Here is a 99,387-nt window from a genome sequence, read left to right as displayed (position 1 = left end):
GAGCTATTCTTTGGTGATTTGTGGTGTGTGGTCTGGGGTTATGGTGGCATGCGGACACACTTTTCTTTACTTAACCCTCGTTTGCCGTCTAGCGCACGATGCTACTAGCGCACGACAATACCGTCGGAGTCAGCGTAGAGCGTCTCGCCCGGAACGAAGTCAATGCCGCCGAAGGAGACAACGACGTCGCGCTCGCCCTCGCCGGTCTTGGTGGACTTGCGCGGGTTGGTGCCAAGCGCCTTGCACCCGAAGTCCATCTCACCGATCAGCTTGGAGTCGCGGATCGCGCCGTTGACGACCACACCAGCCCAGCCATTGTCCTTGCCGAGCCCCGCAATAACGTCACCGACCAGCGCCGTGTGGACCGAAGCATCACCGTCGATGACAAGCACGCCGCCCTCAGACGGCTCGGAGAGGACCTTCTTCAGTAGCGCGTTGTCCTGGAAGCACTTGACCGTGGAGATCTTGCCGCAGAACTCCACGCGACCGCCGAGGTTGCGCATCTGGGTATCGCAGGAACGCACGTCCGGGCCGATCTCATCAACCAGGTCAGCGGTGGGGATGAATTCAATTGCCATAGGGGATTCAAGTCCTTCCGAAATTACTCGCATCAAGTGTTAACTCCATTGTTTCAAACTCAAGATGTGACCAAAGACATATGGTGCAAATTCGCTGGCAGCGATTGACACTCCGAAGGCCGGTCCAGATTGATTACTCTGGTGAGTCAGAACGCGCCGACAACCACACGTGCGCAGGAAGGGTAGAAGATGGCTGGGTTTAATTGGTTTTGGAAGGCTCTTGGCGGCAAGCAAGGGCGCAACCAAAAACGCAGCGTAGGGCTGGTGGCGCGCGCCGCTGAGCTCGAGCCACAGGTACAGGCGCTTTCCGACGCCGACCTCGCCGACTTCGCCCGCCAACACGCCACCGACGCACCGGAGCTTTTAGCCGCACTCCGCGAAGTCTCCCAGCGCACCCTGTCCATGCGCCCCTTCGATGTGCAGCTGCAAGGCGCACTGGCGCTCATGGAGGGAGACGTTATCCAGATGGCCACCGGTGAGGGTAAGACTCTTTCCGGCGCCTTGGCTGCAGCCGGGTTCGCGCTGCGTGGCCACCGCGTGCATTCGGTGACCGTCAACGACTACCTCGCAGGCCGCGATGCGCAATGGATGCAACCGCTGTTCGGGTTCCTTGGGCTCTCGGTGGCGGCTATTTCGCCGCAGGATGGTCCGGGGGAGCGTCGTAAAGCATATGCGGCAGACATCGTCTACGCCGCCGTCAACGAACTCGGCTTCGACGTCCTGCGCGACCGTTGCGCGCCGACCATTGCAGACCGCGTGCAGTCGCCCGCTGATGTCGCCATCATCGACGAGGCCGACTCCGTGCTGGTGGATGAAGCGCTAGTCCCGCTTGTGCTCGCCGGCAATGAGCCGGGCACCGCACCGACCGGGCAGATTACCGACGTGGTGCGTCGCCTGCAGCTCGGCGACGACTACACCGTCGACGAAGGTCGCCGCAACGTCTTCCTCACCGATACCGGCGCCGCACGCGTCGAACGTCTGCTTGGCATCAGCTCGCTGTACGACGCCGAACACGTCGGCACCACCCTGGTTCAGGTCAACGTTGCACTGCACGCCCACGAGTTGCTGCAGCGCGATGTCGACTACATCGTGCGCGACGGCAAGGTACAGCTCATCGACGCCTCGAAGGGACGTGTGGCGGAACTTCAGCGTTGGCCGGACGGTCTGCAAGCGGCGGTAGAGGCCAAGGAGGGACTGCAAGTCTCGGAGGGCGGCCGCATCTTGGACTCCATGACCATCCAGCAACTCGTCGGCCGCTACGACGTCACCTGCGGTATGACCGGCACCGCCACCTCCGCGGGCGACCAGTTCCGCGAGTTCTACGGACTCCACGTCTCCGTCATCGAACCCAACGTGCCATGCGTCCGCGACGACGAGCCCGATCGCATCTACGCCACCACCGGCGACGCGTTCGCCGCGCTTGTCGACGAGGTCGTGGAACTCAACGGCACTGGTCGACCAATACTCGTAGGCACCCGTGACGTGGCCGAATCGGAACGACTGGCCGATGCGCTAGTCCTGCGCGGCATCGAATCCTCGGTACTGAACGCGAAAAATGACGAGCTGGAGGCCCAAGTCATCGCCAATGCTGGCGATATTGGCCGCGTCACGGTGTCCACCCAGATGGCCGGCCGCGGTACCGACATCCGCCTCGGAGGGGCAGACGAATCCAACCGCGATGCGGTGGTCGAGCGCGGTGGCCTATGCGTCATTGGTCTGGGCAAGCACCGCACTGACCGACTGGATAATCAGCTGCGTGGCCGCGCCGGGCGCCAGGGCGATCCGGGCTCGTCGGTGTTCTTTGTCTCCCTGGATGATCCGGTGATTTCCGAAGGCGCTGCTGGCGAGACGCTGAGTGTGCTGCCCGAGGACGATGGACGCGTTCGCGATAAGAGGGCCTACCAGTTCATCGACCGCGCACAGCGAGTGACAGAGGCGACCATGCTGTCGATTCATGCGACGACGTGGAAGTACAACAAGCTCATCGGTGACCAGCGCGAGATTCTGGATGAGCGCCGGGAGAAACTGCTGACTACGAATGCTGCTTGGGAAGAACTGTCCAAGCTGGCATCGGCGCGGGCGAAGGAAGTGGAATCCGCAGTCGGGCGCGACGTCGCCGAGGATGCCGCCCGGGAGATTATGCTGAGCCACCTGGATCGCGGATGGTCGGACCACCTGGCGGATCTGGATGACCTGCGGGAGTCGATTCATCTGCGCGCGCTGGCTAAGGAAAGCCCCATTGATGAGTTCCACCGCGCCGCCATCGGTGCCTTTAAGAACTTGGTGAACAATGCTGTCACCGAGGCGGTGCAGACGTTCCAGGAGGTCAAAATCGATAGCGATGGCGCGCACCTGGAGGACACGGGACTTGCCCGCCCGAGCTCGACGTGGACCTACATGGTCAACGACAACCCGCTGAGCAATGGTGGCGGCTCGGTCGTCGGTTCAATTGCAGCGATGTTTAGGTAAGCCGTAACCACAGGTTTGGTAACAATTTGAAAATAATTCTCAGGTGACCGGCCTAGGTACACCCACGGAGAAAGCTCTCCGATGTCGGTATTTACGCATATCAATCATGTTGTACATACCCTGTCGGTGAGCTGCGTCACAACATGGTTGGGATTAGATAACAACACGAAAGCGGTTGGGGCGCTATTATCTAAAAAGTAACGAGTAAATCGCCCAAGGTTATCCCGGAGGGAAAGATATGACTAGCAATAGCGGCCAGCCAGAGGCATCGGTCGAGACCACCTCGGTCTTCCGTGCAGATTTGCTGAAGGAGATGGAGTCCAGCTCTAACACGGACTCCACGGTCTCCGGTGTTGAAGGACTTCCGGCAGGCTCGGCACTCTTGGTCGTCAAGCGGGGGCCAAACGCGGGTTCGCGTTTCCTGCTCGATCAGGCAGTCACCACCGCTGGTCGTCACCCGGAAAGCGACATTTTCCTCGATGACGTGACTGTTTCCCGTCGCCACGCAGAGTTCCGCAAGAACGGTGACTCCTACGAGGTTGTCGACGTGGGATCGCTGAACGGCACCTACGTTAACCGCGAGCCGAAGAACTCTGCGGTTCTGGCTAATGGTGACGAGGTCCAGGTCGGTAAGTTCCGCCTCGTATTCCTTATCGGTAACTAATTCGACATCGGTTAGTGTCGACGTCTGTCGGCATTAACCCCCTTATTTTTGTAAAGGCTCGGAAAGACCAGTGGCAGCAGTACACAAATCAGCGGTTTCGCAGCCGGCTCCGTCAGAAAGCACTGCGAAGCAAGCACGCTCGGTGGGCAAGAAGAAGACCATCGGTGCTGTGCTAAAGGAAGTCAAGGTTGAGTTCCCTGATGTAACGCTGTCCAAGATTCGTTTTCTCGAGTCGGAAGGGCTGCTGTGCCCGTCGCGTAGTTCCTCGGGCTATCGTCGCTACAGCCAGGCGGACATTGACCGCCTGCGCTACATTCTGACTGTTCAGCGCGATAACTACTTGCCGCTGAAGGTTATTAAAGAGCAGCTCGACGAAATTGATGCGGGCAACGCTGGCGGCGACGGTCTGGCTTCGGTTACTCCACTGGTGACGGCGGATCAGTTCCGCGAAGCTGCAGTGATCTCACTGACGCAGGCGGAGCTAGCAGAGCGCACCGGCGCTAGCGAGAAGTTCATCACTGAGCTGGTCCGCGTCGGCCTGATTACTCCGGACACGCTGAACATGTTCGACGGCGATGACCTGCTCATCACTGAGACGGCAGTCAAGCTGGCTGAGTTCGGCCTGGATGCCCGCCACCTCAAAACTGTGCGTACCGCTGCGACCCGTGAGGCCGATTTGGTGTCGCTGGCAGCTAGTCCGCTGAGTAAGTCGCGTGCGGCTAGTGGCAAGCAGAAGGCTGTGGAAATGGGCCGTGAGATGACCGCACTGATGGTCACGCTGCACGGCACTTTGGTCAAGCGCCAGGTCAACAAAGATCTGGGGAAGTAGTCAGTAGTCCCGCGTAAATAGCGGCTCGCTACAATTATCGCTGTTATGGACGAAAAACTCGTAGAAGTCAAGTTTCTAGACTGGATGGCGCATCCTCCTGAGGACGATCCAGTGCTGCTCCTGCATGCCGAAGAGACCAATCGGATTATCCCGATTTGGATTGATTTGGCGACGGCGACGGAGTACTCCGCCCGTGAGACCGGCGCTACGCAGCGTCGCCCGGGCATGCATGAGGTCTTCGTCGATGCGCTGGACATGGTGGGGCAGAGCGCCCTGCGCGGCCAGATTACGGGCGTGCATGAGGGCGTTTTCATCGCCAGCCTGGTGCTCGAAGGTGGCGCAGAGATTGATATGCGGCCCTCCGACCTCATCCTTATCGCTAGCGAGCTTGAGGTTCCGCTGTATGTCGCGCGTGATGTGCTCGACGCCACGTCGGTAGCGGCGCGTCTCGTCGCAACCAATGGCGGTTCGCTTGCCGACGAGTCGGAGACCGACTCCGTCGAGGCATCGGTGTCGGAGTTTGCGGAATTCCTCGACAGTATTGATGCTGACTACTTCGCCGAGCCGCATGGTGATGCGGAGGACAAGAAGTCTGATGGTGAAGCCGACGGTGGCGCCGATTCAGCTTCCGATGGCGACCGTTAAACGTGTGACTGGAGTGAATAACTGGCTACTTTTGAGGTAGTTGTGACGCTTATTTCCTCCGGCGTGTCGCTGAATGACCCCATAAAAGGGGTAACTTTTCGTAAGTTATAGTTTCATTCCGTCCTGCGGTTTTGCTCCCGGGTTGTGCTTGAGCTGGGGAAACTGTGGCTCCAAACTCTAAACCTTAACTTTAGGTTTAGAGATTCGGCGTGTCGTCCTGTGATGTATTGACAGCCGATTAACCTTGGCGAAAGATAAATAACGGCAGTGAAACTACCTCGGGAGAATTTATATGGTCGACGACAACAGCGGTTCGCTCTTTGGCGACAATGAGCTCCGTGCGTCGGACTCGCAAGAGCCACGCGCGGTTCAGGAATCCCTGTTCGACATGGGGCCGGACGAGCAGGTTGGCTACCGCGTTCCTATCGCATGTCAGGTAGCGGGCATTTCTTACCGCCAGCTGGACTACTGGGCACGCACCAAGCTGGTGGAGCCTTCTATTCGTACCGCCAAGGGCTCAGGTACCCAGCGTCTGTACTCCTTCCGTGACATCCTCGTTTTGAAGATCGTCCGCGGACTGCTGGACACCGGTATTTCCCTGCAGAACATCCGTCTGGCTGTCGACCGCCTGCGCGACCTCGGCGTCGATGACCTGGCTACCATCACTCTGGTTTCCGACGGTCGCACCGTCTACCAGTGTCGCTCCAATGAAGAGGTCATCGACCTGCTCAACGGTGGCCAGGGAGTGTTCGGCATTGCTGTCCCGGGCATTATGAAGGAACTGACTGGCACCATCGCCTCCTTCCCGTCCGAGCGTATCGACGGTACTCAGGAGAACCCAGGCACTGGCATCGACGAGCTGGCTGAGCGTCGTCGCCGTCGCATCTCCTAACAGCCAACTATTTGGCTGGACAGCGGCGTTGCTGCTACGGCCGCCGCTCAAATAGCCGAAACAAACTAAACGAAAACCGCCTTCCACAACTGGTTCCGTTTTTCCTCTCCCGAGGTTGGACCAGATGGAGGCGGTTTTTGCTACTTACTCCGTACCGATAGCCGCAGCCAACTGAGAGGCCAGGCCGTCGCCGTAGTCAGCCGCAATGCGCAGAGAGCCAGTGGTCATATTTGCCACTTCCTGCAGCTCGGGGCTGGAGCTGTCCCCGTCGGGAAGCACGATGACCTCAATCGTTACCGGGCGGTCCGGGCTAATGAGTTCCTTGATCCTCTCGACAGACTCGGCGGCATCGGCGCCCGAGGCATCGCGCCCCGAGGTGAGCACGACGAGTCGGTTGGGCTTGTCAGGGGAGTAGGTGTCGCGGGCGGCCTGGTAGGCATCGATAAGCGCTGGCCAGAACTGTGCCTCACCACCGGCCGGAAGTTCGGCCAGCGAACCCTTTACGGCGTCCGCGCCGTTGTTGGCCTCGTCATCGGGCGCGGGAAGTTCCGCGAGGCGGTTCACCTCGGGTGCAAATGTCCACAGGCCGTATCGGCCGCCAGGTGCCGCATCGATAGCGCCGGTCAGTGCCGCAGACAGCGCCCCGACATCGACGCCCTCGGAGGTGTCAGCGAGCAGGAGCGCCGAACCCACCGCAGTTGCGGGCTGTTGCGCGTCCGGCTGCTCCAGTGCTGGCGGCAGCGCAAAAGAATCCGTCTGAATCTGCGAGAGCACCCCAAAGTTCTCCGCTACTTCAGGGCTGAAAGTGCTCTCAGCAGCTTCGCCGTCGGCCCCGTGATCTGCTGCGAAGTTGCGGAAGTCCTCAGCTGCGCGAGCCGTGTTCTCGTCGATCTTGCCGCCGGAGCCAAAAGTGACAACTGGCGCATGCAACTGGGGTGCATCCGCAGGGGAGACCAGCTTCAGCCCTTCGCCGGCCATCTGCAGCATGGGCTGGGTCGCGGCCACACCGTCGAAGTCGGCAACGTTCTGGCTGAGCATGGTCAGCAGAGTATTGGAGGTGTAGACCTCACCCAAGCCCGCGCGTTCGCGAGCGACGCCCGGGCCACCGCCAAGTCGAGCACTAATCACGGCCGACAGTGCCGCATCGGAGCCACCTGGGGCGGCCACGCGCAATCCTGCAAGCTCTTCCCAGGTGGCGTTGTTCAGCTGGTCAGCACGATTGGTTGTGAAGGCCACGCCGCTAGCAATCGGCGGCAACCACGTCTTGGGGTTGTTGACCTTGACCTTGTCCGAGTTCTTCGCCTGATCCACGAAAGAGATATCGGCGGGAATCCAGACGCCCGGAGTCAAAATTCCTGTACCAGCTTCATCCGCAGCGGGGTCCTCCGGAGCTCCCTCACCAGCTTCAGCACCGCCAGCCTCAGTCAGGGCGTTCACAACCTCCTGCGAGCCCGCCACCGTAATCTGTGGCCGCACACAGAAGTCCCTCACCACGGGATTCGACTCGCCATAGTCCTGCACAAGTTTCTGTGCCGAGCCCACCGCGGCAGGATCAGCGGTCACCACCAGTGTCAGGTCACCCTTCGTGCACCGTGCACGGTCAGCATCAATCGACGAATCGTTGCTCTTGCGCAGATTAACCCAGGCAAAAACCGCAGCGACCAGAACAATTACGACCAAGACGGCAATAAAAGGCCCCTTAGCCACTCGATAGTTGTTCTCACCCGAGGCGTGTCGTCCCATGTCGTTCTAGCCCTTTCTATGCTGAGTGTGCTCGGCACTGTCGACTCGCAGCAGACCTCGTCGTAAAGCACAAACGCGCACGTAACTCCTGCCAACTTTACTGCGTGGACAATGCGACATCTACCACTTCGAGAAGACGGCCGCGCAGAACATCGGCACGCGCGCTGAGCTCACGCTGGCGGCGGACGTACTCGGCCTTGCCTTCGGGCGTTTCGATGCGAATAGGCGCAAAACCCCAATCCCGCAGATCGTAGGGAGCGGCGCGCATATCCAACTCACGGGCACTGCACGCGAGCTCGAAAGTATCCAGCCACAGGTCGCCGGGGACCGCCTCGCCGAGCTTGGTCGCCCATTTATACAAGTCCATGTTGGCGTGCAGACAACCCATCTGCTCACAGTGCGGCTGCGTCTCGCGCGTCGGGGCAAACTCGTTGAGCGGCACGGCGTCGGGCGTGAAGAAACGGAAGGCATCGAAGTGCGTACACCGAACCGTGTGAGCCTCGACGACCTCGTCCGTGCCTGCCTGACCCAGCCGCAGTGGCTCCGGATGACGATGCTCGGGCTGGCGGTACACCATCGCCCATTCATGCAGACCAAAGCAGTCAAAGTGCGCCGGATTCGCGCGCGTCGAACGCAACAGATTGCCGATGTACGCTACCGTCGTACCTCGCTTATCGACGTACGCCGAAACATCCATGCGCGCCGTCCCAGAGGCGGTATCGGTGGGGTCCTCGCGGGCAGGACTATCGGTAGCGCTGTCCGTGTCGAGGGTAAAGAACTTCAGGTGACTGATGTCCTTGGCTGTCGCACCGGGAAGATCTACGCCGATGCCCGGTGACCAGCGGCGGAGTTGACCGGGCTTGACGGGGTAGTACTCGAAGATGAAGTCCCAGACCGGGTGGCGCTGGCCGCGACTGCGACGGGACAGGTGGTCGCGGGTCAGGATATCGACGCGGGCGATATGCCTTGCTTTGGCTTCACGCCAATCGAAAGACGAATCGGGTGTAGGTGTCACTGCTGTCGTCCCTGCGTGGTGCCCGGTCGGGTCCGGGGCTGGTTCACGGTCGAGTGCTGCTTTGGTGCACCGCTGCGACGTGGGGAGACCTCGTGGGTCCAGTCGCGCACGACACCGACCTGCTCCTCGATGAGGTCCTCCAGAGCCACGATGCCGATCTGCTCCGCGCCGGAGAAAGCACCGGTCTTCGGCGCGATACTTGCCGGGGCGTTTGCGCGCAGGTGCGGCTTTGGCATGCGAGCGCGTACAGCCACTGCCATGTGGGCGCTGTAGCGGCGCATGATGCGCAATCCCTCATCCAGCGTGGCATCGATCGGAATCTCGATCATCGGGCGAATCTCGTCATCGGGGATGGCTGTCTCTGGGCCGGAGGCAGGATCCATGACGCGGTCGAGGACATCTTTCACGTGAACATAGCCGCGGTACTCGTTGGGTTCATTGTTGGCCGCAGCGACGGGGAACCGGGAGAAACCAGTTTCGGTGACCGCCGTCTCTAGATCGCCCACAGTCGGTGCGGTGGGGAGGCGCCGAATTTGCTCGTGCGGAATCAGCACCTCCTCAATGGTGCGCGTGGCCGAAGCCAGTGTGCGACGAAGGCGGACGTGCTCCTCGCTGTCAAGGAGCCCCTCTTGACGAGACTCCGCAATCATCGATGCCAACTCAGTGGAATCGACAGTGGTGTCGAGCTCATCGCGCTGCTCAATGCCGAACAGCTTAAGCGTATGGCGAGCCATCCAGTTAAACAGCAGCAACAGCGGCTTGGTCAGACGGTAGAAGACCATATGAACCGGAATAAGCAGCATGGCCATCGTTTCCGGTCCTGCCAGCGCGATATTCTTCGGCACCATCTCACCGAGCATGATGTGCAGCACTGACACCAGCATCAATGCGATGGCAAAGCTCAGCGGGTGCAGCAGCGACTCCGGAATACCCATCGCCTGGAAGGGAGCTTCCAGCAGATGTGCCAGCGCCGGCTCAGAGACCTTACCCAGCAGTAGCGAGGCAATGGTGATGCCCAGCTGTGCGGCGGCGAGCATCATCGACAGGTGCTCAGAAGCATTGATAACTGTGCGTGCGCGCTTCTTTCCCTGAGCCAGCAGCGCTTCCAAACGGTCACGGCGAGCAGCAATAAGTGAGAACTCCGCGCCCACGAAAAACGCGTTGACCAACAGCAAGAAGAAAGTCAGGAGGATTCCAAACCAGTCACTCATAGGTTGAACATCTCCTTAGCGCGCTCGTTGGTCACAGGAATCAAAATGGCACGGTCCACGCGGCGGTCATCCATCGCCAGAATGCGGGCGTACCAGCGTCCGGCGATACCCGATTCGAACTCGTCCATGAAGTCGCGTTCGGTCTCTGGCAGCAGGACGACGTCACCGACCTCCGGGATGCGACCGAGCGCAAACATAATCAAGCCACCGAGCGTTTCGAAGCTACCTTCTGGGGCGAAGTATCCGACCTTGGTCGGCAGCTCGTCGGTACGCACAAGGCCAGAGCAGTTCCAACCTTCGATCGCGCGTTTGACTTCCTGCTCGGACTCCTTGTCGTCGTACTCATCCCAGACCTCGCCAAGAATTTCCTCGACGACATCCTCGATGGTGACAATGCCGGCGATGCCGCCGTACTCATCGGCGACCAGCGCAATCTGCGAGCCGGCCGAACGCACGGCCTCCAGTACGGCATCGCCGTCCAGCGACTGCGGCAGCGTCGGCACAGGCCGTGCAATCTCCCGCATGGTGGTGGTTGAGCGCTTCGCCGCAGGCACCGCAAATGCGTCCTTGACGTGGACAACACCGACAGTGGCATCGAGGTCCCCGTCAGTAATGGGGAAGCGGGAATGCCCCGATTCGATAGCGACAGCCAGCAGATCCAGCGCCGTGTCATCGACATCGAGGGAGGTAATCGTCGACCGCGGCGTCATTAGGTCCTCCGCCGTCGTTTCGCCAAAGCGTAACGACGACTCGAGTACAGCGGCCTTCGACTCATCCAATGCACCCTGCTCCGCAGAATTACGTACCAGTGCTTCCAGCTCCTGAGGGGAACGCGCTGAAGCCAACTCATCCGCCGGTTCAATACCGAGCTTGCGCACCAGCCAGTTCGCCGTGGCATTCAGCGAATGGATGAAGTAGTGGAACACCCAGTTAAACGCCATCACCGGACGAGCCGTAACTCGCGCTACTGCCAGCGGCTCTGTAATCGCGACATTCTTTGGCACCAACTCGCCATAGACCATCGACAACATCGTGGCCACGATGAGGGCAAGAATCAGTGCGGTCGGTCCCGCTGCAGACTCGCTGAGCCCCATCCAATGCAACATCGGCGTGAAGTACTGTGCCAGCACCGGTTCCGCGAGGAAACCAGTTGCCAGCGTGGTCAACGTAATGCCCAGCTGTGCACCGGAAAGATGGAAGGACAGTCGATTATGCGCCTTGTGAACGGCCTCAGCAGGTGCATCCGCTGAACGGGCGCGGTCGGCGTCAATCGTAGATCGCTCCAGTCCCGTCAGCGCGAATTCAAACGCCACAAAGAGGCCGGTGCCAGCGGTTAGCGCGATAAAGCCGACAACCGCGACAATATTGAGAACAATATCCACTGATTATCTCTTCTTCTTTTTCCCTCGCTTGGGGCGGTGTACGCGACCGCCAGCACGATTCTTTCCGCTTGCCGACGGACCGCCGCGCCCGCGGTAACCGGCACCACCAGCACCGCCTGCCGATTGGCTCTGATCTTGACGAGCCCGGCGCGGACGCCGTGCGCCCAGTTCCTTGACAAATCGCGGCAGTCCCGGAGCGGCGCGCAGCTCTTCAGCTTCAACGCCGGCCCCTGCCAGCAGCTCGCGGGCCTGATCAACCTGGCGGTCACGCACAATCATCGCTACCGTGCCGGAAGCACCTGCACGAGCCGTCCGACCAGAGCGGTGAATATACGTCGCGGAATCCCTTGGCGGATCCGCGTGCACAACCAAGTCAAGAGCATCGATATCAATGCCACGAGCGGCCACATCCGTGGTGACGAGGACATTGATTTCACCGTCGGCAAAGGCCTTGAGGACCGCGCGGCGAGTTGCCTGGCCGCGATCGCCGTGGAGGAAACCTAACTTGATGTCATAGAACTGTAGAAACTTAGCCAGCTGCACGACACGCGCCTTAGAGTTGGCGAAGATGACGCACTGATCCTTGCGGGAGGCAATCCAGGCGACCACTTCGTCGGCTTCGTTGTTGTCCTCCACCCGAAGTAACAGATGCCGCATATTGCGCATGGTCAACCGGGAGGCAGTGACCTTGTGCTTCGCAACTTCAGTGCTACTTGCGCGACGATCGCGAATAAGCCCCGCGGCGTCGTCGTTAATCGTGGCGGAAAAAACCATGCGCTGTGCCGACTTCGGGCACGCACGGACCAGGCCCAGAACATCGGGCAGAAAGCCCATGTCAGCGAGCATGTCCGCTTCGTCAACGACAACAGCGAGGACGTGCTCAAGGCTGAGGAGACCGCGGCGGCGCAAATCGTGTGCGCGACCCGGTGTGACCACAGCGATATCGACTGGTGCCGCGAGCAGAGTCTGCTGCTTGGCCACGGAGTCACCGCCGACCAAGCTCAAGACACGCAGACCTGCAGCGGCACCGATGTCAGCCAGGACATCAGCAATCTGATCTGCGAGTTCGCGCGTTGGCGAAATAATGAGCGCGCGCGGGTAACCGGGAAGCGCTGGAGAGGCGTTATTGAGTAACGCGACCAGCGGAATGCCGAATGCGAGCGTTTTGCCCGAGCCTGTGGGGGCCTGTGCGAGAACGTCCTTGCCAGCGAAAGCATCTGGCAAAGTCGCCACCTGCACGGCGGTAGGCGAAGTTATGTGCTGGGCACGCAGAATACTCACAATCGCTTCCGGCGTGCCCAACTGTCTGAAATCACTGGACTCAGCAGGAGGGGGCATGCTTGTTAGAATACCGCTATCCCCGGACAGCCATGCAATAGGCACGTCCGGTGAGCTTGAAAACTACCGTCCCATGACATTTACCAACCGCGACCCGGTTGCGCATAGGCCTCGCGCTCAAGAATGGCGGCTCGACGGAAGATGTTGCGGATGGATTTGAGCTCCGCATCGCTGGCCGTGGACATATTCTTTTCAAGGACCTCGAGAGCCTGCTGAACACTGTCAGCATACTCGGGGTCGGAATACACCTCCACCCAGTTCGCGATCGCGGAATCCCCATCAACCAGCGATTTTCCTTGCAGAGTCAGCTCGGTTGCAATCCACATTTCGGCGACGATACTGGTTACGGCGACCCGATATGGGTTGAAAGCGCTACAGGAAGAATGCACGTCCAGCAAAAGCTGCGTGATGGTTGTCGGCTCGATGTCCTCGAGCGCCGAAGAAGTCTCTTCCAGCGCGTTATTGCTCAATTCCAACGCACGCACCAGGGCTTCCTGTGCGAGTGACGACCACAGAACCTGTTCCTTAGCGCAGGGTGCTTTGGTTGCCAGATGCGACAGGACTGGGAAAACTTGGTGCAAGTACCAGGCCTCTTGCGCTACGAAGAAGTTGGTTTCGTCCGAGGAAAGGTCGCCGCGGAGCATCGTGGGGACGCTGAACATTCCGCCAATCTCGGCAACGATGTCCTCGATGTCCCGCCACAGCTGGGAAGTAAAGGGGCCCGCCGGCGCAATCTGGAGTGAGTGGCCGAAGAAAGATTCCAGCTCCTTCGGCGTCTGCTCAGTATCAGTGCCTTCGATGGCCGCCGGGTAAAAACTAGAGTTCAGATGCACTGGTTGCATTCGGCGAAGCGCGACCTTTTCCAGGCGACGAGCCCTGTGGCCGTGGTCAATGGGGCCGTGCCCCTGGCCGACGTTGAGGTTATCCGCGAAACGAATGGACTCGCTGAGCCAGCGCGTAGTCCAGCGCAGGGCATCATTAATCGCAGAGCCCCCACCAATCCGTGTGGCAAGAGCTGCGGACAGCGAACAACCCGTGCCATGGGTGTTCTCAGTGTGAATGCGGGGAGAAGAGCTGAAGAAAACCTGGCCATCGGGGAAGGCCACGGCATTGCCGGCTTCCTCATCACTTAAGTGCCCAGTCTTTGCAATCACGATGACATCGTTCTTGCTCGCGAACTCCAGTGCCTGTTCAATCAGCTCAGTGAAGTCGCTGGCCTCCGGGGCGTCGGCAAGCAATGCCAGTTCGGGAACATTCGGCGTGATGACGGTGGCTTCCGCGACCAAGTCGCGCATTGCGTCCATGGCATCTTCGTCAAGCAGACGGTCGCCAGAGGTGGCGACCATAACCGGATCGAGAACAACCACGGCTGGCTTGGTCTCCCGAACCCAGTTGGTGACGGCCTGCGTGAGTTCGCGTGAACCCAACATGCCAATCTTCACCGCGTCGATGGTGACATCCTCAGTTACAGCAGCCAGCTGCTCGACGAGGAAGTCAACAGGTGGGGTGTGGACGGCACGAACGCCCACGGTGTTCTGAGATACCAAAGCGGTGACCACGCCCATGCCATAACCACCGGCGGCGGCGATTGATTTTAAATCGGCATGGAGCCCAGCGCCACCTGTTGGGTCTGTGCCGGCGATGGAAAGAACTCGTGGCACAAAATCAGGCTTTGCCTTCTTGGGAAATGGCATCTCAGACCCCTTTTAACTTCAAGAGCGTGAAGCGACAGACTTCAAGACTACGCTTCAACCTCGGAGCGGTCGCCAGACCAGAGGGTGTGGAAAGCACCCTCGCGGTCAACACGCTGGTAAGTGTGCGCACCGAAGTAGTCACGCTGCCCCTGAACCAGTGCTGCCGGCAGACGCTCCGCACGCAGGCCGTCGTAGTAAGCCAGCGAAGAGGAGAACACCGGAGCCGGGATACCCATCTGTGCTGCAGTGACGACAACGTCGCGCCACGCGTCGAGGCACTCGGTGACCTGGTCACGGAAGTACTCGTCGAGTACCAGCGCCGGCAGCTCCGGATTGCGGTCGTACGCTTCCTTGATGCGGTTCAGGAACTGTGCGCGGATGATGCAGCCACCACGCCAGATGGTCGCCAGCGCACCGCGGTCAATCTCCCAGCCGTACTCCTTGGCACCAGCGTTAATCTCATCGAAGCCCTGCGAGTAGGCAACGATCTTGGAAGCGTAGAGCGCCTTACGGACGCGCTCCACAAAAGCATCGCGATCTTCCGGTGCCTTAGCCAGGCTTCCCGACGGCAGGTTGCGGGCAGCCTCACGCTGAGCAAGGGAAGACGACAGGGCGCGAGCGAACACGGCCTCGCCAATACCAGTTACTGGAATGCCCAAGTCCAAAGCGGCCTTGACCGTCCAACGGCCGGTGCCCTTCTGGCCAGCAGCATCAACGATGACATCCACCAGCGGCTTGCCTGTCTTCTCATCGGCCTGAGAGAGAACCTCAGCGGTAATCTCGACCAGGTAGGAGTCCAGGTCGCCCTTATTCCACTCGCGGAAGATATCTGCAATCTCGGCAGGGGTGAGGCCAGCGGCCTCACGCAGCAGGTGGTAGGCCTCGCCAATGACCTGCATATCCGCATACTCGATGCCGTTGTGGACCATCTTTACAAAGTGGCCAGCGCCATCGGAAGAAATGTGAGTACAGCACGGAACGCCATCAACGTGAGCGGAGATGGACTCCAGCAGCGGGCCGAGGGACTCGTAGGACTCCTTCGTTCCACCCGGCATAATGGATGGGCCAGTCAGAGCACCTTCTTCACCACCGGAAATACCAGTGCCAACGTAGTGCAGGCCACGGGCGCGAATAGCCTTCTCGCGACGGATGGTGTCCGTGTAAAGAGAGTTACCGCCATCAATGATGATGTCGCCGGGCTCCATCACGTCGGCAAGCTGATCGATGACCGCATCAGTAGCGGCACCTGCCTGAACCATGATCAGAGCGCGACGCGGGCGCTCCAGCGAAGCGACGAACTCTTCAATGGTCTCGGACGGGATGAATGAGCCTTCATCACCGTGTTCAGCGATGAGGGTGCGAGTTTTCTCCGGACTGCGGTTGTACACGGCAACGGTGTGTCCCTTGTGGGCGAAGTTGCGTGCGATATTCGAGCCCATGACGGCGAGCCCGACGACACCAATTTGTGCGAGTTCATTGTTATCGGTCATGCCCACCATCTTAAAGCCTGGCCGGGGTTCGTTGTATCTGGGACTCAGAAATTGTTACTGCTTTTAACGTTGAAACTGCCACGAGTGATGGCGTGCGCTGGCACAATGTTTGGCATGACTGACGAGACTATTGCGAATAATGGCAGTTCACAGGACTCTAACTCTGCAGCTTCCGTCGCCGAGCAGGCGAAGAGGAAGGCGCTGCGCGATTATATGACACTGGCGACGAAGGCTAGCCAGGAAGCGCTGAGCGATGAGGAGCTGGCTGTTTTTAACAGCACCTTGGGCGATAACGGAATCGGCGGTCTAGATACCTTGCTGGGCACGAAGTTTGTCCATGTCGGGCCGGAGCGAATTCAGATGGAGCTCGAGGTCGGGCCCGACCACCTGCAACCGTGGGGCCTAGCCAATGGCGGTGTTTATTGCTCGCTAGGTGAGACTGCTGGCTCTATTGCTGGTTTCGTTGCCTGCGGTGCGAAGAAGCCGGTCGTCGGTGTGAACAATAACACCGATTTCTACCGCTCCGCCCGGGCTGGCGAGGTAATCGTTACCACGGCGGAGCCAGAGTACCTGGGGCGCACCATGCAACTGTGGCGCATTGAGCACACCCGCAAGGCAGATGAAAAACTGTTGGCCCGCACCAACCTACGAATTGCGGTACTCGACAAGCCGCTGTAGCAAATCGTTATAGGTGGTAACGGGCCTGGTAGGAAGCTCGCAGGTGGCTTGTCGTGATTAGCTGTTTTCTAATCTGGCCACCTGCAAGTTAACTACTTGTTCCTTTTTGCGCGGTGCTCGCGGCGAGTGTCGCGAACCTCCAGCGGCAGATCCTGCTCAGCCTTGTCCTTGTTGAACTCGGCCAGGCGGTCGATGGCGTTGCGTGCGTACATCTGCTGGCGGGTGGAAACCATCTGCCAACGGTTGCGATCCAGGACGTTCAGGCCCCAGCTGACGCAGGAGACGAGGCGGTTGCGGAAGCCCACCAGGAACATCAGGTGGACGGCCAGCCACAGAATCCAGCCGATGAAGCCGGTAACCTCAACCTTGCCCATCTTCACCACTGCGGAGAAGCGGGAGACGGTTGCCATGGAGCCCTTATCGAAGTACTCGAACGGCTGACGCTCTGCGACATCGCGGCCGTCGGCCTCAGCTGCAATGTTGGCGGCGACGTACTCGCCACCCTGAATAGCAACCTGAGCAACACCCGGCAGGTTCTCGCGGTTGGACATGTCGCCCACGACGTAGACGTTCTTGTAGCCACCAGCTGTCATGTCCTCGTTGACAACGACACGGCCAGCGCGGTCGGTCTCGGCGCCAGTCTGCTCGGCAATCATCTTGCCCAGCGGGGAAGCGGACACGCCGGCGGACCAAATCTTGCAGAACGACGGGATGAACTCCTCGGTTCCATCCTTCATGTTCTTGTAGGTGACGCCCTCTTCATTGACGTCAGTCACCATCGCGCCAAGCTTGACGATGACGCCCATCTTTTCCAGGGACTTCTGAGCCTTGCGGCCCAGACGCTTGCCAAACGGCGGCAGAACCTGCGGTGCGCCGTCGAGCAGGACGACGCGTGCAGCGTGCGGGTTGTAGCTGCGGTAGGACGATGCGAGGGTGCGGTTAGCCAGCTCGGCCAGCTGGCCGGCAAGTTCAACACCAGTCGGACCAGCGCCGACAACGACGAAGGTCAGCAGGCGCTCGCGCTCAGCGGGATCGTTGGTCAGCTCGGCGCGCTCAAACGCGCCGATGATGCGGGCACGGATTTCGAGTGCGTCGTCGATGTTCTTCATGCCCGGAGCAAACTCGGCAAAGTGATCATTGCCGAAGTAGGACTGGCCAGCGCCAGCGGCAACCAGGAGGTGGTCGTATTCCCACTTGGAAGTCTGGTGACCCAGTTCCGAAGTCACAACCTGCTTTTCGACGTCGATGTCGGTGACATCGCCCTTGACAACACGAACGTTCTGAACACCGTCGAAGATTGTACGAGTGGACGGAGCGATTTCGCCCGAGGACAGGATGCCCGTTGCTACCTGGTAGAGCAGTGGCTGGAACAGGTGGTGGTTAGTGCGGTCGATGAGAGTGACGTCGACCTCGGCGCCCTGCAACTTCTTCGCCGCGAACAAGCCACCGAAACCCGAACCGATGACGACCACGTGCGGGCGTCCGGAGTGCGGGCGGTACGGAGTCTCGGTCATGTATTTTCTCCTCACAGACTTGAAAGTTCTCGAAGTTTTAGATTCGGCTTTTAGCCGGCAAGCCACAATAGTAATCCTCTCGGTGCGCCACCGCCTATTCTGGGTCCCTGCGCGGTAGGCTGCGAGAGCAAACTCAGTTCGTTATTCGTACCTTTATGCGGCGCGATTGTTAGGAGGTTCGGGCAGGGTGAATTCGGCAAGCCGGCAGGCAATTGACGCAGAGCGATGGCCTCGGGTTGCGCGTATTCCAGAGGGGCGTTTCCTAGCGAAACGTGCCGAAATGATGGAACGCTCTTTTGAGCGACTCTGCCAGGATAACGGCATTGAACTGGTTGAATCCGGTGAGTTTGTCGGGGAGTCTTTCATTACTCGGTCGACGGGTGACGCCGATTTGGCTATCGACGGAGTCGGTGGTGCCAGCTCTAGCGGCGGCAGTGAATCTCCCACTAGTTCTGAATCGTTTCGTCCAGTCGTTTTCAGCGTCATTGATCCTGTTTTCTATTCTCGACTAGCTGATTCAGAATGGCTCGGATTGGGGGAGGCCTATCTCGCGGGCGAATGGTCCAGTGATGATTTGCCAGAGCTTCTCAGCCGACTGCTCAGCGCCGAGCTTGATATTGCTTCGTTGGGGCCGCTGGCACGTGGTCTGATGAAAGTCGCGCGTTCACGTCCGCGTCTCGATGGGCCAGATATGGCGGGAGAGTTGCCGACCTCATTGCTCGAGCTCTATTCCGGCGAATTGCTGATGGGCGGTTCCGGCCTGTTCGCCTCCGGAGTGCGAACCTCGTCGCGGGAACAGATTCAAAACTATGCCCGTGGTGCTGGCAAGGGTGGGGTTCCCTCGCACTGGTCAGTTGACGTGACTTATGTCGATGCCCCGAAATCCGTCGCGCGTGCCGATTTTCTGCATGCCCAGGTGCGCAATATTGAGCACATCCTCGATCTTGCTCGAGTCCGGGCCGGAGACCGTGTCGCCGAATGGCCGTCGGCAGGCGGAGAAATTTCCCTTCGGGCTGCAGAAAGAGGAGCGGGCGCGGAGGTTATTACCGTCTCTGATGACCACACCGAAACGGTGCTGGAACGGGTGGAAAAAGCCGGATTGCGCGGCGCGGTCGATGTGATCCAGATGGATCGCAACATTCCGTCGCCACGCGAATTCGAGTCCGACTTCGAGGCGGTTATCAACGTCGGGCGTCTGGAGACCTTCGGTCGTGCAGGTGCGCTGCGCTGGCTGAAGAGCGCCGAGCGTCTGCTTGTCGACCGCGGCACCATCGTCGTCCAAATGGTGGTAGCGACGGACAAATTCGATGCGCTCGCCGAGCGCAGCTTGGACCTCGTACGCGCTTATGTGTGGCCGCAGCTGCAGCTTTTCACCATGGAAGAGCTGCGCAAGATGGTGGACCGGGAAACCGGCCTGCGCATCGCGGCGGAAGAGTACATTCCGGCGCACTTCGCGACGACCTTGCAGCTCCAGCGAGATTTCTTTGCGGCGCATGCGCGCGAAGCCGCTGGTATCGGCTACGACAGAGTGTTCCGGAGGATGTGGAATTACTATCTGTCGCTGTTTGAAGCGCTCGTGCGCGCAGAGAAAGTCACGCTCGTACAGGTCGAGCTCGTGCATGCGCCACGCAGGCCTCACTAGCAGTGGGCGGCTCCGGGCGCGTTGGAAATTCGCCAGATAAATAATGCCTGTAAAAATAAATCACGTTTTTAGGCAAAACCACCTCAAAGGTGATGTTTAGGGTCTAAAAACGAAACTATGAACGCACAGAGCACCACACGTACTGCAGACATTGTTGTCGTCGGCGCCGGACTTGCCGGATTGGTCGCGACGTATGAGGCCACGCAGGCCGGCAAGAAGGTCATCCTTGTCGATCAGGAGAATGCCAACAACCTCGGCGGACAGGCTTTCTGGTCGCTGGGAGGAATCTTTCTCGTCGACTCGCCAGAGCAGCGCCGCCTCGGAGTCAAGGACAACCGCGAGCTCGCTGAAGCTGACTGGTTCAACTCCGCGCAGTTCGACCGCGAGGAAGACAACTGGGGACGCAAGTGGGCCAAGGCCTACCTGAACTTCGCGGCAGGGGAGAAGCGTGACTACCTCCGCAATCTCGGCGTGAAGTTCCTGCCTGTCGTCGGGTGGGCTGAGCGCGGTGAAGGGCGTGCCGACGGTCACGGCAACTCGGTACCCCGATTCCACCTCACCTGGGGCACAGGCCCCGAAATCGTCCGCGTATTCGCAGAGCCGGTCGCTGAAGCTGCGAAGAAGGGGCTGGTGGAATACTGCCATCGCCACCGCGTTGACGAGGTGATTGTGGAAGATGGCCGCGCCGTCGGCGTGCGTGGCAAGATTCTGGTTCCCTGTGAATCTTTAGAGCGAGGAGTGGCGTCGTCACGCGAGGAAACAGGGGAGGACTTTGAGATCCGCGGGTCGGCCGTGTGCATTGCGACGGGCGGTGTTGGCGGCAACCTGGAAGCCGTGCGTAAGTGCTGGCCGACCGAGCGCCTGGGCGAGATGCCGAAGGATATGGTCTGCGGTGTGCCAGAGCATGTTGACGGCCGTGGTATCGAGATTGCAGAGCAGGCCGGCGCAAACCTCGTCAACCGTGACCGCATGTGGCATTACACCGAGGGCATGAAGAACTGGAATCCCGTGTGGCCGAATCACGGTATCCGTATCATCCCGGGGCCGTCGGCCATGTGGTTTGACGCAGAAGGAAATCGCCTGCCAGCGCCATATATTCCGGGCGCGGATACTGTCGGCACGATGAAGCACATTCTGGCCACCGGACACTCGTACTCCTGGTTTGTGCTGAATAAGAATATCGTGGCCAAGGAGTTTATTTTCTCTGGCTCAGAACAGAATCCGGATCTGACCGACAAGGAGATCAAGAAGCTGATTGGCAAGGTGACCTCTGGTGTCGCCGCACCTATTCAGGCGTTCATGGACAACGGCGAAGACTGGGTGGTTGCCGACGATCTGCCAAAGCTGGTCGAGGGGATGAACGAGATTGTGGAGGCGAGCTCGGGCGGAGAGTCCGGAGCCGCAGCGCCGAAGATTGACCTGGAGAAGCTCGAGGAACAGATTCGTCAGCGCGACATGCAGACCGGTAATCCCTTCTCCAAGGACTACCAGGTCAATTACGTCAACGTGGCCCGGAACTTCCTCGGGGACAAGATCATCCGCTCCGTGCCGCCATCACCGATTTTGGATCCGAAGAACGGCCCACTGATTGCTATTCGTCTGCGCATGCTGACCCGCAAGACGCTCGGAGGCATCGAGACCACCCTCGACGGCCAGTGCTTGCACCCGGACGGAACTCCCTTCGAGGGGCTCTACGCCGCAGGCGAGGCCTCTGGCTTCGGTGGCGGCGGCGTCCACGGCAACAACGCGCTGGAAGGTACATTCCTGGGCGGCTGTATTTTCAGTGGCCGCCAGGCAGGCCGCGCGATGGCGGAAGTGGTTAAGTAGCTCCCGCATACCGCACGGCTCGGTGGAAGAAACCGCGCCTACTCCAGCCCGATGGAGAATGCACTTTCCAGGTCGTGCTGAGAGTAGGTGCGGAAAGCCAGCTGAGTCTGGGTGCGAATAACACCGTCGACCTTGCTGATGAGATTTGGAATGATTTCCGCCAAATCATCGTGATTAGTTGCGCGCACCACGACGACCAAGTCCCAGTCACCAGTAACGGAGTAGACCTCAGTCACGCCGTCGATCTCGACGATGGTCTCGGCGGCCTCCGGAATCTTGTCAGCTTCGACATCGATGGACACAATTGCGGTAATCAAACTCATGGCTGCCTTTCCTCGGAGTTTAAACGTGGGGCCCGCTGAATAGCGTGGCCCGGACCGCAAGGTACGCAAGATTGCTCAAGATACTGCGGCCCGGAATTTCATTTCTGTCACGATTCTACTGATTTCCAGGAAACAGCCTGGAGGATCCGGACGAAAGGCGGTAAAAAGGGCGCTATGACACAAACCGCATTTCAGTCCAACCCAGTCCAGCTTTCCGGAGACCTGCCCCAGGTGGGCAACAAGGCTCCGGAGTTTACCCTCACCGGTGGTGACCTCGGGGAGGTCACCAATGAGACCTTCGCTGGTAAGAAGGTCGTCTACAACATCTTCCCGTCCGTAGATACTGGTGTTTGTGCAGCTTCGGTGCGTCACTTCAACGAGGACGCTGCTGGGCTGGACAACACCGTCGTAGTTAATGTTTCGCGTGACCTGCCGTTCGCTCTCGGCCGCTTCTGCGCTGCAGAAGGCCTGGACAACGTTGAGGTTGCCTCGGACTTCCGCCACGGCTTCGGCGAAGCCTTCGGTGTTGTCCAGCAGGATGGCCCGCTCGCTGGCCTGCTTGCTCGTGCCGTAGTCGTCACTGACGAAGAGGGCAAGGTCATTTACAACCAGCTGGTCGATGAGATCACCACGGAGCCGGACTACGACTCCGCACTGGCTGCACTGAAGTAATTAGCTAACAAGCTTTCAGCAGCAAGTAACCAGCTGGAATCGACGGGGCTCGTCGGCGCACTCGCTAGGCTGTTGCCTGGCGGACTTCGCCGACGAGCTCTTCTAGTACGTCCTCCAGCGCAACGATTCCGTTGACAGAGTTCTCCGAAGTACTATCTTCCTCCGTCACCAAGGCGAAATGAGCCTGCTCGCGCTGCATCAGCCGCATGACCGTCTGGAGCTTGGCATCCGGGCTGACGCTTGCGAAGGTGCGAATCAGATTCCGCGGGAAGGGTCGGTCGCGGTGACCGTCGTCAAGCGAGAGCAAATCCTTGACATGAAGGTAGCCGATGAAGCTGCCATCGGCATCGGTGATGGGGAAGCGGGAAAAGCGCGTGCGTGCGCTGAGCTCTTCGATGTCGGCGACAGTGGCGTCGGGGCCAATGGTGACGAGGGTGTCGAGTTGCATAGTGACATCCGCGGCGGTGAGATGCTCGAAGCCGAGAGCTTTGTGGAGGAGCGCGAGCTCGTCATTGTCGAGAAGGCCCTGACGCCCGGACTCGGCGACGAAATCCTGCACCTGACTAGCGGTGAAGGAGGAATCGACCTCGTCCTTCGGAGTGGCGCGAAGAATCTTGCGAACCACGATGTTCGCCGTCGTATTCATCGCCCAGATAACCGGATTGAGTACCCGCACAATCACATACAGCGGAATAGCCACGAACTTCGCCGTCGGGCTGGGAGCCGCAATAGCGATGTTCTTCGGCACCATTTCGCCGACAACCATGTGTAAGAAAGTGACAATCAGCAGCGCCAACGCCAGCGCAACCACGTGGGCGGTGCCCGCGGGGAGTCCCAGCGCTGTCATGTAGGGCTCGAAGAAGTGCGCAATCGCAGGCTCGCCGACGGCACCGATGAGCAGGGAACAGGCGGTAATGCCCAGCTGTGTTGCCGCCAGGGAGACCGACACGTTTTCGATACCGCGCAGCGCGTACTTTGCGCTGGTAGAGCCGCTGACGGCATCCGGTTCAATTTGATCGCGGCGAGCCGAGACCATCGCAAATTCAGCGGCGACAAACCAGGCATTGAGGGCCAACAGCAAAATAAGAGTAAGTAGTGGCATGTTCTAGCCCTCCTTTTCGCTGTTGTGCTCGACGTGGTTGTGACTGGTGCCGTCCTGGTCAGCGCCTTCATCCGTGCGCGTGACCTTGTTGCCGGCGAGGTCCACCTGGACACGAATACGGCCAACGCGGTGACGCGCCATGCGCTCGACTCGAAAAGCAACTTCAGCGGTGGTAGGCAAGTTCTCCTCATCGAGGTTTTCGTGGTCGGTGGCTTCGACCGTAATCGTGTCGCCGAAGCGAGGCATGCGATCCAAGCGTTCGGTGATAAATCCACCAATAGTGTCGGATTCTTCGCCCTCCGGCAGGACCAGGTTTAGGATCTCTCCCAACTCATCAGGGCGCATGAGACCGGAAACAATCACCGTATTGGGGCTAATCCGGCTGTAGAGCAACGAACGATCGTCTTGTTCATCGTCAATTTCACCGACGAGATCCTCCAACGTCACAATGCCGTCCGTGCCGCCGTACTCATCGACAACCACTGCGAACTGGTATGCATCCTCACGCAGTTGACGCATCAGCGGATCAAGTGTGGTCGAGTCGTTCACCACGAGTACATCTTTGGCCAGGCTCGCAGCCGACGTCGTCAAGCGTTGTGCGTGTGGCACGCTGAGCAGATCGGTGTAGTGCACCACGCCGCGAATGTCGTCGACGCTGTTGCCGACGACGGGGAAGCGGGCGTGCCCGGAATCTGCGACGACCGTCAGCATCTCTGCGACGCTCTGATCTTCGATAAAGATGATCTGTGTGCGTGGCGTCATCACATCAGCCGCCGTGCGCTCGCCGAACTCGATCGATCGCGCCACCAACTCGGCGGTCTGCGGGTTAATCTTTCCTTCATCGCTAGAGCGCGTGACGACGGCACGGAGTTCCTCCGCCGTCCTGGCACTGGCGACCTCTTCCTCAGGGGAGAAGCCGAGCCGTTTTAGCACCCAATTAGCCGCGCTGTTGAGTAGCCAGACCAGCCAGCCGAATGCGAACATGAAGGCATTCTGTGGCCTGACCACGAGGTTTGCGACTTTAGTGGGCTCGGCGATGGCCCAGTTTTTGGGGACGAGTTCGCCAAAGACCATTTGAGTGAAGGTCGCGATAATGAAAGCGCCCGTAGTGCTGATTGCAGTGACGGTGGCGGGAGAGATGCTAGTGCCACCAAATGCGGCTTCGAGGAGGACGCCGAGGGAAGGCCCGGTCAGGAAACCAGCGACGAGGCTGGTGACCGTAATTCCCAGCTGTGCGCCGGAGAGGTTAGTAGAGGTGCGTGATAGAGCACGGTCTACTAAATATGCGGACCTTGAGCCGGCGTTTGCGGCGTTCTTGACGTCGTTTCTATTAACCGTGAGGTAGGAAAACTCGACAGCAACGAAAATTGCGTTGGCGAAAACGAGGAAAAGAAAGACCGCTAAGACGATGAGTGCGGATACAATCACGCGGCATCACCTGAAGTGTTCGCTGCGTTCGCTGAGGATGCTGCGGCGGTTGCTGCGGTGATTGCGCTTACTGCGGCTACAGAGAGCCCGTCAACGTTGGCGCGAGGCTCTGGGTCGTCGGACGAGCCAGATCTATCTGATGTGTCGGATGTATTGGGTCTGTCTGAGCTGCTGGATGTGTCTGAGAGTTCAGGCATGCGGGAAATCTTACTAAAAATTCCTTAGGTCTGACGGCAATGGCGCATCGGTGGCAATGGGGAGGACGGGATCCTTAGGCCAAAATGTCATAATGTATATTATCGGACAAATAATGAAAGTGGTTGGCCCTGGGGTTTTCTGAATTTCCAGGGCTGCCGCTTTTTCCGCCGCCGCTTTTCTGCTGCCGTTTTCTATCTTGGCGCTTGATCTATGCCGTCGGGATTATTGCTCATTGTCCTTGGCGTTCGCTGCAAGCTCATCCGCGTTGCGGACGGCAATCTCTTCCCGCAGCCGCTTGTTCTGCCACAGCGTCATGCCAATCAGGAGTATGCCGACAGCCACGAGCCACCACGCGCCCTTGTAGGCCACGAATGCAATGAAGATAATCAGTAGTACCATTCGCACCTTTCGTGCGAGCAGCATTGCTTCGTAGGTGTTCATATCGTTGTGACTCCCAACTGGCCTACCAAAATTGTTTTTGGCAGGACTTCTGTGGTGTGTGACTAAATGGCTTTATTGCGTCACAGTGACGAATCGAGGTGTATTTTCGCTGGCTATAAGCCTCTTTGGATTAGCGCTACTGCGATTCTCTTTAGATGGCTGTGTCTGCCAGCCGCGAAACCTACGCGTCCTACGCGTCCTGCTTCTCTGCGACAATGCGCAGATTGAGTTCGCCGTTCTCCTCGATGGATGCAGCTACAAACTGTGGCAGGCGCACGTTGTAATCCAGGCGGTTGATTGGCAAAGAGCCCGACAACAAAACCAAGTTTTCGGTACGAGCGGCCTTCATTGGTACGGTGACATCATTGGTGACACCGCGGATGGTCAGGCGTCCCGGAATCTCGATATTCGCCCACTGGCCGTTATCTGGAATGCTCGAAATATCGAGTGGTTCTGCAAGCTCAAACTTAGCTTCTGGGTACTGCTCAACGCTGAAAATATTGTTGCGGACATTGATGTCACGACGTTCAATATCGCTAGTCAGAGTTGCCATATCAACAACAACGGATGCGTCCTCAAGATTGTTGTCAGCAACCTTCAGCTCACCGGTGACATCGTGAGTGGAACCGGACGTCGTCCGCCTGCTGCCCGGCAGTACCTCGTTAAAAGTAAAACCAACGGAGGTGTTCTGTGAGTTATCGCCACCGATAATCTTCCAGGTGCCATTCGCATCAGTTGTTGCTGCAGGCAGCTCCGTGGCCTCGAAATCCTCTGTACGCACCCCTTCATGCGTGAAAACGCGATACAAAACTGGCCCCACAATAACAATTGCGAGCGCAACAACTGCAACGGCTATCAAAGTAATAATTGACTTACGGACACCAGAATTCATAGTGCTCATCCTATCCTTTTAATCCGCTATGGGATAAACCGTTCCACCTCGCGCGTTTTCATAATCAATTCCTGCGTAATCTCCTGCAGGACGGCAGTCTCCATGCCGTCGTCAAGCGCGGTGCGCAAGTCTTCGGCGAGACAACGTACTTCGAAGAGCCCGTCCCCTATTCGCTTTACGACGTCATCGCCCGCCGGCCTGCTCGTGGCATCGGTGGCGGTCTTTAGCGTGAGATCCGAATTGATTCGCTCGGCAATCGGCCTGGAAGCGCCTTTTGCTACGCCAGTGCGTTTTTCGTACGCGCGCTGCCGGCAGGCTTGGCTGCAGAACTTGCGACGGCGACCGCGGATGGCGACCTCCATTTCGCGGCCACACCACTGGCAATTGGCAGTAGTTGTGCTCGGCTTTTGATCTGACACAGAAGTCAATTATGGCATGAATACAGATTAAGGCGTTATAATGTGTGGTCTAGTATTTCTACCAAAGGGGGCACGTTCCACATGGCAGATCGAGTTCTTCGTGGCAGTCGCATGGGCGCCGTTTCGTATGAGACCGATCGCGATCATGACCTCGCGCCGCGAATGATGGTCCGCTACCGCACTGAATCCGGTGAGATCTTCGAGGTCCCATTCGCGGATGACGCGGAAATTCCAGGTGAATGGCTGTGCAAGAATGGCCAAATTGGTGAGCTGGTTGAAGGCGAAGGCACTGAAGCCAAGCCGGTGAAGCCGCCGAGGACTCACTGGGACATGCTCCGTGAGCGCCGCTCCATCGAGGAGCTCGACGTGCTGCTGGATGAGCGTGTTGACTTGCTGCGCAAGCGTCGTCGTAACGCCGCTCGCCTGCTGAAGGCTCAGAAGGAAGCCGAAGAAGCAGAGAAGAACGCTTAAGGTTTGAGCTGGCTTGCGCTAGTGAGCTTTAGAGCTTTGTAGCCGTCAATCAAACACTGAAATTCGGGTCCGGATAAGGTTTTGCTCCTTATTCGGACCCATTTTTCGTTGGTGCCTGGCTGCGGCGGGCCGAACCGAGTTACTGACTGCGTTTATGACAAAAATGGCCTGAAAAATGGCCTGAAACTGTCATAAACTAAGTCAGTTTCACATTTGCAGCCCCCATTCATACAGGCAGCCCGCAGTCATACAGGCAGGCCGTCTCCACACAGGCAGCCCGCAATCTTTGGGGCTGCCCTAGCCCTACTTGCGGAATCGCTGCTTAAACTCGTGACCAGCCAGGCGACCAATCTCCGACCCCAGGTTTTTTACCTGCTGCGAGCGGTGCTTGAATCCCCACTTGGTGACCTGCAGCAGAGACTGCTTCACAAAGCTGCCATCCATCTTGGACTCGCCGTACTCGCGCTCAGTAAAGGTGATCGGAACCTCCTCCACCAAGAAGCCCGCCTGTACAGCCTCAAAAGCGAGCTCGGTCTGGAACAGGTACGCAGCCTTGCCAATGTTGTCGAGATCGAGGGTTTCGAGAACTTCCCGTCGATAAGCACGGTAGCCAGCGGTGATATCCGAGATGCCCGCGCCGAGCGCCAGCGAGATGTAGAGGTTGCCGCCGCGGGAGAGAACCTGACGGCTCATTGGCCAGTTGACGGTCTTGCCGCCCGGAATGTAGCGGGAACCGATGACGACATCGGCACCGTCCTCGAGCTTCTCCAGCAGCAGATGGAACTGCTCTGGTGCGTGGGAGCCGTCGGCATCCATCTCGCAGAGAACCTCGTAGTCGCGCTCGAGACCCCAAGCGAAGCCCGCGCGGTACGCACCCCAGAGACCGCCCTTGCCCTCGCGGTGCAGGACGTAGATGTGCTCTTCGCCGTTGTCCGACTTGTCAGCGGCAGCGATTTCATCGGCGAGCTCACCGGTGCCGTCTGGTGAAGAGTCATCGACAACCAAAATGTCGACGCGAGGCTCCGCTGCGCGCAGGCGTGCAATCACGCCCGGCAGGTTTTCCCGCTCGTTGAAAGTGGGAATGACAACCAGCGTCGACTCATTTAGGGCAGTCACTCGTGATTCTCCTTAGTGCATGTTCTGCTCAGTATCCCGGCCATCAACTTCATCTGCGCCTGCCCTGGCATCTCCGCCACGGCGACGCAGGACGGCACCAACCACACAAAGAATACCGAATGCAGTCAGTAGACCTTCAATCCACGTCCCGAAACGGGCTGCAAAAGTCAGGTGGGCGTACTGAGGCAGAGTTTCAGTGAGTACCTTCTGCTCGAAGATTTTGCTCTGCTTTACGACGTCTCCGTGCGCATCCACAATCGCGCTCACACCGCTGGTTGCGGCGACGGCCGTGGAGCGTTGGAACTCCATGGCTCGCATGCGGCTCATGGCCAGCTGTTGGTAGGTCATGTCGGTGAAACCGAAGGTGGCGTTATTTGTGGGCGTGGCCAGCATGGTTGCGCCGTGGTTGACCGCGTTGCGGAAGGCGCCATCGAAGACCACTTCGTAACAGGTGGCCACGCCTAGATCGACCTTCTTTAAACCATCTGTGCCTGGCGTTGTGACCACGGCATCGCCGTTGCCCGGAGTCATGTCTCCGGCGTGAGCGACCATGTCGGAAAAGTGGCGCAGTAGCTCGCGGAATGGCATGGTTTCGCCGAAGGGCTGGAGATAGATTTTCTCGTGCTGATCGCCGGGGCCGGTCTGTGGATCCCAGACCACCATGGTGTTTTGCACACCATCGGTGTAGGTAAAGGTGCCGACCACGATGGGAGCGCCAATATTCATCGCGGCGTTTTCGATAATGCGTGCCGCTTCCCCATCCGTAAACGGGCTGACATCGGAGGAGTTTTCGGGCCAGATGACGATGTCCGGCTGCTCTTCCTTACCTTGGTGGACACGTCGGGCCAGCTCATTGGTGGCATCGGCGTGGTTTTGCAGGACTGCGCGGCGCTGGGCATTGAACTCTAAACCGAGGCGCGGAACATTGCCCTGGATAACCGCGACACGGGTGTTGTCAGCGGCCGTAGGCTCAGGCAGCGGTTGGGTCCACGCAGGAAGAACCCAGCCGACGAATAACGCTCCCACCAAAAGCGCAGCGGAGGTTGCATAGGAACGTAGCGTGAGCGCGACCAGTCCCGCACCAACGCAAGCAGCGAGGAAAGTGACCAATGCAGTGCTGCCGATTGCCACTGCTGGGGCCAGCGGGCCGTCGACCTGCCCCCAGGCAACGCGGAGCCAGGGGAAGCCTCCGAAAGGCCAGCGGGCTAGCAGCGCCTCCCCTGCCACGAGCGCAGCGGCCATGCCAGGGAGCTTCAGCGCGAGGGGGAAACTGGATTGGGCAATCAGCCACATCGCAAGCGCCGCCGGAATTGCGAGCAGTCCCAGCACAATTGAGAGCGCCACGTAGGGGCCAATGCCGACGAAGGAGCCGATCCACGGCAGTGAGAAAAGAGCCGTCGCTGTTGCCCAGCTGAAGCCCACCACTACGCTGGATTTCCAATCGGCTGCGCAGAAGAAGGCAAAAATGAGCAGGGCGAGGCCGATCCAGGCCGTCCACCACCAGCTCATGGGCGCATAGCTTAAGAACTGCAATCCACCAGCGAGGATTGCAATGAAGGCGAGAACGAGGCGCTGCTTTAGTGGGGTAAGCGCGCGAAAGCGCGCCTGCCAGCGATTCGGATTCTCCAGAATGTCTTTCGAAGCGTCTTTCTGAGCGACGTTCCCGTGCTCGCTGGAGCGCGCTTGGCGGTTAGTGTGCACTTGTATAAGAGAACTCTCTACGTTTGCGAGTTTTTGAGTTAGCGCTTGTCGCTGTCGTCCTGGTCATCATCCCAGGCGTTGTCCGGTGCCGGTGGGACGATTTTATCCTGTGGGAAGGCCTTGCCATCCGCACCCGGGAAACCACCAGAGAATCCAGGGAAACCCGAAAAACCGCCAGCACCAGCGCCAGTTCCTGGAGCACCCGGGTTCATGCCGTACTGAGAGACCACCATCATGCTGCGGTCACTGAAGTTGCGGAGTCCGTTGAGCAGCGCCACCGATCCGCTCTTACGAATCAGCCAGCGAGTCGGCGGTAGCACCATGAGGAAACCAACAACCGTGGAGACGACGCCCGGCAGGGCAATCAGCCAAGAGCCAACCAACAGGATTGCCGAGTCAGCCACAAAGTGTCCCGCGCCCTTTGCCGAGCGCTTGATTGCCTCCTCCGGATGCTTCTGTCCGTACTCAGTAAGAGTACGAGAAGTATCCAGCAGCAACTTCTGGTAGATGCGCTTGAACTCGATGGCGGCGAAAACCAATCCCAGAATGAATAGACCCAGAACCAGCAGGACGGTCCAGCCATAGCCAATCCATTCACCAAGTGCGATAAAGGCCGCAATCTCGGCGATGAGGTAAATAATTGTGAACCACTTGCTCATAGTTCCCCAGTGTAACCGCCACTAGATGAGCAAGTGGTTACGGCTATCGGCCGGTTAGACGACGACTAGCGGTCGCCTACCGGTCAGCGCGCTCCTCCAAGTCGCCCTCTGTATCCAGGTAGGTCTGGCGCAGCAGATCCATGCGTTCCTGGTCGGGGTTTTCCCACATACCGCGCTCGGCGGCCTCCATCAGGCGCTCGGAAATATCGTGCAGAGCCCACGGATTCGACTGTTCAAAGAACTCGCGGTTTTCCGGGTTCGCAACGTACTCGTCGGTAAGCGTTTCGTACATCCAGTCATCCATGACCTTCGCCGTCGCGTCGTAACCGAAGAGGTAGTCGACGGTTGCGGCCATTTCGAAGGCGCCCTTGTAGCCGTGGTTACGCATTGCCTGCATCCAGCGTGGGTTGACCACGCGGGCACGGAAGACACGTCGCGTCTCCTCGTGCAGGGTGCGGGTACGCACGGCGTCCGGGCGCGTGGAATCTCCCACATACGCTTCTGGAGCGGAACCCGTCAGTGCACGGACCGTGGCGATCATGCCGCCGTGGAACTGGAAGTAGTCATCGGAGTCGGCGATATCGTGCTCGCGGGTATCGGCATTCTTCGCGGCAACCTGAATACGGCGGTAGGCCGTCTTCATGTCGTCAGCGGCCTCTTCCCCGTCGACGCCGCGGCCATAGGCGTAGCCGCCCCAGGTTGTGTAGACCTTCGCCAGGTCCGCGTCATCGCGCCAGGAACCGGAATCGATAAGTTGCAGCAGGCCAGCTCCATAGGTGCCCGGCTTGGAACCGAAGATACGGCGCGGGCGCTCCTGCTGGTCGGCCTTCGCATGGGCGCGCACGTAGTTGTCCTCATCGGATTCATCAAGCTTGACGACGAGCTGAAACGCGTCATCCAAAAGGTCGATAACATGCGGAAACGCATCACGGAAGAAGCCGGAAATACGGACGGTCACGTCAATGCGCGGTCGGCCCAGCTCCTCCAGCGGAATCGGCTCAAGGCCGACAATACGGCGAGATGCGTCATCCCACACCGGATGCACACCAATCAACGCGAGCACCTCGGCGATGTCATCGCCCGAGGTACGCATGGCGGAAGTGCCCCATACCGACAAGCCAACCGACTTCGGGTACTCGCCGTGGTCGGCGCGGTAGCGTTCAATCAGGCCATCGGCGAGGTTGACGCCGGTTTCCCAAGCCAGGCGCGACGGCACCGCCTTGGGGTCGACCGAGTAGAAGTTGCGGGCAGTTGGCAGCACGTTGACCAGGCCGCGCAGTGGTGAACCGGAGGGGCCAGCCGGAACGAATTCGCCATCGAGAGCGGAAAGAATGCGCGGGATCTCCTCGCTGGTAGCAGCCAGGCGCGGGAGAATTTCGTCGCGGGTGAACTGCAGCAGCTCGACAACCTGATCGAGGCCGTTTGGTGCCGCGATATCGGCGAATTCCTCGGAGCCGAGCACATCAGCCGCGATCTGTGTCACTGGTTGGTCGGGATTCTTCACCACGGCGGTTACCAGTGCCGTAGCCAGTGCATCGATAGAGTCCACAGCGTGGCGTTCATCGGTGCCGTCCTCGGCCAGGCCGAGAGCTTCGCGCAGGCCCGGCAGGGTCTGCTTGCCGCCCCACAGCTGGCGGGCGCGCAACATGGTGGTCACAGTGCCGATTAGAGATTCGTCTTCCGGTGCCTGGCTGAGCACGTGGAGGCCACCGCGGATGGCGACGTCCTTAATCTCGCAGAGCCAGCCGTCGACATGCATGAGCATGTCATCGAAGACCTCCTCGTCCGGGCGCTCGTCCCAGCCGAGGTCGCGGTCCATCTTCGCGGCGGTCAGCAGCGTCCAAATCTCCTGGCGGATGGCCGGCAGCTTGGCCGGATCCATGGCGGAGATGTTCTGGTGCTCGTCGAGAAGCTGTTCCAGACGGGTGATGTCACCGTAGGATTCGGCGCGGGCCATTGGCGGAATGAGGTGGTCGACAAGCGTGGCGTGAGCACGGCGCTTGGCCTGTGTGCCTTCGCCCGGGTCGTTGACCAGGAAGGGGTAGATCATTGGCAGCTCGCCGATGGCAGCATCCGGGCCGCAGGAAGCGGAAAGGCCGACGGTCTTGCCCGGCAGCCACTCCAGGTTGCCGTGCTTGCCCATGTGAACCACGGCATCGGCGCCGAAACCGCCCTCCGCCTGCGGCAGCGACAGGAAGCGGTAGCAGGCCAGGTAATGGTGCGTCGGCGGCAGATCCGGGTCGTGGTAGATACCCACCGGGTTGTCACCGAAACCGCGCGGTGGCTGCACCATGACCACGACATTGCCGAAGGTCAGGCCCGCAATGTAGATGTCCTGGGTATCCGGGTGGACGTACAGGGTGCCCGGCGCGGCACCCCACTTGTCCTGCATGTCGGAGCGAAGTTCTTCCGGCAAGGTAGCGAAGAACTTCTCGTAGGTGGCAGCGGGCAGGCGAAGCTCGGCTGCCTCCATAACCTCTTCGGTCAGCCAGTCCGGGTCCTGGCCGCCGGCCTCGATGATGGCGTGCATGAACGCATCTGGTTCATCGGCACCATCCTCGGCGGTGGCATATCCGGGGATTTTGGTGGTGTCGCCGAGGTTGTATCCGGCGTCGGCAAGCGCGTGCAGCACCTTCAACGTGGATGCTGGTGTGTCCAGACCGACAGCGTTGCCGATGCGGGCGTGCTTGGTCGGGTACGCAGAGAGCATGACGGCGACGCGCTTGTCAGCGTTGTTGATGTGGCGGAGCGCGGCGTAACGGGTGGCGATGCCGGCCAGGCGGTCGCAACGCTCGAGATCCGGGACGTAGGAAATGAGCTCGTCGGAGTCGATTTCCTTAAACGAGAACGCGACCGAGATGATGCGGCCGTCGAATTCGGGGACGGCGACCTGTGTTGCGACGTCCAGCGGCGACAGACCTTCGTCGTTGTCCTCCCATGCCGCCTTGGACGAAGTCAGGGCCAAACCCTGGATGATGGGAATGTTCAGGTCTGCGAGTGCGGCGACATCCCAGCCGTCATCGTCCTGGCCGGCCTGCGCGAGTGCCGGGCGGTTGCCGCCAGCGGCGAGCACCGTGGTGATGAGCGCGTCGCAGGAAGCTAGCTCTGCCAGCAGTTCATCGCTGGCGGTGCGCAGGGACGCGGCGAAGATAGGCTTGGCGACGTAGCCGCGAGCCTCGACCGCGTCAGCAAGCGCCTCAATGTAGTGCGTATTTCCCGCCAGGTGCTGGGCGCGGTAGTAAATAATGCCGACGGTGCCGCGGGAATCTTCCGTGGCCACCTTGGAGTCGCGCTCCAGGAAACCCCAGGCCGGCATGCGAGTGGGCTCTTCAAAGCCAAGACCGGTCAGAAGCAGTGTGTCCGACAGGAAATTGTGCAGCTGTGCGAGGTTCTTTGCGCCGCCTTCTGCCAGGTAAATGTGCGTTTGCGTGGCGACGTTTGCGGGAACTGTCGAATACTCGGTGAGTTCGGCATCGGGTGCCTGCTCACCGGAGACGAGGACGGTGGGAATACCGGAGTTCACAAAGTAGTCGATGCCGGATTCCCAGGCGCGGCGGCCACCGAGAAGTCGGATGATGACGACATCGGCGCCGTCGGCAAGCGTGGGCAAATCATCGTCGAGCAGACGCGCCGGGTTTGCCCAACGGTAGGACACCTCCGGGTTGGCCTGAGCGGCCGCGCGGGCGGACAGAAGGTCGGTATCCGAGGTCGACAGCAGCAGAATCACGGTGTAGTCATTCACTTCCTGGGGAGCAACGCGTCCCCGGTCGGCGGGAGTCTGCCTTCTAACCGATGACGAGGTCTGACTGTGACAGTGGCGCGACCGTGCGGATTTTCACCGAGCTTCTCGTCAGCGGCATGGCAGTGGATTTCTCCATCACTCTACTGCAGGGGCTATTGCTAGAGTTCCAGCGACTGCTCCGCCGGCTGATCTGGGAAGTGGGACCAGAGGAAGTCGGTGGCATTAGTCAGTTCCGCGAGCATCGGAACGATATGGTTAATGCCCGTCTTCGGTAGCACCGGTGAAGTCGTGTTTTCGACGTACTCCAGGTCGGTGAAGCCGAGATTCAGCCAGGAATCGCGCAGCTTGCGAACCTGGTTGATGGGGATGATGTCATCATGCTCACCCGAGTAGAGGTACACCGGCGCATTTGGGACGAAGTTGCCGACGCGCTGGCGTGCGAGTTCCTTCTGTACCGGCTCGTAGCGCTTAATCATCTCGCTGAGTGACTCACCGCTAGTCGTGTACTGGTCAGTGGTTTCAAACGAGTGATGGAAACCCAAGCCACCCGCGCAGTAGTTGCCCACGTTGTCCAGCAGTTCTTTGCCTTCGGGGCTGATTTCTTCCTTGAGGACTCGGCGCAGCTCCGGATCCTTATCCAGGACAGAATTGATTGCCAGTGCAATCGCGGCGGTCAGCGTAGTGCCATCAATCTGGTCGAGGACGTTTGCGAGATCGGACGGCGGGCCGCCGGCGGCAGATGCGGCGACGTTGAGCTCTGGAGCGTAGACACCTGCACGCTCAGCGGCTGCAGCGGCTGCGGAGCCACCCTGGGAGTAGCCATAAATTCCCACGGGCGCATTTTTGTCCACGCCGAGCTCGTGTGAGGCAGACACGGCATCAAACAGTGACTGTGCCGAGGCGATGTTGTCGACGTAGTCCTGGTTACCCTGGGAATTGCGGTGGTGGTCGATCATCACCACAGTCGCGCCTCGCTTCAAGTTCGCGACCATCGGGATCGTCTCGTATGGAGCAATAATGTCCAACGGACCGAACTCAATCTTTAGGCCGGTCTGCGAGGATACCGAGGGGTCGCACTTTTCCGCGCCACCCTGCGTGCCCGGCGCGATTGCGACGACCGGACGCGGACCGCTGCCCTTCCACTCCGTCTTCGGCGTCACCACAAGGGCTGTGTCCACACTGGGATTTCCGAGGGAATCCGTGGAGTTGTAGTGAATACGCTTGGCATCCACATTCCACAGCTTGTCGTTCACCATCATCTCGGCATCCTCACTGCTGACCAGCATGCCGGCATTTGCCGTGCGCGACGGGGTCAGCGGCAGAGAATTCAGCGGAGAGGCTGCGGCCACGCGAGCCTGTTCCGGGGTCAGCTGCCTGCCTGCGCCCTCGCTACCAGACTCCTCATCGTCTTTCTCGATGCCGAGTAGCCTCTCCATATTCGGGTTCGGTACATGGCCGAAACCAGGCAGTTCGCGGTTTGCGCTTGACGACGACACCTTATCCGCCAGCCCACTATCCGATAGGCCCGGGATGTTTAGTGGCTGTGCGTTTGCAGGTGTAGCCAGGCCGATGGTCATAAGACCTGCTAGCGCTACCCCGATTCCCGTTCGGATTGTGCGACGGTTTCGTCGTGAAGCAGAGCGTGTCTGTGTCGAGGCACGGCCGGTGCCGACGGTGTCGTGTGCCTCGTGCGTGAGTGCTTCAGCGTCGTGATGTGGCATGAAATCTCCTGAATAACCCCAGATTGAAAACCCAATGAAAACTTCCCTTAATTCAGAGGAAGTTAGGTTATGAAAACAATAAGGTTTTAAAAAGGTAGATCGGTGGATTTTCAGTGAAGAATTTGTATGTTTTTGCGGAGGGGTATGAAAACTCCACTTCAGGATGGTTTCGTTGGGCTGGAAAGGGGCTGGATAATGTGCCCCTGTTTTCGGGGGCTCAGCTCTGTGTGTGTTTGCGTATTCTTGAGAGTATGACTGCATCTGATCAAGGAACCCGCACTCGTCAGGACGGTTGCCCCGGCAGCCGCAAGGTTCATATCGCAGCTGATGGCGCAATTGGTCGTCTGCGCTTCCCCGGAGGCTTTCTCCCCGCGCCGGGCTTCGCCGTACTCGCCGATTTGGCCGAGAATTTCGGCGACGGTGATATTCACTTCACCTCCCGCGGCAATGTTCAGATCCGTGGCATCACCAACACCGGCGCATTCGCCGATGCCGCGGAAGAAGAGAAGCTGGTTCCCTCCACCAGCCACGACCGCGTACGCAACGTTCTTCAGTCGCCGCTGTCCGGTCGCGTCGGCGGTAAAGCTGATGTGCGCGACCTGGTTCAAGAGTTCGACAAGGCCCTCATCGCGGAGCCGTCGCTGGCAACACTGCCAGGTCGCACACTCATGGCTTTCGACGACGGCCGCGGTGACGTGCTCGGTGAGCGCCCCGACTTCGGCGTTGTCGCCCACGATGAGGGCACGTTCGAACTCATCATTGGCGGCGCGACCTCGGGGCTTGTCGTCTCGCGTGACGACGTCGTGGAGGCTCTCATCACCACAGCGAAGGTGTGGAATGACAGCCGTGGTTCAGCCTGGCGCATCGCGGAAGCCAATGCGGCCGAGCGCATTGCCGATGCTGTAATCGAGGAATTGGGCGCCCGAGTCCGTCGCCAGGAGCCGACCCCGGCTGAGAGCTTTGATGCCACCGCCGGGCTGTCCCGCCAGATCGGTTGGATTGACCAGCCGGATGGCCTGGTTAGCCTGGCCGCTGGCCTGCGCTTTGGCGTCCTCCCGGCGCGTCTGGCCCGTGCGATTTCGCATACGCAAGTTCCTGTGCACGTCACTCCGTGGTACTCGCTGATTCTGCACGATTTGGAAGAGGAAGTTGCCGAACAGGTCGTCAAGGTATTGGCGCCCAATGGCCTGGTCTTCGACCGGAAGTCCACCTGGCTGCGCGTCAGCGCCTGCACCGGACGCCCCGGCTGCAAAAAGTCTCTGGCTGACACCCGCGGCGATGCTTCTCACGCAATTGCTGATGGCCGACTGCCCGAGGGGCGCGTGCACTTCTCCGGTTGTGAGCGTCGCTGCGGCAAGCCCAAGGGCGGTTACTTCGACTATCTCGCCACCGGGGACGGAGAATACGAAGTCACTGCTGTGGACTAGGCTTTAAGCCTATGAAGCGCTTTGAGTACAACACCGACGGTGCGGATATTTACCGTAACTCGTTTGCCATCATTCGCGAAGAAAGCGATCTTTCCCGCTTCGATGCCGATGAGGAAACCGTCGCTGTCAGAATGATTCACGCAGCAGGTCAGACCGACCTGACCAAGGACATCGTCTTTTCCACGGGAGCTGTGCGCGCAGCTCGCCAGGCTCTCGAGGAAGGCGCTCCTATCTTCACCGATGTCAACATGATCGCCTCGGGTATTACCCGCAAGCGCTTACCTGCTGACAACGAGGTCATCTGCCTGCTGCGTGATGAGCGCGTCCCCAAGCTGGCTCAAGAACTCGGCACCACGCGCACTGCTGCCGCCGTGGAGCTGTGGAAGCCACGCCTAGAGGGCGCGGTTGTCGCCATCGGCAACGCTCCCACCGCCCTCTTCCACCTGCTCAACCGCATTAATGAGGGCTCCTTCCCCATGCCCGCTGCCATTTTGGCCATGCCAGTGGGCTTCGTCGGTGCCGCGGAATCAAAGCAGGTCACTATCGACTCCGGTGCCGAAAACCCAGAGCTGAAGTACATCACCGTCACCGGCCGTCGCGGTGGCTCGGCTATCACCTGTGCTGCCCTCAATGCCATTGCCACCGCAAAGGAGATCATCTAAACCATGTCCGGCTCCTACAGTGCTCAGCCTGGTCATCTCTACGGCGTCGGACTCGGTCCCGGCGACGCAGGTCTCATTACACTCCGCGGTGCCGACATCATCCGCACAGCCGATGTCATCGCCTACCATGCCGGCACTCACGGACGTTCCACGGCGCGCTCAATCGCCGCCGAACTGATTGACGCGCGTGACGACGCTGCCGTGGAAGAACAATTGCAATACCCGGTGACCACCGGGCGCCCAGCCGACTATCGCGAGCAGCTCGCCGGTTTCTATGCAGAGGCCACTGCTCGCCTGCACAAGCACTTGGCCGAGGGACGAAGTGTTGCAGTGCTTTCGCTCGGTGACCCGATGCTCTATAGCTCGTACCAGCATCTGCACCACGCTCTCAGCGAGGGCTTCCCCACTGAGATTGTCCCCGGAGTGGCCAGCATTACTGCGGCGGCAGCAGAGATTGGTCAGCCGCTCGGCGAGGCTACCGAAATCGTCAGCGTTGTCCCAGCCACCGCCGATTCCGAGCGCATCGCTGCGGTTCTTGACGCCTCAGACTGTGTAGTCATTATGAAGCTGGGGAAAAACGTTGAGAAGGTGCGCACAGCGTTGCAGTCCGCAGGCATGCTCGAGCGCGCCTACGTTGTCGAGCGAGCAACGATGAATGAGCACACCAGCTACCCGCTGGTCGATGCAGACCCGGAGAAAGTTCCGTACTTTGCAGTAGCCGTCGTGCCTTCCGCTGTCTACGGCACTGAACGGAGCGTATCTGGAGCATCAGAGCCAGCTAATGATGTGGCGACCGGTGTAGCCACCGATACGGCGACTGAGTCGGCTACCCCAGCGGTCGGTGAAGTTATCGTTGTCGGCCTGGGCCCGGGTGCGGAGCGCTGGACCACCCCAGAAGTCACTGAGGAACTGGCCCGGGCCACGGATCTGGTTGGCTACTCCACCTACATCAACCGGGTTCCTGAGCGCGCCGGGCAACGCCGCCACCTCTCCGACAACCGCGTAGAGGCAGAGAGAGCCACTATGGCGCTGGATATAGCCAAGCGTGGAGGTCGAGTTGCGGTGGTCAGTTCCGGTGACCCGGGGGTCTTCGCCATGGCGGCCGCAGTGCTGGAAGTCGCTGACGACGATATGTGGCGAAACATTCCAGTTCGAGTCGTGCCGGGCATGACTGCTGCTCAGGCTGTCGCAAGTCGAGTGGGTGCTCCCCTTGGCCATGACTTTGCGATGCTCAGTCTCTCCGACAGGTTGAAGCCCTGGGAGGTCGTCGTTAAGCGAGTGCGTGCTGTAGCCGGTGCGGACATGGCGTTTGCTGTCTACAACCCGGCCTCCAAGTCGCGGAGATGGCAGATTCGAGAGCTGCGTGCCTTGGCTTTGGAATACCGCGAGCCGACAACGCCTGTGATTGTGGCGCGGGCAGTCGGCTCGGAGCAGGAACACGTCACCGTGACCACGCTGGCGGAGTTCGACCCGGATGTCGTCGATATGCGGACCATGGTGATTATTGGTTCGTCGTCGACAAAGGCGTATCGTGCCGGCAAGACCACTCGGGTCTACACCGCACGCCACTACGGTGAGGGCGGCACCAGCGGAACTGGCGAGTTGCTGCGTTAGCCGCTATGCCCGGCGGATGACGGCGTTGTACGCCTCATCCACCGTTGTGGCGACGGTGGCGATATCCGCGCCGGGCAGCTGCGGGCGCTGCACGATAACGACCGGCTTCTTCAGGTCGCGGGCTGCCTCAATCTTGGCGTAAGTAGCAGCACCACCGGAGTTTTTGGTTACCACGCAGTCCACGGCGTAATCCCGCATGAGCTTGCGCTCCGCTGCGACATCGTAAGGCCCACGGCTGAGAATAATCTTCCGATTCTTCGGCAGCGGCGGCGCGGGCTGTTCCACACAGCGAATGAGGTAACGGCCGTTGGAATCACCGGCAAATGGAGCAAGCTGCTGACGGCCAATAGTGAGAAACGGGCTGTAGAAACGGTCGGCAACAACGTCCGCGGCCTCCTGCATGGAGGACACCTCAATCCAGTTGTCGCCAGGCTGCTTCTCCCACGCAGGGCGATGCAGCGCAACAAGCGGAATACCGGTGGCTCGGGCAGCTTCAGCAGCAGATTCGCTGATCTGTTCTGCATACGGATGCGTGGCATCGATGATGACTTCAGTGGCATCGGAGATGAGCCACCGAGTCAGTCCTGCGGGACCGCCAAAACCGCCAATGCGGACATTGCCGACGGGCAGCTTCGGGTTAGAAACGCGACCGGCCAGTGAAGAGGTGACAAACCAGCCCTCGCCCACTAAGCGCTTGGCCAGGGCGCGGGCTTCAGCAGTTCCACCCAGAATTAGTGCACGCATGGAATGGTCCGTCCGTGTTCATCGCGTGGACGATCATCGCTGTAGAGGTAGCTATCCGGGAACGCCTCGGCGGTGAGCACCTTGCCGACAATGATGACAGCCGTACGAGTCACACCTGCATCCTTGACCTGCTGCGCGATATCAGACAGCGTGCCGCGGAGAATAACCTGTTCCGGACGGGATGCGAAAGCCACGACTGCCACCGGACCGTGCTCACCATAATGCGGGGTGAGCTCCTCGACCACACGATCGATGTCGTGGGCGGCCAAGTGAATGCACAGAGTTGCGCCCGTGCGGCCGAAGTTCTCCAGGGTCTCGCCCTCCGGCATCTTGGAAGCGCGCCCGGAGATACGAGTCAGCACCACCGACTGGCCAACAGTTGGCACCGTGAGCTCGTGGCCCAGAGCGGCCGCCGCCGCGGAAAATGCCGGCACACCCGGAACGATTTCGTAGTCAATGCCGAGCTCGCTGAGACGACGGACCTGTTCTGCCAGCGCCGACCACACCGACGGGTCGCCGGACTGCAGGCGTGCGACATCCTTGCCCGCCGCATGCGCTGCCTGAATGGTTTCGATGATGGTATCCAGCGGCATTCGCGCGGTGTTGATGATCTCTGCGCCTTCGGGGCAGTGTTCCAGCACCTCAGGCGGGACAATCGATCCCGCGTAAAGGCACACTGGGCAGGAACGAATAAGCCGGTCCGCGCGCAGCGTCAGCAAATCCGCTGCCCCCGGGCCTGCACCGATGAAATACACAGTCATTGTGAGTTACAGAGTCCTCAATATTTTCTAGACAGAGAAATTACGTCTATGGTAGCGCAGGCTCTACTGGCTTCTCCGCCACCCACTGCACCACCGGCAACGTAGGGCGCCACGCAGTGAAACTGCCGACTGCACCTGCGCGCTCCACGGAAAGCCGGGTGACATCCCCGCCATAGTCGCGACGCGCCTGCCACAGCAGAGCCTCCGACTCCAGCGTCACGGTGTTTGCGACGATGGTGCCTCCCGGGGCAAGGCGTTGCCAACAGGTTTCAATCATTCCGTCAGCAGTGAGACCTCCGCCGATGAAAATGGCATCTGGGCGAAGATTCGAGTCCGCCAACACCGCTGGTGCCGCTCCGCGGTGGACGGTCACATTGCCAGACAGAGCCGCCACATTCTTAGCAATTCGCTCTGCACGAACAGCATCGCGCTCGAAAATTTCCGCACGTCCGCCGTGCCGAGCCCACTCAATGCCAATCGACCCCGTGCCACCGCCGACATCCCACAGCAGCGCTCCCGGCCGCGGATCCAACGCAGCGACCGTCATTTGGCGAATCGGCGCCTTCGTCAGCTGGCCATCTGAATCAAAGTCACCGTCGCGCAGCCAGCCGCGCGCGCTTCCCGACGGCTCCACCGCCAGCACCGTGAGGTTGCCAGCTGGAACTGGTGGGTTCGCCACCGTGCCTGCGGCAACGGACTCCGGCAGCCCTGTAGCTTCCGTGCCGCCGAGATTGGTCAGCGCGGTGAGCTTGGTGTCTGGGCGGTCGGCTAAAACCGTAGCGACCTCTTTCACTGAGTCCGCGTTTCGGCACAGCACCAGGAAGGGCCGTAGTGAATCCGCTACCGGTACGACACGCGCGGCACCAGGTAGCCCCGGCTCGCCTGTCACCAGCGAAATCACCGGAGTGTCATGCAAGGGCCAGCCGAGGTAAGCGCAGGCCAATGAGGCTGACGATGGCGCTGGAATAACCTCCACGGCGCCACGGCCGAGCTCCCGGACCAGGGACACGCCGACACCGTGGAACATGGGATCGCCACTGGCGAGGATGACATCGACTGCGGGGTCAATATCTGCCAGGGTGGCCCGCCAATCCTTCCAGAAGCCACCTGGCCAAGGTGAGAGGTCGGCGTCCAGGTTGACGTCGGCAAGCAAATGGAGCTGACGGGGAGAGCCAATGATGCGGCGAGCCGACGACAACGCCTCGACAGCGCGGGCGGATAGGCCAGGGTACCCGTCGCAGCCGATGCCGACGACGCGAAGCTTTGGGCTCATCGGGGCATCTTCCGCCAAATCCAGCGCGGAGTCAGATGTGTGGCGCGTGCGAGCAATGCCAATTTACGCGGCACCCAGACGTGGGGCTTCCGACCGTCGAAAGCAGTGACGGCGGCCTCCGCGACCTCGGCGGGGCGCGAGGACATCGGCGCTGGCTTCATGCCTTCGGTCATGCGGCCGATGACGAAGCCCGGCCGGACAATCGTCAGCTGAATATGGCTCCCGTGCAGGCGGTCCTGCATGCCCTGGAGGAAACCATCGAGACCGGCCTTCGCCGAACCGTAGACGTAGTTGGCGCGGCGCACGCGGGCACCTGCGATAGAGGAAAAGGCCATGATGCGGCCCGCGACCTTATCGCGCACAGGCAGCGTGCCGGAGGCGATGTCGGACTCCATGCGCGCGACAAGCTCAGTGAGAATCGATGCCTGTGCTGTGAAGTCGGTATGAATGACTGCCGCAGCAGCCTCGCCGGACTCCTCACACTTCCGCTGATCACCGAGGATACCGAACGCGACAATCACCGTGTCGATGGGACCGTGCTGCCAGGCGTGCTCGACGAACTGGCGGTGTGCCGCGATGTCATCGGCATCAAAGTGGATGCGGTGCACCGCGACGGCACCGGAGTCGATGAGCCGACCGGCAATGCCGTCGAGCGCCTCAGTGCGGCGCGCAGCGAGCGTGAAGGTGTTGTGGTTGGCCAGTCGCGCGGCAACTTCCCCGCCAATCTCGCTGGTGGCACCAAGAACGAGTACGTGTCCCATGCGCTAGAAAATACCTTTCCTCTAAACCTCGATTAGACGGTAATTAAATCGTGCGGACCATTATTGACCGATTCTCCGCCGTCTTCGGTGACAACGATGATGTCTTCCAGCCGCATACCGAACTCACCCGGCAGGTACACACCCGGCTCCACCGAAAACGCCATGCCAGGCTCGAGCTTGAGCTCATTGCCAGCCATAATGAACGGCTCTTCATGCGTGGACAGGCCAATGCCATGACCAGTGCGGTGGATGAAGTACTCGCCGTAGCCCGCAGCGGTGAGGCTATTGCGCGCAATCGCATCGATCTCTGCAGCCGTTATACCGGGGCGCACCGCCGCCACGGCAGCTTCCTGCGCCTTGCGCAGAGCCGTCCACGCTGCAGCTTCCTTCTCCCCCGGCTTGCCGACGACATAGGTGCGCGTGCAATCGGAGTGGTAGCCAAGCGGCAAGGTGCCTCCGATATCGACGACCACCACGTCGCCTTCCTCGATGACGCGGTCGGAGAAATCGTGGTGCGGATTCGCGCCATTTTCAGCGGAGCCGACAATGACGAAGTCAATGGCGACGTGCCCCTCCTCCAGGATGGCAGCCGAGATCTCGTCGGCGACCTCGCGCTCAGTGCGACCTGCGCGCAGCATGCCCGGCACACGAGCGTGAACGCGGTCAATAGCGGCGCCGGCCTCGCGCAGCTGTTCAATCTCAGCGGCGTCCTTGCGCATGAACAGTTCCTTCAGAAGGTCTCCGGCCAACACAGTTTTAGCTCTGGTGAGATCCTGAATGGGAATCAAGTGGTCAGCGGTCAAAGAGGCTCCCACTGCGAGGGTGCCCACGTGGCCCACCAAGTCGGCGACAATGCGGTGCGGATTCTCTCCGTCTTCCCACAACACCACATCGGCGTTGAGATCACCGATAGCGCACAGCGGCAGATCCCCGCGCTCCACGGCGGGCAGTACCAACGTGGTGGTGCCGGATGCAGTGACCACCAGCGCGGTCAGGCGTTCATGCGAAGTGACCGCAGAACCAATGAGATACTGCAGGTCAGCGCCGGTTCCAAAGACTGCAGCGTCCGCATCGCGGCTGCGGAGTAGCTCCGCAGTGCGATCCAGACGCTGCTGATAGATGTCAAAGCTAAAGATACCGTTGCTCATAGTTGCCAACTGTACCCGTCGGCCTGTGCCCGTCGCCGGTTGAGTGGCCTCGGGGCGACGAGGCTTCGGCTGACCAACGTAACCGGCAACTAATTGTTCAGCGCCACTACGCCCCTGCGAATTGCCTGAATAGCCTCGGCGGACTTGTCGCGAATGTCCGTGGAGTAGCCCGTCTTCTTGATCTGCTGCAGCAGGTCAATGACCTGACGGCACCAGCGGACAAAGTCACCTGGAGTCAGCTCCGCGCCACTCTCGGCGGCGGCTTGCAGGCAGTACCCCAGCGGTGCACCCGCAGTCCACTGATGAATTGCCGTAGCAAAAGCCATATCCGGCAAGTCCGTTACCGGCAGCCGGTAACGGCGCTCATCCTCCGACAGTTCCTCCCAGATGCGGTAGGTGTTCCCCAGCGCCTTGGCCAGCGGCTCGGTAGGCACCTCGTCACTGCCTTGACTGGCCTTGCGGTTTTCAAAGACCAAGCTCGACACCGCACCGGCCAGTTCCGCGGGGTCCAGGTCATCCCAAATACCGCGGCGCAGACACGTGGCCACCAGCAAATCCGAGCCGTTGTGAATCTGCGCCAGCCGCAGGCCTTCCTCGGTAATTGTCGGCTCCGCGCCCTCCCGCCATTCCACGTAGTCCATTTGTGTTAGCAACTGCAGCATGCGGTCGAATGTGCGCGCCAATGTATCCGAGGCGGAATCGACGCGCTTTTGCAGCTTGGCCACATGCGCCTCGGCCTGCCGCAGCGTATCGGCGTGACGAGCCATCGTCTCCACCGCAGGATCGCCATGTAGCGGATGCTCGCGCAGCTCCTGGCGCAACTTCCTCACCGCCGGCGAGTTGCCACCAGTGCGACGCTTCAGCCTCTTTGGTCCCTTTAGCCCCTTGCGGCCAATCTCTGCGCGCACAATTCCGAGCGCACGTCGCGGATGCCGGTCCGCATCCCGAGGCAGCTTAATCGCGCCGACCGTCTGCGGCGCCGCTGGGAAGATATGCGGCTCCACACGCCCCACGAACCCGCCGACACTGATGACACCGGGACGTGGATTCGACTTCGAATGGTCCTCTCGGTACACCACCGCCAACTGCACCTTCTTACCCTTCGGCAGCGGAATAACCTCGCCTCGACGGAGTCTGCGCAGCGCGGTCACTGTTTCCGTATGGCGGTCTTCAATATTGCGGCGCTTGGCGTTCTTCTCCTCCTGGGTCAGCTTCGCGCGCAGATCCAGGTATTCAAGCATCTGGGTTAGGCGCTCGTCGTCACGCGAACTGCCTTCCTCGCTTGACGACGACCCCTCAGCCTCCGCCCCTTCAGCGTGCGCATCGGCTCCCCTGCCGAGCAATTCCGCACGCAGGGCCGCGGCTTCCTGCTTGGCCTTGGACAGTTCGGCGGCGACTCCGACAATGTCGCCATCCGCCTGGAACTGGGCGAATGAGCGCTCCATGACGCGCTTCGAGCCTTCGTAACCGAGCGTCTGCAGGAGGTTGACGCTCATGTTGTAGCTCGGCGCGAAGGTGGAAATCAGCGGGTATGTGCGCGTAGATGCCAGCCCTGCGACAGCCTTCGGATCCATTGCCGGGGCCCACTGCACCACTGCATTGCCGACAGTGTCGATACCGCGGCGGCCAGCGCGACCGGTCATCTGCGTGTACTGACCCGGCGTGAGATCCACATGTGCTTCGCCGTTGAACTTGACCAGCTTCTCCAGCACGACCGTGCGGGCAGGCATGTTGATGCCCAGCGCAAGCGTCTCGGTGGCGAAGACAACCTTGACCAGGCCTTCGTTAAAGAGCTCTTCCACAATGTGCCGGAACGCAGGCAGCATGCCCGCATGGTGCGCCGCAAAACCACGGATGAGAATGCGGCGCCAGCGCAGGAAACCGAGAACCTGCAGATCTTCCTTCGGAATGTGTGCAACACCGTCATCGATAATCTTGGCGATGCGCTCCTGCTCATCCCGGTCAGTGAGCTCTGCGCGCGTAGCACCGACCTGCGCCAGCGCGCCTTCGCAGCCCGCGCGGGAGAAGATGAAAACGATCGCGGGCAGCATGTTCATGGAGCCGAGCATGCGGATAACATCGCCGCGCTTCGGCGGACGGAACTTGCGCTGCCCCTTATCGCCCCAGCTATACGAGCGCCCACCGCCCTTGTGCTTTTTGTACTGGTAGCGCTCCCTGGCCCCAGCGTCGCCGTAGCCGAACTCGGCACGACGGCACGCCTCCAACAGGTCCTGATTGACCTTGACCGACTTCGCCTCGAAGAGTGGATAGAGCCGGTTTCCCACCAGCATGTGCTGATGCAGCGGAACCGGGCGCAGATCCGTGACAATAACGTCCGTGTGCCCGCGCACCGTGGAAAGCCAGCGACCGAACTCCTCGGAGTTGGACACCGTCGCCGACAAACCGATGACGGCCACGGATTGGTCGAGGTTCAAAATAACCTCTTCCCACACAGCGCCGCGCTCGCGGTCAGCGAGGTAGTGAATCTCATCCATCACCACATGCGTGAGCTTCTTCAGCGTCGGCGAGTTCGCGTAAATCATATTGCGCAGCACCTCGGTGGTCATCACCACGATGTCTGCGTCGCCGTTAATCGAAGTGTCGCCAGTGAGCAGGCCCACGCGGCCTTCGCCGTAGTCCTCGACTAGGTCGTGGTACTTCTGATTGCTCAACGCCTTGATAGGTGTGGTGTAAAAGCACTTGCCGCCACGCTCAAGAGCTGCATAAATAGCGAATTCGCCAACAATAGTCTTGCCCGCGCCGGTGGGTGCACAGACGACAACGCCCCGCCCTGCCTCAATTGATTGGCAGGCGCGGAGCTGAAAGTCGTCAAGGTCGAAATCCTGTTGGCTGACGAAATCGCCGAGAAGAGTCATGCCTCTAGAGTGTCATAAACCGCGCTAGAGAACATCATCAAAGTCGCTCGTCGGACGATTTCGCAAGTCCTGCGTCGGCATCGGAGTCTCCGGAATCATGCCCTGTGGCCGTGGTGGACGCGAATTGCGAGTAGGACGCATCTGGGATGCCCGCGTCGGCGTCGGCGCGTTCACTGGCGTGGGGCCAGAGACCGGAGAGGTCGTCGGGGCCGCTGATGCCGTCGGCATGCCGCCCGGCTGAATCGACGTCGGCGCACTTACTGAAGTCGGGGCGTCAATGCCGCCCACGTCACCGATACCGCCGGCGGAGCCAATCGGGCCGGACGCTGTAATGGGTCCGGAGCCTTGCTCGTCATCGACGTCCAACCAATCAGGTCGCTCATTTGCTTTACGACGGTCATGGAGACGACAAATCTGGATTGCGATTTCCACCAGCAACGTCAGTGCCGTTGCCATTGCGACCATGGATATTGGTTCCTGCCCCGGAGTCATGAAGGCCGCAAAGATGAACAGCGACATAATGATGATGCTGCGCTTGTCCTTGATGCTCTCGTAGGTAACGACACCGGCCATGTTCAACATGACCAGGAAAAGCGGAACCTCAAAGCTCACGCCAAAGCAGACGATGAGCGCCAAGAGGAAACCGAAGTATTGCGAACCGGTGAGTGCAGAAATTTGCGTCTCTTCACCAATCTGGAGCAAGAACTCCAGACCGATGGCGACAACGTAGTAGGCCAGGACGGAACCCATGACAAACAGCAGCGCGGCGGCAGTCACAACTCTGCGCGTGGTGCGGCGTTCCTTCCGAACCAAGCCGGGAGTGATGTAGGCCCAAATCTGGTAGAGCCACCATGGCGACGACATCACCAGACCGGCCAGCGCACCGACCTTCAGACGCAGCATGAACATTTCAAACGGACTGGTCGCCAGCAGACGACACTCCGCGCCCTCACCGCCGCCGAGACGCATCTCGGGTGGAAGCTGACAGTACGGATCCTTGAGCAACTCACCCAGGGACTTAAAGTGCACAGGGCCAACATTGACCGAGGTAAACGGTATGCGGAACTGACCAATGGTAAAGGCGGTCTGATACCAGATAAAGCCCACAACAGTGCCAACGGCAATACCAGCGAGGGCGAGAACGAGGCGACGCCGGAGCTCTTGAATGTGCTCGACAATAGTCATCACGCCCTCGGGATTGCGCCTACGCTGGCGCTTCCGAGGACGTGATGTGGATGTAGCTGAAGTCACGCTTCAACCGGCCTTCTACTACTGCTGCGGCTGGCCAGGGTTGTTCTGGCCAGGCTGCGGCTGGTACGGCTGCTGCGGCTGAGCCTGCGGTGCCGGCTGCTGGTACTGCTGCTGCGGCTGGTACGGCTGCTGTGGCTGGGCTTGCGGAGCCTGCTGAATTGCAGCCTGCTCCTGGTGCTCGTCATCGTTGCGCATTTCCTTGACTTCGGACTTGAAGATACGCATGGAGCGGCCGAGCGAACGTGCGGCATCCGGCAACTTCTTTGCACCAAAGAGCAAGACAAGAACGACCAGGATAATGATGATTTCCCAGGGACCTAGGTTCGGCATCCGCTTAGAGACCTTTCGAATGAATACAAATACAAGTGGCAAGTTGCCACATCGTGCGCGATTAAAGCTTTGATTTAAGCCTTGTCGTTTCGACCATACTCTGCCAAAGCTTCGCGGGCTCGCGCAACAACGGCGTTTTTCAATTTTAAGGGCTCAGCGACCGTTACGCTCGGTGAACGGCGGAGCACAAAGGAGACTGTTGCGGCCAAGTCGGACATCGGCACGTCAGCGACATATTCCGACTGCCCTAAGCCTTGGTCAGAGACCAGTTCGGTATCCTCTTCTTCTCCCTCATCTTCGGTAAAGAAGACCGGTTCATAGTCTGCGATCCAGGTGGCGTCGGCGTCGATAAGCACACTTGCCCATTCGGACGTTCCCGTTTCCGCACCAAAGGCGTGGGGATCACGGATATCGACAGGCTCTGGGCGGTGGAAACCGGCGGGAGTGTCGAGGACCTCGGCGGCCTCCAGGCGGTCGACGCGGAAGCTCTTCTGGCGACGGTCTTCCTGCGCACGGTCCACAGCGCGGAGGTACGTCGTGGATTCAACTGTATAAACGTTGACACAGTCAAGCTCACGGACTGTAATCTGCCCTGAGGCATTCCGGTAGCGCACCTTCAACACCTTGCGCTGATGCAGCGCGGAATAAATCTGCTCAGAAAAGGAAAAGGCCTTGCCATTTTCCGCAGCGGTCGAGTCAATGATGGGGACGTTTATTCCCAGAGCACTGCGTAGTTTTGTCGCGGCCGTCTGCGCGGCCTTGGAGGAAGTGGTGGCTGCGGAGTCCTCGATGGTTTCCAGGATGAGCAGCAAGGTCGCGGTTTCTTCGGCTGTGAGCGCACGTGGCTGGCTGAGCACCGTTGCCTGAGGGCGAATACGGACATCAAAGCTGTTGCGGTAATCAACTTCAAAAGCCCGCACTCCGAGGAGTCCCGGCTGGTCAATATCTGCAATCTGTTCCACGATTGCCCGAATTCGGGCAAAAGGTATGGCCAGTTCGGTAGCGGCCTCTGTCATTGAACGGTGCTGCGAAAAGTACGGTACGACCGCCAACAACTCGTCGACACTGACACCTGCGTCCAGTTCCCGGGCTGCATGCACTGTCATTAGTTGCCCTCCAAAGCGTTCTTCGCACCATTCGAACCGCCATGGCGAGCGAGTACCTGCTCCAACCGAGCAATAATCTCCGACCGTGCCTCTTCAGGTGATTCCACAATCAAATCCGGTGCGTAACTCAAACCTGTGGACACAATCTCACTCACAGGTGCCGCTGGCAGCTCGTAGCGCCCATCCCCCAACGCGGTCGCTTTCATCACCACATCAGCGCAGGTATTCGGAGCGATACGAACAACCGCCTGATAGGTCTTGCCACCGCGGTGCAACATGTTTTCCGCAATCTGTTGCAAGTCACCATCGGGCATTGGCTGGGTCGCCGACGTCCCTGTATCCGACACATCGCGGATACGGCTGAGCCGGAACATACGCGCGGCCTCACGCTGCGGATCAAAGCCCAACACATAAAAGCGCCCGCGCAGGTTAATCAGACCCCACGGCTCCAGCATGCGCAGTTCATCATCCACGCCGTACTGGCGGGAGTACCACATCTCCACTGTCCGGCGCGGCGAGGTCATCGCGGTCAGCAGTGTGCTGAAATCCACTCGACTCATATCCACCGCATCGGCCACCACCACCGACTCATCCGGCTTCGCAATGGCGCTGCGCTGCGCAAACGATGCGAGCTTCCGCCACGCCGCCACAGCCGTCGAGCTCAGCTCCTCCGAACCAAACGCCGCATTCGCCGCCTGGAAAACCACCGAAGCCTCCGCTTCAGTGAACTCGGGGTCGTGCTGGGGCCACCGTAGTCTGTTCAGGCGCAGACGTTTGACCTTATCGCCCGCGCTTGACGACGAAACCTCCACCGGGACCCCGGCTGCCAGGAGTGCCGCGGTGTCCGCACGTAAATAACGAGCCCGGGAATCCTCGGAAACACGGGAGTAACCCTCGACATGTTTGGAGATCCACGACTCGCTGACCCACCCGGTGTCGTCGGCAAGCGCCAACAGCAGCTGAACCTGGCGTTGGTTCTCACTGATTGCAGCGGATCCGGGGCTTTCCGATACCGGTGGGACAGACACGACTGTGGGGCTCCTTTTCCTGGGGCAGTTTCCGGGGGCGGAACTAGTTTTCCGGATCCGTATCCGAGGTCTTCTTCGCGGCCGTCAGAATCTCGATCATCTCATTGACCTCATTGTTTTCCGTGGCAAAGGGGTCGCCGAGCATGGTGGAGATGGGATCGTCACCGGAAATCTTCAGGTGTGTCCAGTCCACGACGGTCTTCAAACTGGAGTCTTCAGCTGCAACGAGGAAATCACCGCGCAGCTTCGCACGAGTAGTTGGCGGTGCGATGCGGACTGCCTCAGCGACCTGCTCATCGGTGATCCACCGCGAGGCAATGCCACGGGCTTCCAGCGCACGGAAGATGCCTCGGCCGGGACGGATGTCGTGGTAGGCCAAGTCGATTTGATGAAGCTTGGGGTCCTCCAGCGTTAGACCGCGATCCAGGTAGCGTTTCATGAGCGAGTACTTAATGGCCCAGTCAATGTCGTGCTCAATGAGAGACCAGTCACCGGTTTCCACGGCATCCAGCGCGCGACCCCACAGCTCGACGATGCGGCCCATTTCCTCGTTGGACGTGCCGGCCCCGGCAATGCCCTTGTCTTCATTGACCATGTTTTCTTCGCGGACCTTCAGCCACTCCGTCGCAGCGTCCAGGAACTCGCGTTGAATCTGCAGTGCGGTGGCAGTTTCGCCACTGCGCAGTGGAATCTCGGCCTTGCCGGTCATATCGCGGCTCACCGCACGGATGGACTTGATTTCGTTGGCGACTTCGAAGTCCGGCAACTTCACGCCGGCTTCAATCATCTCCAGTACCAGCTGAGTGGAGCCAATTTTGAGCGCAGTCGTCGTCTCACTCATGTTGGAGTCGCCCACGATGACGTGCAAGCGGCGGAATCGGTTGGAGTCCGCGTGTGGCTCATCGCGAGTGTTAATAATCGGCCGGGAGCGCGTCGTTGCACTGGAGACGCCCTCCCACACATGATCCGCGCGCTGCGAGAAGCAGTACTGAATCGGATCGTTGTGATACGGCGAGGTTGGGTACGGCAGGAAAATCTTCCCCGCGCCACAGATGAGCTGTCGCGTAACCAAGAAAGGTAGCAGCAGCTTGGACAGGGACTTCAGTCCCAGTTCACGTCCAACCAGGTAGTTTTCGTGACAACCGTAGGAGTTACCGACGGTATCAACGTTGTTCTTCAGCAGGTAGACCTTGCCACCGATGCCCTCGTCGGCAAGCTCTGCTTCAGCCTTTTCAGCGAGTTCATTCAAGATGACCTCGCCCGAGCGGTCGTACGCTACCAGCTGCGAGACCGAATCGCACTCAGCGGTAGCGTACTCCGGGTGGCTTCCGACATCGAGGTACATACGACCAGCATTGGGGGTGAAAATGTTGGTTGCCCCGTACTTAGCGATCACCGGGCGGAACATGTAGCGGGCAATCTCATCCGGTCCCAGACGGCGCGAGCCATCCAGCGTCAGAGTGATGCCGAACTCGGTCTCAATACCGGTGATGCGTCGGGTCAACGCCTGTGCCGGTACCGGTGTCGGCGTTGCTTCCGGCTCCTGCTGCCCTACCTGCTGGTCAGTCACTTTTTACTGGCCACCCTTCTGGACATACGAACGCACGAACTCCTCGGCGTTGTTCTCCAGCAGACCATCAATTTCATCCAGCAGGTCGTCAGCAGCTGCAACGTGCTCCTGAGCCTGACCGCCGCCAGCGACCTCGCCGAACTCTTCCTCGTCGCCTCCGCCGGAACCGCCGCCGAAAACCTGAGTGTTACCAGCCATGATATTGCTCCTTAAAAATGAACTTTTGAGTATTACTGCTCTATTACTGCACTATGTGTGCCTATTGTTCGCGGATAGCCCCGAGAGTACGCAGATGCTCAACCACCTTGGCCACTGTCTCCGCAGACTCCAACACGTCACCGCATTCTGCGGCAGTGAAACGGTCAACTTCATCCAGCGTAATGTAGGCCAGCGTAATTCCAGGCGACTCCACGTCACGAGTGCTCCGATACACCCCCGCGGTGTCCACCACCAAGCTGGTCCAACTGCCCGCGACGACATCCTTGCCAAAGCGGCGCAGAATGCCACCGCGTACATACGCACGCGTAGACTCCGGTGCGTATTCAACCGCTCGGTCGACTTCTTCCTCGGTCACGAGTGTGCGCATCGAACCGCGGCGCACCAGCGCATGGTACAGCCCACGAGCAGGGTCAATATCCGAGTACTGAATATCAATCAACGCCAACTTCGGGTGGTCCCAGCCCGCGCCCAGGCGGGTACGCAGGCCCTCCATGAGGTTGTATTTCGCCACCCAATCCAGCAGATGGGCTGCCTTGCGGGGGTCGTCGGAAAGCACGTCGAGCACTTCACGCCAGAGCTTGACGACGTCGCCCTGCTGGTCGTAGCTCTCCAAGCGACGCAGGTACTCGTACTGCATTTCCACTGCGGACATCCACGTGACATGGTCTGCCAGCTGCAGCTTCTCGGTGCAAGTCAAGTCTCGGGAGACCTTATGGACGGCCTCGACGGGGTTGCGGAGCTGCAGGTCGTCGAAACGCACGCCGTCCTCGATGGCGTCGATGACCAAACCTGTGGTGCCCAGCTTGAGGAAGGTGGCGACCTCGCTCATGTTGGCATCACCGATGATGACGTGCAGGCGGCGGAAGCGATCGGAGTCTGCGTGTGGTTCATCGCGGGTGTTGATGATGCCGCGGTTCAAAGTGGTCTCCAGCGAGACCTCAGTCTCGATGTAGTCCGCGCGCTGCGAAATCTGGAAACCCGACTCCTGCCCCGTCTGCCCCAGACCCACGCGACCAGCGCCCGTGAACACCTGGCGGGTGACGAAAAACGGCGTCAGACCGGCGACGATGTCATCGAACTCGGTTTCTCGGGAGAAAAGGTAGTTCTCGTGGGCACCATACGAGGCGCCCTTGCCATCGACATTGTTGCGGTAGAGCTTCAGCATCGGACCTGGATTGCCCTCAGCATCGGTGGCTTCGGCGGCAAGCTGAGCTGCGCGCAGCATAATCTTGTCACCTGCGCGGTCAGCGATAACCGCCTCGCGGGCGGTTGCCGTCTCCGGTGAGGAGTACTCCGGGTGCGCGTGATCGACGTAGAAACGGGCACCATTTTGCACCAGCAGGTTTGCAGCGCCGACGGCATTCGGGTCAACAATCGGTGGCTGGTGGTAACGGCGCAGGTCGAAACCACGGCTGTCGCGCAGTGGCGACTCTGGTGCGTAATCCCAGCGGATGCGCCCCGACAGGCCCTCCTCCTGCTCATGCGCGAAAGCGAGCACGGCCTGCGTGGAGGTGAGAATTGGGCTGACATCCGGGTTGTCCGGGCTGGAAATGCCGTACTCAATCTCCGTGCCGAAGAAGCGGTTCGACTGTGCAGAACTGGCGGCGGATTTAGCCATGGCGAATCACCTCGACCGAGGCAACGCGCGCCGCTGGACGACCGGAGATGCGAGCCCACTCATCCGGGTTCGAGGTGTTTGGCAGGTCCTCGTTCTGCGCGAACTCCTCCGCCACTGCAGACAGCAGGTGATCCAAGCTAATACCAGCCTCGCCGCCAGCGATAACCGACTTGATGGCGGACTTCTTCGCACGGTCGACGATGTTGGAAATCATCGCGCCGGAGTTGAAATCGCGGTAGTACATAACTTCGCTGGTGCCATCGGCATAGCGAATCCGCACGTACTCGTTTTCTTCCGTCTTGGCGTACATCCGCTCAACAACCTGGTCAATGAGGTGTGCGACATTCTGCTCCACCCCACCGCGCGCTTCCACCTCGGCTGCGCTATACGGCAGCTCTGGAGTCAAGTACTTGCGGAAGATATCCTTCGCCGCAGCCTCATTCGGGCGCTCAATGCGGATTTTCACATCCAAGCGTCCTGGGCGCAGAATTGCCGGGTCAATCATCTCCTCGCGGTTGGTGGCACCAATCACGATGACGTTTTCCAGCCCCTCCACACCGTCAAGTTCACTGAGCAGCTGCGGGACCACTGTGTTTTCCATATCCGAGGAGATGCCCGAACCACGAGTGCGGAAAATCGAGTCCATCTCATCGAAGAAGACAATTACCGGCTTGCCATCCTCGGCAATGTCGCGAGCGCGGTCAAAAATCAGGCGAATCTGACGCTCGGTCTCACCCACGAACTTGTTCAGCAGCTCCGGGCCCTTGACATTCAAGAAGTACGATTGCGCCCGCTGCGCCTCCGCCTCGCTCTTGCCTCGGGATAGCGCAATCTTGCGTGCCAACGAATTAGCCACAGCCTTGGCAATCAGCGTCTTACCATTGCCGGGAGGGCCGTAGAGCAGCACACCCTTCGGCGGACGCAGGTTGTACTGTTCAAACAGTTCTGGCTGCAGGAACGGCATCTCCACGGCATCGTGAATCTGCTCAATCTGACTGTCCAAACCACCGATATCCGTGTAGGTGACATCCGGTACCTCTTCCAGCACCAGGTTTTCCACCTCGGACTTCGGAATGACCTCAAACGCATAGCCCGACTTGCGGTCAATCATCACCGAGTCCCCCGGCTTCGGCGACAAATCCCCCGCCAGAGACACCACGAATTCCTCACCGTGAGTATCCGAGGCCAAAATGCGCTCCCGATCCGGCAGCACCTCACGAACATTGGCGATGTCGCCGCTTTCCGGATAACCGCAGTCCTCCACGATTATCGAGCCCTCATTCAGACGCACCTGCGCACCCGGCCGAAGCGCCCGCTCATTAATCTCCGGCTGCACCCGCAGGCGCATCCGTCGATTTCCGGTAAAAACCTCTGCGGTGCCTTTCTCCGGCCCCGGCTTAAGGAAAATACCGTACGTGCTAGGCGGCTCCAGCATGTCCTCCATGTCTTGGCGCAGTAGCTCTAGCTTGTTACGGGAGTCCCGCAACAGCTCAACCAGGCGATTATTACGAATGCCGAGGTTGTAGTTCTTCTGCTCAAGATCACGGATTTTGTCAGACGGCGTTGTCATGTATCCCAGATTACCCATAGGGCCAGATGCCGTTGTTGCTTGGTCGATTTAGACCGTGTGTCGCATCACGCTTTACGACGGCTACACCTCCCAGCGCGAAGCGGCGGGTCTAGAGCTTCTTTTGATTTCGTCGCTGTGGGCGCGGAGGCACCGTGCCGTCGGCAAGCCTGCGTGCCCACACCAGGAATGCGGTATGCGCCTGCATACGGTGCGCCGGGCGGACGGAGAGATCCTGAACATTCCAGTCGCGGACCAGGGATTCCCAGGCGCGTGGTTCGGTGAAGCACTTCTGCGCGCGGATGCCCTCCATGACTTTCATTAGCTGCGGAACAGTGGCGACATAGACCATGAGCACGCCGCCAGGCTGAAGCACCTTCGAAACGGTGTCCAGGCATTCCCATGGAGCGAGCATGTCCAGAATGACTCGGTCGACCGGGCCGCCGAGCGACTCGACGGAGGCCTCGTTGAGATCGCCCAGGCGCAAGTCCCAGTTGTCGGGCTTGTGACCCATGAAGTCGACAACGTTGCGTTCCGCGTGCTCGATGTGATCCTCGCGGACCTCGTAGGAAATAAGCTGCCCGTCAGCGCCGATGGCGCGGAGCAGGTTGAGGCTGAGCGCGCCGGAGCCAGCGCCGGCCTCCAACACGCGCGCACCTGGGAAGATGTCGCCCTCGACGATGATCTGTGCAGCATCCTTCGGGTAAATCACCGCAGCACCGCGCGGCATGGACAGGACGTAATCGACCAGCAAGTGACGCATGGCCAGGTAGACGGTGCCTTCGCTGGAGGTGACGGTGGTGCCTTCCTTGGCGCCGATGAGGTCGTCGTGGAGGATGGTGCCGCGGTGAGTGAAGAACTTGCCACCCTCCTCGAGGATGACGGTGAAGTGGCGATTCTTCGAGTCAGTCAGCTGGACTCGGTCGCCGACTTGGAATGGTCCGCTCAATGCCATAGGTGTGTGGGCTCCTTTTGGGGTTTGGTTGGGTCGGGTCATGTCGGGTTGGGTCTGGTTCGGTTTGGTTGGGTCGGGTCATGTCGGGTGCAGCCAAATCCGGGCGGTACTCTAACCTGGCTAGTATGCCCGACAATGCCCAAAGTTCTAAGTCAGCTGTTCAGCCTTCCCGCCGCTCTAAGTTGGCGCTGTCGCCGTCGAGAGCTAATGACTACCGCCAGTGCCCGCTGAAGTACCGGTTCCGTGCGATTGACAAGATTCCGGAGCCGTCGACTGTCGCGCAGGTCAAGGGCACGTTGGTACATGCTGTGCTCGAACAGATGCATGCCTGGCCCCGTGAAGAACGCACTTACCCCGCAGCGGTGAAGCGTCTGAAGCCGACCTGGGAGGACATGCGTGCAAAGGACGAGGAACTGATTGAGCTAGTTCCGGAGGATGATTACTACGACTTCCTGGTCGAATGCCGCGGCCTGCTCAAGGGATATTTCATGATGGAAAACCCCATGGGCTTCGATGCGGCCGAGATGGAAAAGTTCGTTCAGCTGGTTATCGATCCGGATGCGGATCAGACTGTGCCATTGTCAGTGCCACTTCGTGGTTTTATCGACCGCGTCGATATTGCCCCGACCGGTGAGGTCCGGATTGTCGACTACAAGACGGGCAAGAAGCCCTCTCCTCACTTCCAGGATGAGGCGCTCTTCCAGATGCGGTTTTACGCGCTGGTGTGGTGGCGGCTCACCGGTCGTATCCCGGAACAGCTGCGGTTGATGTACCTGAAGGTCGCCGATGACCTGGTGCTGAGTCCCAACGCGACAGAATTAGAGGCCTTCCAAGCGGAGATTGCCGACTTGTGGTCGGCGATCGTGCGCGACGGTGAAAACGGTGACTTTGTGCCGAAGAAGTCCAAGCTCTGCGGGTGGTGTTCTTTCCAGGAGATGTGCCCTGCCTATGGCGGGGTCACACCGGAGTACCCCGGTTGGCCGGGTGCTGTCGGTGATGGCGGCACTGAGTAAAAACTGCGGATGGCGGTGGCTCTCGCGGCGATGTTAGCTTTCGCGGGGTGCCGCCGTCGGCGGTAACGGTGCCAGTAAAAGTTACTGACTAGGTTTATGGCAGGTGAATGGAATTCACAGCTTTGATTTTGGCATAAACCTAGTCAGTTTCTCTATGCGGTGTTCTAGGTAGCCCCCCCCCACTACAGCAGTGCGCTGCCGAAGGCGAAACCGAACGCGACGGACAGGGCAATGCATAAGGTGCCTGGGATGATGAACGAGTGGTTAAACACGTATTTGCCAATTCGGGTTGTGCCGGTGTCGTCCATCTCCACCGCGGCAAGGAGTGTCGGGTAAGTAGGCAGTACGAATAGCGCGGAAGTCGCTGCGAAGGAAGCAATCGCAGTGATGGGAGAAACTCCCACCGCGAGTGCAGCGGGCATGATGGCCTTTGCCGTGGCCGCCTGCGAGTACAGCAATGCGGCCGCGAAGAAGAGCACGATTGCCAGCATCCACGGCATTGTGGTCAGTAGGCTGCCGGACGCGGCCTTAATGTCGTCGATGTAGTGGTTGATAATTGTGGTTCCCAGCCACGCCACACCGAGAACGCAGACGCTGGCGGACATGCCCGATTTGAACACCGGTGTGTTCAAAATGGTTGCCGCGTCCAACTTGCAGGCCAGCACGATAACGGTGGCAGCGGTCAACATGATTGACATGATCGCCTCGTTTCGTGGGAGCGTGGGGTCAGCGATGAGGCCGACCTGTTCAGTGCTGATGGTCGCGTAGACCATCACCGCGAGAATCGAGAGTAGGAAAATCGCCACGGACCACTTGGCCGACTTGGTTGGCACGTATTCGCTCATCTGGCCACGTGGCTTGGAGACTAACCCCTTTTCCAAGCGGCTTTGATACTCCGGATCGTCGTCAAGCTCTTTGCCTAGGTGATTCGTGACAAAGGCGGTCGGAAGGATGGCGAGGAACGTCGAAGGAATGACAATCGCCAGGAGTGTGAGATAACCAACGCCGCGGGGTTCCATGAGCGAAGCCATGAGTACCACAGCCGCTGAGATGGGTGATGCCGTAATCGCCAACTGAGATGCGATGACCGCCACGGACAGCGGGCGGGACGGGCGAACGCCTCCCTCCTTGGATACTTCGGCGATAACTGGGAGGGTGGAAAATGCGGTGTGGCCGGTGCCGGCGAGCAGTGTCATCAGGTAGGTGACAACCGGGGCCCAGTAGGTGATGTGTCGCGGATTCTTGCGCAGCAACCGTTCGGCAATGTGGACGAGATAGTCCATGCCTCCGGCCTTCTGCATAGCGGCAATTGCCGCGATTACCGACATAATGATGCCGATGACATCGAACGGAATGTCGTCTTTGGTGACCGGAACCCCGGTGATGCCCAGCGCCAAAACGCCCAGCCCACCGGCGAATCCGATAGCAATTGAACCAAGACGCGCGCCAAGGACAATCGCTGCTAGAACGATAAAGATTTGGACGGCAACTAACATGTGTATCTCCGAAAAGTCACTCGTTAGACTTGTTGCCGCTTAGGACAGATCGTCGAGGCGAGACTCCCCTGCCACATAGCGCTTACCCCGATATTCCGGGTGCATGAGGTTCTCGGTGCTCAGGACCTGGTTGAGCTCCTTCTCGTCCATCAGCCTGCGTTCGAGGACAATGTCCCGGACGGAGCGGCCGGTGCGAGCGGCTTCCTTGCCGACCATATCGCCCTCGTGGTGGCCAATGACCGGATTCAGGTAGGTCACGATACCGATGGAGTTTTCCACATAGCCGCGGCAGACTTTCGGGTTAGCGGTGATGCCGGTAATGCACTTGTCGCGCAGAGTATCGGTAGCGTTGCGCAGCAGTTCAATCGATTCGAAGAGGCATGCGCCGATGACAGGCTCCATCACGTTTAGCTGCAACTGACCGGCCTCGGCTGCCCAGGTCAGGGTCACGTCGTTGCCGAAGACCTTGAAGCAGGCCTGGTTCGCGACCTCCGGGATTACCGGGTTAACTTTTGCCGGCATAATCGAAGACCCAGCGGCGCGCTCCGGCAGGTTGATTTCATTCAGTCCTGCTCGTGGACCCGATGCCAGCAGGCGCAGGTCGTTGCACATCTTGGAAATCTTCATGGCTGCGCGCTTCAGGCATGCATGCACGCTGACGTAGGCGCCGGTATCGCTGGTGGCTTCAATTAGGTCCTTCGCAGAGGTCACCTTGAAGCCACTGACCTCACGCAGCGCCTGGGTCACGGCCTCGCGGTAGCCCGCCGGCGCATTCACACCGGTACCGATAGCGGTTGCTCCCAGGTTGATTTGCAGCAGGCGTGCCGACGCAGTTGCGATGGACTCCTGCTCTTCCTCAAGGTTGTGGGCAAATGCGTGGAAAACCTGTCCCAGGGTCATGGGAACGGCGTCCTGCAGCTGCGTGCGGCCCATTGTGATGATGTCGTTGAATTCATCACCCTTAGCATGTAGGGCCTCAACCAGGGGATCGAAGTGCTTCTGCAGGCTCAGCAGCGACATGTGGATAGCAAGACGGAAACCCGTTGGGTAGGCGTCGTTGGTTGACTGGCACTGGTTGACATCATCGTTGGGGTGAATGACGTCGTATCGGCCCTTTTCCAGGCCGAGCAGTTCCAGAGCGAGGTTAGCGATGACCTCGTTGGTGTTCATGTTGAGACTGGTGCCAGCTCCACCCTGGAAGACATCGATTGGAAACTGATCCATGCAGCGTCCCTTTTCCAGGATTTCATCACATGCGGCGACGATGATGTCTGCAACATCGCTGGGCAGCGTGTGGACACGCTGGTTGGCAATGGCCGTGGCCTTCTTCACCATCACCATGCCACGAATGAATTCGGGCACATCGTTGATGGTCTTGCCTGAGATTTGGTAGTTGTCGATTGCGCGCAGGGTGTGGATGCCGTAGTAAGCCTCTGCCGGAACCTCCATCGATCCAAGCAAGTCGACCTCGGTACGCGTTGCGGACATATGGACATGATCCCTTCTCGTAGGCGCAGTCTTATGAACCACAATTCGTGTGAACCACAATTCGTGGTGCTGCTTGGTTACACCGTCAAAACTACAGCGCTGGCGCAGCTGCCGCTTTTCCGGCATAAGGGGACTATGTCAGTACGGCTAACGCCGTGCGCACGCTTAGTGCTAAGCCTACTACCTACGTCGAGGTAGGTGGATGTGAAAATGCAGTGGACAGCTCCCGGCGTGAGATGGTGCCCCCGCTCGAGGTGGCGTCCCCGCTCGAGGTGGTTGGTCCCCCCTCACCCCTCGAGCAGGTCAAGCTTCCACTAGATACGCGCGATGCGGATATTCGAGGCCAAGATTGCCTCGGCACCAATCTTCGCCAGGGCATCCATGAGCGGGTTGGCCTCTGCCTTCGGGACTAGCGCGCGAACTGCTACCCAATCCTCGTTAGCCAGCGGCGACACGGTCGGGCCAGACAGGCCCGGGGTGAGCTTGGATGCCTCTTCCAGCGCAGACGCACGGATGTTGTAGTCAATCATCAAATACGTCTTGGCATGCAGAATGCCGGTCATACGACGCAGGAACACCTGCTGCTTCTCGGTGACCTCCACACCCTTGCGTCCGACAACAACTGCCTCAGAGCTGACCAAAACATCGCCGAATGGCTTCAACCCCTGCTTACGCAGGGTGCGGCCGGTGGAGACAACGTCGGCGATAACGTCGGCAACTCCCAAGCGGATGGAAATCTCCACTGCACCATCAAGGCGAATGACGGTGGCGTTAATGCCGCGAGCCTTCAGGTCTTCGCGCACAAGATTCGGGTACGAGGTGGCAATGCGCTTGCCCTCCAGAGCTTCTACGGTCCACTCCTCATCGGCTGGGGCGGCGTAGCGGAAAGTCGAGGCGCCGAAGCCCAGATTCAGAACCTCATCGACCGGAGCCAGCGAGTCAGCGGCCAGGTCGCGACCGGTGATGCCCAAATCCAGATGACCGTTGCCAACATAGATGGGAATGTCCTTCGGGCGAAGGAAGAAAAACTCAATGTCGTTGGCTTCGTCGTGGATGGTCAGGCTCTTGGAGTCGCCTCGACCCGGGTAACCAGCTTCCTTCAGGATTTCGACTGCCGCCTCGGACAGCGATCCCTTGTTGGGCACGGCAATACGCAGCATGGTGTTGATTTCTCCTACAGGTACTTGTAAACATCCTCGGGGCTCAGCCCGCGACCGACCATGACCACCTGCAGCCAGTACAACAGCTGCGAAATCTCCTCTGCGAGGGCTTCGTCAGATTCGTGCTCAGCTGCAAGCCAGACCTCACCGGCCTCTTCGACAATTTTCTTGCCCTGGAAATGCACACCAGCGTCTAGCGCCTTGACTGTGCCCGATCCCTCGGGACGCGACTGTGCTTTTTCCTTCAGCTCTGCAAACAGGTCATCAAAGTTCTTCACCTGGTCTATTGTTCCATGTCGTCTACTCGCCCGCGAAAGCAGCCCGCAATAAGCCCAAATTCGAGGTATCCAAATTGCCCGAAATGAAGCGCGCCGGGGGCACTAGCGTCTCCACATCAGCTTGCGAAACGCTCACATCCGGCATTGGATTCCACACCACCGTGCATCCCGCAGCGAGTGCAGAGCGCACTCCCGTTGAGGAGTCTTCGATAGCCAGGCAGTCCTCTGGCGCAAATCCGGCGAGCTCTGCGCCACGCAAGTACGGATCCGGTGCCGGCTTGCCGTTGGCCACCTCATCGCTACACACTGTTGCCGCGAAGTGCTGCTCCCCCATGACATCAATGCAGGGTTGCGCCACGTGTCGGCGAGTATTGGTCACCAACACCACCGGAATGTCAGCAGCTCGGGCCTGGTCCAAAATCTCCGGCACACCCGGGCGCCACTCCACCCCATGCTCTAGAACCAATTCTGTGAAGCGGTTTTCGACGAATTGGGAGCCCGAGGAAAACAGCTCGTCGTCAAGCGTGCGTCCCGCATGATCAGCACAAATCGACAGCGTGTCCCAGAGCGTGTTGCCGACGCACTGCATGCGCAACTCCGGAGTCAGGCGACGGCCTACGAATTCCGAGAGGTCGTACGTGGCAATCTCCCACAGGGGTTCCGTGTTGATGAGCCTGCCGTCCATGTCCCACAAAATTGCTTTCACACCATGCGACTATGCCAGGCAAACAAGCATTTAGCGATTATGTCAGCAAAGCCGCCGGATTTGGGTTTAGAGTTTTAGAAAGGAAAGTATGTCGCGGTGCTGCATGCAACCACCGCATGAACGTGTCCCCGCGCGAATGAAAGGCATCGACTCGCTATGACAACCACTGAAGATTCACTCGCCCAGGCAATCGACCAGCCCGAGGCGTACTTTATTCCGCTGGGCGCGGTCACCGAAGGCGAGCTCAGCTACGAGCGCTTCATGCCCACCAGCTTCACTTACGGGGCGTGGGGGCCGTTTCAGCACGGTGCGCCACCGTCGGCGCTGCTGACACGCATGTTGGAGCGCAGGCGCCTGGAAAGCGAGGGAATGCGTATTACTCGCATCGCCGTGGATCTGTTGTCGGCTGTACCGTACACGGAGCTCCGCGCGCGGTCATGGGTCTCGCGCCCGGGGCGGCAGATCGCCAAGGTCGAAGCCGAATTGCTTGCCGACGTCAAGGGTGCCTGGCGGCCCGTTGCCACCGCGTCCGCGTGGATGATGGCCACTGCGGATACGCGGGATATTGAGCGTGCATTCGACAAGCAGGTGCCCGGGCCTGAGGAATGCAGCGCCGAGTACATTCCGCTTACCGACGACTGGAGTGGCGGCTACATCGAATCGATTGAAGCCCGCGCAGGTGCGACGGAAGAGCTGGCCGAGACGCAGATTCACTGGGTTCGCGCGACATACCCAATCGTGCTCGGGGAGGAGCCGACTGCGGTGGAGCGAGTCATGCAGGTAGCTGATACCGCCAACGGTGTCGGAGCCACGCTGAGCCCGCACCAGTGGGCGTTTATGAATACCGACTTAGTGGTTCACCTGCACCGACTCCCCCAGCTCGGCGCCTCGGAGAAGTCGGCGGAATCGGAGTTGCAGTCGGAAGACGGCGGCTGGGTGGGCATCGCCGCCCGCGGTTCCATTGGGCCGGACGGAATCGGCATGACCGCGGGCGAGCTCTACGATGTGCACGGCCCCATCGGCCGCAGCATGCAGACCTTGCTGGTGCGACCGCAGGGATAGCGCGAAGCTACACGTTAAAGTACTTCGCTTCCGGGTGGTAGAGCACGAACGCATCGGTGGACTGCTCTGGGTGCAGCTGGAGCTCCTCAGAGAGCTCCACGCCGATGCGCTCCGGCTGCAGCAGGTCAATCATGCCCTGACGGAAGGTCAGATCCGGGCAGGAACCATAGCCGAAGGAGTAACGAGCGCCACGGTACTTCAGGTCAAAGAAGTCCTGGGTATCGTCGGAGTCTTCCGCGCCAACACTTGTGCCGTCGGAGAACGCGAGCTCGGAGCGAATGCGCTGGTGCCAGTACTCGGCCAGCGCCTCGGTGAGCTGCACGCCGATACCGTGAACCTCCAGGTAGTCGCGGTATTCGTTCTTGGCGTAAATATCGTTGGCGAAGTCAGCGATGGGCTGTCCCATGGTCACCAGCTGGAACGGCATGACGTCGGTCTGTCCTGCGGCGATGGCATCTTCGCGCGAGCGAATGAAGTCAGCAATGCATAGGAAGCGACCACGCTGCTGGCGCGGGAAGGTCCAGGACACCACTGGCTCTGCCGCGGGGTCGGGCTGCTCCCCTTCCGCAGGTAGCGGCAGTACGTGTACGGTATCGCCCTCAGAAACTGCTGGGAAGTAGCCATAGACGACAGCCGCATGCTGGAGGATGTTCTCGGCGCGCAGGCGCTGCAGCCATGCGCGCAGGCGTGGACGACCATCGGATTCGACCAGTTCCTCGTAACTCGGCCCCTCGTCGCCGCGGGTGCCGCGCAGTCCCCACTGCCCCATGAACAGAGCGCGTTCGTCGAGGGTGGTCAGGTAGTCGTCGAGGGGCAGGCCCTTGACAATGCGGGTTCCCCAGAACGGCGGTGTCGCAACGGGGACATCAGCGGCGACATCGGAACGCTCCGGCACCTCGGGGGCTTCAGCAGCAGCCTTGGCGGCGCGCTGCGCGGCGATGCGCTTGGAGCGCTCACGGCGGGCGCGGCGAGCTTCCTTCTTCTCGCGGGCAGCAATGGCCTCTGGCGAATTCTCGTCTGGGCCGAGGCCCTTCTTAGCTGCCATCAGCTCGTCCATGATGCGCAGTCCTTCGAAGGCATCCCTGCCGTAGTAGACATCGCCGTGGTAGAGCTCGGACAGGTCGTCTTCCACGTAGCTACGCGTCAGCGCGGCGCCGCCGAGCAGTACTGGGAAGCGGGTGGCATCGCCGGCGGAGTTGATCTCCAGCAGGTTGTCCTTCATCACCACAGTGGACTTCACCAGCAGGCCGGACATGCCGATGGCGTCGACATCCAGTTCCTTGGCGGCGGACAGAATCGTAGCGATTGGCTGCTTAATGCCCAGGTTATGCACGGTGTAGCCGTTGTTGGAGAGAATAATCTCCACCAGGTTCTTGCCGATGTCGTGGACATCGCCCTTCACCGTGGCCAGCACAATCGAGCCCTTGGAGCCCGTGGCATCCTCGGCATCCATAAAGCCCTCGAGGTAGCCCACCGCGGCCTTCATCGTCTCGGCCGACTGCAGCACGAATGGCAGCTGCATCTGGCCAGAACCGAACAGGTCACCAACGGTCTGCATGCCACGCAGCAGGTCCTCGTTGACAATCGCCAGCGGTTCCTTTTCCTTCATGCCCTCATCGAGGTCAGCCTCGATACCCGTGCGCTCACCGTCGATGATGCGCTGCGCCAGGCGGTCGAACAGCGGCATGGCGGCGAGCTTTTCGGCCCGGGCGTCCTTCGCGTCAGCGGCGGAGACTCCTTCGAAGAGCTCCATGAATACCTGCAGTGGGTCGTACTCCCCGTCGGGGTGCCCCGCTTCACGACGGCGGTCGTACACCATATCGAGAGCGACTTCGCGCTGCTTGTTGTCAATCTTGTTCATCGGCAAGATCTTGGAGCTGTGGGCAATGGCGGAGTCCAGGCCGGCCTCGATGCACTCGTTGAGGAACACCGAGTTGAGTACCTGGCGAGCCGCCGGGTTCAGACCGAAGGAAATGTTGGACAGACCGAGCGTGGTGTGCACGTTCGGGTGGCGACGCTTAAGTTCGCGGATGGCTTCGATGGTTTCGATGCCGTCGCGGCGAGTTTCCTCCTGGCCAGTGGAAATCGGGAAAGTCAGACAGTCGACAATAATGTCCTGCTCGCGCAGTCCCCACGTGCCGGTGATGTCGGCGATGAGACGCTCGGCGATCTCAATCTTCTTGTCCTTTGTACGCGCCTGACCTTCTTCGTCGATAGTCAAAGCGACCACGGCAGCACCGTGCTCAACAACCTGGCGCATAATGCGCTGGTAGCGCGAGTCCGGGCCATCGCCGTCTTCAAAGTTCACAGAGTTGACCGCGCAGCGACCACCGAGGTGCTCCAGGCCAGTCTTCAAAACCTCCGGTTCCGTGGAGTCCAGCATGACCGGCAACGTCACCGAGGTGGCGATCTGCGATGCCAGGGTTGCCATGTCATCGCGACCGTCGCGCCCCACGTAGTCCACACACAGGTCAATCATGTGTGCGCCATCGGTGACCTGACCGCGGGCGGTGTTAAGGCACTTCTCCCAATCGCCGGCCAGCATGGCCTCGCGGAAAGCCTTGGAACCGTTGGCGTTGGTGCGCTCACCAATCATGGTGATGCCGGTTGTCTGCGTCAGCGGGGCTGCCGAGTACAGAGAAGCGACCTCATCGATTGGCTTTGCGTCCGGATCCGTCGATGGGCGTGCTGCCTGAACAGCAGGGCCCTGCTCAGCGTAAGCGCCTGCACCGGTAATAGCATCGCGAACAGCGGAAACATGCTCCGGTGTGGTACCACAGCAGCCACCGACCATCGCCAGGCCAAACTCTTCAACAAAGCCGCGCAGCGCTGTGGCCAGCTCTGGGGCGGTCAGCGGGTAGGTCGCACCGTTCTTACCCAGCACTGGCAGACCCGCATTCGGCATTACCGATACCGGGATGGAGGCGAAATTGGACAGGTAGCGTAGGTGCTCGCTCATCTCGTCCGGACCCGTTGCACAGTTCAGGCCAATCATGTCGATACCCAGCGGCTGTAGCGCTGCCAGGGCTGCACCAATCTCCGAGCCCATCAGCATGGTGCCTGTGGTCTCGACGGTCACGTGGACGACGATCGGAATCTTCTTGTCAGCCTGTCGCATGGCGGCCTTGACGCCGTTGACGGCCGCCTTTACCTGCAGCAAGTCCTGACAGGTCTCAATCAAAAACGCATCCGCGCCACCGGAAATCATGCCGAGTCCGGCCTCCGTGTATGCGTCGCGAAGCTGAGCGTACGGAGCGTGCCCCAACGATGGCAGCTTCGTGCCCGGGCCCAGCGAACCGAGGACAAAGCGTCGCATACCCTCGCGCCCCGGCCCCATTTCGTCAGCGACCTTGCGGGCGATTGCGGTGCCCTTGTGCGCTAGCTCCTGGATACGGTCTTCAATGTCGTAATCCGCGAGGTTCGGGAAGTTGCAGCCGAAGGTATTGGTTTCCACCAGGTCGGCGCCGGCCTCGAAATAACGCCGGTGAATCGTCTCGATGATGTCGGGACGAGTGTCATTGAGAATCTCATTACAGCCCTCGTAGCCGAGGAAGTCCGCGTCAACGTCGAGGTCAAAAGACTGCAGCTGGGTACCCATGGCGCCATCGCCAATGAGTACACGGCTGTGCAGTGCGGTGAGGAACTCGGAAGAGTGGCGATCAGTCATGAATAGACACCTTAGTCTACTTTCATAACCGCGCCGTTAATCGGGCTGGTTATTCCATCTCAAAGTAGCTTTCCGCCTTCACCGCAGGCAGGTCCAAACCGACAGCCTTCGTTGCGGAATTGATAATCGCGAGAATCTCGTCGAGCTCCTCATCAAAAATCGAGCCACCGTGCTCATGCTCAATCGCAGCCACGCGCTGTAGGCAGTTCTCTACCGCCTGCGTTGCGGCTTCTTCTCGCTTATCGACGGCCAGTTCCGCCGCCTGATCAATACCAGCGGCGGCCTCACGGAGGGCTTCCCCGACCTGGTCGGCTACCGATTCGTCAAAAAGTGGCTCCCAGAACTCGCGTTCCTCGGGCTGCAGGTAGCTGCCGGTGGCAAACATGCGCAAATCGGCAACTAGCTTATCGATGTTCTCTTGCGTTACTTCGACAGCAGACAGATCTGAGTTGCTCATGCTCAAATTTTAACGCCAAGCAGCGCGTCCAGCGCGGCGGCAACGAATTCTCCGGCACCCGCTGCGACGGTTACTGTGCCAGCATCTGCCTTGTTGCTGGTATCCGAGGACCACTCCGCAGCCCAGGCATCGATAGCGGCCAGAGCAGCCGGCGTATCCAGGTCATTGGCCAGGCTTGCGCGCACATCGGCAACCAGTGCCGCTGCTGCGCTCACAGCCTTCTCATCGGTGGCAGTCTTTGTAGTTGCGCAAGCCGCACGCCAGGCCTCGTGACGTGCCTTGGCCGCCTCCAGCACCTCGTCCGACCAATCGCGATCAGAGCGGTAATGGCTGGCGAAGACGCCAATGCGAATAGCACTCGGGTCGACGCCGGCGGCCACCAGCTTGGAGACAAACACCAGGTTGCCCAGCGACTTGGACATCTTCACGCCATCGAGCGCAATCATGCCAGCGTGAACATAATGGCGCGCCATACGTGCACAGCCAGTAGCGGCTTCAGCGTGAGCCGCCGAGAACTCGTGGTGCGGGAACGCGAGATCCGAGCCACCGCCCTGAATGTCGAAGCTCTTACCCAGGCGGTTGGTGGCAATCGCCGAGCACTCAATGTGCCAACCCGGCCGGCCCGCACCAAAAGGAGCCTCCCAGCTTGGCTCCCCGGGGCGAGCGGCACGCCACACCAGCGCGTCCAGTGGGTCCTCCTTGCCCGGGCGATCCGGGTCGCCACCGCGCTCCGCAAAGAACTCCGCCATCTGCTCTGCCGAGTAATTGGACTCGTAACCAAAGTTCTCAGTGGCACTCTTGCGGAAGTACACATCCGGGTACTCGTCATCGGTGAGCTGGTAGGCCGAGCCATTCTCCAGCAGCTTCTCGACCATTTCCACGACCTCGCCCACGGACTCAATGGCGCCGATGTAGTCGCGCGGTGGAATCACCGACAGGTTTTCCATATCCGAGCGAAACAAATCAATCTGCGAGGTGCCCAGCTCGCGCCAGTCCACCCCATCGCGCTCCGCACGTTCGAACAACGGGTCATCGACATCGGTGATGTTCTGCACGTAATGCACCGAGTGTCCATTATCCAGCAGCTGACGGTAAATCAGATCAAAGGTGAGGTAGGTTGCTGCGTGCCCCAGGTGCGTGGCGTCATAGGGTGTGATGCCACACACGTACATGGTCGCCTCCGGTCCCGCTTCCACCTGGGAGACCTTCTGATCCGCGGTGTCGTAGAGGCGTAGGGGTACCGATGTTGAGCTTTCGTCGTCAAGCGAATGCGCCTTACCTGTATTGCTGGCGCGGTTGAACACATCGAAACGCGCATCGCCGAGACTGGGAACCTGTGGTTGGGGCCACGAATGCATTAAATACTCACTACCTCACTAAACAGCGTTGATCGTGCCGAAGCCGAGCAACACCATAACAATCAAACCGACCGGGATGCGGTACGCGGCGAACCAAGCGAAGGAGTGGTTCGACACGAACTTCAGCAGCCATGCAATAGACGCATAGCCGACGACGAAGGCAATCAGCGTACCGATGGCCAATTGCGCTCCACTAGCGGCCTGTCCCGCCGCAGGGTCAAACGCGTCTGGAAGCGAAAAAATTCCAGCAGCGAAAACAGCGGGGATAGCCAGCAGGAAGGAAAAGCGCGTTGCAACCTCTCGGTCCAAGTGCAAGAACAGGCCGGCAGACACCGTACCGCCCGAGCGCGACACACCCGGAATGAGCGCCAGGCACTGCGCGAAACCCATGACGATGGCATCTCGCATGGTCAGCTCTTCATAGTTGCGCTCACGACGGCCGAACTTCTCTGCGGCGATAAAGACAAAGGAGAAAAGCACCAACACAGCGGCTGTAATCCAGAGATTGCGCAGGTTATCGCGGATGAGGTCCTTCCCCAGCACACCGATGATGGCAATCGGCAGCGTACCGACAATCACCATCCAACCCATGCGGTAGTTGAAACCGCGGGCTTCCTTATTGAACAGACCGGCAAACCAGCCAGTGAGGATCTGCCAGATGTCCTTGGCGAAGAACACCAACACAGCCAATTCGGTGCCAAGCTGCACCACAGCGGTGAAGGATGCACCGGCGTCCTGGCCCCACAGCAGCTCGGAGACAATCCGAAGGTGCCCCGAGGAACTCACCGGGAGAAATTCCGTCAGACCTTGCACTACGGACAGGATGATTGTCTGCGCCCAGGTCATACCGGTGCCGGCGGTATCGGCAGCGGTATCTGCTGAGGCGCTTAGTGTCGTCATGATAGTCACGGGTGTATAGGCTACTCGTCCGGTTTGTGTTGTGGCTATAGCGAGGTTTCGGTGCGGCGATAGCGAGACCTCTCCCGCGGAACTTTTCCCGCGACCGCACACGGGTGTCCTAAAGTAAAAATCGTGCAACAACGAATTCTGGGCAACAGCGGTTTACGCGTCTCCGCCTTGGGGCTGGGTACGGCCACCTGGGGTGCGGGTACCAGGCAAGACGAAGCCGGACGCATCCTGACGGACTTCCTCGACGCCGGAGGCAACCTTGTCGACGCTTCCCCACTCCACGGCGGCGACACTGTTGCCGACATGCTGGGTGCAGTCATCGCAAAGCGCGGTGTCGCCGACGAATTGGTGCTCTCGGTCGCATCTGGCATACACCCCGAGCGGCCCGTCGGCAGGCGCGTGGACTGCTCGCGTAAGACACTGCAAAAGGACCTCGACGATACGCTCGCACGCCTCGGCGTCGAACACATTGATCTGTGGTCGCCCGGCTACTGGGATGGGCTGACCCCACCGGAAGAGGTCGCCGATACCCTGGAATGGGCTGTGCTCACGGGGAAAGTACGTTACGCCGGAGTGCGTGGATACAGCGGTTGGCAGGCGGCGGTGACGCATGCCGCCGCGGATCGAATCGCTCCGGTGTTCGCACAGCATGAGTACTCGCTGCTCCAGCGAAGCCCTGAGGCTGAACTACTGCCCGCCTGTGAGCATTTGGGGCTCGGCTTTATCGGTGGCGCCCCACTGGCCCAAGGCGTTTTGACCGCCAAATACCAGCACATCATTCCCGAGGACTCCCGCGCTGCTTCCGAACACGCCGACGCAGAGGTGCAGGACTATCTCGACACGCGCGGCGTCACGGTTGCAGGCGCGCTGACCACCGCAGCCAAGGGGCTCGGCGTCAGTGCTGCCGTCGCAGCGATTTCCTGGGCACGCGATCGGCCGGGCGTCACCTCGATCCTCGTTGGCGCTCGAGACCGCGCTCAGCTACGCGAAAACCTCACCGCCGAACAACTCACGCTGCCACCGCAGATTTGCAACGCGCTTGACGACGTCACGCTGTAATCAGTAACCGCATTCTTATAAAGACTTATAAGGCACAACGAATGCGAGAGCCTCCCACGGCTGGAGGCGTCCACAAAGTAATCAGGCCGGGGTGGTAGTTTCTATAGCGTGAGTGAAAACAGTCGTCGACGTGTCATAACCTCCCTTCTAGCGGGGCTTTCCGCTAGCGCAGTGGTCCTGGCAGGGTGCTCCTCCGATGTGGAAGGAGACATCGATGCCGGAATGGGCAACGCCACGCCAGTGCCGGCCGCTTCACCCGCTGCTCCCGATACTGCTATCGGTAGAGCCAAGAAGATTGATGAGGACGTTACCGATGCCGTGCTGGTCGGCGACCGAGTTGTCCTGAAGGCCGGGGACAAGATCTTTGCCGGTCCGCTGAATAACCCAATTGAGCGATCAATGAAGCTGGGCGCGAAGTGTGGTGAGCTCGCGCCGGGCGGCCCTAACGCTCTGCTGCCGTGTGAAGATGGCATCCACGTCATTACTGACCAGGCTACGGAAACGGCCGTTGTCGGCCGTGGCACCAACTACTCCGCCGCAGTTGGCCTGGAAGGCGGTCGCATCATCGGTGCCCATGCGGATAGCAATGTCGTCGATGTGTTCGGCGCTGATGGCGAGTTGGCCAGTGACTTCAAGGCTGCCAATAACGGTTCGCAGCTCGTTGAGATTCCCAAAGCGGACAATGACGCGGACGTCAAGCTGTTAGAGGTCAACCGTCCGGAGACTTCGGTGCATGAGCTCAAGCTCGATGAGTCTCGCGCTGGCTCTGCGCTGCGTGCGGGCATCGGCGTCGGCAAGGTAGCTTCCGGTGATCATGTCATTGCTGCCGCAGACACCAAGGGCAACCAGCTTCTTATTTACACTGCCACTGACGTCATTCGCCTCCACCAGGCAGCTCCGGCCCCGGAGGCTCCGTGGGCGGTAGCGGTCGATGAATCGCGCGGAATTGTCTGGGTGACTTCGACGAAGGTGAACAAGCTCACGGGCTACGACATCAGCTCGGGTACCCCAGTCAAGGTCGCGGACATCAACACGGTTGCAGATCCACAGTCGATTGTTGCCACCGAGGATGGCCAGATTGGCGTCTTCTCGGCTACCGGTGACGGGGCCCAGATTTTTGACTCCGCGGACGTCGATAAGGCAATTGCTGATTTCAAGCAGGATGCAGAGAAGATTCGTGAGGAGATGTCGGTTCGGGAACCAGCCGATAAACTACCGACCGGTGCAGGTGACACCAAGGGAGCAGACGACTCCGAGGGAGAGACTAAGTAGATGCCTTCGAAACTTCGCGCCAAGTCCTATCAACTCGCGCTAAAGGCAATGTTCCAGGTCCCACCGGAGCAGATTCACGAGGCCATCTCGAAGACCCTGAAGGGGCTGCAGAAGTCGGAGAGTCTACAGCGGGCGGTGAGCAAGTTACTCGTTGTTGACGATGCTGTGCTGCGTCAAACCGTGTTCGGCGTGGACTTCCCGCGTCCGCTGGGGCTCGCCGCAGGCTTCGACAAGGCTGCTATTGCTCCGGATTGCTGGGGGCCAATTGGTTTTGGCTACGCGGAACTGGGAACCGTGACTGCCAAGCCGCAGCCGGGCAATGATCGCCCGCGTCTGTTCCGTCTGAAGGAAGATCGCGCCATTTTGAACCGTATGGGTTTCAACAACCCCGGCGCCGCTGCTGTAGCGGAGAACTTGCGGGCGCGTCGCAGTGACGACGTGATTGGTATCAACATTGGTAAGACCAAGGTGACTCCGCTGGAAGAGGCCGTCGATGACTATCGAGAATCGGCTAGCCAGCTCGGCGGCTTGGCGGACTACGTTGTTGTTAACGTCTCCTCACCGAACACGCCGGGTCTGCGCGACCTTCAGGCGGTGGAGTCACTGCGCCCGATTCTGGCAGCGGTGACTGAGGAGACCGACTCGCCGGTGCTGGTCAAGATTGCTCCTGATCTCTCCGACGATGATGTCATCGCAGTTGCTGACCTGGCTGTTGACCTGGGGCTGGCAGGCATTGTGGCTACCAACACCACCATTTCTCGTGAGGGTCTGCGTACGCCCGCGGATGAGGTCGCGGAGATGGGGGCCGGTGGAGTCTCGGGTGCTCCTGTGGCAGCTCGGTCACTAGAGGTGCTGAAGCTGCTGCACGAGCGCGTCGGAGACAAACTAGTTCTCATCAGCGTCGGCGGCATTGAAACTGCTGAGCAGGCGTGGGAGCGGATTGCCAACGGCGCATCCCTACTGCAGGGCTACACACCGTTGATTTATGGCGGTCCAGACTGGATTCGTGACATCCACCAAGGGTTGGCTCGCCAGATTCGAGCTCAGGGCTTCTATTCCATTTCGGAGGCTGTCGGCTGTGGTCTGCCGTGGCGTGGTTAACTGCTGAAAGCGGTTGAGGCTTCCTAACCCAAAAATAAACACGTGACCCCGGGTCCTGCGGCCATGAAGGCGCTGGCCCCGGGGTTTTCTGTATGAGTAGCGTGCCCGGTCGGTTGAGTTGCCCGTGTGGGCGCCGTATCCCTACTCCCCGACGTTCTCCCACCACGGCGTGATAATGGCACGCGCAATCGAGTGGAAGTACAGGTTGAAGCCAAGCACGGTCGGCGTCGCATCTTCCGGAACTTCAAGCTTCTCCACGTCGACCGCGTGCACCGCATACATGTAACGGTGTGGGGCATGCTGCGCTGGTGGGTTAGCTCCGTAGTGACCACGCATGCCCGAGTCGCCGACAAGCTGGATAGCGCCTTCTGGCAGCTTAGAGCCGTCTTCGGAGCCAGCTCCCTGTGGCAGACCCTTTTCGGTCGCTGGAATGTTGAAGACAGCCCAGTGCCAGAAGCCCGAAGCGGTCGGAGCATCCGGATCGAAGCAGGTCACGGCAATGGATTTAGTGCCCTCCGGCAGATTTGCCCAATCCAGTTGTGGGGAAACATTCGACGGAGCGCGGAATTCATCTGCAATCTTCACGCCGTCCTTGATATCTGGCGAGGACAGCTCGAAGGTTGGCAAATCCTTCAGCGGTGCGTACGGATCTGGGCCCGGGAAAACCGGAGCATTTGCAGTGTCGTTTGCGGTGTCGTTGGAATTCGTAGTCATAACTACCAGTTTGCCTACTTTATGAGCGCGCTGCAGGGACTTCACAAGACTCCCTATCTGCAGGGCCTGATTCTCAGTGCGAATCCAAGGCGGATGCGGGGCTAACACCGCTGATGTAATTACACCCAGGTTTGGTGCGCTAATGCCCCGCTGACCTGCCAATTTGTGTTTCATTATGTAGTCGGGATACAGTATCACAGGTCAGCACGGAAGTGCTTCCTACCCGGTCCGGGTGGCGGAATGGCAGACGCGCTAGCTTGAGGTGCTAGTGCCCTATTAACGGGCGTGGGGGTTCAAGTCCCCCTCCGGACACAAGATAAATCCCGAGAAACTGCAATTAGTGCAGCTCTCGGGATTTTTGCTTTGTCTGTCGGACCAATGGGACTGCCCTATTGCAGCGCCGAGGTCAAGCGGAAAACAGAGTCCAGGTAGCGCTGGCGAAGGGGCCGGTCATTCCATTCCTCCTGGGTGAGCAGGAAAGATTTGTCGCGGTACTCGTCGGCAAGCATGATCAGTTTGTCCACGATGGAACCGGCGGCGGAAAGAAGCGTGATCTCGTAGTTGAGGCCGAACGAGCGCATATCCAGATTGGAGGAGCCGAACATGGCCATGCGGTCGTCGATAACCATGAACTTGGAGTGCAGGACCGCAGGCGCCGGATAGCGGTAGATCTTCACGCCAGCGGTTAGCAGTGCCTGGTAGTAGGACTGCTGCGCGTGGCCGACCATGAACTGATCGGACTCTTCGTTGACGTAGAGCTGGACGTCGATGCCTCCATATGCGGCAGAGGTCAGCGCCATGAGCATGGATTCGTCGGGGACGAAGTACGGGCTGACGGCGATAATCCGCTCGTGTGCCTGGTAGATCATGTTATTGAAGACGCGCAGGTTCGGCTCCGTGCTGAAGCCCGGACCCGACGGCAGCACCTGGACAACGTTGTAGTTGTCGTTGACTTCGGTGTTGTGGAGTGAATAGTCCCTGGTGGCGTCTGGGGTCTTGTATAGCTCGCTGGTCCAATCAACCGCGAAAATTGCGTCGAAGGCCAGCGCAATATCGCCCTCGAGCTCAATCCACGTGTCCACCCAGCGACGGCCGATCTTATGGTTCCTTTTCTTCTGATATTCGGGCTCAATCAAATTCTGCGAGCCCATGAATACAATGTCGCCGTCAACAACTACGAGCTTGCGGTGATTACGCAGATCCAGGCGGCGCCAGGTGAGCTTCAGCAAGCTCACGGGCAGCATCGGGTGCCAGGAGATTTTAGCCTGGTCCAGGCGCTTTTTCAGCTTGTAGTAGCCGGGGTACTTCCACGAACCAATTGGATCGACCAGTACCTTGACCTCTAGTCCCCTGTCGTGCGCGCGTTCAAGAGCCTGTATGAAAGGCTCCGTGCTGGAATCCAGTGCAAAGATGTAGGACTGCACGTGGATTGATTTCTGGGCCGCATCGATGGTCTCAATCATGCGGTCAATGGAGGCGTCGAATTCGGTGAAAAGTCCCTTTTCCGCGCTGGCAATTGCCGGCATTCCCGTGAGCTGGCGCGAGAGCTTGAATACGTTGACAACGTCATCTTCTATCTCGGCATCGTCCGGTACGTCGGGCAGATGCTCGGTACGTTCCGCAATGAGCTCCTGTGCCAGTGCCTGTACCTCATGCCGACGGCCCGTAATCTGCTGCGAGCCCAGGAAGAGGAACAGAGGTAGGCCGATAAATGGAATCAGCAGAATCAGCAGCAGCCACGCCGTCGAAGCCGATGGGCTTCGGTTTTCCGGCACCCATCCAATCGCGATGAACTTAATCGTGTAGTCGAGTGCGAAAAATAGTACTTGCCACCACGTTAAGTCCTCCACCAGCCATGGGAAAGCGCTCATCAACCAATCCATGCAGATGATATTACTGAAGGAATTTTCAGTATCTTTGGTCGCTGCCCCTTAGGAGCGCTCTCCCCTTTTTTGCGACAGCTTATTGTGACATCTGAAATTGAATACTGATATCAATACGTAGTAATGTTCACCTTATTGAACATACTAAGTGTTTGGCATGTCGACTTCGAAAGGACTTACCCCTCCAAATGACTGAGAAGGCTCCTACGAGCACCGAGCTCGACGTTGTCACTAACGTACTGAAGTTGATGGCGGACAAGACGCGTCTCTCCATCCTGTCACTCCTTCGTGACGGGGAGATGACCGTCACCGCCATCGCTAGTGCGCTCGATCGCCCCATCCCCGCGATTTCTCAACACCTGGCGAAGTTGCGCATGGCCAATATGGTGCAGACCCGCAAGGAGGGCACGTCTAGCTTCTATTCGCAGCCCGACGAGCACCTCACCAACCTGGTGATCAACGCTCTCCACTTCGCCGAACACACGCTCTACAGCAATCCGCCCCATCACCGCGGTCAGTAGGCGCACACGGATACGCTCGCTTTACGACGAAAACCCCGCGACCCAACCGGACAGACTCCAATAGGTGATCGCAGGGTTGCTTGTCTTTGGCGCTGCTAGTTTCCCACCCGTGCGGCTAGGAATTGGTCTCGCTGGTGGGAGCTACGTTGTTCAGTACCTAATCGTCGAGCCCGGCGTTCGGTGCCCTTCCTTTGTCGAATGCCTCCATAATGCGCTGGGCAGCGAGCGTCGGTGTGAGCTGCCCCGAGCGGAGTTGTTTTTCCACCAGGGAGCTCTCTATCTGCACAGCCTCGTTGGTGTTGAGTCGCTGCAAGAGCGTTTCGTGCACCATGGACCACATCCACTTAATCTGCTGGTTAGCGCGGTTTTCATCGAAGAGATGATTCTCGTGCATAGCCTCGACATGGTCTTCGATGGCTTGCCAGAACTTGTCGATGCCGTCGTCTTCCAATGCCGACATAGTCAGCACCGGTGGAGTCCAGACTTGATCTGAGGAACGCACCATCTTCATGGCGGTCATCAGGTCACGCGCAGCGCGTTTTGCCGGGCGCAGGTTCTTACCGTCCGCCTTGTTGATAGAAATCACGTCGGCCATTTCCAGCACACCCTTCTTGATGCCCTGGAGTTGGTCGCCAGCGCCGGCGAGTGCCAAAAACGCAAACGTATCTACCATCTGTGCCACCGCGACCTCGGACTGACCGACGCCGACAGTCTCGACGATGACAATGTCGTAGCCTGCGGCCTCCAGCACCACCATGGCTTCACGGGTTGCCTTGGCGACACCACCGAGCGTGCCCGCAGAAGGCGACGGACGGATGAAGGCCTCATCCGCGGCCGAGAGCCGGGACATACGGGTCTTGTCGCCCAGAATCGAACCACCGGACTTCGTCGACGACGGGTCGATGGCCAGCACTGCAACGCGGTGGCCCTCCTCAATCAGCTTCAGCCCGAGGGTTTCAATCGTGGTTGATTTACCGACGCCGGGGACACCGGTAAGGCCGACACGCATAGCCTTTCCGGAAAATGGCAGCAACTTCACCAGTAGTTCCTGAGCCAGCACCTTATGCGCCGGAGCAGTCGACTCCAACAGAGTGATTGCCCGAGCTAACTTAGTGCGGTTTCCAGCCCGCACGCCCTCAAAGAGGTCGTCAACATCGATCCGTCGTCGCGCACGACGGACGACTTCGGGGGCCACAGCTGTCTTGCCCTCAACGACCGTGCCAGCGGTAGTGACGAGGGTGCCCAGGTTTTCTTCAAGAAACTCGTTCATCGCTACTTCTCAATTCCGACAACGCGCTGAGCTGAACGCTCAGCTCAGCGCGTATGCGGTAGTTAATTAGGACTCTTCGTCAACGGCAATGTCGAGGCCCAGCTCGGCAGAGAGCTTGGTCATCATGTCGATTGCCGAATCAGCGATGACAGTGCCCGGCGGGTAAATAGCCGCGGCGCCGGCATCGTAGAGTTCCTGGAAGTCGCCCGGTGGGATAACACCACCGACGACAATCATGATGTCCTCGCGACCCAGCTTTGCCAGCTCATCGCGAAGAGCAGGCACGAGCGTCAGGTGTCCGGCGGCTAGCGAAGAAACACCGACGACGTGGACATCCGAGTCGACTGCCGATTTGGCGGCCTCCTCCGGAGTCTGGAACAACGGCCCCACGTCAACGTCCATGCCGAGGTCCGCATAGGCGGACGCGATGACCTTCTGGCCGCGGTCGTGACCATCCTGGCCCATCTTGGCCAGGAAGATACGCGGACGGCGACCTTCCTGCTCTTCGAACTTATCGGCCATGGCAATGGCCTTGGAGACGTTAGACACGGCACCCTCCTTGCCAACTTCGTCCTTGTAGACGCCGGAGAGGGTACGAATCTCGGCCTGGTGGCGGCCGAAGACCTCTTCCATGGCGTCGGAGATTTCACCGATGGAGGCCATGGCGCGAGCACAGTCGACAGCGAGCTTCAACAGGTTCTTGTCCAGGTCCCCCGGTTCACCCGGGTTACGACAAGCATCGGTCAGAGCGGCCAGTGCCTTCTGAACCTCTTCCTCGTCGCGCTCGGCACGCAGGCGAGCCAGCTTGTCAATCTGCTCCTGGCGCACGCGGGAATTCTCAACCTTGAGAACCTCGATGGCTTCGTCCTCTTCGACCTGGTACTTATTCACGCCAATGAGAGCCTGGCGCCCCGAGTCAATACGAGCCTGCGTACGAGCTGCCGCCTCTTCAATGCGGAGCTTCGGAATGCCCTCGATAGTGGCCTGTGCCATACCGCCAGCCTCTTCGACCTCGTCGATGTGCTGGCGTGCACGCTTGACCAGCTCGTTGGTCAACCACTCGATGTAGTAGGAACCAGCCCACGGATCAACCGGACGCGTGGTGTTGGACTCCTGCTGGAGCAGCAGCTGAGTGTTACGAGCAATACGGGCCGAGAAGTCAGTCGGCAGTGCCAAGGCCTCGTCCAGGGCGTTGGTGTGCAGCGACTGGGTGTGGCCCTGCGTTGCGGCCATAGCCTCAACCGCAGTACGAGCGACGTTGTTGTAGACGTCCTGGGCGGTCAGCGACCAACCGGAGGTCTGCGAGTGAGTACGCAGGGACTGCGACTTCGGGTTCTTCGGACCAAACTTGCCAACCAGCTCAGACCAGAGGATACGGCCTGCACGCAGCTTGGCAATCTCGGTGAAGGTGTTCATCGAGATGCCCCAGAAGAAGGACAGACGCGGAGCGAACTTATCAACTTCCAAGCCAGCGTCAATACCGGCCCGCAGGTACTCGATGCCGTCGGCAAGCGTGTAAGCGAGCTCGAGGTCGGCCGTCGCGCCGGCTTCCTGAATGTGGTAGCCGGAAATCGAAATCGAGTTGAACTTCGGCATCTTTGCCGAGGTGTACTCGAAGATCGAAGAGATGATTCGCATCGAGGGCTTCGGCGGGTAAATGTAGGTGTTACGAACCATGAACTCCTTGAGAATGTCGTTCTGGATCGTACCGCGCAGTTGCTCAGTCGAAACGCCCTGCTCTTCAGCAGTGACAATGTAGAAGGCCAGAATCGGCAGCACAGCGCCGTTCATGGTCATAGACACCGAGACACCGCCCAGGTCAATGCCCTGGAAGAGCTCACGCATGTCGTAAATCGAGTCAATTGCCACGCCGGCCATACCGACGTCGCCGGACACACGCGGGTTGTCCGAGTCGTAGCCACGGTGGGTAGCCAGGTCGAAAGCGACCGAAAGGCCCTTCTGGCCGGCCGCGAGGTTGCGGCGGTAGAAGGCATTGGACTCAGCTGCGGTGGAGAAGCCAGCGTACTGGCGAATAGTCCACGGTTGGTTGGTGTACATGGTCGGGTACGGCCCGCGCATGAATGGGGCGATACCCGGGAAAGAATCTACCGGGTGGCCCTCGGCAGCAGCGGCGTCGCGGTCAGCGCGATCGTAGACGCGCTTGACATCGATGCCCTCTGGAATGGTCCACACTTCACCAGCTTCCGCGGCAGCTGCCTTGTTGGTGGCAGCGGCTGCGTCGTCGGTGTTGCGGGAGATGTCAGCGAAATTTGGGATGGTGGTCATTACTTCCTTCACGCTCCCAGTTCGTTCAGCAGTCGGGACAGCTCCGCGACAGCATCGATGGTCATGTTCAGGTATCCGTCGGGGCGAGCGTCCTCAGCGGCATTGGCGAAGCTCTTCTCGGAGCCGGCCACCAAGACCTCCTTAGCGCCGGCGGCGCGGGCGGCCTTGACAGCGTCCTGGCCCGAGGCCTCGTACTCGCTGTCGGCTGCGCACAGCACGACAATCGGAGAGGCCTTCACTGCCTCTTCGAAACCTGCCTCGCCCGGCACAACCTGGCCGGGGTTGGCGACGGCGATACCGCCGGAAGCCAGCAGGTTGGAGGTAAAACCAGTGCGGATGTTGTGCTTGGCCAGCGGACCCAGCGGCAGCATGGCAATCAGCGGACGGTTGCCCTTTTCAGCCAGGAAGTCATCGGAGCGGTTGCGCAGCGCCTCGAAGTCGCTGGCCCAACGGCGAATCGGGTCGCCCTCCGGGCGGGCCTCAGGAGCCAGTGGGGCCTCAGCCAGGTTCGGGAACTCGTTGATGGCGGTGACCTTGGTGCGGCGGTGTGCGATGTCGGCGCGGCGCTTTTCCCAGGTAGCGTCCAGGGCGGCGCGAATATCGGCCTCCGCGGAGGCGAAACCGCCGCCGGCCTCAGTGCCGGTAAAGATCTCCCATGCCTTGTCGGCCATTTCTTCGGTCAGGTCTTCGACGAAGTAGGAGCCACCTGCTGGGTCGGCGACGTAACCAAGGTGAGACTCTTCCAGCAGCAACAGATTGGTGTTGCGAGCGATGCGAGCCTTGAAAGTCTTGGAGACGTTCGGCATGCCGCCGACAACTGCGTAATCAAACGGCAGAACCTCAACTGAGGAGGCACCGCCGACACCTGCGGCGAAGGAGGCGACAGTCACACGCAGCATGTTGACCCACGGATCGCGCTGGCTGAACATGACCGGGGCTGTCACGGCGTGCATCGGAGCGCGGCCAGCTTCAGGGGCGCCGATAACCTCAGCAACGCGGGCCCAGAGAACGCGAGCGGCGCGGAACTTCGCAATGGTGTCGAACTGATCGTCGGTAGCGGCAAAGCGGAAAGCGATCTGGCCGAGGGCTTCTTCAGCGCTCAAGCCCGCGTCGGTCAGCGCACGCAAGTAGGCGACACCAACGGCGAGACTGTAGCCAATCTCCTGGATGTTGTTTGCACCCAGGTTGGAGAAAACAACGCCGTCGACAAGCAGGGCACGGACGTCGCCCGGCTGCTTAGCCGCCTTGACGGCCAGCTGCGTGGCCTCGTCGAGAGAAATATCGTCAATACCGGCAAAAGCGGAGGTCAGCGGAGCCGCGGAAAGCTCGACTGCGACGGCGTCCGGATTAGTCGGGTTTGCCTGCTCGATGTAGGACGTCAGTGCTTCCGCAACCTGCGCAGTCTTCTTACCGGCATGCACGGCAATCGGAGCAAGGTCGACGTAGACGTTGTTGAGCAGAGCCGGCACATCAGCGGCTTCGAGGGAGCCGGTGAAGTCCAGGCGGATGTCCGTGGTGCCGTTTTCCAGTGCAGTCAGCAGAGTCTCGTTGACGGCCTTTGGGTCAAGTGCATCCTCACCTGGGTACTGGCGACCGAAGGTTTCCCGAACGCCCCAACCGTTGGTGTTGTCCGAAGTGACCTTTGCGCCACGGACGAATGGGAACTGGCCCGGAGCTGGGCTTTCCGCGAGCTCGTCCGCGCGGGTGTAGAGCGGGCGAACATCGACACCGTCATAGGTGGTCTGAATCAGTCGTTTCCAAATATCGAGCGGTACATCTGCAACGTCTTGCTTGTGCACCCGCGCGAATACCTTGGCCACGCCCTGATACCAGGAATTCTGCAATTCCTCGAAGTTTGGTGGCAGCGTGGAAGGTGATTCGGGGGTCGTTCGGTCAGTCACGACAGACCTTCTCCCTTACATGTTCTAAGCAACGCCTCTATCAATCCATAACCGAGGAAATTCGGCTGCGACAATTTCCGAATTCTCCGCGACGGAAAGGGATTTAAAGGCGTTGGCTTCCTCCAATAGTCAATAAGAGCCACTAGTCAGACGCTAAGACTCACCCGAGTGTCCATGCACTGAACTTTTCAGCTATTTGTGCAATACCCTTACGTTCGGTTTTGTGCTGACGGGCACGTCAAGTGCTCGAGCCAAGGCATAGTGACCTTGATTCCCATCCTAGTGAAATAATGGGCAAACGCCTTTAGCCGCTGACTAGCCCTCCTCGCAGAGCCTCCAACGCGCAGGTCACACGCTTCCCCGCAATCCCCGGTAACCTCAAATGGGTGAACGTATCCGATGTGCGAATTACCCCTACACTCAAAAAGGTTCTGCTGGTGCTAGCCGTAGGTGTGGGGGTCGTCGTCACGCTGTACGTCGATGTTCCCACCGTCGCTACCATCCGGCAGTGGTCCATCGATGCCGGTGACTGGTTCCCGCTCCTCTACTTTCTCGCATACGTTGCACTGACTCAGTTCCCAATCCCCCGCACCGTATTCACTTTGGCTTCCGGAATTCTCTTCGGGCCAGTGCTCGGTTTCCTGCTGGCAATTACTGCGACGACGGTTTCTGCCCTTCTCTCCCTCTGTATTGTGCGGTTTTTGGGACGCGATTGGTTTCGCACGCACCTGACCAACCGCCGTCTTCTCAGTCTCGACCATCGGTTGGAGCAACGCGGCTGGCTCACAGTGCTCAGCTTGCGCATGATTGCTGGCGTGCCATTTTCGTTTCTCAACTACGCCTGTGGACTGTCGTCGATACGCATCGTGCCGTATATCATCGCCACTGCCCTAGGTTCGGCGCCGAACACACTCGCCGTCGTTCTGCTTGGCGACGCGCTGTTGGTCGGCTTCGACGTGCGCTTTGCGGTGGCCACGGGAATTCTGCTCGTGCTTGGCTTGCTGGGACTTCTTGCGGACGCCAAGTTCCCTGTCGTAACCGGTTCTTCGAAACGTTAAAACACCGCTTGGCGCTCTTGAGCTAGACGTGAGTTTTCGGCGAGTTGGTGTGGGGCGCCCGTGAGTGTGCGGAGGGAAGGAAAGTGTCTTAGCCCAACTGTCAAGGGGTGGGGCTAGACTAGAGCGTATGTATTCAGTCTTTGCCAGGTATCGCGGTCGATCTACTCGCAGGGCAGATCACGTTCAGGCCTCTGCGCAGGCACTTTCCGGCCTGGAAGGCGTAGGAACTGTTGAGGTTGCAGGTATCGAAGAGCTTCGCGCAGCTCCTGAAAATGCTGTGGGAGTCACCACGCTTGTGCTGGCGCTATTGGCCGCAGGTGACTGGGCGATAGGTATCGGTGTTTGTCCTCAGGACGACATTGAGCAAGCGCATCTGGCATCGAGCTCAGTCATCGGTAAGGGAGGCAGGGCCGGCACGGTAAAAACCCGCATTCGGACTAACAATCCGCGTGGTAAGGATTACTCGGAGGATATTGGTGCAGCATTCACATTGCTGCACCACGTTATCTCTCGCAGGTCCCCCGAAGGCCGCGAGGCAACTGGTTTGGTTCGCGCTGGTTATTCACAGGTAGAGGCCGCGGAAGAATTGGGAGTTTCAAAGCAGGCCGTCAATCAGCGCCTCGCAGCAGCTGGCTGGCAGGCGGAGCTGGCCGGATGGAACCTGGCCGTCCACCTGCTTCAGCGAGCTGATGAGTTATAAAAGCTTACTGCCCATTTTCTGGGGCGTAAGGGTCACGTGACCATCCTGAAAAATCTGGACGCTCGGCGGAGTGTGTACCGCCGCCTGCATTGGTATTGCCGGTGCCAGGAGCCGAGGGCAGGTCACGTTTGCCGGAAGGAACTGACGGCGCAGCCGGTGTGGCCGGCGCAGCGGGCGCAGCCGGTGTCGCAGGTTCAACCGCTGCCGGGCCGTTCTGGCCACCCAACTGTTCAGGCTGAGCGGGCTGAGCCGAATCAGCGCGGCGATTCTTCTTCCTCTCAGGGGTATTACCAGCTGCTGCAGCTACCGGATCATCAACCGGGCGGTTAGCGACCTCGTTCGCCGCGGCAACTGCACGAGCCAACTCCGGGTTAGTCGACATGTCGAACCAGTTCTCGTCGCGGCCCTGCTCAGCCTCTTCCTTGGTCTCTCGGCTCACGGCCGGAGGCTCGTAGCGGAAGATACCGTCGGCATCCTTCTTGCCGAAAGCCCTAGCGAAGCTCTCGAGACTGTCGCCGAACTGCGACGGAATCATCCAAACAGTATTGCCGTCCTTATTTGCCAGCTCAGGCAGCTTCTCCAGGTATTGCCAGGCAAGAATCTCAGGTGTCAACTGTGAAGCCTTAACAGCTGCGTTGACCTTCTGGATAGCGCGAGCATTACCCTGTGCCTCAAGGTAGGTAGCGGCGCGAGTACCCTCAGCGCGCAGAATGGTTGCCTGACGCTCAGCTTCAGCAGCCAGAATTGCTGCGTGCTTGTTACCTTCGGCGGCGAGAATCTGTGCCTGCTTACGGCCCTCAGCAGTTTTAATATCGGCTTCGCGGGTACCTTCCGCAGTCAGAATCATGGCGCGCTTCTCGCGATCGGCCTTCATCTGCTTTTCCATCGACTGCTGAATCGACGGCGGCGGCTCAATGGCCTTTAGCTCCACACGAGCGATACGAAGACCCCACTTGGCAGTGGCCTCGTCCAGCTCGCCGCGCAGACGGCGGTTGATGTAGTCACGGGAAGTCAGTGTCTCTTCCAGTGTCAGGCCACCTACGACGTCGCGAAGCGTTGCGGTGGTGATCTGTTCGACGCCGAAGATGTAGTCATCGATACCGTAAATTGCCCGATCCGGTTCATTGACCTGGAAGGTCACGACGGTATCGATAGCCACAGTCAGGTTGTCTTCGGTGATCACTGCCTGTGGCGGGAAGGTAACCATACGCTCACGGGTATCGACCTTCTCGCGCACTCGGTCAATGATCGGGATGATGAAGTTCAGGCCGCTGTTCAGTGTCTGCGTGTATCGTCCCAGTCGCTCTACGATTGCCGCTTCACCCTGAGGAACCAGGACAATCGCTTTGAGAACCAAGGTAACAACCACGAGAATGAAAACGACGAGGATGATAAAGCCTTCCATGGGATTCCCTCGTAGCTAGAAACTGTGTGGTCAGTTATTTAATGGTCAGTAACTAAGAGTGCTCCGAGCGCCCTTTAAGTGAGTTGGCTGCTCAGAGCAGCTTGTCCACTACTGCGGTATTGCCCGAAATCTCTACAATCGTGACTCTTTCCTTCGCATCGAAGGTCTGCGCAGTCAGAAGACTGCGCGCGCTCCACAACTCGCCATTGACCTTAATCAGACCCGCTGACGAGGAAACTGGCTCGATGACCTCAGCATGACGGCCCGCTAGCAGTTCCGGACGCGACTCCAGTTCGGCGGACTTGTCCGGTTTTGCCATCTTTTTGCGCAACACAGGGCGAACTGTCAGCACAAGTGCGGCGGACACAACGGCGAAGATAACCACTGATAGCCAAAGCGGCGCTCCAAGCTGGCTCGCACCGGACGCTGCCAGTGCACCACCTCCGAGCATTAACAGTGCTAAATCTCCGACTGCGAGTTCACCGAGAACCAGTAGGAGGCTTGCTCCGAGCCAAAGGAGAGGAATCACGCCCTCACCCTACCTACTTTGCAGAACAAATGTGGGGCGAGTGGAGCCAGTATTCCGGGGTCAGTACTGCATATGTGGCTCAGTTACGAAGTCGACCAGGCGCTCAACTGCGCCAATCAAATCTGACTCCAGATCACGGTAGGTGTGTACACCTGCGTAGACACGTCGCCAGCCCTCCTTGGGGTCGTCTCCCCAGCCCAAGCGACGGCAGATTCCTGTCTTCCAGTCCTCCCCGTAGGGAACTTCCGGCCATGCCTCGATGCCTACCGACGAGGGTTTGACCGCTTGCCAGACATCGATAAACGGGTGGCCTGTGACCATCACGTGCGGGCCGAGCTGCTGAGTCATGCGGCTTTCCTTACTGCCCTCCACCAAGTGGTCTGCCAGGACTCCGACGCGGCGCTTCGGACCCGGACCAAATTCGGCCAAGCGTTCTGGAAGGTTGTCCAAGCCCTCCAGATACTCCACGACTACGCCCTCAACACGCAGATCGTGGCCCCACACCTTCTCGACGATTGCCGCGTCATGAATACCCTCGACCCAGATACGGCTGGGGAGAGCAACCTTGGCCTTGACGTTGTGGACCTTGCGCGAGCCCGATGCCGACAGATCCTGCGAGGGCTTTTTGGGTTGTGCTTTCGGACGCACCAGAGTCACAGGTTTGCCGTCGATGAGAAAACCGCGCTCGTGCATGGGAAACAGCCGAGACTTGCCGTGGCGGCCCTCCAGCCGGACGCACCAGCCGTCGAAAGTTTTCTCCAACCCGATAATTGCACCGACGAATCCGTCATAGGACGCCTCGACGACAACACCATTTTCTGCTGTCACCTCGCGTGCCGGCTGTGGGATACGACGGCGGTGGCCACGTGCGCCAGCGAACACGTCCTGATTGCGGTACGGGTCTTGAAAGCTCATGGGTACTGAGATTAACAGCATCGGTTACGGGACCAACGACACGCTGCACTAGGATGAGCTGCACTATGCAGCGCAGTGTTCTCGACCAGGTCTGGAGTCCAACTCAGCACATCGCCCTTTGGCTGGGCGCGTGGTTGTCGGGTTTGGAAAACTACGATCATCTCCTCGACGCGCTAGACTCGCTCGGCGGACCCACGTCAGTTCCGGGGACGTTCGTGCTTGCCGACGCCACGGTTCCGAATGTCATCGATTGCGACGCTGATCTCGATCGAAGCGACATGCTCCGCCTTCTTCGAGCGGTTACTGAAGCGGGAGATTGGCACAGTGACCACCGTCCCCTCGTCCGCCTCATTCTCTCCGGGCCCGGTGATGCACCTGCACTGCCTGCGGGAACCGACGCCGCTGAAGCTGCACGCGCAGCAGGCTCGGCCATTGTGATTGCGGATGCGGAGCCGGGCTGGAACCATGTGCTCATACCAGTGACAACGCCGGTGCCAGGCCTACCGCAGTGGCATTGGTACACACTGGAAGGCCACATTCCCGAGCCGGCCTATCTCTCCCCTGGCGAGGCGGATTTACAGCTGGCAGATGCGGCGCGGGTTGCGGCTGCCACGATTGCGGCGATGCCGCGTTCACCGCTGACGTCGTCAAGCAGTGGTGCCCCGAAAGTGGATCCCCGGCTGATGGTCGGCATGCTCGATGACCACCTGGACATGGCCTTTGTGCCGGATGATGTGCCACGCCGTGCACTGGGAGTGCTCGCCAGAGCTGATCGGGTGTCGTCGATTCTGGCGGTGGCACAGGGCAGCGAGTCGGGGCACGGCAGCGCCGCGTTTGATGCGCAGCTCATCCCGCTGTGGCGGAAGATTCGGCAGGCGCGGATGAGCGCGGTGGAATACGCGATTCAGGAGTGGACTCGCTAGGGATTTGCCTTGCCCCGCGGCCCCATTGCCGCCAAAGGAATCAGTGTGGGCGGCGCTTTTCCGGGGTACAACAGGATGCGGCGCAGGGGGCGCCGTTGCAGGCCGAGCCGAGTAGCGGTTCACTTCCCAGACGGCGGGGCTTGACATCTGCGATGCGCTCTTCGATGAGCTCCACGAGCATGTCGGTGAAAGTAGCCGTCGGACCAGGCGTTGCGACCCGCTCGATGACGATGTCGTGATGAGCCATTTCATCCTGAAGCTCAGCATCCAAATCCCAGGCGACCTCAACATGATCCGAGATGAAGCCAATCGGGCACACTATTGCGGATCGGAGGCCGTTGGCGACCTTCGCTTCAACGTGGTCGACGATGTCAGGCTCCAACCACGGCACGTGCTCCGGGCCGGAGCGGGACTGCCAGACGACGTCAAAGTCGGTGATACCGACTGCATCGGCGACGAGCCGCGCTGCTTCGTTGACCTGGCGAGAGTAAAGATTTCCGCCGAGTTCTACCGGCCCAGATGCCTTGTCCGCAGAGACCGGAATAGAGTGAGCGGTGAAAATAAGCCGGGCCTCGTCACGACGGTCATCCGGTAGCTTGGCAAACGCCTCACGCACGGCATCTGCATAGGCTTCTATAAAGAGCGGATGATCGTAGAAGCTCCGAATTTTCTCCATGTCAAAAGCACGGTCGCCCAGAGATTCGCGCATCCGAGCAATGTCTTCGTGATACTGGCGGCAGCCGGAGTATCCGCCCCAGGCGCTAGTGGCGAAAACGAGCGCTCGTTTAACGCCGTCATCAGCCATCTTTGCCGCGGTGTCTTCAGCCATCGGATGCCAATTGCGATTGCCGAAATAAACAGGCAAGTCATAGCCACGGCGAGTGAGCTCAGCCTTAAGGTTGGAGACAATTTCGCGGTTTAAATCGTTAAGCGGGGACTTACCGCCAAAGTGCGCGTAGTGTGCACCGACTTCGTCCAACCTCTCCGGCGGAATTCCGCGGCCGCGGGTGACATTCTCCAGGAAGGGACGCACATCGGCCATCTTTTCGGGACCGCCGAAAGACAACAGCAAAATAGCGTCAAAATTATCAGAAGACATAGCTAATCATGTTAGTAGCGCAGTCTGAGGACTCCATAAGACGACTGCTCAATGCCCCCGGCGTCTCCTGCCAATCGGGTTCCATACAAATCGCTTGACGACGGCACCCTAACCCAGCCCTACTGCGGAATTCGACGATTGGTCACAAGCAGTGAGCCCACGGTCACTAGCAGCACCGTGAAGGCTGCAATCAGATAGGGCCTCGGATTCTCGGCCCGCTTGAGTTCGTAACCGATGTCATCTTCCAGTGAGCCATAGGCATCGCGGAGCTGCTCGAGGGAACCAGCGCTGAAGAACTCACCTTTTGTTCGACGGGCGATCTCTCGCAGCGAATCGTCGTCGTTAGGCACTGGAATCAATTCGCCCTGAACCGTGATTGCGCCTTGCGCGGTACCGAACGAAATCGTGTTGACAGGCACCCCGGTCTTGGCGGCTTCGGCGGCCGCGGTATACGCGCCGCGGGGATCGTCGAGCTCTTGTGGGACGGTCTGTTTGCCGTCGGAAAGCAGCACAATTGTCGCTGGCGGGGCGCCTTCTCCCCCGCCCTGAACCGAGTCGCTGAACTGATTGATGGCATCCAGCGCGGCAGCGATGGCATCACCGGTAGCAGTCGCCTGATCTAACTCAGCAGCCTGGAGCGCTCGATTCACGGTGTCATGGTTGGTAGTCGGGCTGACAGCAGTGCGAGCGCGACCAGAGAACGTCACCAGGCCGATATTGAGGTCGTCGGGAAGGTTCTCCACGAACTCTTGGCCGGCTTCTTTAGCGGCAGTGATGCGGTCGGGCGCAACATCTGTGGCCGACATGGACAGCGAAACGTCGACCACCAGCATGACCGTCGCTCGGTTGCGGGCGACTTTGGTCTCCGAAATCGGACCAGCTAATGAAATGATGACCAGAACAAGTGACAACAGCGCACTGATAGCTACGACATGGCGCAGGCGTGCCGACGACTTATTCCCCAGTGACCCAACGATGGTGAAGTTGCCAAAGGCAATGGCACGTTGCTTTCGCTGCTTAGTACTGATCCAATAGGCCACGGCTGCCACGAGAGGCAGAGCGAGCGCGAGCAGCCAACCTGGGTGCGCAAAAGTTGAGTTTAGGAACGTCATCGCGGTATCAGTTTCCTCACATCCAGTCGCCTAAACAGTCGCGTATAAACCAGTGGCTATAGCCGGTTAGTCGGTGGCCCAAAAAAGATAGCACTAACAAGCGGTTACTCAGACGCTAATGTTGGCCAATTTGTCGAGCAAAATCCAGTACCCAATCGGAATCCGTACGCAAGGTAATAACGCGAGCACGGCATTTGCGCAGTTCATTGATTACACGCTCGTGGTGGGCACGAGCCTGAGCTGCATACTCGGCGCGGGTCTTGTCGTTGATGTTGAGTTCAATGGTCTCGCCGGTAGCTGAATCCGCCATGACCACCGGGCCTTCGCCGGGTAAGGCTTCATCGGCTGGATCTACCAGGCGAATCGCCATAATCTCTGTCGAGGCCGAGGCAACGCGCAGCGGGCGCGCCCAATCGAGTGATCCAAGGAAATCCGAGATGACAACCAACAGCCCAGCGCGCGGAGCCTGAGTCATTACTGTGTCAATATCCGCTGCGAGGTTATGCTCAGCAGTCGCGTCAGCCAACTGCTTGAGCCGCATCAAGCTGTGGGCACGGCCCTGGCCCGCGGGCACTGGAGTGCCACCGGCGATTAATCCAGTTCGGGACCCCGGGGCGTCGTTAAGCATAGTCACAGCGCCGGCAGCGGCGGTGAGCAGATGTCGTTTGGTGGTATCGGCCAATCCCGTGGACAGACGTGCGGCGGGTTCGGCGACAATCCAGCACTCCAGCTCACGCTCGGCCTCGGAGGTGCGAACATGCGGCACTCCAGTACGGGCTGTCACTGCCCAGTTCATCTGGCGAACATCATCGCCGATGACATATTCGCGGGAGCCAACCGGCTCAGAGCCATCTCCAGTAGCGGTGGAGAGAAAGCTGCCGCGCAAAAGTCCGTTGAGCTTACGCGTAACAGTTAGCTCTAAGTACGCCAGGACGCGTGCAAGATCGTCTTCACGAGCTGACATTAGGAGGCAGTGCCCTCATCGGAGCCAGTGCTCGCGCCTTGGGGAAGGCGCACGTGAGACAACACGATGTCAATAATCCGTTCGGGAGTAACGCCATCGGCCAGGCCCTCATAGGACAGGACCAAGCGATGACGCAGCACGTCGGGAAGCACGGAAACCACATCGTCCGGCACGACATAGTCGCGACCGGAAAACAGCGCGTGGGCGCGGGCAGCCGCGACAGCACCAAGAGTTGCACGCGGTGATGCGCCATAGGAAAGCCAGCGGTCGACATCCTTCAACTCCGCCCGCATCGGATTGCGGGTGAGTTCGATGACGGCCACGATGTAGTCAATCAGTGTGTGGTGGACAAAGACTTCGCGGGTAGCGCGCTGCAGTTCCCGAACACTCTCTGGGGTGAGAATCTGCTGCGCGACTGGAGGGGTGGCTCCCATGCGGTAGACAATCTCCCGCTCTTCCGCCGGAGTGGGGTAACCCACGAGGACCTTAAATAGGAAACGGTCCCGCTGGGCCTCCGGCAGTGGGTAGACACCCTGGTTTTCGATTGGGTTTTGCGTGGCCAGAACCAAAAACGGCTCCGGTACTGGCGTGGACTCCCCTGCGATGGACACCTGGTGCTCTGCCATGACTTCCAGCAGAGCCGACTGCACCTTCGCCGGTGCGCGGTTGATTTCATCAGCGAGCACGATATTTGACATGACCGGGCCGGGCTCGACAATGAACTCCGAGGTGTCCTGGCGGAAAATCCGGGTGCCGACAATATCTGATGGCACCAAATCCGGAGTGAACTGGATACGGGAGTAGGACCCACCCATCACTGTGGCAAAAGTAGACACTGCCAGAGTTTTCGCAACACCCGGAACACCTTCGAGCAGGACATGACCTCCTGCGAGCATCGCGATGAAGAGCTGCTTAATCAGGTGCTCCTGGCCAACCACAACCTTCCCCAGCTCCGCGTATGCGCGCTCGAGGTCCGTGTGGTCAGTGGGCGTTGGGTAGGTCACAGAGAAACCCTTCTTTAGGTCGGTTGCCCGACCTGTAGAACACGTCGTTAGAAACTAGACGAGGCGGACAACGTTCGGTGTCATTCCGTTATAACGGACTGGCGAAATCTTAACCACAGAACCGGACTGCGGTGCCTCAATCATCTTGCCATCGCCCAGGTAGATAGCGACGTGGCCATGACCATTCGGGCCCCAGAACAGCAGGTCACCACGCTTCATCTGAGATGCCGGGTAGTGCTTTCCGCGCTGGTACTGGTAGCCGGTGTAGTGAGGCAGGTCAATGCCGACAGCGGCGTAGGCGTACAGAGTCAGGCCCGAGCAGTCGAAACCAATCTTGTTGTAGTCGCCGTGGGAGTCAGCTACTCCGCCGTCACGGATGCCCTTGGTCGGGCCGTTGGCGTTGCCGCCGCCCCATGCGTATGGGACACCGAGCTGCCCCATCGCGCGTGCGATGACAGTCTCGACCTTCTGGCTGGAAGAACCCGAGGTGCTCTGACCAGTCTCTGGATTCGTCGGCGCCACAGTCTGCGCCGGGGTGCCGCTTGACGACGAGCTGTCGGTGCTAGAAGATTCCGAGGTCTCGGTGGACTCAGAGGAGTCCGAAGATTCGGTCGTCTCAGAGGAACTGGTGGAGCCAGTGGAGTCGGTCGAGCTGCTAGAACCAGTCGAGCCAGTGGAGCCCGTAGAACCAGTCGAGTCGGTAGAGTCAGTGGAACCAGTCGAGTCAGTTGAGCTAGTGGAACCAGTCGAGCCCGTAGAACCAGTGGTGCTAGAGCTTTCATCTGTGGACTCAGAAGAGGAATCCTCATCAGTCTGGTTCGACTGCGCCTCGGCGCGAGTCTTAGCTGCGGCTTCCTCAGCGGCCTTCTTGGCAGCGGCGTCTTCCGCTTCCTTGCGGGCCTGCTCGTTCTCGTAATTCTGGCGCTGGGAGTTCAGCTCGTTGACCGCGTTTCGGGCTGCATCCAAAGATGCCTTTGCGGCATCGCGATCGACCTGAGCCTGCTGGTAATCAGCTTGCTCCTTTTGAAGCTCCTCGTTTGCCTCGGAGTACGCGTTCTGAGCATCGGTGTTTCGCTGGTTTGCGGTGGCTTCCGCCTGCTGAGCCTCGTCACTCTTCTTGCGAAGCGTGGACTCCTGGTTAGCAGCCTCGGTTCGATTCTTATCCAGGGAGTCAACGGTCTGCTCTTGACGATCAGCTTCGCGACGCAAAGCGGACAGGCGGTTAATAGCCTCGGATGCATCTCGCGCACCTTCGAGAATCGAGCCGCTGGAACGTCCCTGGCGCATGATGGTGCGTGCTAGCTCGTCGAACTGCTTCTGGGCACTAGCGAGCTCAGCGCGGGAACGGTCGAGTTGAATCCGTGCCTCGTCGACCGCCTCGCGCGCACGGTTAGCGGCATCTCGAGCGTTCTCAAGGTCTACCATGGCCTTGTTGACATCCTCGCGGAGAGTGCCCATGCGTAGCTCGAGGTCAGATACCCGGCGCTCGCTGGAAGTTACCTCGGCGACCAGGGACTGCAAGTACGACTCGGCGTTAGAGGCCGCCTCGCGCGCTTGACGGATCTGGGCGTCGCTCGGATTTAGTGGTTGTGCAGCTGCGACCTGAGTGTTCGTCGCCAGAAGACCCGCCGTGATAATACCGGCAATTGGACGAGTCCAATATGATGCACGGACTTTGCGATTACTCGGCACCGCGTTACTCCTACATTTCTCCTATGGGTGCGTTCACGCCTCAGAATCGACACCAGCGACTTCCCCATCGTTGGATATCTTCCTGTTGTTGCCTCCAGGTCTTGAGTGGAACTTCGAAAAACGTCGAACCGAAACCAGAACCAAAAGCAACAGCGGCGCTCCCGCGAGTTTTTCATTGGTCAATACTGGACCCTTGAGTCCACTATTGGCATCACGAAGCACTTTACGGGTCAAAAAGCTCTAAAAAAACATAAGTAACAAAATTACCAACTGTCCCCCACTTTGTGACCGTTTCGTTATATGTCGTGGCCTGCGGTTATGGTGAGCCCTAGGTTTCTATGTGAATTATGTCACTATTAGATGACTTATCGGCGTGCCGGAGTGTCGTGGGCCTTTACCTGGGGTACCGGACATAAGAAAAGGTCAAGCTTTAATGCTTGACCTTTGTGAAAATCGTTGACACGGTTACGGTGGCTGCAACAGTGTTATCCAATTCAGATAGTGGCTGATTTCTCCACTGCTACCAGTTTTTGGGGCATTTGCCCTGTCTTTCGCCTGGGGGTGGAAAACCGGGGACGGTGAATGTATTCAGTGAGACCGTTAGCTTCAGCGTCCGTCGTAAAGCGAACTCTTAAGCGGTTGGGCGTGTGCGTAGCCAGTAGAACGTCAGTCCGACGAAGAGTGCGACGATAACGACGCCTGCGATGAGGCTGTAAAGAGTCCACGGAACGACGTAGTTAGTGAGCTCGTGCAAATAGGCATCGAGGCCCGCCGGATAGTCTCGTGGAGTCTCCATCATTGCGTGGTCGGCGCGTTCAATGGCTGCGCGGGGGAAATCGGCAGATGCGGTGGCCACATTGCCCGGTGTGCGCACGACAGTGGTGCCGCCGACTTGGTCCGCTACTTGGCGGGCAAAGGAAAAGATGTCGGTGTTCTTTTGTTCGGCGACGGGGTAAATCTTCTCGCTATCTAGGTAGATGATATTGAAATTGGGCACCCCCCGATTTGCTGCATCGTCGACAATTGGCTGGACCGCTTCTCGGAGCTGTGGGTTATTTGTCACGATGTTGTCGGTGCGTAGCTGAGCGACCACCTTCTCGACGGTTTCTTTCGCTGCCTGTGAATCTGCTGGCGTATGCATTAATTGCCTTCCGTATCGTGCTCCTGTTTTGCGTGAGAATGGTTTCCACGCGCCCCAATTTGGCGGAGATGCTGCTTCGTTTGTCCTATCTATAATGGCCTGCTCTGGATGTGAACGGGGGTAGCGTGACTCGGCGCGCCGCGAGCAATCTACATACAGAACGTTCGTACTGTTATTGTTGATGCAAGGACGGTAACGCTTCCTTAAAAACGTGTGTGTGGGCTCGTGTGCCCCGCGTCGTGATTATTGCTTTAATTGGTTGATAAGGGGCGGCGTGATCGCACCTATGCCTTGTGGAGAGCCGAAATTCGAGTGCCGGACTCTTCAGTTAAGGCGACAATTCACCCGAATAGAAATGGAGCTGACTGTGGCTGAAAGCAAGAACTCTTTCAACGCCCTGCGCAAGCTTGAGGTCGGAGACAAGTCTTATGACTACTTCGCTCTTGACGCCGTGCCGGGTATGGAGAAGCTGCCTTACTCGTTGAAGGTTCTCGGTGAGAACCTGCTGCGCAACGAAGATGGCGCCAACATCACTGAGGAGCACATCAAGGCTGTCGCCAACTGGGTTCCTTCGGCTGATCCGTCGATCGAGATTCAGTTCACCCCTGCTCGCGTTATTATGCAGGACTTCACCGGCGTCGCCTGTGTTGTTGACCTGGCTACCATGCGTGAGGCTGTTAAGACTCTCGGCGGCGACCCGGATCAGGTTAACCCGCTGAACCCGGCAGAGATGGTCATCGACCACTCGGTCATCATCGAGGCCTTCGGTAGCGAAGACGCTCTGGCTAAGAACGTCGAGATTGAGTACCAGCGCAATGATGAGCGCTACAAGTTCCTCCGTTGGGGTACTGGCGCATTCTCCAACTTCCGCGTTGTTCCTCCGGGAACCGGTATTGTCCACCAGGTCAACATCGAGTACCTGGCTCGCGTTGTCTTCGAGAACAACGGCCTGGCATACCCGGACACCTGTGTTGGTACTGACTCCCACACGACCATGCAGAACGGCCTGGGCATCCTGGGCTGGGGTGTCGGTGGTATTGAGGCTGAGGCCGCAATGCTTGGCCAGCCGATCTCCATGCTCATTCCGCGCGTCGTTGGCTTCAAGCTGACTGGCGACATTCAGCCGGGCGTTACCGCAACCGACGTTGTGCTCACCGTCACCGATATGCTGCGCCAGCACGGCGTCGTCGGCAAGTTCGTAGAGTTCTACGGCGCTGGCGTTTCCAAGCTGCCGCTGGCTAACCGTGCAACCATCGGTAACATGTCGCCGGAGTTCGGTTCCACCGCCGCAATCTTCCCGATCGACGATGAGACCGTCAAGTACCTGGCCCTGACCGGCCGTGACAAGGAGACCCTGGAGCGCGTCGAGGCTTACGCCAAGGCTCAGGGCATGTGGTTGGACGAGAACACTCCGGAGGCTGAGTACTCCGAGTACCTCGAGCTGGACTTGTCCACCGTCGTTCCGTCCATCGCTGGCCCGAAGCGCCCGCAGGACCGCATCGAGTTGGCTTCCGCCAAGGAGCAGTTCCGCAAGGACCTGCACAACTACTCCGACGGCGAGATCAAGGGCGCTGTCAAGGCTTCCGCACCGACCTCCGAGCTGGCTGCAGACTACAACGAGTCCCGCGAGGGCCACGGCGAGTCCGCCGCTAACGGCGCTGAAGGTCGCCCGAGCTCCCCGATTACCGTCACTTCCCCGAAGGGCGGCGAGTACACGCTCGACCACGGTATGGTCGCTATCGCTTCCATCACCTCTTGTACCAACACCTCCAACCCGTCGGTCATGATTGGTGCTGGTCTGTTGGCACGCAAGGCAGTCGAGAAGGGTCTGCAGGCTAAGCCGTGGGTCAAGACCATTTGTGCTCCGGGCTCCCAGGTTGTTAACGGCTACTTCAAGCGTGCTGACCTGTGGAAGGACCTCGAGGCTCTGGGCTTCTACCTGTCCGGCTTCGGTTGTGCAACCTGTATCGGTAACTCCGGTCCGCTGCCGGCTGAGATTTCCTCCGCCATCAACGAGGCCGACCTGGCTGCTACCGCGGTTCTGTCCGGTAACCGTAACTTCGAAGGCCGCATCTCCCCTGACGTGAAGATGAACTACCTGGCCTCCCCGATCCTGGTTATCGCTTACTCTATCGCCGGTACCATGGACTTCGACTTCGAAACTGACGCCCTGGGTCAGGACGCAGAGGGCAACGATGTCTTCCTACGCGACATTTGGCCGTCCACCGAAGAGATCGAAGCAACCATCGAGGCCTCCATCTCCTCCGAGCTGTACGACGAGGACTACAAGGATGTCTTCGCTGGTGACGAGCGCTGGCAGAACCTGCCGACCCCGGAGGGCAAGACCTTCGCTTGGGACGACAAGTCCTCCTACATCCGCAAGGCACCGTACTTCGACGAGATGGAAATGGAGCCGGCACCGGTTTCCGACATCAAGGGCGCTCGCGTCCTTGCTGCCCTGGGTGACTCGGTGACCACCGACCACATCTCCCCGGCTTCCTCCATTAAGCCGGGCACCCCGGCTGCTCAGTACCTCGACTCCATGGGCGTTGAGCGCAAGGACTACAACTCCCTGGGTTCCCGTCGTGGTAACCACGAGGTCATGGTGCGCGGCACCTTCGCTAACATCCGCCTGCAGAACCAGCTGCTTGACGGTGTTACCGGTGGCTACACCCGCGACTTCACCCAGGAGGGTGGCCCGCAGGCCTTCATCTACGACGCTGCCATGAACTACAAGGAGGCTGGCACTCCGCTGGTCGTCGTTGGTGGTAAGGAATACGGCACCGGTTCCTCCCGTGACTGGGCAGCTAAGGGCACCCTGCTGCTGGGCGTCAAGGCTGTTATCGCTGAGTCCTTCGAGCGTATCCACCGCTCGAACCTCATCGGCATGGGCGTTGTTCCGCTGCAGTTCCCGGAGGGTGAGTCCTGGAAGTCCCTGGGCATCGATGGCACTGAGACCTTCGACATCGCTGGTCTGGAGGAGCTGAACAACGGCTCCATCCCGAAGACCGTCAAGGTTACGGTTACCAAGGAAAACGGCGAGTCCTTCGACTTCGACGCTGTGGTCCGCATCGATACCCCTGGTGAGGCTGACTACTACCGCCACGGCGGTATTCTGCAGTACGTCCTGCGCAACATGATCAAGGGCAACTAGTTTCCCTTTGACTCGTGCGCGCTAGGGCTTGTTACAAGCAGCGCTTCTAGAGGCCGGTAGGTAGCGCTAGCCCGCGGATTCATACCCCACGGGCTAGCGCCCTGCCGGCCTCGGGTTTCTCTACCCCAACCAAACTGAGGCTTGGGAAGTATAGGAATGGCGCTGCCACGTCATGCAGTGAAACATGTCCCTGGGCGTCGCCGGCAAGAAAAGAGTTTCCTTATGCCAAAAGTGAGTAACCAGGATTTAGCTCAACGGAGGCACGAAATTCTCGACGGCGCTCGGCAGTGCTTTGCAGAATTCGGCTACGACGGCGCAACGGTCTCTCGTCTGGAGTCCGCTACCGGTAAGTCTCGCGGTGCTATTTTCCATCACTTCGGATCCAAAGAAGGTCTGTTCTTAGCATTGGCCGAAGAAGATGCCGCAAATATGGCGGAAGTCGCGGAGGCTTCCGGCTTAGTGGAAGTAATGCGTGACATCGTGGCGAACCCAGACAAGCATGGCTGGCTGGGAACTCGCCTTGAGATTGCCCGTCGCCTTCGCAGCGATCCGGAGTTTAAGGGCCAATGGTTGGGCCATCAGGATCAATTGGATGACGCTGTTGCCCACCGATTGACCCAGACATCCTCATCCGGCTCCCTACGGTCGGATTATTCGGTTCGCACGATGCAGCTTTTTCTCGAG

Annotated in this window: 83 protein-coding genes and 1 tRNA gene (1 of these 84 running past the window's edge); 26 read left to right on the top strand and 58 right to left on the bottom strand. The window is 59.5% G+C overall.

Annotated elements, in window-relative coordinates:
• Nucleotides 1–104: 104 nt before the first annotated feature.
• On the bottom strand, nt 105–578 hold the full coding sequence (rraA, locus tag QP982_RS04595; RefSeq protein ID WP_016422839.1) for a ribonuclease E activity regulator RraA: 474 nt from the start codon (nt 576–578) through the stop codon (nt 105–107).
• Nucleotides 579–767: 189 nt separating this feature from the next.
• Between rraA and secA2 the strand changes: the two genes are divergently transcribed.
• The 5 genes from secA2 (at nt 768) to QP982_RS04570 (ending at nt 6,077) form a co-directional block, all read left to right on the top strand.
• Nucleotides 768–3,047: an accessory Sec system translocase SecA2 gene (secA2, locus tag QP982_RS04590; protein WP_284870255.1), complete on the top strand. Its 2,280-nt coding sequence runs from the start codon at nt 768–770 to the stop codon at nt 3,045–3,047.
• Between the two features lie 238 nt (nt 3,048–3,285).
• The gene (odhI, locus tag QP982_RS04585) at nt 3,286–3,711 is read left to right on the top strand and encodes an oxoglutarate dehydrogenase inhibitor Odhl (protein ID WP_038625554.1); all 426 of its coding nucleotides are present in this window, start codon (nt 3,286–3,288) and stop codon (nt 3,709–3,711) included.
• Between the two features lie 70 nt (nt 3,712–3,781).
• Nucleotides 3,782–4,540, top strand: coding sequence for a transcriptional regulator FtsR (gene ftsR / locus QP982_RS04580; protein ID WP_070601412.1), 759 nt, complete (start codon nt 3,782–3,784; stop codon nt 4,538–4,540).
• A gap of 45 nt (nt 4,541–4,585) precedes the next feature.
• On the top strand, nt 4,586–5,185 hold the full coding sequence (locus tag QP982_RS04575) for a bifunctional nuclease family protein (RefSeq protein ID WP_284870254.1): 600 nt from the start codon (nt 4,586–4,588) through the stop codon (nt 5,183–5,185).
• A gap of 388 nt (nt 5,186–5,573) precedes the next feature.
• Nucleotides 5,574–6,077 (top strand): MerR family transcriptional regulator, encoded by a 504-nt coding sequence (locus tag QP982_RS04570; protein WP_172620271.1) that lies wholly within the window; start codon nt 5,574–5,576, stop codon nt 6,075–6,077.
• Between the two features lie 144 nt (nt 6,078–6,221).
• Here QP982_RS04570 and QP982_RS04565 read toward each other — a convergent pair whose 3' ends face one another.
• The 7 genes from QP982_RS04565 to gnd all read right to left on the bottom strand — a co-directional run bounded on the left by QP982_RS04565 (nt 6,222) and on the right by gnd (nt 15,959).
• Entirely contained in the window at nt 6,222–7,820 is a 1,599-nt protein-coding gene (locus QP982_RS04565; protein WP_149420700.1) for a vWA domain-containing protein, read from the bottom strand.
• A gap of 97 nt (nt 7,821–7,917) precedes the next feature.
• A complete protein-coding gene (locus QP982_RS04560; RefSeq protein ID WP_149420701.1) occupies nt 7,918–8,835 on the bottom strand; it encodes a 3-methyladenine DNA glycosylase in 918 nt (305 codons plus the stop codon).
• Complete coding sequence (locus QP982_RS04555; RefSeq protein WP_070858559.1) at nt 8,832–10,046, bottom strand: hemolysin family protein; 1,215 nt, start codon at nt 10,044–10,046, stop codon at nt 8,832–8,834. The genes QP982_RS04560 and QP982_RS04555 overlap by 4 nt, the downstream gene beginning before the upstream one ends.
• Nucleotides 10,043–11,428 (bottom strand): hemolysin family protein, encoded by a 1,386-nt coding sequence (locus QP982_RS04550; RefSeq protein WP_016422831.1) that lies wholly within the window; start codon nt 11,426–11,428, stop codon nt 10,043–10,045. Before QP982_RS04550 ends, QP982_RS04555 begins: the two co-directional genes overlap by 4 nt.
• Nucleotides 11,429–11,431: 3 nt before the next feature.
• A complete protein-coding gene (locus tag QP982_RS04545) occupies nt 11,432–12,766 on the bottom strand; it encodes a DEAD/DEAH box helicase (RefSeq protein WP_222867480.1) in 1,335 nt (444 codons plus the stop codon).
• An 80-nt stretch (nt 12,767–12,846) separates the two neighbouring features.
• Nucleotides 12,847–14,460 (bottom strand): bifunctional hydroxymethylpyrimidine kinase/phosphomethylpyrimidine kinase, encoded by a 1,614-nt coding sequence (locus tag QP982_RS04540; protein ID WP_284870253.1) that lies wholly within the window; start codon nt 14,458–14,460, stop codon nt 12,847–12,849.
• A 47-nt stretch (nt 14,461–14,507) separates the two neighbouring features.
• Nucleotides 14,508–15,959 (bottom strand): NADP-dependent phosphogluconate dehydrogenase, encoded by a 1,452-nt coding sequence (gene gnd, locus QP982_RS04535; RefSeq protein ID WP_070429693.1) that lies wholly within the window; start codon nt 15,957–15,959, stop codon nt 14,508–14,510.
• Nucleotides 15,960–16,064: 105 nt separating this feature from the next.
• Here gnd and QP982_RS04530 point away from each other — a divergent pair, with 105 nt between their 5' ends.
• The gene (locus tag QP982_RS04530) at nt 16,065–16,628 is read left to right on the top strand and encodes a PaaI family thioesterase (RefSeq protein WP_224433479.1); all 564 of its coding nucleotides are present in this window, start codon (nt 16,065–16,067) and stop codon (nt 16,626–16,628) included.
• Between the two features lie 92 nt (nt 16,629–16,720).
• Here the strand turns inward: QP982_RS04530 and QP982_RS04525 are convergent, their stop codons facing one another.
• On the bottom strand, nt 16,721–18,142 hold the full coding sequence (locus QP982_RS04525; RefSeq protein WP_070549312.1) for an NAD(P)/FAD-dependent oxidoreductase: 1,422 nt from the start codon (nt 18,140–18,142) through the stop codon (nt 16,721–16,723).
• A 187-nt stretch (nt 18,143–18,329) separates the two neighbouring features.
• On the opposite strand from QP982_RS04525, the gene QP982_RS04520 reads away from it, so the two are divergent.
• Nucleotides 18,330–19,784 carry a class I SAM-dependent methyltransferase gene (locus tag QP982_RS04520; protein WP_049170499.1) on the top strand — a complete coding sequence of 485 codons (1,455 nt, stop codon included), beginning with the start codon at nt 18,330–18,332 and terminating at the stop codon, nt 19,782–19,784.
• A 117-nt stretch (nt 19,785–19,901) separates the two neighbouring features.
• Nucleotides 19,902–21,611: an FAD-binding dehydrogenase gene (locus tag QP982_RS04515; RefSeq protein ID WP_048734037.1), complete on the top strand. Its 1,710-nt coding sequence runs from the start codon at nt 19,902–19,904 to the stop codon at nt 21,609–21,611.
• A gap of 38 nt (nt 21,612–21,649) precedes the next feature.
• Here QP982_RS04515 and QP982_RS04510 read toward each other — a convergent pair whose 3' ends face one another.
• Nucleotides 21,650–21,934, bottom strand: a complete 285-nt coding sequence (locus QP982_RS04510) for an Lrp/AsnC family transcriptional regulator (protein WP_005511316.1) — start codon at nt 21,932–21,934, stop codon at nt 21,650–21,652.
• A gap of 174 nt (nt 21,935–22,108) precedes the next feature.
• Here QP982_RS04510 and tpx point away from each other — a divergent pair, with 174 nt between their 5' ends.
• The gene (tpx, locus tag QP982_RS04505; protein WP_016422822.1) at nt 22,109–22,606 is read left to right on the top strand and encodes a thiol peroxidase; all 498 of its coding nucleotides are present in this window, start codon (nt 22,109–22,111) and stop codon (nt 22,604–22,606) included.
• Nucleotides 22,607–22,670: 64 nt separating this feature from the next.
• On the opposite strand, the gene QP982_RS04500 is transcribed toward tpx, so the two are convergent.
• On the bottom strand, nt 22,671–23,708 hold the full coding sequence (locus tag QP982_RS04500; RefSeq protein WP_070604610.1) for a hemolysin family protein: 1,038 nt from the start codon (nt 23,706–23,708) through the stop codon (nt 22,671–22,673).
• Between the two features lie 3 nt (nt 23,709–23,711).
• Nucleotides 23,712–25,136, bottom strand: coding sequence for a hemolysin family protein (locus tag QP982_RS04495; RefSeq protein WP_284870252.1), 1,425 nt, complete (start codon nt 25,134–25,136; stop codon nt 23,712–23,714).
• 15 nt (nt 25,137–25,151) lie between these two features.
• Here QP982_RS04495 and QP982_RS04490 point away from each other — a divergent pair, with 15 nt between their 5' ends.
• Complete coding sequence (locus QP982_RS04490; RefSeq protein ID WP_141737797.1) at nt 25,152–25,361, top strand: hypothetical protein; 210 nt, start codon at nt 25,152–25,154, stop codon at nt 25,359–25,361.
• 195 nt (nt 25,362–25,556) lie between these two features.
• Here the strand turns inward: QP982_RS04490 and QP982_RS04485 are convergent, their stop codons facing one another.
• From QP982_RS04485 to QP982_RS04475, 3 genes are all read right to left on the bottom strand, one after another.
• Nucleotides 25,557–25,775, bottom strand: coding sequence for a hypothetical protein (locus tag QP982_RS04485; RefSeq protein WP_049193535.1), 219 nt, complete (start codon nt 25,773–25,775; stop codon nt 25,557–25,559).
• A 190-nt stretch (nt 25,776–25,965) separates the two neighbouring features.
• Nucleotides 25,966–26,676 (bottom strand): YceI family protein, encoded by a 711-nt coding sequence (locus tag QP982_RS04480; RefSeq protein ID WP_070429697.1) that lies wholly within the window; start codon nt 26,674–26,676, stop codon nt 25,966–25,968.
• Between the two features lie 17 nt (nt 26,677–26,693).
• Nucleotides 26,694–27,086 (bottom strand): hypothetical protein, encoded by a 393-nt coding sequence (locus QP982_RS04475; RefSeq protein WP_224783748.1) that lies wholly within the window; start codon nt 27,084–27,086, stop codon nt 26,694–26,696.
• Between the two features lie 81 nt (nt 27,087–27,167).
• Here QP982_RS04475 and QP982_RS04470 point away from each other — a divergent pair, with 81 nt between their 5' ends.
• On the top strand, nt 27,168–27,557 hold the full coding sequence (locus tag QP982_RS04470; protein ID WP_005511311.1) for an RNA polymerase-binding protein RbpA: 390 nt from the start codon (nt 27,168–27,170) through the stop codon (nt 27,555–27,557).
• Between the two features lie 303 nt (nt 27,558–27,860).
• Here QP982_RS04470 and QP982_RS04465 read toward each other — a convergent pair whose 3' ends face one another.
• The 5 genes from QP982_RS04465 to QP982_RS04445 all read right to left on the bottom strand — a co-directional run bounded on the left by QP982_RS04465 (nt 27,861) and on the right by QP982_RS04445 (nt 36,496).
• Nucleotides 27,861–28,673, bottom strand: coding sequence for a polyprenol monophosphomannose synthase (locus QP982_RS04465; protein WP_049170520.1), 813 nt, complete (start codon nt 28,671–28,673; stop codon nt 27,861–27,863).
• Between the two features lie 12 nt (nt 28,674–28,685).
• Complete coding sequence (gene lnt / locus QP982_RS04460) at nt 28,686–30,374, bottom strand: apolipoprotein N-acyltransferase (RefSeq protein ID WP_284870251.1); 1,689 nt, start codon at nt 30,372–30,374, stop codon at nt 28,686–28,688.
• Nucleotides 30,375–30,412: 38 nt separating this feature from the next.
• Nucleotides 30,413–31,033, bottom strand: a complete 621-nt coding sequence (locus QP982_RS04455) for an FxsA family protein (protein WP_048734054.1) — start codon at nt 31,031–31,033, stop codon at nt 30,413–30,415.
• Between the two features lie 76 nt (nt 31,034–31,109).
• On the bottom strand, nt 31,110–34,760 hold the full coding sequence (cobN, locus tag QP982_RS04450; protein WP_070567063.1) for a cobaltochelatase subunit CobN: 3,651 nt from the start codon (nt 34,758–34,760) through the stop codon (nt 31,110–31,112).
• A gap of 173 nt (nt 34,761–34,933) precedes the next feature.
• Complete coding sequence (locus QP982_RS04445; protein ID WP_049170527.1) at nt 34,934–36,496, bottom strand: lipase family protein; 1,563 nt, start codon at nt 36,494–36,496, stop codon at nt 34,934–34,936.
• Between the two features lie 251 nt (nt 36,497–36,747).
• On the opposite strand from QP982_RS04445, the gene cobG reads away from it, so the two are divergent.
• The 3 genes from cobG to cobJ are packed head-to-tail and all read left to right on the top strand — an operon-like array spanning nt 36,748 to nt 40,199.
• The gene (gene cobG / locus QP982_RS04440; protein WP_284870250.1) at nt 36,748–37,923 is read left to right on the top strand and encodes a precorrin-3B synthase; all 1,176 of its coding nucleotides are present in this window, start codon (nt 36,748–36,750) and stop codon (nt 37,921–37,923) included.
• 11 nt (nt 37,924–37,934) lie between these two features.
• Nucleotides 37,935–38,585, top strand: coding sequence for a precorrin-8X methylmutase (locus QP982_RS04435; RefSeq protein ID WP_070549302.1), 651 nt, complete (start codon nt 37,935–37,937; stop codon nt 38,583–38,585).
• A 3-nt stretch (nt 38,586–38,588) separates the two neighbouring features.
• A complete protein-coding gene (gene cobJ / locus QP982_RS04430) occupies nt 38,589–40,199 on the top strand; it encodes a precorrin-3B C(17)-methyltransferase (protein ID WP_126108034.1) in 1,611 nt (536 codons plus the stop codon).
• Nucleotides 40,200–40,202: 3 nt separating this feature from the next.
• Here the strand turns inward: cobJ and QP982_RS04425 are convergent, their stop codons facing one another.
• From QP982_RS04425 to QP982_RS04355, 15 genes are all read right to left on the bottom strand, one after another.
• Entirely contained in the window at nt 40,203–40,943 is a 741-nt protein-coding gene (locus tag QP982_RS04425) for a cobalt-precorrin-6A reductase (RefSeq protein WP_016422808.1), read from the bottom strand.
• The gene (gene cobM / locus QP982_RS04420) at nt 40,931–41,704 is read right to left on the bottom strand and encodes a precorrin-4 C(11)-methyltransferase (RefSeq protein ID WP_016422807.1); all 774 of its coding nucleotides are present in this window, start codon (nt 41,702–41,704) and stop codon (nt 40,931–40,933) included. The genes QP982_RS04425 and cobM overlap by 13 nt, the downstream gene beginning before the upstream one ends.
• Nucleotides 41,705–41,750: 46 nt before the next feature.
• Nucleotides 41,751–42,977, bottom strand: a complete 1,227-nt coding sequence (locus tag QP982_RS04415; protein WP_070549296.1) for a bifunctional cobalt-precorrin-7 (C(5))-methyltransferase/cobalt-precorrin-6B (C(15))-methyltransferase — start codon at nt 42,975–42,977, stop codon at nt 41,751–41,753.
• Complete coding sequence (locus QP982_RS04410; protein WP_048734074.1) at nt 42,974–43,738, bottom strand: SDR family NAD(P)-dependent oxidoreductase; 765 nt, start codon at nt 43,736–43,738, stop codon at nt 42,974–42,976. Before QP982_RS04410 ends, QP982_RS04415 begins: the two co-directional genes overlap by 4 nt.
• 32 nt (nt 43,739–43,770) lie before the next feature.
• Nucleotides 43,771–44,886 carry a M24 family metallopeptidase gene (locus QP982_RS04405; protein ID WP_070429701.1) on the bottom strand — a complete coding sequence of 372 codons (1,116 nt, stop codon included), beginning with the start codon at nt 44,884–44,886 and terminating at the stop codon, nt 43,771–43,773.
• Nucleotides 44,887–44,975: 89 nt separating this feature from the next.
• Nucleotides 44,976–47,762 carry a DEAD/DEAH box helicase gene (locus tag QP982_RS04400; protein WP_272715520.1) on the bottom strand — a complete coding sequence of 929 codons (2,787 nt, stop codon included), beginning with the start codon at nt 47,760–47,762 and terminating at the stop codon, nt 44,976–44,978.
• A gap of 24 nt (nt 47,763–47,786) precedes the next feature.
• Nucleotides 47,787–49,013: a twin-arginine translocase subunit TatC gene (gene tatC, locus QP982_RS04395; RefSeq protein WP_065421641.1), complete on the bottom strand. Its 1,227-nt coding sequence runs from the start codon at nt 49,011–49,013 to the stop codon at nt 47,787–47,789.
• Nucleotides 49,014–49,031: 18 nt separating this feature from the next.
• Nucleotides 49,032–49,343, bottom strand: a complete 312-nt coding sequence (gene tatA, locus QP982_RS04390) for a Sec-independent protein translocase subunit TatA (RefSeq protein WP_048734080.1) — start codon at nt 49,341–49,343, stop codon at nt 49,032–49,034.
• A 74-nt stretch (nt 49,344–49,417) separates the two neighbouring features.
• A complete protein-coding gene (locus tag QP982_RS04385; RefSeq protein WP_284870249.1) occupies nt 49,418–50,449 on the bottom strand; it encodes a helix-turn-helix transcriptional regulator in 1,032 nt (343 codons plus the stop codon).
• Nucleotides 50,449–51,477: a helix-turn-helix transcriptional regulator gene (locus tag QP982_RS04380; RefSeq protein WP_284857561.1), complete on the bottom strand. Its 1,029-nt coding sequence runs from the start codon at nt 51,475–51,477 to the stop codon at nt 50,449–50,451. Before QP982_RS04380 ends, QP982_RS04385 begins: the two co-directional genes overlap by 1 nt.
• Before the next feature lie 43 nt (nt 51,478–51,520).
• Nucleotides 51,521–52,981, bottom strand: a complete 1,461-nt coding sequence (gene pafA, locus QP982_RS04375; protein ID WP_048734207.1) for a Pup--protein ligase — start codon at nt 52,979–52,981, stop codon at nt 51,521–51,523.
• Nucleotides 52,982–53,050: 69 nt separating this feature from the next.
• Nucleotides 53,051–53,245 (bottom strand): ubiquitin-like protein Pup, encoded by a 195-nt coding sequence (locus QP982_RS04370; protein WP_005510795.1) that lies wholly within the window; start codon nt 53,243–53,245, stop codon nt 53,051–53,053.
• Between the two features lie 61 nt (nt 53,246–53,306).
• On the bottom strand, nt 53,307–54,884 hold the full coding sequence (gene dop / locus QP982_RS04365; protein WP_284870248.1) for a depupylase/deamidase Dop: 1,578 nt from the start codon (nt 54,882–54,884) through the stop codon (nt 53,307–53,309).
• A complete protein-coding gene (arc, locus tag QP982_RS04360) occupies nt 54,877–56,454 on the bottom strand; it encodes a proteasome ATPase (RefSeq protein WP_284870247.1) in 1,578 nt (525 codons plus the stop codon). The genes dop and arc overlap by 8 nt, the downstream gene beginning before the upstream one ends.
• A gap of 109 nt (nt 56,455–56,563) precedes the next feature.
• Nucleotides 56,564–57,406 carry a tRNA (adenine-N1)-methyltransferase gene (locus QP982_RS04355; protein ID WP_049170556.1) on the bottom strand — a complete coding sequence of 281 codons (843 nt, stop codon included), beginning with the start codon at nt 57,404–57,406 and terminating at the stop codon, nt 56,564–56,566.
• A gap of 125 nt (nt 57,407–57,531) precedes the next feature.
• Here QP982_RS04355 and QP982_RS04350 point away from each other — a divergent pair, with 125 nt between their 5' ends.
• Nucleotides 57,532–58,419, top strand: a complete 888-nt coding sequence (locus tag QP982_RS04350; protein WP_284870246.1) for a RecB family exonuclease — start codon at nt 57,532–57,534, stop codon at nt 58,417–58,419.
• A 182-nt stretch (nt 58,420–58,601) separates the two neighbouring features.
• Here the strand turns inward: QP982_RS04350 and QP982_RS04345 are convergent, their stop codons facing one another.
• The 5 genes from QP982_RS04345 to QP982_RS04325 form a co-directional block, all read right to left on the bottom strand.
• On the bottom strand, nt 58,602–59,915 hold the full coding sequence (locus tag QP982_RS04345; RefSeq protein WP_070706045.1) for an anaerobic C4-dicarboxylate transporter: 1,314 nt from the start codon (nt 59,913–59,915) through the stop codon (nt 58,602–58,604).
• A gap of 39 nt (nt 59,916–59,954) precedes the next feature.
• On the bottom strand, nt 59,955–61,403 hold the full coding sequence (gene aspA, locus QP982_RS04340; RefSeq protein ID WP_284870245.1) for an aspartate ammonia-lyase: 1,449 nt from the start codon (nt 61,401–61,403) through the stop codon (nt 59,955–59,957).
• A gap of 314 nt (nt 61,404–61,717) precedes the next feature.
• On the bottom strand, nt 61,718–62,563 hold the full coding sequence (gene hisG / locus QP982_RS04335; protein WP_070628551.1) for an ATP phosphoribosyltransferase: 846 nt from the start codon (nt 62,561–62,563) through the stop codon (nt 61,718–61,720).
• A gap of 14 nt (nt 62,564–62,577) precedes the next feature.
• Complete coding sequence (locus QP982_RS04330) at nt 62,578–62,841, bottom strand: phosphoribosyl-ATP diphosphatase (RefSeq protein WP_005510825.1); 264 nt, start codon at nt 62,839–62,841, stop codon at nt 62,578–62,580.
• Nucleotides 62,842–62,863: 22 nt separating this feature from the next.
• Complete coding sequence (locus tag QP982_RS04325) at nt 62,864–63,547, bottom strand: HAD family hydrolase (RefSeq protein WP_284870244.1); 684 nt, start codon at nt 63,545–63,547, stop codon at nt 62,864–62,866.
• 156 nt (nt 63,548–63,703) lie between these two features.
• Here QP982_RS04325 and QP982_RS04320 point away from each other — a divergent pair, with 156 nt between their 5' ends.
• Nucleotides 63,704–64,609, top strand: a complete 906-nt coding sequence (locus QP982_RS04320) for a thioesterase family protein (protein ID WP_284870243.1) — start codon at nt 63,704–63,706, stop codon at nt 64,607–64,609.
• A gap of 7 nt (nt 64,610–64,616) precedes the next feature.
• Here QP982_RS04320 and metH read toward each other — a convergent pair whose 3' ends face one another.
• Genes metH through QP982_RS04300 form a run of 4 tightly spaced genes read right to left on the bottom strand, consistent with a single transcriptional unit; the run spans nt 64,617 to nt 70,991 of the window.
• Nucleotides 64,617–68,276 carry a methionine synthase gene (gene metH, locus QP982_RS04315; RefSeq protein WP_070546124.1) on the bottom strand — a complete coding sequence of 1,220 codons (3,660 nt, stop codon included), beginning with the start codon at nt 68,274–68,276 and terminating at the stop codon, nt 64,617–64,619.
• Between the two features lie 49 nt (nt 68,277–68,325).
• Entirely contained in the window at nt 68,326–68,733 is a 408-nt protein-coding gene (locus tag QP982_RS04310) for a hypothetical protein (protein WP_016422788.1), read from the bottom strand.
• Between the two features lie 2 nt (nt 68,734–68,735).
• Nucleotides 68,736–70,091, bottom strand: coding sequence for a cysteine--1-D-myo-inosityl 2-amino-2-deoxy-alpha-D-glucopyranoside ligase (gene mshC / locus QP982_RS04305; protein WP_076772024.1), 1,356 nt, complete (start codon nt 70,089–70,091; stop codon nt 68,736–68,738).
• An 18-nt stretch (nt 70,092–70,109) separates the two neighbouring features.
• Nucleotides 70,110–70,991, bottom strand: coding sequence for an undecaprenyl-diphosphate phosphatase (locus tag QP982_RS04300; protein ID WP_040361409.1), 882 nt, complete (start codon nt 70,989–70,991; stop codon nt 70,110–70,112).
• 132 nt (nt 70,992–71,123) lie between these two features.
• Between QP982_RS04300 and QP982_RS04295 the strand changes: the two genes are divergently transcribed.
• The 3 genes from QP982_RS04295 (at nt 71,124) to QP982_RS04285 (ending at nt 74,432) form a co-directional block, all read left to right on the top strand.
• Complete coding sequence (locus QP982_RS04295; RefSeq protein WP_016422785.1) at nt 71,124–72,059, top strand: aldo/keto reductase; 936 nt, start codon at nt 71,124–71,126, stop codon at nt 72,057–72,059.
• Nucleotides 72,060–72,167: 108 nt separating this feature from the next.
• The gene (locus tag QP982_RS04290; RefSeq protein ID WP_179078157.1) at nt 72,168–73,331 is read left to right on the top strand and encodes a hypothetical protein; all 1,164 of its coding nucleotides are present in this window, start codon (nt 72,168–72,170) and stop codon (nt 73,329–73,331) included.
• Entirely contained in the window at nt 73,332–74,432 is a 1,101-nt protein-coding gene (locus QP982_RS04285; protein ID WP_016422783.1) for a quinone-dependent dihydroorotate dehydrogenase, read from the top strand.
• A 141-nt stretch (nt 74,433–74,573) separates the two neighbouring features.
• Here the strand turns inward: QP982_RS04285 and QP982_RS04280 are convergent, their stop codons facing one another.
• On the bottom strand, nt 74,574–75,146 hold the full coding sequence (locus QP982_RS04280; RefSeq protein WP_070767485.1) for a YbhB/YbcL family Raf kinase inhibitor-like protein: 573 nt from the start codon (nt 75,144–75,146) through the stop codon (nt 74,574–74,576).
• 226 nt (nt 75,147–75,372) lie between these two features.
• On the opposite strand from QP982_RS04280, the gene QP982_RS04275 reads away from it, so the two are divergent.
• Nucleotides 75,373–75,458 (top strand) — tRNA-Leu (locus QP982_RS04275).
• Nucleotides 75,459–75,535: 77 nt separating this feature from the next.
• Here the strand turns inward: QP982_RS04275 and cls are convergent.
• Entirely contained in the window at nt 75,536–77,029 is a 1,494-nt protein-coding gene (gene cls / locus QP982_RS04270) for a cardiolipin synthase (RefSeq protein WP_502870630.1), read from the bottom strand.
• A 188-nt stretch (nt 77,030–77,217) separates the two neighbouring features.
• Here cls and QP982_RS04265 point away from each other — a divergent pair, with 188 nt between their 5' ends.
• Nucleotides 77,218–77,550 (top strand): ArsR/SmtB family transcription factor, encoded by a 333-nt coding sequence (locus QP982_RS04265; RefSeq protein ID WP_284870242.1) that lies wholly within the window; start codon nt 77,218–77,220, stop codon nt 77,548–77,550.
• Nucleotides 77,551–77,707: 157 nt separating this feature from the next.
• On the opposite strand, the gene meaB is transcribed toward QP982_RS04265, so the two are convergent.
• The 3 genes from meaB to QP982_RS04250 all read right to left on the bottom strand — a co-directional run bounded on the left by meaB (nt 77,708) and on the right by QP982_RS04250 (nt 83,007).
• Nucleotides 77,708–78,820, bottom strand: a complete 1,113-nt coding sequence (gene meaB / locus QP982_RS04260) for a methylmalonyl Co-A mutase-associated GTPase MeaB (protein WP_038625439.1) — start codon at nt 78,818–78,820, stop codon at nt 77,708–77,710.
• Between the two features lie 66 nt (nt 78,821–78,886).
• On the bottom strand, nt 78,887–81,106 hold the full coding sequence (gene scpA / locus QP982_RS04255; RefSeq protein WP_038625437.1) for a methylmalonyl-CoA mutase: 2,220 nt from the start codon (nt 81,104–81,106) through the stop codon (nt 78,887–78,889).
• An 8-nt stretch (nt 81,107–81,114) separates the two neighbouring features.
• Nucleotides 81,115–83,007 carry a methylmalonyl-CoA mutase family protein gene (locus QP982_RS04250; RefSeq protein ID WP_048734125.1) on the bottom strand — a complete coding sequence of 631 codons (1,893 nt, stop codon included), beginning with the start codon at nt 83,005–83,007 and terminating at the stop codon, nt 81,115–81,117.
• 386 nt (nt 83,008–83,393) lie between these two features.
• Between QP982_RS04250 and QP982_RS04245 the strand changes: the two genes are divergently transcribed.
• A complete protein-coding gene (locus tag QP982_RS04245; RefSeq protein WP_052317814.1) occupies nt 83,394–84,065 on the top strand; it encodes a TVP38/TMEM64 family protein in 672 nt (223 codons plus the stop codon).
• 127 nt (nt 84,066–84,192) lie between these two features.
• Nucleotides 84,193–84,765, top strand: a complete 573-nt coding sequence (locus tag QP982_RS04240) for a hypothetical protein (protein ID WP_049190712.1) — start codon at nt 84,193–84,195, stop codon at nt 84,763–84,765.
• A gap of 4 nt (nt 84,766–84,769) precedes the next feature.
• Here QP982_RS04240 and QP982_RS04235 read toward each other — a convergent pair whose 3' ends face one another.
• From QP982_RS04235 to QP982_RS04225, 3 genes are all read right to left on the bottom strand, one after another.
• The gene (locus QP982_RS04235; RefSeq protein WP_256881640.1) at nt 84,770–86,170 is read right to left on the bottom strand and encodes an SPFH domain-containing protein; all 1,401 of its coding nucleotides are present in this window, start codon (nt 86,168–86,170) and stop codon (nt 84,770–84,772) included.
• A 91-nt stretch (nt 86,171–86,261) separates the two neighbouring features.
• A complete protein-coding gene (locus QP982_RS04230) occupies nt 86,262–86,699 on the bottom strand; it encodes an NfeD family protein (protein WP_042388696.1) in 438 nt (145 codons plus the stop codon).
• A 60-nt stretch (nt 86,700–86,759) separates the two neighbouring features.
• Nucleotides 86,760–87,614: a DUF3097 domain-containing protein gene (locus tag QP982_RS04225; protein ID WP_049170585.1), complete on the bottom strand. Its 855-nt coding sequence runs from the start codon at nt 87,612–87,614 to the stop codon at nt 86,760–86,762.
• A gap of 65 nt (nt 87,615–87,679) precedes the next feature.
• Here QP982_RS04225 and QP982_RS04220 point away from each other — a divergent pair, with 65 nt between their 5' ends.
• Entirely contained in the window at nt 87,680–88,537 is an 858-nt protein-coding gene (locus QP982_RS04220) for an Rv1486c family protein (RefSeq protein WP_016422771.1), read from the top strand.
• A 40-nt stretch (nt 88,538–88,577) separates the two neighbouring features.
• On the opposite strand, the gene QP982_RS04215 is transcribed toward QP982_RS04220, so the two are convergent.
• The 6 genes from QP982_RS04215 to QP982_RS04190 all read right to left on the bottom strand — a co-directional run bounded on the left by QP982_RS04215 (nt 88,578) and on the right by QP982_RS04190 (nt 95,549).
• Nucleotides 88,578–89,636 (bottom strand): ferrochelatase, encoded by a 1,059-nt coding sequence (locus QP982_RS04215; protein WP_284870241.1) that lies wholly within the window; start codon nt 89,634–89,636, stop codon nt 88,578–88,580.
• A gap of 119 nt (nt 89,637–89,755) precedes the next feature.
• Entirely contained in the window at nt 89,756–90,748 is a 993-nt protein-coding gene (locus tag QP982_RS04210; RefSeq protein ID WP_070438445.1) for a VWA domain-containing protein, read from the bottom strand.
• A 115-nt stretch (nt 90,749–90,863) separates the two neighbouring features.
• Nucleotides 90,864–91,712 (bottom strand): DUF58 domain-containing protein, encoded by an 849-nt coding sequence (locus tag QP982_RS04205; RefSeq protein ID WP_284870240.1) that lies wholly within the window; start codon nt 91,710–91,712, stop codon nt 90,864–90,866.
• Entirely contained in the window at nt 91,712–92,716 is a 1,005-nt protein-coding gene (locus tag QP982_RS04200; protein ID WP_016422767.1) for an AAA family ATPase, read from the bottom strand. Before QP982_RS04200 ends, QP982_RS04205 begins: the two co-directional genes overlap by 1 nt.
• 54 nt (nt 92,717–92,770) lie before the next feature.
• Nucleotides 92,771–94,408, bottom strand: coding sequence for a DIP1281 family NlpC/P60 protein (locus tag QP982_RS04195; protein ID WP_070429717.1), 1,638 nt, complete (start codon nt 94,406–94,408; stop codon nt 92,771–92,773).
• 631 nt (nt 94,409–95,039) lie between these two features.
• Complete coding sequence (locus tag QP982_RS04190) at nt 95,040–95,549, bottom strand: Rv1476 family membrane protein (protein ID WP_048734147.1); 510 nt, start codon at nt 95,547–95,549, stop codon at nt 95,040–95,042.
• 367 nt (nt 95,550–95,916) lie between these two features.
• Here QP982_RS04190 and acnA point away from each other — a divergent pair, with 367 nt between their 5' ends.
• Nucleotides 95,917–98,703: an aconitate hydratase AcnA gene (gene acnA / locus QP982_RS04185; protein ID WP_080971469.1), complete on the top strand. Its 2,787-nt coding sequence runs from the start codon at nt 95,917–95,919 to the stop codon at nt 98,701–98,703.
• A 222-nt stretch (nt 98,704–98,925) separates the two neighbouring features.
• Nucleotides 98,926–99,387 carry the 5' portion of a TetR/AcrR family transcriptional regulator gene (locus tag QP982_RS04180; protein WP_016422763.1) on the top strand. It continues 105 nt past the right edge of the window, so only the first 462 of its 567 coding nucleotides appear in the window; it begins with the start codon at nt 98,926–98,928; the stop codon falls past the right edge of the window.

The sequence above is a fragment of the Corynebacterium sp. MSK019 genome (assembly GCF_030232425.1).
Taxonomy (GTDB): Bacteria; Actinomycetota; Actinomycetes; order Mycobacteriales; family Mycobacteriaceae; genus Corynebacterium; species Corynebacterium jeikeium_D.
The sequence above is the reverse complement of the archived record's forward strand: the minus strand, read 5'-3'. Positions and strand labels throughout refer to the sequence as shown.

What these genes read in the sequence shown, in the direction of transcription:
- rraA (WP_016422839.1), bottom strand. Translation starts at nt 578, where the DNA reads ATGGCAATTGAATTCATCCCCACCGCTGACCTGGTTGATGAGATCGGC.
- secA2 (WP_284870255.1), top strand. Translation starts at nt 768, where the DNA reads ATGGCTGGGTTTAATTGGTTTTGGAAGGCTCTTGGCGGCAAGCAAGGG.
- odhI (WP_038625554.1), top strand. Translation starts at nt 3,286, where the DNA reads ATGACTAGCAATAGCGGCCAGCCAGAGGCATCGGTCGAGACCACCTCG.
- QP982_RS04575 (WP_284870254.1), top strand. Translation starts at nt 4,586, where the DNA reads ATGGACGAAAAACTCGTAGAAGTCAAGTTTCTAGACTGGATGGCGCAT.
- QP982_RS04570 (WP_172620271.1), top strand. Translation starts at nt 5,574, where the DNA reads ATGGGGCCGGACGAGCAGGTTGGCTACCGCGTTCCTATCGCATGTCAG.
- QP982_RS04565 (WP_149420700.1), bottom strand. Translation starts at nt 7,820, where the DNA reads ATGGGACGACACGCCTCGGGTGAGAACAACTATCGAGTGGCTAAGGGG.
- QP982_RS04555 (WP_070858559.1), bottom strand. Translation starts at nt 10,046, where the DNA reads ATGAGTGACTGGTTTGGAATCCTCCTGACTTTCTTCTTGCTGTTGGTC.
- QP982_RS04545 (WP_222867480.1), bottom strand. Translation starts at nt 12,766, where the DNA reads ATGCCCCCTCCTGCTGAGTCCAGTGATTTCAGACAGTTGGGCACGCCG.
- QP982_RS04540 (WP_284870253.1), bottom strand. Translation starts at nt 14,460, where the DNA reads ATGCCATTTCCCAAGAAGGCAAAGCCTGATTTTGTGCCACGAGTTCTT.
- gnd (WP_070429693.1), bottom strand. Translation starts at nt 15,959, where the DNA reads ATGGTGGGCATGACCGATAACAATGAACTCGCACAAATTGGTGTCGTC.
- QP982_RS04530 (WP_224433479.1), top strand. Translation starts at nt 16,065, where the DNA reads ATGACTGACGAGACTATTGCGAATAATGGCAGTTCACAGGACTCTAAC.
- QP982_RS04525 (WP_070549312.1), bottom strand. Translation starts at nt 18,142, where the DNA reads ATGACCGAGACTCCGTACCGCCCGCACTCCGGACGCCCGCACGTGGTC.
- QP982_RS04515 (WP_048734037.1), top strand. Translation starts at nt 19,902, where the DNA reads ATGAACGCACAGAGCACCACACGTACTGCAGACATTGTTGTCGTCGGC.
- QP982_RS04510 (WP_005511316.1), bottom strand. Translation starts at nt 21,934, where the DNA reads ATGAGTTTGATTACCGCAATTGTGTCCATCGATGTCGAAGCTGACAAG.
- tpx (WP_016422822.1), top strand. Translation starts at nt 22,109, where the DNA reads ATGACACAAACCGCATTTCAGTCCAACCCAGTCCAGCTTTCCGGAGAC.
- QP982_RS04500 (WP_070604610.1), bottom strand. Translation starts at nt 23,708, where the DNA reads ATGCCACTACTTACTCTTATTTTGCTGTTGGCCCTCAATGCCTGGTTT.
- QP982_RS04485 (WP_049193535.1), bottom strand. Translation starts at nt 25,775, where the DNA reads ATGAACACCTACGAAGCAATGCTGCTCGCACGAAAGGTGCGAATGGTA.
- QP982_RS04480 (WP_070429697.1), bottom strand. Translation starts at nt 26,676, where the DNA reads ATGAGCACTATGAATTCTGGTGTCCGTAAGTCAATTATTACTTTGATA.
- QP982_RS04470 (WP_005511311.1), top strand. Translation starts at nt 27,168, where the DNA reads ATGGCAGATCGAGTTCTTCGTGGCAGTCGCATGGGCGCCGTTTCGTAT.
- QP982_RS04455 (WP_048734054.1), bottom strand. Translation starts at nt 31,033, where the DNA reads ATGAGCAAGTGGTTCACAATTATTTACCTCATCGCCGAGATTGCGGCC.
- QP982_RS04445 (WP_049170527.1), bottom strand. Translation starts at nt 36,496, where the DNA reads ATGCCACATCACGACGCTGAAGCACTCACGCACGAGGCACACGACACC.
- cobG (WP_284870250.1), top strand. Translation starts at nt 36,748, where the DNA reads ATGACTGCATCTGATCAAGGAACCCGCACTCGTCAGGACGGTTGCCCC.
- QP982_RS04435 (WP_070549302.1), top strand. Translation starts at nt 37,935, where the DNA reads ATGAAGCGCTTTGAGTACAACACCGACGGTGCGGATATTTACCGTAAC.
- cobJ (WP_126108034.1), top strand. Translation starts at nt 38,589, where the DNA reads ATGTCCGGCTCCTACAGTGCTCAGCCTGGTCATCTCTACGGCGTCGGA.
- QP982_RS04425 (WP_016422808.1), bottom strand. Translation starts at nt 40,943, where the DNA reads ATGCGTGCACTAATTCTGGGTGGAACTGCTGAAGCCCGCGCCCTGGCC.
- cobM (WP_016422807.1), bottom strand. Translation starts at nt 41,704, where the DNA reads ATGACTGTGTATTTCATCGGTGCAGGCCCGGGGGCAGCGGATTTGCTG.
- QP982_RS04415 (WP_070549296.1), bottom strand. Translation starts at nt 42,977, where the DNA reads ATGAGCCCAAAGCTTCGCGTCGTCGGCATCGGCTGCGACGGGTACCCT.
- QP982_RS04410 (WP_048734074.1), bottom strand. Translation starts at nt 43,738, where the DNA reads ATGGGACACGTACTCGTTCTTGGTGCCACCAGCGAGATTGGCGGGGAA.
- QP982_RS04405 (WP_070429701.1), bottom strand. Translation starts at nt 44,886, where the DNA reads ATGAGCAACGGTATCTTTAGCTTTGACATCTATCAGCAGCGTCTGGAT.
- QP982_RS04400 (WP_272715520.1), bottom strand. Translation starts at nt 47,762, where the DNA reads ATGACTCTTCTCGGCGATTTCGTCAGCCAACAGGATTTCGACCTTGAC.
- tatA (WP_048734080.1), bottom strand. Translation starts at nt 49,343, where the DNA reads ATGCCGAACCTAGGTCCCTGGGAAATCATCATTATCCTGGTCGTTCTT.
- QP982_RS04385 (WP_284870249.1), bottom strand. Translation starts at nt 50,449, where the DNA reads ATGACAGTGCATGCAGCCCGGGAACTGGACGCAGGTGTCAGTGTCGAC.
- QP982_RS04370 (WP_005510795.1), bottom strand. Translation starts at nt 53,245, where the DNA reads ATGGCTGGTAACACTCAGGTTTTCGGCGGCGGTTCCGGCGGAGGCGAC.
- dop (WP_284870248.1), bottom strand. Translation starts at nt 54,884, where the DNA reads ATGGCTAAATCCGCCGCCAGTTCTGCACAGTCGAACCGCTTCTTCGGC.
- arc (WP_284870247.1), bottom strand. Translation starts at nt 56,454, where the DNA reads ATGACAACGCCGTCTGACAAAATCCGTGATCTTGAGCAGAAGAACTAC.
- QP982_RS04355 (WP_049170556.1), bottom strand. Translation starts at nt 57,406, where the DNA reads ATGGCATTGAGCGGACCATTCCAAGTCGGCGACCGAGTCCAGCTGACT.
- QP982_RS04350 (WP_284870246.1), top strand. Translation starts at nt 57,532, where the DNA reads ATGCCCGACAATGCCCAAAGTTCTAAGTCAGCTGTTCAGCCTTCCCGC.
- QP982_RS04345 (WP_070706045.1), bottom strand. Translation starts at nt 59,915, where the DNA reads ATGTTAGTTGCCGTCCAAATCTTTATCGTTCTAGCAGCGATTGTCCTT.
- aspA (WP_284870245.1), bottom strand. Translation starts at nt 61,403, where the DNA reads ATGTCCGCAACGCGTACCGAGGTCGACTTGCTTGGATCGATGGAGGTT.
- hisG (WP_070628551.1), bottom strand. Translation starts at nt 62,563, where the DNA reads ATGCTGCGTATTGCCGTGCCCAACAAGGGATCGCTGTCCGAGGCGGCA.
- QP982_RS04320 (WP_284870243.1), top strand. Translation starts at nt 63,704, where the DNA reads ATGACAACCACTGAAGATTCACTCGCCCAGGCAATCGACCAGCCCGAG.
- metH (WP_070546124.1), bottom strand. Translation starts at nt 68,276, where the DNA reads ATGACTGATCGCCACTCTTCCGAGTTCCTCACCGCACTGCACAGCCGT.
- QP982_RS04310 (WP_016422788.1), bottom strand. Translation starts at nt 68,733, where the DNA reads ATGAGCAACTCAGATCTGTCTGCTGTCGAAGTAACGCAAGAGAACATC.
- mshC (WP_076772024.1), bottom strand. Translation starts at nt 70,091, where the DNA reads ATGCATTCGTGGCCCCAACCACAGGTTCCCAGTCTCGGCGATGCGCGT.
- QP982_RS04300 (WP_040361409.1), bottom strand. Translation starts at nt 70,991, where the DNA reads ATGACGACACTAAGCGCCTCAGCAGATACCGCTGCCGATACCGCCGGC.
- QP982_RS04285 (WP_016422783.1), top strand. Translation starts at nt 73,332, where the DNA reads ATGCCTTCGAAACTTCGCGCCAAGTCCTATCAACTCGCGCTAAAGGCA.
- QP982_RS04280 (WP_070767485.1), bottom strand. Translation starts at nt 75,146, where the DNA reads ATGACTACGAATTCCAACGACACCGCAAACGACACTGCAAATGCTCCG.
- cls (WP_502870630.1), bottom strand. Translation starts at nt 77,029, where the DNA reads ATGGATTGGTTGATGAGCGCTTTCCCATGGCTGGTGGAGGACTTAACG.
- QP982_RS04265 (WP_284870242.1), top strand. Translation starts at nt 77,218, where the DNA reads ATGACTGAGAAGGCTCCTACGAGCACCGAGCTCGACGTTGTCACTAAC.
- meaB (WP_038625439.1), bottom strand. Translation starts at nt 78,820, where the DNA reads ATGAACGAGTTTCTTGAAGAAAACCTGGGCACCCTCGTCACTACCGCT.
- scpA (WP_038625437.1), bottom strand. Translation starts at nt 81,106, where the DNA reads ATGACCACCATCCCAAATTTCGCTGACATCTCCCGCAACACCGACGAC.
- QP982_RS04240 (WP_049190712.1), top strand. Translation starts at nt 84,193, where the DNA reads ATGTATTCAGTCTTTGCCAGGTATCGCGGTCGATCTACTCGCAGGGCA.
- QP982_RS04235 (WP_256881640.1), bottom strand. Translation starts at nt 86,170, where the DNA reads ATGGAAGGCTTTATCATCCTCGTCGTTTTCATTCTCGTGGTTGTTACC.
- QP982_RS04225 (WP_049170585.1), bottom strand. Translation starts at nt 87,614, where the DNA reads ATGAGCTTTCAAGACCCGTACCGCAATCAGGACGTGTTCGCTGGCGCA.
- QP982_RS04220 (WP_016422771.1), top strand. Translation starts at nt 87,680, where the DNA reads ATGCAGCGCAGTGTTCTCGACCAGGTCTGGAGTCCAACTCAGCACATC.
- QP982_RS04215 (WP_284870241.1), bottom strand. Translation starts at nt 89,636, where the DNA reads ATGTCTTCTGATAATTTTGACGCTATTTTGCTGTTGTCTTTCGGCGGT.
- QP982_RS04210 (WP_070438445.1), bottom strand. Translation starts at nt 90,748, where the DNA reads ATGACGTTCCTAAACTCAACTTTTGCGCACCCAGGTTGGCTGCTCGCG.
- QP982_RS04205 (WP_284870240.1), bottom strand. Translation starts at nt 91,712, where the DNA reads ATGTCAGCTCGTGAAGACGATCTTGCACGCGTCCTGGCGTACTTAGAG.
- QP982_RS04190 (WP_048734147.1), bottom strand. Translation starts at nt 95,549, where the DNA reads ATGCATACGCCAGCAGATTCACAGGCAGCGAAAGAAACCGTCGAGAAG.